The 91,688-nt window shown below is 39.3% G+C and carries 85 protein-coding genes, 5 tRNA genes and 1 pseudogene; 41 read left to right on the plus strand and 50 right to left on the minus strand.

Features of this window, described 5'->3' with window-relative positions; genetic code table 11:
- Positions 1 to 2,446 (minus strand): annotated as a pseudogene (locus MWU82_RS18240) (hypothetical protein); the annotation flags it as partial.
- A 618-nt stretch (positions 2,447 to 3,064) separates the two neighbouring features.
- On the opposite strand from MWU82_RS18240, the gene MWU82_RS18245 reads away from it, so the two are divergent.
- Positions 3,065 to 4,654 carry a peptide chain release factor 3 gene (locus MWU82_RS18245; protein WP_215948753.1) on the plus strand — a complete coding sequence of 530 codons (1,590 nt, stop codon included), beginning with the start codon at positions 3,065 to 3,067 and terminating at the stop codon, positions 4,652 to 4,654.
- Between the two features lie 62 nt (positions 4,655 to 4,716).
- On the opposite strand, the gene MWU82_RS18250 is transcribed toward MWU82_RS18245, so the two are convergent.
- The 25 genes from MWU82_RS18250 to MWU82_RS18370 all read right to left on the minus strand — a co-directional run bounded on the left by MWU82_RS18250 (position 4,717) and on the right by MWU82_RS18370 (position 27,759).
- Positions 4,717 to 5,028, minus strand: a complete 312-nt coding sequence (locus tag MWU82_RS18250) for a DUF3467 domain-containing protein (protein WP_072863284.1) — start codon at positions 5,026 to 5,028, stop codon at positions 4,717 to 4,719.
- Positions 5,029 to 5,141: 113 nt separating this feature from the next.
- Positions 5,142 to 9,440, minus strand: coding sequence for a DNA-directed RNA polymerase subunit beta' (gene rpoC, locus MWU82_RS18255; RefSeq protein ID WP_247097509.1), 4,299 nt, complete (start codon positions 9,438 to 9,440; stop codon positions 5,142 to 5,144).
- Positions 9,441 to 9,502: 62 nt separating this feature from the next.
- Positions 9,503 to 13,312 carry a DNA-directed RNA polymerase subunit beta gene (rpoB, locus tag MWU82_RS18260; protein WP_031444826.1) on the minus strand — a complete coding sequence of 1,270 codons (3,810 nt, stop codon included), beginning with the start codon at positions 13,310 to 13,312 and terminating at the stop codon, positions 9,503 to 9,505.
- 136 nt (positions 13,313 to 13,448) lie between these two features.
- Entirely contained in the window at positions 13,449 to 13,829 is a 381-nt protein-coding gene (rplL, locus tag MWU82_RS18265; RefSeq protein ID WP_215948751.1) for a 50S ribosomal protein L7/L12, read from the minus strand.
- Between the two features lie 53 nt (positions 13,830 to 13,882).
- Positions 13,883 to 14,398, minus strand: coding sequence for a 50S ribosomal protein L10 (rplJ, locus tag MWU82_RS18270; protein WP_103477258.1), 516 nt, complete (start codon positions 14,396 to 14,398; stop codon positions 13,883 to 13,885).
- A 22-nt stretch (positions 14,399 to 14,420) separates the two neighbouring features.
- A complete protein-coding gene (gene rplA, locus MWU82_RS18275) occupies positions 14,421 to 15,110 on the minus strand; it encodes a 50S ribosomal protein L1 (protein ID WP_031444829.1) in 690 nt (229 codons plus the stop codon).
- Between the two features lie 20 nt (positions 15,111 to 15,130).
- Positions 15,131 to 15,568, minus strand: a complete 438-nt coding sequence (gene rplK, locus MWU82_RS18280) for a 50S ribosomal protein L11 (RefSeq protein WP_031444830.1) — start codon at positions 15,566 to 15,568, stop codon at positions 15,131 to 15,133.
- A 69-nt stretch (positions 15,569 to 15,637) separates the two neighbouring features.
- Positions 15,638 to 16,189 (minus strand): transcription termination/antitermination protein NusG, encoded by a 552-nt coding sequence (nusG, locus tag MWU82_RS18285; protein WP_103442761.1) that lies wholly within the window; start codon positions 16,187 to 16,189, stop codon positions 15,638 to 15,640.
- Positions 16,190 to 16,199: 10 nt separating this feature from the next.
- Entirely contained in the window at positions 16,200 to 16,388 is a 189-nt protein-coding gene (gene secE / locus MWU82_RS18290; RefSeq protein WP_215948750.1) for a preprotein translocase subunit SecE, read from the minus strand.
- 93 nt (positions 16,389 to 16,481) lie between these two features.
- Positions 16,482 to 16,554, minus strand: a tRNA-Trp gene (locus MWU82_RS18295).
- 69 nt (positions 16,555 to 16,623) lie between these two features.
- On the minus strand, positions 16,624 to 17,811 hold the full coding sequence (tuf, locus tag MWU82_RS18300) for an elongation factor Tu (protein WP_031444833.1): 1,188 nt from the start codon (positions 17,809 to 17,811) through the stop codon (positions 16,624 to 16,626).
- 54 nt (positions 17,812 to 17,865) lie between these two features.
- A tRNA-Thr gene (locus MWU82_RS18305) sits at positions 17,866 to 17,937 on the minus strand.
- A gap of 177 nt (positions 17,938 to 18,114) precedes the next feature.
- A tRNA-Gly gene (locus MWU82_RS18310) sits at positions 18,115 to 18,187 on the minus strand.
- Between the two features lie 92 nt (positions 18,188 to 18,279).
- Positions 18,280 to 18,361: transfer RNA gene (locus tag MWU82_RS18315), tRNA-Tyr, on the minus strand.
- Between the two features lie 161 nt (positions 18,362 to 18,522).
- Positions 18,523 to 18,596 (minus strand) — tRNA-Thr (locus MWU82_RS18320).
- Between the two features lie 98 nt (positions 18,597 to 18,694).
- Positions 18,695 to 18,997: a ribosome-associated translation inhibitor RaiA gene (raiA, locus tag MWU82_RS18325; RefSeq protein ID WP_031444834.1), complete on the minus strand. Its 303-nt coding sequence runs from the start codon at positions 18,995 to 18,997 to the stop codon at positions 18,695 to 18,697.
- 43 nt (positions 18,998 to 19,040) lie between these two features.
- Positions 19,041 to 19,931 (minus strand): tyrosine-type recombinase/integrase, encoded by an 891-nt coding sequence (locus tag MWU82_RS18330; protein WP_247097510.1) that lies wholly within the window; start codon positions 19,929 to 19,931, stop codon positions 19,041 to 19,043.
- A gap of 100 nt (positions 19,932 to 20,031) precedes the next feature.
- Positions 20,032 to 20,226, minus strand: coding sequence for a 30S ribosomal protein S21 (gene rpsU, locus MWU82_RS18335; RefSeq protein WP_031444836.1), 195 nt, complete (start codon positions 20,224 to 20,226; stop codon positions 20,032 to 20,034).
- A gap of 68 nt (positions 20,227 to 20,294) precedes the next feature.
- Positions 20,295 to 21,434 (minus strand): acyl-CoA dehydrogenase family protein, encoded by a 1,140-nt coding sequence (locus MWU82_RS18340; protein WP_215948756.1) that lies wholly within the window; start codon positions 21,432 to 21,434, stop codon positions 20,295 to 20,297.
- 38 nt (positions 21,435 to 21,472) lie between these two features.
- Complete coding sequence (locus MWU82_RS18345; protein ID WP_247097511.1) at positions 21,473 to 22,384, minus strand: helix-hairpin-helix domain-containing protein; 912 nt, start codon at positions 22,382 to 22,384, stop codon at positions 21,473 to 21,475.
- A gap of 258 nt (positions 22,385 to 22,642) precedes the next feature.
- Positions 22,643 to 24,709 carry an amino acid carrier protein gene (locus MWU82_RS18350; protein ID WP_215948747.1) on the minus strand — a complete coding sequence of 689 codons (2,067 nt, stop codon included), beginning with the start codon at positions 24,707 to 24,709 and terminating at the stop codon, positions 22,643 to 22,645.
- 97 nt (positions 24,710 to 24,806) lie between these two features.
- Positions 24,807 to 25,814 carry a potassium channel protein gene (locus MWU82_RS18355; protein ID WP_215948746.1) on the minus strand — a complete coding sequence of 336 codons (1,008 nt, stop codon included), beginning with the start codon at positions 25,812 to 25,814 and terminating at the stop codon, positions 24,807 to 24,809.
- A gap of 2 nt (positions 25,815 to 25,816) precedes the next feature.
- On the minus strand, positions 25,817 to 26,044 hold the full coding sequence (locus MWU82_RS18360; RefSeq protein ID WP_215948745.1) for a PspC domain-containing protein: 228 nt from the start codon (positions 26,042 to 26,044) through the stop codon (positions 25,817 to 25,819).
- 9 nt (positions 26,045 to 26,053) lie between these two features.
- Positions 26,054 to 27,337, minus strand: a complete 1,284-nt coding sequence (locus MWU82_RS18365) for a DUF2851 family protein (protein WP_247097512.1) — start codon at positions 27,335 to 27,337, stop codon at positions 26,054 to 26,056.
- A 110-nt stretch (positions 27,338 to 27,447) separates the two neighbouring features.
- Entirely contained in the window at positions 27,448 to 27,759 is a 312-nt protein-coding gene (locus tag MWU82_RS18370) for a rhodanese-like domain-containing protein (RefSeq protein ID WP_247097513.1), read from the minus strand.
- Between the two features lie 214 nt (positions 27,760 to 27,973).
- Between MWU82_RS18370 and MWU82_RS18375 the strand changes: the two genes are divergently transcribed.
- The 13 genes from MWU82_RS18375 (at position 27,974) to MWU82_RS18435 (ending at position 37,978) form a co-directional block, all read left to right on the plus strand.
- Positions 27,974 to 28,420: a MarR family transcriptional regulator gene (locus MWU82_RS18375; RefSeq protein WP_215948742.1), complete on the plus strand. Its 447-nt coding sequence runs from the start codon at positions 27,974 to 27,976 to the stop codon at positions 28,418 to 28,420.
- 41 nt (positions 28,421 to 28,461) lie between these two features.
- Positions 28,462 to 29,094 carry an NAD(P)H-dependent oxidoreductase gene (locus MWU82_RS18380; protein ID WP_215948741.1) on the plus strand — a complete coding sequence of 211 codons (633 nt, stop codon included), beginning with the start codon at positions 28,462 to 28,464 and terminating at the stop codon, positions 29,092 to 29,094.
- A 38-nt stretch (positions 29,095 to 29,132) separates the two neighbouring features.
- Positions 29,133 to 29,711 (plus strand): YceI family protein, encoded by a 579-nt coding sequence (locus tag MWU82_RS18385; protein ID WP_215948740.1) that lies wholly within the window; start codon positions 29,133 to 29,135, stop codon positions 29,709 to 29,711.
- 280 nt (positions 29,712 to 29,991) lie between these two features.
- Positions 29,992 to 31,389, plus strand: a complete 1,398-nt coding sequence (locus MWU82_RS18390) for an anthranilate synthase component I family protein (protein ID WP_247097514.1) — start codon at positions 29,992 to 29,994, stop codon at positions 31,387 to 31,389.
- A gap of 84 nt (positions 31,390 to 31,473) precedes the next feature.
- Positions 31,474 to 32,103: an aminodeoxychorismate/anthranilate synthase component II gene (locus MWU82_RS18395; RefSeq protein ID WP_215948738.1), complete on the plus strand. Its 630-nt coding sequence runs from the start codon at positions 31,474 to 31,476 to the stop codon at positions 32,101 to 32,103.
- An 85-nt stretch (positions 32,104 to 32,188) separates the two neighbouring features.
- On the plus strand, positions 32,189 to 33,181 hold the full coding sequence (gene trpD / locus MWU82_RS18400; protein WP_215948737.1) for an anthranilate phosphoribosyltransferase: 993 nt from the start codon (positions 32,189 to 32,191) through the stop codon (positions 33,179 to 33,181).
- Between the two features lie 37 nt (positions 33,182 to 33,218).
- Positions 33,219 to 34,001: an indole-3-glycerol phosphate synthase TrpC gene (trpC, locus tag MWU82_RS18405; protein WP_247097515.1), complete on the plus strand. Its 783-nt coding sequence runs from the start codon at positions 33,219 to 33,221 to the stop codon at positions 33,999 to 34,001.
- A gap of 10 nt (positions 34,002 to 34,011) precedes the next feature.
- On the plus strand, positions 34,012 to 34,662 hold the full coding sequence (locus MWU82_RS18410) for a phosphoribosylanthranilate isomerase (RefSeq protein WP_247097516.1): 651 nt from the start codon (positions 34,012 to 34,014) through the stop codon (positions 34,660 to 34,662).
- Positions 34,663 to 34,718: 56 nt separating this feature from the next.
- A complete protein-coding gene (gene trpB, locus MWU82_RS18415; protein WP_215948734.1) occupies positions 34,719 to 35,900 on the plus strand; it encodes a tryptophan synthase subunit beta in 1,182 nt (393 codons plus the stop codon).
- Positions 35,901 to 35,949: 49 nt separating this feature from the next.
- Positions 35,950 to 36,714 carry a tryptophan synthase subunit alpha gene (trpA, locus tag MWU82_RS18420; RefSeq protein ID WP_215948733.1) on the plus strand — a complete coding sequence of 255 codons (765 nt, stop codon included), beginning with the start codon at positions 35,950 to 35,952 and terminating at the stop codon, positions 36,712 to 36,714.
- A 9-nt stretch (positions 36,715 to 36,723) separates the two neighbouring features.
- Entirely contained in the window at positions 36,724 to 36,939 is a 216-nt protein-coding gene (locus MWU82_RS18425) for a hypothetical protein (RefSeq protein WP_215948732.1), read from the plus strand.
- A gap of 398 nt (positions 36,940 to 37,337) precedes the next feature.
- Positions 37,338 to 37,739 carry a hypothetical protein gene (locus MWU82_RS18430; protein ID WP_247097517.1) on the plus strand — a complete coding sequence of 134 codons (402 nt, stop codon included), beginning with the start codon at positions 37,338 to 37,340 and terminating at the stop codon, positions 37,737 to 37,739.
- 95 nt (positions 37,740 to 37,834) lie between these two features.
- The gene (locus MWU82_RS18435; protein ID WP_178347011.1) at positions 37,835 to 37,978 is read left to right on the plus strand and encodes a hypothetical protein; all 144 of its coding nucleotides are present in this window, start codon (positions 37,835 to 37,837) and stop codon (positions 37,976 to 37,978) included.
- A gap of 44 nt (positions 37,979 to 38,022) precedes the next feature.
- On the opposite strand, the gene MWU82_RS18440 is transcribed toward MWU82_RS18435, so the two are convergent.
- Both MWU82_RS18440 and MWU82_RS18445 read right to left on the minus strand, forming a co-directional pair.
- The gene (locus tag MWU82_RS18440; RefSeq protein WP_215948755.1) at positions 38,023 to 38,730 is read right to left on the minus strand and encodes a uracil-DNA glycosylase family protein; all 708 of its coding nucleotides are present in this window, start codon (positions 38,728 to 38,730) and stop codon (positions 38,023 to 38,025) included.
- 127 nt (positions 38,731 to 38,857) lie between these two features.
- Positions 38,858 to 42,310 carry a pyruvate carboxylase gene (locus MWU82_RS18445; RefSeq protein WP_247097518.1) on the minus strand — a complete coding sequence of 1,151 codons (3,453 nt, stop codon included), beginning with the start codon at positions 42,308 to 42,310 and terminating at the stop codon, positions 38,858 to 38,860.
- Between the two features lie 206 nt (positions 42,311 to 42,516).
- Here MWU82_RS18445 and MWU82_RS18450 point away from each other — a divergent pair, with 206 nt between their 5' ends.
- Entirely contained in the window at positions 42,517 to 42,645 is a 129-nt protein-coding gene (locus tag MWU82_RS18450; protein ID WP_215948728.1) for a 30S ribosomal protein THX, read from the plus strand.
- A gap of 20 nt (positions 42,646 to 42,665) precedes the next feature.
- On the opposite strand, the gene MWU82_RS18455 is transcribed toward MWU82_RS18450, so the two are convergent.
- From MWU82_RS18455 to MWU82_RS18470, 4 genes are all read right to left on the minus strand, one after another.
- Positions 42,666 to 43,028, minus strand: a complete 363-nt coding sequence (locus MWU82_RS18455) for a hypothetical protein (protein WP_215948727.1) — start codon at positions 43,026 to 43,028, stop codon at positions 42,666 to 42,668.
- A 60-nt stretch (positions 43,029 to 43,088) separates the two neighbouring features.
- Positions 43,089 to 43,850 (minus strand): peroxide stress protein YaaA, encoded by a 762-nt coding sequence (gene yaaA / locus MWU82_RS18460; protein WP_215948726.1) that lies wholly within the window; start codon positions 43,848 to 43,850, stop codon positions 43,089 to 43,091.
- A gap of 101 nt (positions 43,851 to 43,951) precedes the next feature.
- Positions 43,952 to 44,983 (minus strand): RluA family pseudouridine synthase, encoded by a 1,032-nt coding sequence (locus MWU82_RS18465; protein WP_247097519.1) that lies wholly within the window; start codon positions 44,981 to 44,983, stop codon positions 43,952 to 43,954.
- Positions 44,984 to 44,985: 2 nt separating this feature from the next.
- Positions 44,986 to 45,573, minus strand: coding sequence for a PASTA domain-containing protein (locus MWU82_RS18470; protein ID WP_215948724.1), 588 nt, complete (start codon positions 45,571 to 45,573; stop codon positions 44,986 to 44,988).
- Between the two features lie 200 nt (positions 45,574 to 45,773).
- Between MWU82_RS18470 and MWU82_RS18475 the strand changes: the two genes are divergently transcribed.
- The 5 genes from MWU82_RS18475 (at position 45,774) to MWU82_RS18495 (ending at position 51,684) form a co-directional block, all read left to right on the plus strand.
- On the plus strand, positions 45,774 to 46,757 hold the full coding sequence (locus tag MWU82_RS18475; RefSeq protein WP_247097520.1) for a D-alanine--D-alanine ligase: 984 nt from the start codon (positions 45,774 to 45,776) through the stop codon (positions 46,755 to 46,757).
- Between the two features lie 104 nt (positions 46,758 to 46,861).
- Positions 46,862 to 47,323 (plus strand): pantetheine-phosphate adenylyltransferase, encoded by a 462-nt coding sequence (gene coaD / locus MWU82_RS18480; protein WP_215948722.1) that lies wholly within the window; start codon positions 46,862 to 46,864, stop codon positions 47,321 to 47,323.
- A 227-nt stretch (positions 47,324 to 47,550) separates the two neighbouring features.
- Positions 47,551 to 49,401, plus strand: coding sequence for a PAS domain-containing protein (locus MWU82_RS18485; protein WP_215948721.1), 1,851 nt, complete (start codon positions 47,551 to 47,553; stop codon positions 49,399 to 49,401).
- A complete protein-coding gene (locus MWU82_RS18490; protein ID WP_215948720.1) occupies positions 49,388 to 49,798 on the plus strand; it encodes a response regulator in 411 nt (136 codons plus the stop codon). Before MWU82_RS18485 ends, MWU82_RS18490 begins: the two co-directional genes overlap by 14 nt.
- A 140-nt stretch (positions 49,799 to 49,938) precedes the next feature.
- On the plus strand, positions 49,939 to 51,684 hold the full coding sequence (locus tag MWU82_RS18495) for a M14 family metallopeptidase (protein ID WP_247097521.1): 1,746 nt from the start codon (positions 49,939 to 49,941) through the stop codon (positions 51,682 to 51,684).
- Positions 51,685 to 51,688: 4 nt separating this feature from the next.
- Here the strand turns inward: MWU82_RS18495 and MWU82_RS18500 are convergent, their stop codons facing one another.
- Positions 51,689 to 52,276, minus strand: a complete 588-nt coding sequence (locus tag MWU82_RS18500) for an NUDIX hydrolase (RefSeq protein WP_215948718.1) — start codon at positions 52,274 to 52,276, stop codon at positions 51,689 to 51,691.
- Positions 52,277 to 52,283: 7 nt separating this feature from the next.
- Here MWU82_RS18500 and pyrE point away from each other — a divergent pair, with 7 nt between their 5' ends.
- Both pyrE and MWU82_RS18510 read left to right on the plus strand, forming a co-directional pair.
- Positions 52,284 to 52,925 (plus strand): orotate phosphoribosyltransferase, encoded by a 642-nt coding sequence (gene pyrE, locus MWU82_RS18505; protein ID WP_111625419.1) that lies wholly within the window; start codon positions 52,284 to 52,286, stop codon positions 52,923 to 52,925.
- 3 nt (positions 52,926 to 52,928) lie between these two features.
- On the plus strand, positions 52,929 to 53,321 hold the full coding sequence (locus tag MWU82_RS18510; RefSeq protein WP_247097522.1) for an SRPBCC family protein: 393 nt from the start codon (positions 52,929 to 52,931) through the stop codon (positions 53,319 to 53,321).
- A 29-nt stretch (positions 53,322 to 53,350) separates the two neighbouring features.
- Here the strand turns inward: MWU82_RS18510 and MWU82_RS18515 are convergent, their stop codons facing one another.
- On the minus strand, positions 53,351 to 54,082 hold the full coding sequence (locus MWU82_RS18515) for a biotin--[acetyl-CoA-carboxylase] ligase (protein ID WP_247097523.1): 732 nt from the start codon (positions 54,080 to 54,082) through the stop codon (positions 53,351 to 53,353).
- A gap of 93 nt (positions 54,083 to 54,175) precedes the next feature.
- Here MWU82_RS18515 and rsfS point away from each other — a divergent pair, with 93 nt between their 5' ends.
- From rsfS to MWU82_RS18545, 6 genes are all read left to right on the plus strand, one after another.
- Positions 54,176 to 54,553: a ribosome silencing factor gene (rsfS, locus tag MWU82_RS18520; RefSeq protein ID WP_072863361.1), complete on the plus strand. Its 378-nt coding sequence runs from the start codon at positions 54,176 to 54,178 to the stop codon at positions 54,551 to 54,553.
- A gap of 9 nt (positions 54,554 to 54,562) precedes the next feature.
- Complete coding sequence (ftsH, locus tag MWU82_RS18525) at positions 54,563 to 56,560, plus strand: ATP-dependent zinc metalloprotease FtsH (RefSeq protein WP_215948715.1); 1,998 nt, start codon at positions 54,563 to 54,565, stop codon at positions 56,558 to 56,560.
- Between the two features lie 61 nt (positions 56,561 to 56,621).
- Positions 56,622 to 57,233, plus strand: a complete 612-nt coding sequence (locus MWU82_RS18530) for an LUD domain-containing protein (RefSeq protein ID WP_215948714.1) — start codon at positions 56,622 to 56,624, stop codon at positions 57,231 to 57,233.
- Position 57,234: 1 nt separating this feature from the next.
- Complete coding sequence (locus MWU82_RS18535; RefSeq protein ID WP_215948713.1) at positions 57,235 to 58,038, plus strand: phosphatidate cytidylyltransferase; 804 nt, start codon at positions 57,235 to 57,237, stop codon at positions 58,036 to 58,038.
- Positions 58,028 to 58,702 carry a phosphatidylserine decarboxylase family protein gene (locus tag MWU82_RS18540; protein WP_215948712.1) on the plus strand — a complete coding sequence of 225 codons (675 nt, stop codon included), beginning with the start codon at positions 58,028 to 58,030 and terminating at the stop codon, positions 58,700 to 58,702. Before MWU82_RS18535 ends, MWU82_RS18540 begins: the two co-directional genes overlap by 11 nt.
- On the plus strand, positions 58,692 to 58,961 hold the full coding sequence (locus MWU82_RS18545; protein ID WP_215948711.1) for an acyl-CoA-binding protein: 270 nt from the start codon (positions 58,692 to 58,694) through the stop codon (positions 58,959 to 58,961). Before MWU82_RS18540 ends, MWU82_RS18545 begins: the two co-directional genes overlap by 11 nt.
- Positions 58,962 to 59,026: 65 nt before the next feature.
- On the opposite strand, the gene MWU82_RS18550 is transcribed toward MWU82_RS18545, so the two are convergent.
- The 3 genes from MWU82_RS18550 to MWU82_RS18560 all read right to left on the minus strand — a co-directional run bounded on the left by MWU82_RS18550 (position 59,027) and on the right by MWU82_RS18560 (position 62,907).
- Positions 59,027 to 60,295: a sterol desaturase family protein gene (locus MWU82_RS18550; RefSeq protein WP_215948710.1), complete on the minus strand. Its 1,269-nt coding sequence runs from the start codon at positions 60,293 to 60,295 to the stop codon at positions 59,027 to 59,029.
- Positions 60,296 to 60,519: 224 nt separating this feature from the next.
- Complete coding sequence (locus MWU82_RS18555) at positions 60,520 to 62,091, minus strand: SDR family oxidoreductase (RefSeq protein WP_247097524.1); 1,572 nt, start codon at positions 62,089 to 62,091, stop codon at positions 60,520 to 60,522.
- A 222-nt stretch (positions 62,092 to 62,313) separates the two neighbouring features.
- Complete coding sequence (locus MWU82_RS18560) at positions 62,314 to 62,907, minus strand: hypothetical protein (protein ID WP_247097525.1); 594 nt, start codon at positions 62,905 to 62,907, stop codon at positions 62,314 to 62,316.
- A 212-nt stretch (positions 62,908 to 63,119) separates the two neighbouring features.
- Here MWU82_RS18560 and MWU82_RS18565 point away from each other — a divergent pair, with 212 nt between their 5' ends.
- Complete coding sequence (locus tag MWU82_RS18565; protein WP_215948707.1) at positions 63,120 to 63,464, plus strand: HopJ type III effector protein; 345 nt, start codon at positions 63,120 to 63,122, stop codon at positions 63,462 to 63,464.
- 64 nt (positions 63,465 to 63,528) lie between these two features.
- Here the strand turns inward: MWU82_RS18565 and MWU82_RS18570 are convergent, their stop codons facing one another.
- From MWU82_RS18570 to MWU82_RS18620, 11 genes are all read right to left on the minus strand, one after another.
- Positions 63,529 to 64,290 carry a glucosamine-6-phosphate deaminase gene (locus MWU82_RS18570; protein ID WP_215948706.1) on the minus strand — a complete coding sequence of 254 codons (762 nt, stop codon included), beginning with the start codon at positions 64,288 to 64,290 and terminating at the stop codon, positions 63,529 to 63,531.
- A 10-nt stretch (positions 64,291 to 64,300) separates the two neighbouring features.
- On the minus strand, positions 64,301 to 65,542 hold the full coding sequence (locus MWU82_RS18575; protein ID WP_215948705.1) for an Nramp family divalent metal transporter: 1,242 nt from the start codon (positions 65,540 to 65,542) through the stop codon (positions 64,301 to 64,303).
- A gap of 73 nt (positions 65,543 to 65,615) precedes the next feature.
- Positions 65,616 to 66,785, minus strand: a complete 1,170-nt coding sequence (locus MWU82_RS18580) for an amidohydrolase family protein (protein ID WP_215948704.1) — start codon at positions 66,783 to 66,785, stop codon at positions 65,616 to 65,618.
- 100 nt (positions 66,786 to 66,885) lie between these two features.
- Entirely contained in the window at positions 66,886 to 67,716 is an 831-nt protein-coding gene (locus MWU82_RS18585) for a DUF1080 domain-containing protein (RefSeq protein WP_247097526.1), read from the minus strand.
- Positions 67,713 to 68,705 (minus strand): Gfo/Idh/MocA family oxidoreductase, encoded by a 993-nt coding sequence (locus MWU82_RS18590; RefSeq protein ID WP_215948702.1) that lies wholly within the window; start codon positions 68,703 to 68,705, stop codon positions 67,713 to 67,715. The genes MWU82_RS18585 and MWU82_RS18590 overlap by 4 nt, the downstream gene beginning before the upstream one ends.
- Before the next feature lie 9 nt (positions 68,706 to 68,714).
- Positions 68,715 to 70,067, minus strand: coding sequence for a Gfo/Idh/MocA family oxidoreductase (locus MWU82_RS18595; protein ID WP_247097527.1), 1,353 nt, complete (start codon positions 70,065 to 70,067; stop codon positions 68,715 to 68,717).
- Between the two features lie 57 nt (positions 70,068 to 70,124).
- Positions 70,125 to 71,210 (minus strand): PmoA family protein, encoded by a 1,086-nt coding sequence (locus MWU82_RS18600; protein ID WP_247097528.1) that lies wholly within the window; start codon positions 71,208 to 71,210, stop codon positions 70,125 to 70,127.
- Positions 71,211 to 71,219: 9 nt separating this feature from the next.
- Entirely contained in the window at positions 71,220 to 72,287 is a 1,068-nt protein-coding gene (locus MWU82_RS18605; protein WP_247097529.1) for a LacI family DNA-binding transcriptional regulator, read from the minus strand.
- 250 nt (positions 72,288 to 72,537) lie between these two features.
- Positions 72,538 to 73,299 carry a CDP-alcohol phosphatidyltransferase family protein gene (locus tag MWU82_RS18610; protein WP_247097530.1) on the minus strand — a complete coding sequence of 254 codons (762 nt, stop codon included), beginning with the start codon at positions 73,297 to 73,299 and terminating at the stop codon, positions 72,538 to 72,540.
- Between the two features lie 204 nt (positions 73,300 to 73,503).
- Positions 73,504 to 74,520 carry a Gfo/Idh/MocA family oxidoreductase gene (locus MWU82_RS18615; RefSeq protein ID WP_247097531.1) on the minus strand — a complete coding sequence of 339 codons (1,017 nt, stop codon included), beginning with the start codon at positions 74,518 to 74,520 and terminating at the stop codon, positions 73,504 to 73,506.
- A gap of 75 nt (positions 74,521 to 74,595) precedes the next feature.
- Positions 74,596 to 77,226 (minus strand): valine--tRNA ligase, encoded by a 2,631-nt coding sequence (locus MWU82_RS18620; RefSeq protein WP_247097532.1) that lies wholly within the window; start codon positions 77,224 to 77,226, stop codon positions 74,596 to 74,598.
- A 198-nt stretch (positions 77,227 to 77,424) separates the two neighbouring features.
- Here MWU82_RS18620 and MWU82_RS18625 point away from each other — a divergent pair, with 198 nt between their 5' ends.
- Positions 77,425 to 77,811 (plus strand): DUF1573 domain-containing protein, encoded by a 387-nt coding sequence (locus MWU82_RS18625; RefSeq protein WP_215948695.1) that lies wholly within the window; start codon positions 77,425 to 77,427, stop codon positions 77,809 to 77,811.
- 169 nt (positions 77,812 to 77,980) lie between these two features.
- Here MWU82_RS18625 and MWU82_RS18630 read toward each other — a convergent pair whose 3' ends face one another.
- Complete coding sequence (locus MWU82_RS18630) at positions 77,981 to 79,315, minus strand: aspartyl protease family protein (RefSeq protein ID WP_247097533.1); 1,335 nt, start codon at positions 79,313 to 79,315, stop codon at positions 77,981 to 77,983.
- A 152-nt stretch (positions 79,316 to 79,467) separates the two neighbouring features.
- Between MWU82_RS18630 and MWU82_RS18635 the strand changes: the two genes are divergently transcribed.
- The 9 genes from MWU82_RS18635 to MWU82_RS18675 all read left to right on the plus strand — a co-directional run bounded on the left by MWU82_RS18635 (position 79,468) and on the right by MWU82_RS18675 (position 88,649).
- Positions 79,468 to 80,658 (plus strand): pyridoxal phosphate-dependent aminotransferase, encoded by a 1,191-nt coding sequence (locus MWU82_RS18635; RefSeq protein ID WP_247097534.1) that lies wholly within the window; start codon positions 79,468 to 79,470, stop codon positions 80,656 to 80,658.
- Positions 80,658 to 81,674, plus strand: a complete 1,017-nt coding sequence (murB, locus tag MWU82_RS18640) for a UDP-N-acetylmuramate dehydrogenase (RefSeq protein ID WP_247097535.1) — start codon at positions 80,658 to 80,660, stop codon at positions 81,672 to 81,674. Before MWU82_RS18635 ends, murB begins: the two co-directional genes overlap by 1 nt.
- A 198-nt stretch (positions 81,675 to 81,872) precedes the next feature.
- Positions 81,873 to 82,442: an RNA polymerase sigma factor gene (locus MWU82_RS18645; protein WP_215948691.1), complete on the plus strand. Its 570-nt coding sequence runs from the start codon at positions 81,873 to 81,875 to the stop codon at positions 82,440 to 82,442.
- Positions 82,443 to 82,527: 85 nt separating this feature from the next.
- A complete protein-coding gene (locus tag MWU82_RS18650; protein WP_215948690.1) occupies positions 82,528 to 83,286 on the plus strand; it encodes an anti-sigma factor in 759 nt (252 codons plus the stop codon).
- Between the two features lie 78 nt (positions 83,287 to 83,364).
- Entirely contained in the window at positions 83,365 to 83,568 is a 204-nt protein-coding gene (locus tag MWU82_RS18655; RefSeq protein WP_031444904.1) for a hypothetical protein, read from the plus strand.
- Between the two features lie 36 nt (positions 83,569 to 83,604).
- Complete coding sequence (locus MWU82_RS18660) at positions 83,605 to 84,171, plus strand: sigma-70 family RNA polymerase sigma factor (RefSeq protein ID WP_215948689.1); 567 nt, start codon at positions 83,605 to 83,607, stop codon at positions 84,169 to 84,171.
- A 306-nt stretch (positions 84,172 to 84,477) separates the two neighbouring features.
- A complete protein-coding gene (gene lipA, locus MWU82_RS18665) occupies positions 84,478 to 85,353 on the plus strand; it encodes a lipoyl synthase (RefSeq protein WP_215948688.1) in 876 nt (291 codons plus the stop codon).
- A gap of 69 nt (positions 85,354 to 85,422) precedes the next feature.
- Positions 85,423 to 86,433, plus strand: a complete 1,011-nt coding sequence (gene gap, locus MWU82_RS18670) for a type I glyceraldehyde-3-phosphate dehydrogenase (RefSeq protein ID WP_247097536.1) — start codon at positions 85,423 to 85,425, stop codon at positions 86,431 to 86,433.
- A complete protein-coding gene (locus MWU82_RS18675) occupies positions 86,430 to 88,649 on the plus strand; it encodes a response regulator (RefSeq protein WP_247097537.1) in 2,220 nt (739 codons plus the stop codon). The genes gap and MWU82_RS18675 overlap by 4 nt, the downstream gene beginning before the upstream one ends.
- Positions 88,650 to 88,652: 3 nt before the next feature.
- Here MWU82_RS18675 and lpxK read toward each other — a convergent pair whose 3' ends face one another.
- Complete coding sequence (gene lpxK, locus MWU82_RS18680) at positions 88,653 to 89,657, minus strand: tetraacyldisaccharide 4'-kinase (RefSeq protein WP_247097538.1); 1,005 nt, start codon at positions 89,655 to 89,657, stop codon at positions 88,653 to 88,655.
- A gap of 49 nt (positions 89,658 to 89,706) precedes the next feature.
- Between lpxK and MWU82_RS18685 the strand changes: the two genes are divergently transcribed.
- Both MWU82_RS18685 and MWU82_RS18690 read left to right on the plus strand, forming a co-directional pair.
- Positions 89,707 to 90,801: a Nif3-like dinuclear metal center hexameric protein gene (locus tag MWU82_RS18685; protein ID WP_247097539.1), complete on the plus strand. Its 1,095-nt coding sequence runs from the start codon at positions 89,707 to 89,709 to the stop codon at positions 90,799 to 90,801.
- Positions 90,802 to 90,803: 2 nt separating this feature from the next.
- Complete coding sequence (locus MWU82_RS18690) at positions 90,804 to 91,583, plus strand: C4-type zinc ribbon domain-containing protein (RefSeq protein ID WP_031444911.1); 780 nt, start codon at positions 90,804 to 90,806, stop codon at positions 91,581 to 91,583.
- Positions 91,584 to 91,688 lie beyond the last annotated feature (105 nt).

Genomic DNA, 91,688 nt, shown 5'->3' on the forward strand with positions numbered 1-91,688 from the left:
CTACCACTTCACCGTTTATAGTATCGTTGCCGAGCACGTTGCTACCTGGTATAACACCACTCACACCGGTTTCTACGCTATAACTGTCGTCCACCGCATCGATCACATTGTCCATATCGGGGCCTACCTCAATAGTTACCGTAGCCGATGCACAAACATTGGGATCAGGAATAACGTTACACACCTGATAAATAATAGTAACAGTTGTATTGGATTCCGATTCAACAGGAGTATAGTTCAAGAAACCAGTTTCTTCATCAAAAAGAACAGTTCCTAAGGCGCTGCCACCAATCATGGATAAAGACGTAATACCCAAATTGTCAGGGTGATTATTAGGCAAGTAATCATCATTTTCCAAAATATTGATCGCCACTTCTGTCAAGGCAGGGGTAGACCCAGAGTCATCCCTCGCAGTTGCAACAAGTGGATCAGGATCAGTTCCATTTGGATTTCCGTCATTGTCACAATCAAGAACCTCCCAATCTACACTAGGTGTTAGGGTTACACTTTCGGGAAGGTAATCACATGGATCTAAAGGATCTGTACCATCAGTTTTCTCATCCTCATTGGTTACCCCATCCCCATCACAGTCAGTATCGTTCCATGTAATGGAAGGAGCTACAGTTTGGTGGGCCAAAACAAAATCGCAGGAATCCAACGGATCTGTACCGTCTTCTTTCTCGTCCTCGTTAGTTACCCCATCACCATCACAATCGGCTGTTAAATAGGCCCCATTTTGAGTTAAGGTCACACTCTCTGGATTATAATCGCAGGGATCAAGTGGATTAGTATCATCCTCTTTTTCCTTTACCGTAGTTACCCCGTCTCCATCATCATCAATATCACGATAATTTACATCATCAACGCCGTCAGTATTTGGAAGGTCGCTAGCTGGATTATCAATTTCATCATTTACGTCAAAGCCATCATTAATGTCCTCTCCCTCATAACCATCATCCAAGCCATCCCCATCACTATCAGTTCCTGTAAAAATTTGATCAGGAGTACCATCAAAATTGAAGTCATTCCCCTCTATATTATCAGGAACCGAATCGTTGTCCGTATCCAAGTCCAAATAATCTGGCATATCAGTACCGTCCGTATTCACAGGAATCAAGCCTTGGTTAACGGGTCCATCATAGGCATTATCCAAACCATCATTATCACTATCCAAACCGGTTGGTGGAATATATCCGTCCGTTGTTTGGGCCTCCACATTATCAGGAATACCGTCATTGTCGGAATCTATATCTACCCTATCAGGGTAACTATCACCATCAGAATCTATATCCTTACTAAAGGTAATTGTTTGTGGATCAACAAAGTTATCCAGGCAAGAAAATTGAATTCCAGATTGCCTAGGAACATTGGTTGTAAAGTTCTCATTGGTTGACGCTTGTATCCCGAACCGGAAGACAAAAGTACTTATATTAACAAATTCGACCGCTACATTAACTGAAGGATGGGTATTGGATATTCCGTCATATTCCTTAACACCCCCATTTATTAACAATCCCCCAGCGGTATAGTTAACTCCTACCTCAGTAGGATTGTCATAGGTATAACTTACCGGGGTATCGAACCTATTGAATTCCTGATATTGACTATTACCATCTACGTCGATAAAATTGGCGATAAGCTCATCAAGTACCGCAGTTTCATTAGTTCCTGTTTTGACCATGGAGATCCGTAAATCCACATAAGGCCTTCTTACATCATCAGTTGTTGTAAACTCAATCTCGGGTTTAAAAAATTCAGAGTCGACCGAATTTTGATCCAAAGTGCTAATCCGGCCATTTACCACACTCTCGATAGTTACCAGAGCATCCAGTTCATCTGTAATATTAGAAAATCTATATACCGCACCTTCAGATAGGGCATCCCCAGATTCCAAGGTAGGGGCATTACTGAAATTTAAATTTGGTACTGTCTCACAATCAAAATCGGTACTCAGAACGCTGGATTCAAGACTATCGAGTATTCCATCATTATCAGAGTCCAAATCCAAATAATCTGGAACACCGTCACCATCGGTATCTACAGGAATAAGGCCACCACCATTACCAGGTGTGAGCTCATAAGCGTCATCCAGTCCGTTCTTATCACTATCCACTTTAGAAGGGGAAATATAATTTCTAGAAGCCTGCGCCTCAATATTATCCAGAATTCCATCATTATCCGAATCCACATCCAAATAATTCGCAATACCATCTCCATCGGAATCGATATCGCCCTCAATTGAATCTAATATCCCGTCACCATCAGAATCAATATCCAAAGAATCCGAAACCCCATCCCCATCGGAATCCAAATAAACCTGGCCTAATGATACAAATGAAGGAATATTGTCAAAGGAAGAAGTAAATAGCAACGCCAAAACCGCCAAAGCTAAACCTAAGGCGCCTCTTACTTTTTCCTTAATATTAAAGAAAGTAATTTTTTCCATAAATGATAGTTTTATATCAACTGATCACCATGGCATAATAGGTCATAAACAAATGTAAGAAGTTGGGGCCAACTCCAATATTACATGCAAGATATATCTAAAAAATCAATACTCATAAGGTTTTCAAGCCATAAATTATATAAAATCTGCCAATAACCGTATTACTCGACAAAGTGTTAATTATTTACAAAAACGACCTTGAAAAGGTTGTGATTATCAAGTAAAAATAGTGTGTAAAACAATATTACATTGTAGGTTTTTACTTATAAAAAAGTAAGTAGAAAATTATAGCACAACAATGACCAACAGATAATTTCATCCATAATATCCAAAGCCACCCTGCATTAAATCCGGAAAAGTGGTCTGCATAAATTCGGGATCTACCTAAAATAAACCCCGAAAAACATTTTCCCAACACCTAACAGTATAGGACGAAAAAAGCAAGCTTAAACAAACCCCAAAATACACCCCAAACTGAAATGAACTAAAGCCAAGTATGTATGGAATACCCCGTCTAATCCAGAATATCCACCAATTAATATTTCTTTGCCTTATTTACGGGCATTTGCTGGTTGAAAAAAATTAATTTGACTTATTTTTGCCGAAATCAAATAATCAATGAGTTTTAGTGAACAAATTGAAAGAAGAAGGACTTTCGGAATAATATCGCATCCCGATGCGGGAAAAACAACACTAACAGAAAAACTACTGCTTTTTGGAGGTGCTATTCAGGAAGCAGGAGCCGTGAAAAACAACAAGATAAAGAAAACTGCTACCAGTGACTTTATGGAAATTGAAAAACAAAGAGGTATTTCGGTAGCCACCTCTGTTCTTGCCTTTCTATACAAAGACAAAAAAATAAATATCCTGGATACCCCTGGACACAAGGATTTTGCGGAAGATACCTTTAGGACCCTGACTGCTGTTGATAGCGTAATTGTTGTTGTTGATGTTGCTAAAGGTGTGGAGGAGCAAACTGAAAAATTGGTAGAAGTTTGTAGAATGCGCAACATCCCGATGATCGTATTCATCAACAAATTGGACCGGGAAGGGAAGGACGCCTTCGATTTATTGGACGAAGTAGAACAGAAATTGGGCCTTTCCGTAACTCCTTTAAGTTTCCCCATTGGTATGGGTTATGATTTTAAGGGAATCTATAATATTTACGAAAAAAACATTAATCTTTTTAGCGGGGACAGTAAAAAGAATATTGAAGACACTATTGCTTTCGATGATATAAACAACCCACAGCTTGAAAAAATCATAGGAACAAAAGCAGCCACAGAACTAAGGGACAATCTAGAACTAGTGAATGGAGTATATCCACCATTTGACAAGGAAAGTTATCTTAAAGGAACACAGCAACCCGTATTTTTTGGTTCTGCCCTGAACAATTTTGGTGTAAGGGAACTGTTGGACTGTTTTATAGATATTGCACCATCACCACGGGCCAAAATGGCCGAAGAGCGCTTGGTCCAAGCCAATGAAAAGGAATTAACCGGCTTTGTATTTAAGATACACGCCAATATGGACCCCAAGCACAGGGATCGTCTTGCATTCATAAAAATAGTTTCTGGTACTTTTGAAAGAAACAAACCCTATTTACACGTACGTCAAAACAAAAATTTAAAATTCTCCAGTCCCAATGCATTTTTCGCAGAGAAAAAAGAAATTGTGGATATTTCCTATCCTGGGGATATTGTTGGATTACATGATACCGGTAATTTCAAAATTGGGGACACTTTAACAGAGGGCGAAATACTGCATTACAAAGGAATTCCCAGTTTTTCTCCGGAACATTTTAGATATATCAACAATGCCGATCCCATGAAAGCGAAACAGCTAAACAAAGGGATTGATCAATTGATGGATGAAGGGGTTGCCCAGTTATTCACCCTGGAAATGAACAACAGAAAAGTAATAGGAACCGTGGGTGCCCTACAGTTTGAAGTAATACAATACCGTTTGGAGCACGAATATGCCGCCAAATGTACTTATGAAAACTTTCCGGTTTACAAAGCTTGCTGGGTAGACCCAAAAGATAAGAACAGTGAGGAATTTAAGGAATTTAAACGCGTAAAACAGAAGTTTTTGGCCAAGGACAAGAGAAAACAACTAGTCTTTCTTGCGGATTCCCAATTTTCGCTGCAAATGACACAGCAAAAATATCCCAATGTAAAACTACATTTTACTTCAGAATTCGACTAAATCACATCTCGATTCCCATAAAACTAAAAAACCTTCTGTAGATACAGAAGGTTTTTTAATTTTTAAGCCTCACCCGTTGGTCCAAAATTTAATGGAATTGGGGGCTGCTCATAATCCTTTATGGTTCCATGAGCTTTTTCGAAGCGACTAACATTATCGCCAAGCGCCTTTAAGAATTTCTTGGCATGCTGCGGGGTAAGCACAATTCTACTTTTAACCTTTGCTTTTGGAGCCCCAGGCATCATACTAATAAAATCTACTACAAACTCTGAAACAGAATGATTGATTATGGCTAAATTGGAATATATTCCCTCGGCCGTTTTCTCGTCCAATTCTATATTGATCTGTTTTTGGTTTTGATCTTTATCACTCATTACAAAAAATGATTATCTATTACTATTTGACTAAACGGTAATGAACAAAGAACAATTTAATTGCCAATTGTCCAAAAAAAAACCTCGGTGAATAACACCGAGGTTCTAATTATTTAGAATTTCAATTCCTCTTTTCGGGCCATGATTTCATCGTATTCCTCTTTGGAACCTACAATGATATTTTCATAATCCCTCATTCCCGTACCTGCTGGTATTTTATGACCAACAATTACGTTTTCTTTCAATCCTTCCAGAGTATCTACCTTACCGCTTACCGCAGCTTCGTTAAGTACTTTAGTCGTTTCCTGGAATGAAGCAGCCGAGATAAATGATTTCGTCTGTAAGGAAGCACGTGTAATTCCTTGTAGAATAGGAGTAGCAGTTGCTGCTACAGCATCCCTTGCAGTAACCAAATTCTTATCATTTCGTTTAAGAATAGAGTTTTCATCCCTTAATTCACGGGCACTTACAATCTGACCCGGTTTTAAGTTTTCGGAATCACCAGCATCTTCTACCACTTTCTGTCCAAAAATCTCATCATTCTCTTGGATGAAATCATCCTTGTGAACCAATTGATTTTCTAAGAAGATAGTATCTCCCGGATCCTCTATACGTACTTTACGCATCATTTGACGAACTACTACCTCAAAGTGCTTGTCATTGATCTTCACCCCTTGTAAACGATATACTTCCTGAACTTCGTTCACCAAGTATTGTTGTACAGCTGAAGGCCCTTTGATTGCCAAGATATCTTCAGGAGTAATTGACCCGTCGGATAATGGCATCCCGGCACGTACATAATCATTTTCTTGAACAAGAATCTGATTCGACAATTTAACCAAGTATTTCTTAACCTCACCCAATTTGGATTCGATGATTATTTCTCGGTTACCTCTCTTTATCTTACCAAAGGAAACAACACCATCAATCTCGGAAACAACAGCAGGGTTAGATGGGTTACGAGCTTCGAACAATTCGGTAACTCTTGGAAGACCACCGGTAATATCCCCAGCCTTAGCTGATTTACGCGGTATCTTAACCAAAATTTTACCTTCGTTGATCTTGTCTCCGTCATCTACCATAATGTGCGATCCAACCGGAAGGTTATAAGAACGCAATACTTCATCCTTATTGTTTTTGATCAATAGGGTAGGTATCAATTTCTTGTTCCTTGATTCCGAAATTACTTTCTCTTGGAATCCTGTTTGTTCATCGATCTCTACTTGGTAAGTAATACCTTGTTCTATATTTTCATATGCAATCTGTCCAGGGAATTCTGAAACAATAACCCCGTTATAAGGATCCCAAGAACAAATAACCTGACCTTTTTCGATTTTTTCACCATTCTTAATGAACAACTGTGAACCGTAAGGAATGTTATTGGTACTTAGTGTTATTCCAGATTTTGCATCTACAACTTTAATCTCTGATGTCCTAGAAATTACAATTTCAGATTTTTTACCTTCTCCATCCTGACTGGTAACTGTCCTTAAATCTTCAATCTCAGCAACACCAGCAAATCTGGCCTCCAATTTATTTTCTTCGGAGATGTTACCTGCAATACCTCCCACGTGGAAAGTACGCAATGTTAACTGTGTTCCTGGCTCACCGATAGACTGTGCAGCTACTACACCAACAGCCTCTCCTCGTTGTACCATTTTATTGGTAGACAAGTTTCTTCCGTAACATTTACCACAGATACCTTTCTGGGCCTCACATGTCAAGGCAGAACGCACCTCTACTTTTTCAACTGGGGATGCTTCTATTTTCTTCACATCCGATTCCATAATTTCCTGGCCTGCCTTTAAAAGCAATTCTTCAGAAATAGGATCATAAACATCATGTAAAGAAACCCTTCCAAGGATACGCTCCCCTAAAGTTTCAACAATCTCTTCATTTTTCTTAAGAGCTTCAACTTGAACCCCTCTTAGTGTTTCACAATCCTCAATATTGATAATTACATCCTGTGAAACATCCACCAAACGACGTGTTAGATAACCTGCATCCGCCGTTTTCAACGCCGTATCCGCAAGACCCTTACGCGCACCGTGAGTAGATATAAAGTATTCAAGAATGGATAGACCCTCTTTAAAGTTGGACAAAATAGGGTTTTCAATAATTTCCCCACCTCCGGCAGTAGATTTCTTTGGTTTTGCCATTAATCCACGCATACCGGTCAACTGGCGAATCTGCTCCTTGGAGCCCCTTGCACCAGAATCCAACATCATATACACAGAGTTAAATCCTTGCTGATCCTCACGAATACGCTTCATTGCCAATTCTGTCAACATAGCATTGGTCGATGTCCAAACGTCAATTACCTGATTGTAACGTTCGTTATTGGTTATAAGACCCATGTTATAGTTGGCCATAATACCATCTACCTGTGTATTGGCATCCGCAATCATTTCATGTTTCTCCGGCGGAATAATAATATCCCCCAAGCTAAAGGACAATCCGCCTTTAAAAGCGAATTCATATCCCATAGTTTTTATTTTATCCAAGAAATCGGCTGTTGTTGGAACATCGGTAACATTTAATATATTACCAATAATATCCCTAAGCGATTTTTTGTTCAGTACCTCATTAATGTATCCTGCCCCCTCTGGAACTACCATGTTAAACAATACCCTACCAACTGTTGTTGGAATGATCTGATTAACCAATTCACCAGCCTCATTAAAATCTTTGGCACGTACCTTAATACCAGCGTTAAGATCCAATCTACCTTCATTAAAGGCGATAACCACCTCTTCATAGGAATAGAACGTTAAACCTTCTCCTTTTACTGCTACTTCCGGAGTGGATTTTCTTTCCTTGGTCATATAATATAGACCCAAGACCATATCCTGAGATGGTACAGTAATAGGCGAACCGTTTGCAGGGTTCAAGATATTATGTGATGCCAACATTAAAAGTTGTGCCTCCAAAATAGCCTCAGGTCCCAAAGGCAAGTGAACTGCCATTTGATCCCCATCAAAATCCGCATTAAATGCAGTACATACCAATGGGTGCAAACGTATAGCCTTACCTTCAATAAGCTTTGGCTGGAATGCCTGTATACCTAGTCTGTGCAATGTAGGAGCACGGTTTAACAATACTGGATGCCCTTTTAAAACATTTTCAAGAATATCCCAAACAACTGGTTCTTTCTTATCTATGATCTTCTTGGCAGATTTCACCGTTTTTACAATACCCCTCTCGATCAATTTACGGATTACAAAAGGTTTGTATAGTTCAGCAGCCATATCTTTAGGCAAACCACATTCGAACAACTGCATTTCAGGTCCAACGACGATTACCGAACGAGCGGAATAATCCACACGTTTACCCAAAAGGTTTTGACGGAAACGACCTTGCTTTCCTTTCAATGAATCTGAAAGTGATTTTAGCGGCCTATTGGATTCGGTCTTAACTGCAGATGCCTTACGTGTGTTATCAAATAAAGAATCCACTGCCTCCTGAAGCATACGTTTCTCATTTCTAAGAATTACCTCTGGAGCCTTAATTTCGACCAATCTCTTAAGACGGTTGTTTCTTATAATAACCCTTCTATAAAGATCATTCAAATCCGAGGTGGCAAAACGACCACCATCCAATGGAACCAAAGGACGTAATTCAGGTGGAATAACAGGAATTACCTTCATGATCATCCAATCCGGTCTGTTTTCCCTATTTTCTTGGGATTCCCTTAAGGCTTCAACTACTTGAAGTCTTTTCAAGGCCTCGGTCTTACGTTGTTTGGAAGTTTCAGTATTGGCTTTATGTCTCAATTCATAAGACAATTGGCTCAAGTCTATTCTTGCCAAAAGGTCAATAAGACATTCCGCACCCATTTTAGCGATAAACTTATTTGGGTCAGTATCTTCCAAGTACTGATTCTCTTGTGGAATAGAATCCAATATATTCAAATACTCCTCTTCGCTCAAGAAATCCATTTTTTGGATTTCCTCACCGTCTGGTCCCTTGGCAATACCTGGCTGAATTACTACATAACGCTCGTAGTAAATAATCATATCCAATTTCTTGGAAGGCAAACCTAATAGGTAACCAATCTTATTGGGCAGGGAACGGAAATACCAGATATGGGCAACAGGAACCACCAAATTAATGTGTCCTACCCTATCTCTACGTACCTTTTTCTCTGTTACCTCTACCCCACAACGATCACAAACAATACCACGGTAACGGATTCTTTTATACTTTCCACAGGCACATTCATAATCCTTTACAGGACCAAAAATACGCTCACAGAATAGACCGTCCCGCTCAGGCTTGTGCGTTCTATAGTTAATAGTTTCAGGTTTTAAAACCTCACCTCTTGACTCTGCCAAAATAGCTTCTGGAGATGCCAAACCGATTGAAATTTTATCGAACCTTTTAATGGTATTATTATCTTTTAGTCTAGCCATAACTATATTCTGATACTAATTTAATTCTTGTTATTAGGAATAGTGTTCAAAACCAATCCTTGTTATTCTTCCAATCTAATATCCAAACCTAATCCCTTAAGTTCGTGCATTAATACGTTGAAAGATTCTGGCAAACCAGGTTCTGGCATGGTCTCTCCTTTTACGATCGCCTCGTAAGTCTTGGCCCTACCTATAACATCATCCGATTTAACGGTCAATATTTCACGTAATGTAGCAGAGGCACCATATGCTTCGAGCGCCCAAACTTCCATCTCTCCAAAACGCTGTCCACCAAATTGTGCTTTACCACCCAATGGCTGTTGTGTAATAAGTGAGTATGGCCCAATTGAACGAGCGTGCATCTTATCATCTACCATATGTCCAAGTTTCAACATATAGATAACCCCAACTGTCGCTGGCTGATCAAAACGCTGACCAGTACCACCATCGTGAAGATAAGTATGACCAAATCTCGGAATTCCAGCTTCATCGGTATAGGCATTGATTTCATCCAAGGTAGCTCCGTCAAAAATTGGGGTCGCATATTTCTTCCCTAATTTTAATCCGGCCCATCCTAAAACAGTTTCATATATCTGTCCAATGTTCATACGCGAAGGTACCCCTAACGGATTCAATACGATATCCACAGGTGTTCCATCCTCTAGGAACGGCATATCCTCATGACGTACGATTCTTGAAACGATACCTTTGTTTCCGTGACGACCCGCCATTTTATCACCAACCTTTAGTTTACGCTTTTTAGCAATATAAACTTTGGCCAATTTCATAATACCAGCAGGCAATTCATCTCCTACAGAAATAGTGAACTTGTCCCTTCTAAGATTACCTTGAAGGTCGTTCAACTTTATCTTATAGTTGTGCAAAAGATCGGTTACCATGGTATTGCTTTCCTTATCCGTAGTCCAACTTCCCCCAACCAAATGGGCAAAATCATCAACGGCGTTCAACATTTTCATGGTATATTTCTTCCCTTTTGGCAACACTTCTTCCCCAAGGTCGTTCAATACCCCTTGAGAAGTTTTGCCGTTGACCAATGTAAATAGCTTTTCAACCAATACATCTTTCAACTGTTGGAATTTTACTTCGTATTCCAACTCCAATTTGGAAAGTTCTTCCTTGTCCTCGGAACGCTTACGCTTATCCTTAACAGATCTTGAGAACAATTTCTTATCAATAACAACCCCTCTAAGAGATGGGGATGCCTTTAAGGACGCATCTTTTACATCACCGGCTTTGTCACCAAAAATGGCACGTAATAATTTTTCTTCCGGAGTAGGATCGGACTCACCTTTTGGAGTGATCTTACCGATCAAAATATCGCCAGGCTTAACTTCCGCTCCAATACGGATCATACCGTATTCATCCAAATCCTTGGTAGCTTCTTCAGAAACGTTAGGAATATCATTGGTCAACTCTTCAGCTCCCAATTTGGTATCCCTTACCTCCAATGCGTACTCATCAACGTGGATGGACGTAAAGATATCCTCACGAACCACTTTTTCAGAAATTACGATCGCATCCTCAAAGTTATAACCTTTCCAAGGCATGAAAGCCACTACCAAGTTTCTTCCCAAGGCCAATTCACCGCTTTCAGTAGCATAACCTTCACAAAGAACTTGTCCTTTTTTAACCTTGTAACCCTTTTTAACAATTGGTTTAAGGTTAATACTTGTTCCTTGGTTAGTTTTTCTAAACTTGACCAATTCATAAGTCTTGGAATCCTCCTCGAAGCTTACCAATCTTTGCTCTTCGGTACGGTCGTACTTAATTGTAATTTTTTGGGAATCAACATATTCTATAACCCCATCTCCTTCTGCATTGATCAATACCCTTGAATCCGACGCCACTTGACGCTCCAAACCTGTACCTACGATAGGTGATTCCGGCTTTAATAATGGAACTGCCTGACGCATCATGTTAGATCCCATCAAGGCCCTGTTGGCATCATCATGTTCCAAAAATGGAATCAAAGATGCCGAAATAGATGCTATCTGGTTTGGCGCAACATCGGTATACTGAATTTCCGCAGGATCTACTACTGGGAAATCCCCTTCTTCCCTTGCAATTACCTTCTCCGCAGTAATGGTTCCTTTTTCATCCATAGGAATGTTTGCCTGGGCAATTTTCATTCCTTCTTCCTCTTCTGCACTTAGGTAAGTAAAGTCATTAATATTTACAGTACCGTTATCTACCTTGCGGTATGGTGTTTCCAAGAAGCCCATTGGGTTCACCTTGGCAAATACCGAAAGTGAAGATATTAATCCAATGTTTGGTCCTTCAGGGGTTTCAATAGGACAAAGTCTTCCGTAGTGGGTATAGTGAACATCACGTACCTCAAACCCTGCTCTTTCCCTAGAAAGTCCACCTGGCCCCAATGCCGATAATCTTCTTTTGTGCGTAATCTCTGCCAATGGATTTGTTTGATCCATAAACTGTGATAACTGGTTGGTACCAAAGAACGAATTGATTACCGAAGACAAGGTCTTGGCATTGATCAAATCGATCGGGGTAAACACCTCATTATCACGTACGTTCATACGCTCACGAATTGTTCTGGCCATACGCGCCAGACCAACACCAAATTGCTGGGATAATTGCTCACCCACAGTCCTTACCCTACGGTTGGAAAGGTGATCAATATCATCGATCTCAGCTTTTGAGTTGATCAACTCGATCAAATATTTTATAATGGTAATGATATCTTCTTTGGTCAAGACCTGCTTGTCCATTCCAATATCCAATCCCAATTTTTTGTTCATTCTATAACGCCCAACCTCACCAAGGTTATAACGCTGATCAGAGAAGAACAATTTATCTATAATACCACGAGCTGTTTCCTCATCTGGCGGTTCTGCATTACGCAATTGACGATAAATATGTTCAACAGCCTCTTTTTCAGAGTTTGTTGGATCCTTTTGAAGGGTGTTATGGATAATGGCATAATCGCTCTGTGCGTTATTCTCTTTATGCAAAAGAATAGTTTTCACATCAGCTTCCAATATCTCATTAATATGATCCTTTTCTAAAATAGTATCACGGTCAAGGATAATCTCATTTCTTTCAATAGATACCACTTCGCCAGTATCCTCATCCACAAAATCCTCGTGCCATGTGTTCAACACTCTAGCCGCCAATTTACGGCCCAATACTTTTTTCAAGCCGGCATTGGAAACCTTAACCTCTTCAGAAAGGTCAAATATCTCCAAAATATCCTTATCCCTTTCAAAGCCAATGGCCCTGAACAAGGTGGTAACCGGTAATTTTTTCTTTCTATCAATATAGGCGTACATAACACCATTGATATCTGTTGCAAATTCTATCCAAGAACCTTTAAAAGGAATAACCCTAGCAGAATACAACTTAGTTCCGTTAGCATGGAAAGATTGACCAAAGAAAACTCCTGGAGAACGGTGCAACTGAGAAACAACAACACGTTCCGCACCATTGATAACAAAGGTACCACTTGGCGTCATATAAGGAATAGTTCCTAAGTACACATCTTGTACAATAGTCTCGAAATCCTCATGCTCGGGATCTGTACAATATAATTTTAATCTTGCTTTTAATGGAACACTATAAGTAAGTCCACGCTCTATACATTCTTGAATGGAATATCTCGGTGGATCAATGAAGTAATCTAAAAATTCTAATACGAACTGGTTCCTCGTGTCTGTAATGGGAAAGTTTTCCATGAAGGTGTTATACAACCCTTCATTGCCCCTCTCGTCAGATTTAGTTTCAAGCTGAAAAAAATCTTGAAATGATTTAATCTGAATGTCCAAGAAATCCGGATAGTTCGGAGTGTTCTTAGCGGATGCGAAACTTATTCTTTCAGTCTGATTTGTGAACATCTATGGACAAAATTTTGAACGTGAATATTTTAATTGGGTAGTGTACTACAATATACACGGTATGTATAAAAAGGCTTAGGTCTAGCCACAAAAAGCGGAAAGACCTAAACCAAAATAATAATGGTTGTTGTTACTATTATTTAAGCTCAACTTCCGCTCCTGCTTCTTCCAAAGATTTTTTAATTCCTTCAGCTTCGTCTTTAGAAACACCTTCCTTAACGGCTTTTGGTGCGCTATCAACGATATCTTTAGCATCTTTCAATCCTAAACCAGTTAATTCCTTAACCAATTTAACAACTGCCAATTTAGAAGCACCGGCTGCTTTCAATATAACATCAAATTCAGTTTGAGCTTCAGCAGCATCACCACCTTCAGCAGCACCGCCACCAGCAGCAACAGCAACTGCAGCAGCTGCAGGCTCTATACCGTACTCATCTTTTAATATATTAGCCAACTCATTTACTTCCTTTACTGTAAGGTTAACCAATTGTTCTGCGAAATCTTTTAAATCTGCCATTTTTCTATCGTTTAATAAAATTTTAAAATATAATTGTTTTTAGTGCGTACGTATTATCTTTCTGATAATGTCTTAAGGATTCCAGCAAGTTTACCACCACCAGATTTAAGTCCAGAAATAACATTTTTAGCTGGGGATTGTAACAATCCAATAATTTCTCCAACCATTTCTTCTTTAGACTTAATGCTTTCTAGAGCATCCAATTGATCATCACCAACATAAATTGCTTCGGCAATATATGCTCCTTTCAACAAAGGCTTGTTAGACTTTTTTCTAAAAGTCTTGATCAGCTTTGCAGGTGCATTTCCGGTTTCCGAAAACATTAAAGAGGTATTCCCCTTCAATACTGTTGGAAGTTCACCGAAATCCTTATCCGAAGCCTCCATTGCTTTTGCAAGCAAGGTATTCTTAACTACAGCAAGTTTTATATCAGCCTTGTAACAAGCCCTTCTTAAAGCTGAAGTAGTTTCAGCATTTAATCCGGAAATATCGGCTAAATATATAGTGGAGCTATCCCCTAACTGCGCAGTTAAATCTTGTATAACATTTAATTTCTCTTCTCTTGTCATAATAAAAATTTTTAACTACCAGTTAAACTGCTTTTGGATCCAATGCAACACTAGGACTCATGGTACTGGACATATATATAGTTTTTACATATACTCCTTTGGCTGCAGTTGGCTTTAATTTTACCAATGTATCCAACAGTTCGTTGGCATTATCCGCAATTTTATCAGCTGAGAAAGAAACTTTCCCAATTGCAGCATGCACAATTCCTGTTTTATCCACTTTAAAATCGATCTTACCGGCTTTTACCTCAGCTACTGCTTTGGCAACATCCATTGTAACCGTACCTGTTTTTGGGTTCGGCATAAGACCTCTTGGTCCCAAGACCCTACCTAAAGGACCTAGCTTACCCATAACACTTGGCATTGTGATGATTACATCAACATCGGTCCAACCGTTTTTAATTTTATCCAAATATTCGTCCAATCCTACGAAATCAGCTCCAGCTTCTTTAGCCTCAGCTTCTTTGTCCGGTGTTACCAAAGCCAAAACCTTAACATCTTTACCAGTACCGTGGGGAAGTGTAACAACACCACGAACCATTTGATTGGCTTTTCTTGGATCAACGCCCAAACGTACCGCCAATTCAACAGATGCATCGAATTTTGTATTGGTTATTTCTTTTACTAAAGCAGATGCCTCTTCAACAGAATAGAGTTTGTTCTTATCTATTTTGCTGTGGGCTTCTTTTTGCTTCTTTGTTAATTTTGCCATTCTAAATTGCTTTTAAGATTTTAAAAAGGTCTGTTGCCTGCAACTTTTAAACCCATAGATCTTGCTGTACCCGCAACCATACTCATTGCTGATTCTACCGTAAAGGCATTAAGATCTACCATTTTGTCTTCAGCGATCAACTTGATCTGGTCCCAAGATACACTTGCAACCTTGTTTCTGTTAGGCTCGCCAGATCCTTTTTTAATCTTAGCCGCTTCCATTAATTGAACTGCCGCCGGCGGTGTCTTTACAACGAAGTCGAACGACTTGTCTTTATAAACCGTGATCGCAACTGGCAATACTTTGCCTGGCTTGTCCTGCGTACGAGCATTGAATTGCTTACAGAACTCCATAATGTTGACCCCGGCAGCACCTAAAGCGGGTCCAACCGGTGGCGATGGATTCGCTGCACCTCCCCTAACTTGTAGTTTAACTACTTTACTTACTTCTTTTGCCATTGTTTAAAATTAAATTTAAAGAGTGTTAATTTGGAAGCAACACTTCTTTTATCTATGTAACAGTTCTTATTAAACTTTTTCTACTTGCATATAGCTGAGTTCCAATGGTGTTTTTCTTCCAAAAATCTTCACCATTACCTCCAGCTTGCGTTTTTCTTCATTAATTTTTTCTACGGTTCCGTTAAAACCATTGAAAGGCCCGTCAATAACCTTTACAGTTTCACCAAACACAAATGGTATGGCAACACTATCGGTCTTAACAGCCAATTCATCCACTTTCCCAAGCATTCTATTCACTTCGGATTTCCTCAAGGGAACAGGATCCCCACCTTTGGTCTCACCCAAAAATCCAATAACATTGGTAATAGAACGGATAATATGAATCATTTCCCCTCCAAGGTTGGCTTTGATCATAATATATCCAGGAAAGTAAACACGTTCCTTATTTATCTTTTTCCCGTTCCTTATTTGCACCACTTTTTCAGTAGGAACAAGAACTTCTTCCAAATAGTCTTCAAAACCAAGCCTAGCAATTTCTGCCTCTATATAGCCTTTAATTTTGTTCTCCTGACCACTTACAGCTCTTACAACATACCATTTCTTATCCAATACTTCTGACATACAGTGCTTCTTAATTGATTATGTTATTGAAATACAGTTGTATCAATTTACCAAACAAACTATCAACACCCCAAGTCGCAAGCGCAAAAATTATAGAAAACACCGCTACGATCACCATCAAGTTGGAAGACTCCGCCCTTGTAGGTAAAGTAACGTTATTCCTAAGTTCGTCTATAGATTCTCTTATATATGTAATCATGCTGCGAAATATTTATTTTCTAAACTATAAAACAAGGCCTTAAAAAAATACTGACGACATCATCCCAATCAGAAAAGAACCCATTGTATTTTGCACGGGCGGAGAGGCTCGAACTCCCGACACCTGGTTTTGGAGACCAGTGCTCTACCAACTGAGCTACACCCGTTTATATTTACATTGAAAGGTATCCCGCTTTAGCAAGACACCCTCAATGTAAACAATACTATACTAAATATTAATCTAATATCTTGGTAACCTGACCTGCACCAACTGTTCTACCACCTTCACGGATAGCAAAACGCAAACCTTCACTAAGTGCAATTGGAGACAACAAGTCAACAATAATAGTAAGGTTATCACCAGGCATAACCATCTCAACTCCACTAGGAAGATTGATAGTACCAGTAACATCTGTAGTTCTTACATAGAACTGAGGACGATAGTTGTTATGGAATGGAGTGTGACGTCCACCTTCTTCTTTTTTAAGGATATAAACCTCAGCTTCAAATTTAGCGTGTGGCTTAACAGAACCTGGCTTACAGATTACCATCCCTCTTTTTATTTGAGATTTTTCAATACCTCTCAAAAGGATACCAACGTTATCTCCAGCTTCACCTCTGTCCAATATCTTACGGAACATCTCAACCCCAGTAATGGTAGAGTTCAATTTCTCAGCTCCCATACCAATGATCTCAACAGGATCTCCTGTGTTTGCAACTCCTGTTTCAATACGTCCAGTAGCAACAGTTCCACGACCAGTAATAGTAAATACATCTTCAACAGGCATCAAGAAAGGCTTATCAACATCCCTTGTTGGCAATTCGATCCAGCTATCAACAGCTTCCATCAATTCCATTACAGTATCAACCCATTTTTGCTCACCGTTAAGTGCACCTAAAGCCGATCCAGAAATAACAGGTCCATTGTCTCCATCATACTCGTAGAAAGAAAGCAATTCCCTTACTTCCATTTCAACCAATTCCAAAAGCTCCTCATCATCAACCATATCAACCTTGTTCAAGAAAACAACGATTCTTGGAATACCAACCTGACGTCCTAAAAGGATGTGCTCACGAGTCTGTGGCATAGGACCATCAGTAGCAGCAACAACCAAAATAGCACCGTCCATTTGAGCAGCACCAGTAACCATGTTCTTTACGTAATCCGCGTGACCTGGACAATCCACGTGAGCATAGTGACGGTTCGCGGTAGAATATTCTACGTGTGAAGTATTAATTGTAATACCTCTTTCCTTTTCTTCAGGAGCGTTATCGATAGAATCGAAACTTCTCATTTCAGAAAGTCCTGCGTTTGCCAATACTGTAGTAATCGCAGCAGTCAATGTAGTTTTACCGTGATCCACGTGTCCAATAGTACCTATATTTAAATGCGGTTTGGAACGATCAAATGTTGCCTTTGCCATGTTTGTTAATTTTAATTCTTAGTTTATATTAGTGTACAAATAATGCCTTAATTGAGCCAATGATGAGATTTGAACTCATGACCTCTTCCTTACCAAGGAAACGCTCTACCCCTGAGCTACACCGGCATCTTTAATTTTAACCATTGGGCCAGGCCCAATCTAAAACTATACCCTATACCCAAAGTTTAAGAGCGTTGACGAAGTTTACCCTCGGCGTCGCTCTGGACAGGATCTTAAAATCTAGTCCATTTAATTTTAATTGCGCAAAGCCCCATCAAAGGAGCTTTTGCTTTTAAAATTTAGAGCGGGAGACCGGGTTCGAACCGGCGACATTCAGCTTGGAAGGCTGACGCTCTACCAACTGAGCTACTCCCGCTTTTATAATTTTTAGGCAAACCTAAAAATTAATTTCATCATTTCAAAAAAAACTTTCTGTATTTTCATACAAAGACTAATTAAAGCCTTTTGTGGGGAGAGCAGGATTCGAACCTGCGAAGACGTAGTCAGCAGATTTACAGTCTGCCCTCGTTGGCCGCTTGAGTATCTCCCCAAACCATATTTTAAAGAACCTAAGAAAATATAAATTTTCTTTTTTTTGAGCCGATAGAGGGACTCCCCTCGACTACGCTCGGGATAAACTTCTCGTCCCAATCGCTTTTCAACCCTATTTCAAAATTTCAAACAAAAATAATACTATTTCTGTTTTTTTTGAGCCGATAGAGGGACTCGAACCCACGACCTGCTGATTACAAATCAGCTGCTCTAGCCAGCTGAGCTACATCGGCTTTTGTTACTTTTTTCGTCAAAAAAAAGTCCGCTATTTCTAACGGACTGCAAATGTAGATATTTATTTATTTAATCAAAACATTTTTTGATAATTTTTTTAAGCATTTAATCTTATTTTTTCTTTTCGCTTAACCAACTTCCTTTCCAAGGAACTACATGCCGTGTCCACAGCCTCTTCAAAGGACTTACATTGCTTTTTTACCACAAACTTATCTTTAGGTACCAACACCTTGATTTCCACGATTTTATTCTCCTTGGCACTTGTGTTTTCAACCTTTAGGTAGACATCGGAACTAATTACCTTGTCATAAAACAGTTCCATTTTATTCAATCTTGCCTGAATAAAGTCAATAAGCTTTCCGTCTGCAGTGAAATTCACCGATTGTGCATTTACTTTCATAGAATGAAGTTTTAAAAGAATTAAACAATAAATTAAGACTGTACTATTTCTTACTTCTAGGATGAGCCGCCAAATGTACCTTCTTTAATTCCGCAATACTATTATGGGTATAAACCTGTGTTGATGCCAAACTGGAATGCCCCAATAATTCCTTTACCGAATTTAAATCCGCCCCCTTATTTAGCAAATGTGTGGCAAAGGTATGCCTTAAAATATGCGGACTCTTTTTTACCTTGGCCGACACTAAACTAAAGTACTTATTTATAATTCTATAAACAAGCGTTTCGTACATTTTATTGCCTTTGCCCGAGAGAAAAATAAACGCTTCATCCTGGATTACTTGCAACGCATTGCGTTCATGATTATATTCCAAAAACAAATCCTTGGTAGCCTCCAAAAGCGGAATAATCCTTTCCTTATTTCGCTTTCCCAATACCTTTATTGTCATAGCCCCATAATCCACATCCTTAACCTTAAGACCTATCAGTTCAGCTCGTCTTATACCCGTAGTATACAGCAATTCGATAATCAACTTGTCGCGCTTACCTTCAAAATTATCTTCGAAAGGAATTTGGGAAAGAACATCTTCCATCTCCATTTCGGAAAAAGGAATCTCAATTTTCTTTGAAGTCTTAAGGGCTTTATGTTTTGCCAAAGGGTTAATGGTCAAAATCCCTACTCCCAAAAGAAACTTATAATAAGCCTTTAACGATGCAATTTTGCGATTTACAGACCGGCTGGATACCCCTGATTCCACCAAGGAAATTACCCAACTCCTAATCAAGCTGTAAGATACTTGGACTATATCCTCAAGATCAAACTCCTCCCTACAAAAATTTTTAAATTCGATTATATCGTTCTGATATGCTTTTGTAGTATGCGGAGAATAGTTCTTCTCCAAAGACAAATATGAAATAAATGATTCTATGGACATATCCCAAAGTTACAAAAGATAACCCCCGATAAGAATAGGACACAAAAAAAAAGTCCCACATTAAGTGGAACTTTTAATACTATTATAAATTCAAGCAGATCTAGATTTCTTCTTTATCCCTTAGACCTTGAATATATTGAGCTTTCTGAATCTTCGCTCTGTTCTCTACAGATGGCTTAGTAAACTGCTGACGTTTTCTCAACTGTCGCATTGTACCTGTCTTGTCGAACTTACGCTTGAAACGCTTTAAAGCTCTATCGATGTTTTCTCCTTCTTTTATTGGTATTATTAACATGGGCAATAACCTCCTCTCTTTTGTGATTAAGGCTGCAAATATATACCTTAAAAATGAATTACAAATAATTATTTTAAAATTTTTCTAGCAATGACCACTTTCTGTATCTCGGTAGTACCTTCCCCAATAGTGCACAACTTGGAATCCCTATAGAATTTTTCTACGGGAAAATCCTTGGTAAACCCATATCCACCGTGTATTTGCACTGCTTCATTAGCTACTTTTACACATACTTCCGAGGCATACATTTTGGCCATAGCCCCCAATTTGGTAACATTACGCCCTTCATTTTTAAGGAAAGCTGCTTTGTGCAAAAGCAATTCCGAAGCCTCAATTTCTGTGGCCATGTCCGCAAGTTTAAAGGAAATACCTTGAAATTGGCTAATTGGCTTTCCAAACTGCACCCTCTCCTTGGAATATTTCAAGGCAGCTTCATAAGCCCCTTTGGAAATTCCCAAGGACAAAGCTCCTATGGAAATTCTTCCACCGTCCAAGATCTTCATGGACTGCACAAATCCTTCCCCTACTCCCCCCAATCTATTTGAGTCTGGAATCTTACAATTATCAAATACCAATTCAGCCGTTTCACTGGCCCGCATTCCCAATTTGTTTTCTTTCTTTCCACTGCTAAAACCAGGTGTTCCCTTTTCCACTACAAAGGCAGTCATGCCATGACTATCCCCTTTCTCCCCTGTTCTTACCACCACCACTGCAATGTCCCCACTCTTTCCATGGGTAATAAAATTCTTGGCTCCATTCAAAACCCAGGTGTCACCCTCCTTGACCGCTGTGGTACTCATACCTGCGGCATCGGAACCAGTATTGTGCTCCGTAAGGCCCCAGGCCCCAATCCATTCGGCAGTAGCCAATTTTGGAATCCATTTTTTCTTTTGAACCTCATTCCCAAAAGTAAGAATATGATTGGTACACAATGAATTATGTGCTGCTACCGATAATCCTATGGAAGGATCTACCTTGGAAATCTCTTCAATGATAGCCACATATTCATGATAACCCAAGCCGGAACCCCCAAGTTCTACAGGAACCAAAACCCCCATAAAACCCATTTCCCCAGCTTTTTTAAAAACCTCAACAGGAAAGGTTTGGGCCTCATCCCACTCCATTACATAGGGCCTAATATATTGTTCAGCAAACTCCTTGGCAGAGGCAGCCACCATTTGTTGAGTTTCAGAGTAATCAAAACTCATTGTAGAAGGGGTATCCATAACCATTATTAGCAATTTTTTTATAATTGCAAATATAACTTAATTATATCTAATTTTTCCGAAGGGAAATCTTCGATTTCCATTAATTCATCAAATGAAGTTATACCTCCATTCGCTTCCCTGAAAGCCACAATACGTGCCGCCACTTCATATTTTATGTAAACCAGTTTTGAGATATCCCTTGAAGACACTTGGTTTATATTGATTTTCGTTATGTCCGGACTTTCCAAAATCCCATAGTCGTTCAAAATTCTCTTCACCACCTCAGGCTGCAGGCCATAAACATGACCTAATTGCTCTTCAACCAAAAAACCTCCCAAGAGGTCCCTAAATTTTACAATGCGCTGGGAAAGCTTATCCCCTATTCCATTAATAGACCTTAATTCTTCTGCCGTGGCATTATTAAGATCCTTGATCTTGGCCTTTTTAATGGTATCCGGAACTGACACGGCTTTCAAACTTTTGAAAGAAGGAGACCTACTACCATCTACCGACTCCACAGATCCTCTACGAGTCCATTCGGGAAACTTAAAATACGGGCGCAAACTTTCCAACAGGGAATCCGATATCAATGTTACCTTTTGAAATTCCTTCCCGGAATTAACAAATTGGTTCTTAGCCCTAAACACATGTAGACGGTCTATTTCCTCTGTGGACATCCCCAAAATGTAGCCTTTATAATCTGTTATAAAATTAGGATTAAATGGATAGACAGTGACCGAATCCTTCTTTTGGTTTCGACTTCTCAGTTCATCAATTTTGGCCTGGTATTCTTCATCTAGGGTTAGGGAATTGGTCTTTTCCGTTACAGGATACGATTTAACAACAAAATATACCGTCTGGAAAATAACTATAAGAAGCAACAAAAAGAAAATCCCACTCCGCTCCTGTTTATTGAATTTAAAGTGGGATTTAAACGGTTTTCTGTTCACGACTCAAACTTTTTGTCTTAAAAACACTTTTACATTACTCGGATGATGCAGCAAAAAAGATTACATATCCCCATATCAAAAGCATCGCTATAAAAGCGGCTAAGTTCAAAATGTCACCTTTCCCAAATCTAGGTTGGCTATAAGCTAAATATAATAAAATAAGACCGTATTACTTAAATGTATTAAAAAGAAAATCCCACCTCATTCCGGATTATGGAATTTAAGATGGGATTAATACTTATTATCCTAAGTCTTTAATTATGCCTTTCCCTTTTTTTTGTAAAGCATATTTGCCTTAAGTTTTACCAAATAGTCATCAAGATCTCTTTTCACCTCACCGGACATCAGATAAAGTCCAATAATGTTTGGAAAGGACATGGCCAAAATCATCATATCCGAAAAATCCAATACTGCTCCCAAACTCACCGATGCACCTACCACCACAAAAACTAGGAACAACATCTTATATACAAACTCTACTTTCTTACTTTTTCCAAAAAGATAGGTCCAGGCCCTCATCCCATAGTAGGACCAGGAAATCATGGTTGAAAATGCAAACAAGAATACCGCTAAGGCCAAAACATATGGAAACCATGAAAGCACACTTCCGAAAGCATCAGACGTTAATTGGGCACCTGCCATCCCCTCTACTTCGTGCATTCCTGTAAATATTAAAACCAAGGCAGTCAAGGTACAAACCACAACCGTATCTATAAATGGCTCCATGAGCGCTACAAAACCTTCTGAAGGCGGATGATTTGTCTTCGCCGTACTATGTGCTATTGCAGCGGAACCAACTCCTGCTTCATTGGAGAACGCGGCCCGCTGAAAACCAACGATCAAAACCCCTATAACACCACCTTTGAGTGCACTTGGGCTAAAAGCCCCATCTACTATGGCCGCGAATGCAGGACCAATATTTTCTATATTGATGATGATTACCGTTAATGCGGCCAAAATATAAATAGAAGCCATAATAGGCACTACTCTACCTGTAACATTGGCTATACTATTAATTCCACCAATTATAACCACACCAACAAGAATAGCCGTAATTATTCCAAACCAAAACCCATTGCCCTGTAAGGCTGGGAATTGTCCGGAAAGCTGCTCAAAAGATTGATTGGCCTGAAACATATTTCCACCTCCAAAGGAAGCGCCCACTGCCAATACGGCAAACAGACCGGCAAGCGCCTTACCTAAACCTTTTAGATTCCTTTTCTCCAGACCATAGCGCAAATAGTTCATTGGACCTCCAAAAACACGGCCATCAGGAAGTATATTACGGTATTTAACTCCTAATGTACACTCCACAAATTTGGAGGACATTCCCAAAAGACCGCAGACAATCATCCAAAATGTTGCACCTGCACCTCCTAGGGAAACGGCCACCCCTACCCCTGCAATATTTCCAAGTCCCACCGTACCGGAAACGGCTGTCGCCAAGGCTTGAAAATGGGTCACCTGTCCCGGGGCATCCGGATCGTCATATTTACCTTTGGCCAAATCAATGGAATGTCTAAATCCCCTGAAATTGATAAAGCCCATTCTCAGAGTAAAGAAAATGGCTCCGATTACCAACCAAATTACGATAAATGGTATCGCCTTTTGCTGTGGATCTCCATTGGGATGGGTTATAATAACTGGTTCATCATATTTAACCTCTGCCAAAAAATGAGCTCCTTGCTCAATTACGTGCTCAGAGTTCTCGGAATTGTATATTACCCCACCTTCCTTGGCCAAATATTTTAATTGGCCGCTGACGGGAGACGTTATTGTTTCTGTGGTTCCATTACTTTTAGAAATAATTGCAATATCATCCCCTTTTTTTACTTTTTGTCCTTCTGGCTTCAACCACTCTTTAAGAATAAACTTATCTTTAGTTTCTGGAGACCAACCGGGAATTCCAATACGTTTCACATCGGCATAAACCACGGGATCATAAATACCAATGGCAGCAAAAGGATCCCAAAAAAGAACAGATCCCAAAGCACTTACGGCAGGCGTCATAACTCCATTAAAAAATTCGGTAATTGCCTCGGTAGGTACTTTGTACTCCTTGGTAACCTGCACCCCCTTTGCATCGGTAATAGTAACTGTATACGGAAGCCCTTCGATAAGGTTAGTGGCCTGATTGGCGGTCAATGGGGTATTTTGATTACTCCATTTATATTGATAAGGTGGAGTACCTCCGTCAACCTCCAACTTTATAACCCCGTCATTGATGTTGTTCGACGGATTGTAAATAGACTCCTTTACAACAAGTTCTTGGGAAAATAATACAAACGAAAACAGTAAAAAAATGGAAGATATATATTTCTTCATAAGTAGCTTGAAAAGTTAAATTTTGTTGGTTTAGCTTCAAATATCCCGGCAATATCCTAAAAATAATGCTTGGAATCAAATATAATTGTTTCTATACTCAATCTATATGGAACATCTCATTTAATTTTTTAATTTGTTCCGGTCTCCCCAATACTATTACTTTCCCCTGTGGCTGCAATTTTAAATCGGCCTCTGGGTTAATTATATAATTGCCATTGGGCTCAATATATCCAATTATAGTACAGCCTGTCTTTCTTCTCAAATCCAGATCGCGCAAGGAATGGTTGTCTATCTTGGTCATAAAACTTTCTATGGTCACCTCTTCCAAATTGGTAGTATTTTCCCCATCCGTTGAAAGTTTGTCCATAAAGGTTATAAGGTCGGGTATAACCACTAAGGACGCCATATGATCCCCTCCTATCTTATCGGGCATAATTACCTTGTCCGCCCCCGCTAACCTTAACTTCTTTTGGGAAGTGATTTGGGAAGCCCTACTGATAATAAATAGGTTTTTGTTCAATTGCCTGGCAGAGAGCACCACAAACAGGTTGGCTGCATCATCGGGCATGGCCGTAATTAGGTATTGGGCCCTATCTATCCCTGCTTCTATCAAAGTATCATCTTCATTGGCATCACCTTCAATAAACAGGATCTCTTCCTCAAACTTCTCTATGACTTCCCTATTTTTTTCAATGACCACAAAGGGCCGGTTATAAGCCTTTAATCTTTCCGCGGCCTGATTTCCATTTCTGCCAAAACCACAAATAATTACATGTTTGCTTAAACTATTGATTTTGTTTTTCACCTTTTTTTTCTTTAGAAGTTGAAGCGCATTTCGACTTAGGATATATTCGGTTATTACTGAAATTGCGAACGCAAATATAAATACACTTGTTACAATTAAAACGACTGTAAATATTTTTGCCTCGGCATCCAACGGACGTACCTCAGAAAAACCAACGGTGGTAACCGTAATAATGGTCATATAAAAGGCGTCTATCCAGGTATAGTCCGATAGGAACCTATATCCGAGTACTCCGAACAACAAGACCATGACCAATAAAGCCAATGCCAAATACATTCGGGAGCGAAAAAGTCTTATCATACTTAAAGATCAAATACAGAGGTTCTTTTGGTGTATACCAAGTCCTTTATCCTTAGCCAAAAGGCCATAAACAAATAAAGGGCAAATCCAAAGCCCAGGGTAACGAAAGTAAGATATATAAAGGATGTACGAACTACTCTGGTACGTATACCCAAACGCTCGGCTATTCGTCTACAAACCTCAAATCCCCTTTTCTGAAAGTAATAAAGTACCGTATAGAAAATGTTCATGCCTTAAAATTAGGGTTTTCTATTTAATAATTGATGGCCCACAGCACATTGCAAACATTTATTTTTTGTACAGTATTCATTATACAACTGTATTACGGCCTGACTTTCTTTGGCTGAGGGAAATTGCAATTTAAGTGACTTAAACTTAGAAATAACCGTATTACTTTCTGATGTTATACCCGAAATAATATTTATTATCTCGTCTGGCACATCCCTTCCCATATGTTTTGCATAGCTTAATTTTATGGGAAGCACAGTATTGACAATCAATAAATCTACAAATTTCCTAGTGAGAATCTTGACATGTTTCTTGGATACTTTTCCAAAAGTATAATGGTTGTTCCAATATTCGCTGGCGGAAACTTTAAAAACCAAATAAATTTCCTCAACACTTTTGGCATTGATAACCCTACTAAATAGGTTGTGGTGCAACACATACAAATTAGCCAATTGGGAAAGTCTGATGGTGGGGAAATTAGATGGGCGCAGTTTAAAAAACTCCGGTTTTTGATGTGGCAGGTCCAAAAAATGGAACTTGGCTTTTAGAAAAGTAAATTCCTTTTTTAAACTATCATAGTAATTATCGCCGATAATATCATCATCCAAGAATCCGGCAAAGCCGTATAGCAAACTCTCCATTTGAAGCGTATTATCCTGTATTTTGCGCACCAGAGGGAAAGGCAGCCGTTTGGCAATTTCAAAAAAGGGTTCACTATTTATTTTAAGTCCAAAATTCTTGGAAAGCAAAACAAAAAACACGCGCTCCCAATCATTGTTCGAATCTTTTAAAAGTTTGGTAACCAAATCGGTTTTCCTTTCCAAACGCTCAAAATAGAGAACCTCCAACCAATTCTGTAAAACAAAATCAGAAGTATGGCCTATCTCATTTCCACAATTTATAAATGAACGCTCTTTGTGGTAAAACAATTTTTGATACTCCTGCAAAAGACTGGATGGAATATAGTCCCTGAGCACCAAAGTGGGAATAACCGTATTATCCTTCCTGAACACATCACAATCGTCCTCCCAAACTACATGTAATATTACGTTTTGATAATTGGGATCTGTTTCGTGATTGTGGGCGTACCAATCGGAAGATTTAATATGCATCTCTACCGTACCGGCCCACAACTGTTCATCTATTTGAATCTTGGCATTAAAAAAATCGGGCCCTGACAAAAGATTATGCGAACCTACATCCAATATTTGGATAGCTTCATTATTGGAACTTTTTAAATTCCCCAATTGAAGTTTTTTATACTTCCAAATAAAATGCAAAATATCTTCCCGCATAATCCAATGTAAAGAAAAAACCAATACTCCACAAGGTTACGGGAAAGTAAGATAATTTGTGCAAGAAGCCTGTTAGAGCTTAATTATAACACGGCTGCCCATCAATTATATTATTCCGCTACTTCACCTTCCCAGTTCATAAACCCTCCTACCAAATTGTAAGCGTTTTCAAAGCCCAACTTGTTCATGATGGCACACGCCTGACCACTTCGTTGGCCAGACCTACAATAGACGTAGTAGTTTTTGGTTTTATCCAATTTTTCCAGTTCGGCAACAAACTCTTGCCCTAAATAAATATCTATATTGGTTGCGTTTGGGATATAACCTTCCTCAACCTCTTCCGGAGTCCTAACATCCAACAAGAAGGCGTTCTCGTCGTTTTCAAATTGTTCACTCCACTCCTCTTGTGATAAATCTGCCATTTGTGTTATTCTTTAATCCCCAAAAATAATGCTTTTAAAAAAAATCATCCAACATTTAAAGCACAAATATATAAGGAAGCACTTTGCCAAAAATAAAGCAACCCTATTTTACTCATTTAAATATGCATATTACAATTTAACAAATTTTTATCACCAACCATGTTGGAGAACCTAATTAAATCCATACATTTGTATATACAATTGTTGTAGCAACATGAATGTAGAAAAAATTATTAAAACAGACAAGCAAATCCCTATAGCAAGTAGGACCATTATACACTTAAGCCTTGTTGAAACCAAGATCAATGAGATAATGACAGCGGCACTAAAGCCGCATGGGGTATCATTGCAGCAGTTTAACGTACTAAGGATTCTAAGGGGCCAAAAAGGAAAACCCGCCAATCTCTCTACCTTAAACGAAAGAATGGTTACGAAGATGAGCAATACTACTAGGTTGGTAGACAAATTGATCCTTAAGGGCTATGTAGAACGAATGGTCTGCCCAAGTAACCGCAGGAAAGTTGAAATAAATATAACCCCTGCAGGTGAAAGCGCCTTGTCCCTAATGGATCTGGCCATGAAAGAATCCGAGGTAAAATTGTTGGAAAATTTTTCTACCGACGATTTATCGTCCTTAAATGAATTACTGGATAAATTTTAAAAGCAATATAAACAGGTATAAATAATTATTAAATTCAAAACATGAATTCTTATATAGAAAATTTAAATTGGCGCTATGCCACCAAAAAGTTTGACGCTTCCAAAAAAGTGTCCCAAAAAGATCTAGAAAATTTATTGGAAGCTACCTCCTTGAGTGCATCCTCCTACGGATTGCAACCTTATGAAATATTGGTTGTAGAAGATGCTGCATTGAGAAGTAAATTACAACCAGCAGCCTGGGGACAATCCCAAATAACAGAAGCCTCCCACTTAATAGTTTTGGCCAACCAGTCCACTTTCGGGGAGGAATTGGTAGACAATTATTTAGACAATGTAAGTGAAACACGTGGTATTCCTTCCAATGATCTTGAAGGATACTCAGATTTTATGAAGTCCAAATTAATGCCGCTATCCGAATCGGCCAAGGCTACTTGGACTGCTAGACAAACCTATATAGCATTGGGCAATTTACTGTCCGCAGCTGCCGATTTAAAAATAGATACCTGTCCCATGGAAGGTTTTGATAGTGCTCAATTCAACGAAATGCTTGGACTATCCAAAAAAGGACTTAACGCTGCCGTACTTGTAGCAATAGGTTATAGGTCTGAGGAAGATAAAACACAACATTATAAAAAAGTACGTAAAACCAAAGAGAATTTAATTACATATATATAAACAGGAACATTAACAAACATTATCTTAAAATTGAAATTATGAAAAAAAGCGCATTAAGTTTAGTATTGTCCGTATTTACAGGTTTAACAGCCATGGCAACCACTCCAGTGGACAACGAAGTAAAACAAGTAAAAACAACCGAAAGTACAGTTACCTGGAAAGGATACAAGGTTACAGGATCCCATCATGGAACAATTGCCATTAAAGAAGGGTCCTTAATTTTTAACGGGGACAAACTAACTGGGGGAGAATTTGTAGTAGATATGCCTACTTTGGTTTCAAACGACCTACAGGGTGAATACAAAGGAAAGCTGGAAGGGCACTTAAAGTCAGATGACTTTTTTGGTGTCGAGGCACATCCTACTTCCAAATTGGTATTTACCAATGTAAAGTCTACAGGTAAAAATTCATATGAAGTAATTGGAAATCTTACGGTAAAGGGAAAAACGAATCCTGTTACCTTTGACATCTCCATATATGGAAACAAGGCAACAGCCACTATGAAGGTAGACCGTTCCCTATACGACGTTAAGTACGGATCAGGTAGTTTCTTCGACAATTTAGGGGATAAAACCATATATGACGAATTTGATCTAGTGGTGGATCTGGTATTCTAAACGTTTCCAAATAACGCTGTTTAAAACCTCACAATTGTGGGGTTTTTTATTTTTTACGTAACACAGGTTTGTAAATTTGAAATTCCTTCTTATATTTGGCCTGCAATGAAGAACATGGTATCAAATACTTGGTGGTGGAGTAACTTACGAAAAACATCGTGAGCAAAGCATCATTGTAGTATAACTATATAAAAGGCTTGTCATCACGACAAGCCTTTTTTTCGTTTATCATAGAATTCAAAGAACCAATTGGCAGAGAGTAGCAATTAAAAGAATTATCATGAAATACCAGTTAGTATCACATCACAAGAAAATACTTGCGGACACCATTACCCCAGTAAGTGTTTATTTAAAAATTAGAGATCGTTTCCCCAATAGTATTCTTTTGGAAAGTAGTGACTACCATGCCAACGACAATAGTTTTTCCTATATATGCTGCAACCCCATAGCTTCCATAAAAGTAGAAAACGAGACGGTCACCAAACAATTCCCGGACGGTTCCATAGAGGAAATCAGCATTGACGAACATACTGACATCCCAGGCATTTTGCATGATTTTAGTCAAAAATTTGAATCCCAGAACAATAACTTTAAGTTTATCAACAATGGTTTGTTCGGATATATGGCCTATGATGCAGTGCGATATTTTGAAGACATAGACATTTCCAAAAAAAATAACAGTATCTCCATTCCGGACATCTATTATGCCGTTTATCAAAATATAGTAGCCATAAACCATTTTAAAAACGAAGCCTATATTTTTGCTCACTGCTATGAATCCGAAAATAATATTGGGGAAATAGAACAAATTCTCAGCGCCAAAAACTTTGCCTCCTACAATTTTTCCAAAGACGGAGATCCAATATCAAATCTTAAGGACGAGGAATATAAGGAACATGTAGAACTGGCAAAAAAACATTGTAACAGAGGCGATGTTTTCCAACTGGTATTATCCAGAAGGTTCTCGCAAGAATTTAAGGGCGACGAATTTAATGTATATAGGGCGCTGCGATCTATAAACCCGTCTCCGTATTTGTTCTATTTTGATTATGGGGATTTCAAAATTTTTGGAAGCTCTCCCGAGGCCCAACTAATAGTAAAGGATGGCAAGGCTGAAATTCATCCCATTGCAGGAACCTTCAAAAGAACAGGAAATGATGAACAGGATGCGGAATTGGCCAAAAAATTAAAGATAGACGACAAGGAGAACAGCGAACACGTTATGTTGGTCGATCTTGCTAGAAACGACTTAAGCAGAAACGGCACCATGGTAAAAGTGGAAAACTATAGGGAGGTTCAATTCTTTTCACATGTAATACATTTGGTCTCCAAAGTAACCGGACTAAAGAAAAAAGACATCCCAACCATGAAAGTTGTCGCCGATACCTTTCCTGCCGGCACCTTAAGCGGTGCCCCAAAACACATGGCCATGCAACTTATTGAAAAATACGAAAAAACCAGTAGGGGCTATTACGGTGGAGCTATAGGGTTTATGGATTTCAACGGAAACTTTAACCATGCCATTATGATCAGAACCTTTTTAAGTAAAAATCATCAATTGCATTACCAGGCCGGAGCCGGTTTAGTGGCCGCTTCAAATCCTGAAAACGAACTTCAGGAAACCTACAACAAATTGGGAGCCCTGACCAAAGCCTTGGAAATAGCCGAAACTATATAATAACACCAATTAATTTCCTCGTTGTTTCTTATCGGGGTATATGGATAGATCAATATAAAATGTTCATTAGAGAACATCAATAGTATGAAAGAGAATACAGATAATAAAACAAACACCAAATCCGTGGGCAAAGGACAAGGCAAGTCCATATTGGTAATAGATAATTACGACAGTTTCACCTACAACCTGGTCCATTATTTGGAGGATTTGGATTGTACCGTAACCGTTAAAAGAAATGACCAAATTGGTCTTGATGAAATTGAGGCCTTTGATAAGATCGTTCTTTCTCCAGGCCCGGGCATCCCAGATGAAGCTGGCCTTCTCAAAGAAATTATAGCCATGTACGCACCTACAAAAAGTATCTTTGGGGTGTGCCTGGGACAGCAGGCCATTGCTGAAGTGTTTGGAGGTTCATTGGTAAACATAGACCAGGTCTACCACGGTATAGCCACCAAAATAGATATTGTAAAGGATGATATTTTGTTTGATGGATTGCCAAAAGAAATTGAGGTGGGGCGCTATCACTCTTGGGTAGTTGACCCTGCACTTCCAGAAGTATTGGAAGCTACCTCTTTTGACGAAAATGGACAGGTGATGTCCTTGCGTCACAAGGTATTTGATGTAAGTGCCGTACAGTTTCATCCCGAATCTGTATTGACTCCTTATGGCAAAAAAATATTGGAGAACTGGGTAGCCTCCCCTAACCGCTCATAAGGTGTAGAGCCAATTAAAAGCTTTAGACAAAAAATAATTATAACCAAAAAAACCCTTGCATTTTAAGAGGGTTGGAGAGAGACTTATGAAAGATATTTTAAACAAACTGATCAATCACGATGTACTTCCAAAAGAGGATGCAAAACAGGTTTTGGTAAATATTGCTAAAGGAGATTACAATACAAGCCAGATTGCCGCCTTTTTAACGGTTTACATGATGCGTAGTGTTACTATAGAAGAATTGGAAGGCTTTAGGGACGCCTTGCTGGAGCTTTGTCTGGCGGTAGACCTTTCGCAATACAACCCCATAGATCTATGTGGTACGGGTGGTGACGGCAAGGACACCTTTAACATCTCTACTTTGGCCAGTTTTGTTACGGCAGGAGCAGATGTTAAGGTTACCAAACACGGCAACTATGGCGTTTCTTCAAAGTGCGGTAGCAGCAATGTTATGGAATTCCTGGGCATCAAATTCAGTAATGAGGCTGGATTTCTTGAAAAATGTATAGACGAGGCAGGAATTTGTGTATTGCATGCACCACTATTTCATCCAGCCATGAAAAATGTAGCCCCTATACGTAGGGAATTGGGCGTAAAAACTTTCTTTAATATGTTGGGACCAATGGTGAACCCAGCCTTCCCCAAAAACCAAATGGTCGGGGTTTTTAATTTGGAATTGGCAAGAATGTACGGTTATCTATATCAAAAGACCGATAAGAACTTCACGGTATTGCATGCTTTGGATGGTTACGATGAAATTTCATTGACCGGAAACACCAAAACCATTACCAACAAATCCGAGGGGATGTTAAAGCCTTCCGATTTTGGAGTGGAAGCCATTTTGGCGTCGGAAATAGTGGGTGGAGATAGTATAGAAGAATCTGCACAGGTTTTTCTCAATGTTTTACAGGGAAAAGGTACTATACCACAAAATAATGTGGTCTGTGCCAATGCCGGTATTGCCATAGCCACGGTAAAAGGAATTAGCCCAAGGGAAGGCTTTGAAGAAGCCAAGGAATCCCTATTGAGCGGAAAAGGGCTTGCGGCATTAAAAAAATTACAGGCCTTGAGTCAATAGATATAAACGGCTATACCTAAGCCAACTTTATAGTATCATGAATATACTGGACAAAATAGTTTTGGATAAAAGAAAGGAAGTGGATTTAAAAAAATCCATAATCCCGGTTTCCCAGTTGGAAGCCTCCGTATTATTTCACAGACCCACCGTTTCCTTGGCCAATGCCCTCAGAAATAGCAACAGTGGAATAATCGCGGAACACAAACGGAGATCTCCGTCCAAGTCGGTCATCAATCAAAACAACAGTTTAGCCGATGTGGCCGTAGGTTATGAAAAAGCTGGCGCTTGTGGCATGTCTGTCCTAACGGATGGGAAATATTTTGGCGGATCATTGGACGACCTGTTGTTGGCCAGGGCATCCGTACAAATGCCGTTGCTTCGCAAGGAATTTATTATTGACGAATACCAATTGTTGGAGGCCAAGGCCCATGGCGCAGATGTGATATTGTTGATTGCAGCCATATTGACCAGGGCGGAAATTAAGGCTTTATCCGAATTTGCAAAACAATTGCACTTGGATGTATTGCTGGAGGTCCATGACGAAGAGGAGTTACAGAAATCCATTATGCCCAGTTTGGACATGTTGGGAGTGAACAATAGAAATTTAAAGACTTTTGAAGTAAGCTTGGATACCAGTAAAGCTTTATCCAAAATAATTCCGGACGATTTTGTGAAGGTTTCAGAGAGCGGTATAAGTTCTACAGAGGCCATTCAAGAATTAAAACCTTACGGCTATCAAGGGTTCCTTATTGGGGAGAATTTTATGAAAACGGATAACCCCGGACTAAGCGCATTGCAATTTATTAAATCGATTAAATAACAAAGCGGCCATGAAACTGAAAGTGTGCGGAATGAAATTGAATACCTTGGAGGTCGCCACCCTTAATCCGGATTATCTTGGTTTTATATTTTGGGAACCCTCCAAAAGGTTTTTTGAAGGAAGTATTCCCGAATTGCCCGCCTCCATTAAAAAAGTAGGTGTTTTTGTGGATGCTACCCTTGAAGATATTGTTAAAAAAGTCAACACTTATGGTTTACGGGCAGTGCAATTGCATGGAAAGGAAAGTCCGGAGTTCTGTAGCGACCTTAAAAAGTTTACTATTGACCGTTCAAAAGCTTTAGGGGAGACAAATCTAAAAATAATAAAAGTCTTTTCTATAAAGGACGATTTCGACTTCCGCGTTTTGACCCCCTATGAAAATGTATGTGATTTTTTTCTTTTTGATACCAAGGGCAAATTACCTGGGGGCAATGGTTTCACCTTCAGTTGGGAAGTACTAGGAAACTATCCCTCCACCAAACCCTATTTTCTAAGTGGAGGCATTGGACTGGACGAGATTGAAAAAATAAGGGAATTTCAACAAAGACCGGAATCAAAATATTGCCACGCTATTGATGTCAATAGTAAGTTTGAATCGGAACCAGGATTTAAGGATATTAAAAAATTGAAGGAATTTAAAGAAGTATTGAGCAATGAGTAGTGGTAATCCCATACTCAATACTTAATACTCAGTACTGAATACTATACTATAAAACCATGAATTACAACGTAGACGAAAAGGGATATTATGGAGAATTTGGAGGAGCTTTTATTCCTGAAATGCTCTATCCCAATGTTGAAAACCTTAGACAGCAGTATCTTAAAATAATGGCAGAACCATCCTTTAAAAAGGAATTCGATCAATTATTGAAGGATTATGTAGGCAGACCTTCGCCCCTTTATTTTGCCAAACGTTTATCAGAAAAGTACAACACCAAGGTATATTTAAAGCGTGAAGATCTTAATCATACCGGTGCACATAAGGTCAACAATACCATTGGACAGATCTTAATGGCCAAACGTCTGGGCAAGACCAGGATCATTGCCGAAACCGGTGCCGGTCAACATGGCGTTGCAACGGCTACGGTATGTGCCCTTATGGGAATGGAGTGCATTGTATACATGGGCGAAATAGATATTGCCAGACAAGCTCCCAATGTTGCCCGTATGAAAATGCTCGGAGCTGAAGTAAGGCCAGCACTCTCCGGAAGTAGAACCCTAAAGGATGCTACCAATGAGGCCATAAGGGATTGGATCAACAACCCTGTGGACACCCATTATATTATTGGGTCGGCTATTGGCCCCCACCCCTACCCCGATATGGTAACCAGATTTCAGTCCATTATTTCCGAAGAAATAAAATGGCAGTTAAAAGAAAAAGAAGGCAGGGAAAATCCAGATTACGTTGTAGCTTGTATAGGCGGTGGCAGTAATGCTGCTGGCACCTTCTATCATTTTCTACACGAAAAGGAAGTGGGCATTATTGCTGTAGAAGCGGCAGGACTGGGCGTGGATAGCGGTGAAAGTGCTGCAACCTCCGTCTTGGGAAAAATGGGAATAATACATGGCTGCAAAACCTTATTGATGCAAACTGCCGATGGGCAGATTACAGAACCTTATTCCATTTCCGCAGGACTTGATTATCCAGGGGTTGGACCCATGCACGCGCATCTATACAAAACGGGCAGGGCCGAATTTATTGCCGTTACGGACGATGAAGCTATGCAGGCGGGGATGGTACTATCCAAATTGGAAGGGATAATCCCAGCCATTGAATCCTCACATGCGTTTGCTATTCTGGAAACCAGAAAATTCCGACCAGAGGATGTCGTAGTCTTTAATCTCTCGGGACGTGGTGATAAAGATTTGGACACCTATATAAAATATTTTAAGCTGTAAGCTACATATACATGACCGCCCTGGTGGAATGCAAAAAAATAATTTTAGAATGAACAGAATACATCAAAAATTACAAGAAGATAAAAAAATATTGTCCATTTATTTTACCGCGGGCTACCCTTCTTTAAACGATACGGTAAAAATTATTCAAGATCTTGAAAAAAATGGTGTGGACATGATTGAGATCGGATTGCCCTTCAGCGATCCTTTGGCCGATGGTCCTACTATTCAGGCCAGTTCTACCCAGGCATTGAAGAATGGAATGACCACATCGTTATTATTTCAGCAGTTAAAAGATATCCGGAAATCAGTCTCCATACCCTTAATCCTTATGGGATATTTCAATCCTGTTCTACAATTTGGAGTAGAGGAATTCTGCAAAAAATGTCAGGAAATAGGAATAGACGGACTTATTCTGCCCGATCTGCCATTGGACGTATACCAAGAAGATTATGAAGCAATATTTAAAAAATATGGGCTTGTGAATGTTTTCTTGATAACCCCACAAACCAGTGATGCCCGTATCCGTCAAATTGATGCGGCCTCCGACGGATTTATTTATATGGTAAGTTCCGCCAGTGTTACCGGTTCCCAGGATGGTTTCGGAAATAATCAAGAAACCTACTTTGAGCGTATTGCGGATATGAAATTGAAAAACCCACAGGTCGTTGGCTTTGGAATAAGCAATTCCGAAACCTTTCTGCAAGCTACCAAACAGGCGAAGGGAGCCATTATTGGATCGGCCTTTATTAAATTTCTGACACAACATGGTGTTGACAAAATTGGCGATTTCGTTACGGGAATTCGAAAATAAACTACAGCGATGGACATTATAAATAATTGGAAAATAGTTCTGCTTTTGTGCCTTACCCTTGGTCTGGCACCTTATTTTCCGGAACCCCATATCCTAGGTAAGGTAAAATGGATATTGGGCGGGGCTGCCGGAATGAAACCCATGGACTGGTTCGATGTTCTTTTACACGGATTTCCATTTGTTCTGCTAATAAGGTTATTGGTCATAAAAGTCCTTAAAAAGTAAGTTTCTACTGCATTTACACCACCATGTTGGATTCCTGCCTGCGCAGGAATCCAATAGACTTGCATACCCTTTTTATCAATTCTTTATTGTTTACTAAAAACGACCTATGAATCGAAATTGGAAACTTCCCTCAGTTTCAGCTATACTCCAATAACTACATGATCGGATATTAGAATGCCTTTATTCACGCAATGTCATTCCTGCGCAGGCAGGAATCCAATGGTCCAGAATTATTTTTGGACCGTCTATTTTATTTAACCATAAAGCAGATTGTTTATCCAGATTTAACATCTAACTTTAATAGTATAAACAAATAATTATCCGCTCTTTGAATACCTTAAAAAAGTAGTTGCCCCCTGAATTAGATGAATATCTTAATTGTCATTAATCTAAATGTCATGAGAACAATTCGCTTACTTCTTGCATTACTACTTGTCAGTTCTATTTTAGTAGGACAGACTAAAGAATTCTCCAAAGATTATTTTTTACAGAAAAGCAAAAAACAAAAAACCACTGCCCGGATTTTGTTAGGTGGAGGAACGGCAATGGCCGTTGGAGGATTCGCTAAATTTGATTCCAGCTGGGATAGTGGATCGGCCAGTACCACGGACATAGCTGGCATTATCGGTACGGTCGGATTTTTGACCGGTTTAGCCAGTATTCCCTATTTTATCAGTGCCGGAAAAAATAAGAGGACAGCCATGTCCATTACATTTGACTATCAACCGATTTATTTATCCACAGATAATTTGGTTGCAGCAAAGGCACATCCAACGCTTTCCTTGAAAATTAAACTTTAGCCCTTAACATTCCATAACAAAGGTTTATAAAGGCTTTAACGGAATTATACAGGTCTTTTTATTAAGTTGGGAAGGAACCTTAAAACTTAAACAGAATGGGAATTATAAATGATAAGAGAAAGTTTAAAAGAAAAGTGGAACAATCCAATCCTACGAACCCTACCGGGAATACCAATGTTGACACCAATAACTTTGACATTGAGAAGGATACTATAAAGGATCAACAGAACAAGCATTAAAAGATGCTAAGTAAATCCACAAGCTGGAATATAATGGAATTCTTCTAAAAAAATTCTTTATACTGTAAAACCCTGAAATCGATCGTATTGAATTCAGGGTTTTCATCTTTCATCTTCTTATATAACTTCAAGCTTCCAACTGCCCTGTTGGCTGCTCCGGAAGGTGCTGTTAAGGATACTGTTTTAATTATTCTCTCCTTGTTGTCTTTTAACTTTACTGGGGTTTTGGACGAAATGTCCAAATTGGTACATGGAAGAACAAACTTGTGTACACGGGGTACCTCATTGGAAACCGGTTCCAGGATAAACCCTTGTTCCTTGAGATACTTTCTAAAAAAATACTCGGGTCCATTTTTACTATTTCCCCCTGTAAACAATAAGGTATCCACTTTGGGACATTGTTGAATATAAGTAAACATATCCCTCAATACAATGTTCTCCATCCCCAGGTCCGAAGCATCGATCTTGGAACGTTCTGCACTTTGCACTATATCACATATCCCTATTTTTCGTTCCTTTAGAAAATCCATACGTTGTCTTATAGCCTTTTCTGTAGTTTCAAAATCTAAATTGAGTCCAAAAATTCGATCTAAAATGGGCCACAATTGGCCATCCCGGCTGCCGTAACAAAAATCTACATCCCCCTCCTTTAAATCACCTGTGGTAAATCTGGGCGGTGGAAGGGTCCCTACTATCAGTTTCGAAGCATCCTCGAATAAGAAGGGTTCGTAAGGATGTGTGTGCAAGAACATATTGGAAGACTTCATGAATATAAATGGCTTTGCGCTTACAAAGGTAAACGGACAAAAAAAAGTTGCAGGGATAAGCCCAACAATTTAGGAGTTCCCTGCAACCTTAATATTTTTTAAGCTGTACTAATTATTTTAATACCACTACCAAATCCTCGGAATTCACCAAGGAGCCTCCAGTTAGTTGTACCCTATCTACAATACCCTCTTCCGTGGCAGTAACCGTTGTTTCCATTTTCATGGCTTCTATAACAAATAAGGGTTGGTTCTTTTTCACTTCTTGGTTTTTCTTTACCAAAACACTGGACAACAATCCCTGTAATGGGGCACCTATCTGCTTAGGATCGGAACTATCCGCTTTAACATTTTCAACCTTATCTACCTTAACGGATTTATCCTTAATAATCACGTTTCGCAATTGACCATTTACCTTAAAGTATATGCTAACGTTACCAGCTTCATCTGGTTCGCCCTTCAGCATAAGGGAAACAAGTATGTTTTTACCCCGGTCCAACTCCACAATGATCTCTTCCCCAATTTCCATTCCATAAAAGAAATTCTTGGTCGGGATGTTAACCACATTGCCATATTTTACATGGTGGTTATAGGCATCCGTGAAAACTTTTGGATATAATTTATAGGAAAGGAAATCGGTTATAAGTAGCTCGCGTCCCATTCCTGAACTGAATTTTCTTTTGAAGGCATTAAATTCCTTATCAAAATCTATGGGCTCCAAATGTGCATTGGGCCTATCCGTAAACGGTTTTTCATCCTTCAGTACAATTTTCTGTAGCTTAGCGGGGAAACCACCAACTGGTTGGCCAAGATCCCCTTTAAAGAACCCTATAACAGATTGGGGAAAATTAATGCTATCCCCTCTTTCAAGAACATCCTCCACTGTAAGTCCATTACTGATCATATATTGCGCCATATCCCCAACCACTTTGGAACTAGGGGTTACTTTTACAATATCGCCGAACAGTTTATTTACTTCGCCGTACATTTTGGTAACATCGGGAAATTTATCCTCCAATCCCAATGCTATGGCCTGTCCTTTTAGGTTGGAATACTGTCCGCCCGGTATTTCATGAATGTATACCTCTCCGGTACCCGACTTTAATCCGGACTCAAAGGTATAATAGTAATTACGGACCGTTTCCCAATAATTGGAATATTCGGCCAATTTATCGGTATTCAAAATATTCTGGCGCTCGTTAAAACGTAACATCTCCACCACCGAATTAAAATTGGGCTGGGAAGTAAGCCCGGACAATCCGCCCAGGGCAACATCCACAACGTCCACTCCGGCCTCTATAGCTTTTAAATACATGGCTGATTGGGTAGAAGAGGTATCGTGAGTATGTAAATGAATAGGGATATTAATTTCCGATTTTAAGGCAGAAATCAATTCATAAGCGGCATATGGTTTTAACAAACCTGCCATATCCTTAACTCCTAAAATATGCGCGCCAGCATTTTCTATATCCTTCGCCAATTGCACGTAATATTTTAGGTCGTACTTGGTTTTGGAAGGATCTAAAATATCTCCAGTATAGCAAATTGACCCTTCTGCCAGGCCACCTGTTTTGGTACGAACATAATCAATACATGGCCCCATGGATTTCATCCAGTTCAGCGAATCAAATATTCGAAATACATCTACTCCGGACTTATAGGATTCCTCAACGAACCGTTCTATCAAATTATCGGGATAAGCGGTATAACCAACACCGTTGGAGCCCCTTATCAACATTTGCAATAAAACATTGGGCATGGCCTTGCGCAATAGTTCCAAACGCTCCCAGGGATTTTCCTGTAAAAACCGAAGGCAGACATCAAATGTGGCTCCTCCCCAGACTTCCATACTAAAAATTTCCGGGTGGTTCTTGGCATAACCCTCAGCCACTTTTAACATATCTATAGTTCGCATACGTGTGGCCAACAAACTCTGATGGGCATCGCGCATGGTAGTATCCGTAAAATGAACCTTTTTTTCATTCTTAAGCCACTGTGCAAATTGTTCCGGGCCCAATTCCGTTAGAAGATCCTTTGTACCCTTTGGATAAGCTTCGAACTTCGCGAAAGAAGGAACTTTTGGTTTGGAAAAAATATGATCCTTATCCAATTTTTTCACATCGGGATTCCCGTTAACAATAGTTTCCCCTAGAAACTCGACCAATTTATTGGCACGGTTCCTCGGTTCCACAAACTTGAAGAGTTCTGGTTCGTTCTTTATAAAATTTACGGTAACCTTACCTTCCCTAAAAGTAGGATGCTTTAGAATGTTATCCAGGAAGGCCATATTGGTCTTAACACCACGGATACGAAACTCTGCCAATGCCCTGCGCATTTTTCTACACGATCCGTCCAATGTTCTACTGATAGCAGATACCTTGACCAGCATGGAATCGAAAAATGGCGAAATAGCCACCCCCTGATAAATACTACCGGCATCCAGCCTAATACCTAATCCGGAGGCACTTCTATAGGTGGTAACCACGCCATAATCAGGCTTAAAATCGTTTCCTGGATCCTCTGTGGTTATCCTACACTGAAGGGCATAGCCCGTAACTACTACTGAAGCTTGATCCTGTATCTTAATTTGTTTATCGGAAAGTTTATATCCTCCTGCTATAAATAGTTGGGCCTTGACCAGGTCGATATTGGTGATCATTTCGGTCACCGTATGCTCCACCTGAATCCTGGGGTTTACTTCTATAAAGTAGATACTACCATCATCATCTACCAAAAATTCTACCGTTCCAATATTGTTATAGTCTACGGCCCTACAAATGTCTATAGCATACTTGTATAGGTTATCCTTTGTTTCCTGTGGTAGTCCAATGGAAGGTGCAAACTCTATAACCTTCTGGTAGCGCCGTTGCACGGAACAATCACGTTCAAACAAGTGCACTATATTGCCATGGGTATCCGCAACGATCTGAATTTCTATATGCTTGGGGTTTTCAACAAATTTTTCCAGGAAAACTGTATCGTCACCAAATGCGTTAAGCGATTCCCTCCTTGCCTCAGGAAATCCTTTTTTAAGCTCATCTTCGGTACGGATCACTCTCATTCCCCGTCCACCTCCACCTGAAGCAGCTTTGAGCATTAAGGGATAACCTATCTCTTTAGCTTCTTCAAGGGCGATATTTATATCGGTCAAATCCTTATCACTACTTCGTATGATAGGTATATTATTGGCTACAGCAACATCCTTGGCAGTTATCTTATCCCCTAAAGCCTTTAGAACCGAAACCTTAGGGCCGACGAAAATAATCCCGTTGTCGTCGCATTTTTGGGCAAATTTGGCATTTTCTGACAGGAATCCATATCCTGGATGTATGGCATCCACATTATTGTCCTTAGCAACCTTGATAAGGGCGTCCATATCCAAATAGGGCTTTAAGGGCTCATTGTCCTCCCCTATCTGATAGCTTTCATCGGCTTTATAACGGTGCAGGGAATAGCGGTCCTCGTAAGTATATACCCCTACCGTTTTAATTCCTATTTCTACACATGCCCTAAATATACGAATGGCGATCTCGCCCCTGTTTGCTACTAAAACCTTTTTTATTTTCAATCTATTACGTTTTTAGAATTACTCAATTTAACATAATTTTATAATTCTACAAACTTAGCATATTAGGGCTAGGTCGCCAATATGTTAAAAGCATATCTTTTAAGAAATTTGTTACAAATCAAAATTATGGATCAAAAGTGTTTCTATTCGAAACTTGCCTATAAGGTATTAATATTTTAACTTTAAAAGGATAAAATATAGACAAAATGGGAAAAGGCGATAAAAAATCGAAAAGAGGAAAAATTATTAACGGTACATACGGCACAAGGCGTAAACGAAAAATTAAAAAAAGACCCAGTGTGGAAGAAAAAATAAGTCCAGGTAAGAAAAAATAAAGGCAAAATTTTATTGTAGGCTAATCCACCATAAAATTCAAGATAACATCCCCCTCCTCGGAGATACTTAGCCCATAGGTGTAAAATCCATTTTCCAATGGCGTTTCACCTACAAAATCTATTGGCTGCGAAACGAAATTCTCCTCGCCTACCATTATATTTATATATGCATAAGAATAAGCCGTTTCATATTCTAGATAGCTGGAATATTCTTCGGGACCAATATTTTCGTGAATCATTTCGTCGCTACCCACCTGCACGGTATCAAAAGTAACGTTGCTTTCATTTTTAATCCTGATATTCACCCCTTCCAGATTGTCATCCCTGTCCGAACAACCAATAAACACAGTAGCAATCAAAAACAATAAAGCGAGTCGTTTCATATCAATCTCAATTAAGTAGTAGGACTTATTTGAAAATAACGCTTTTTTTCTGGAAATATTCTATCGGATAAACACTGGTTGATTTTCCTTCAGGGTATGTTCCTTACTGTACAGATAGCCATCCCTGTCGAACCCCTTAACATCCTCCAAGGTTTTGGCGTCGGTATCCAAAATATAACGCACCATGGTTCCCCTAGCTTTTTTGGCAAAAAAACTAATTATCTTTAAATTATCATTCTTCCAATCCTTGAATATTGGGGTAATTACCGGCACTTTAAGATGCTTTTCGTCTACCGCACTAAAATATTCATTGCTGGCCAGGTTAAGGAAAAGCTCCTTGTCCTGCAATTCAGAATTTAGATAATCGGTAATCTGTTTTTTCCAGAACTCGTATAGATTCTTTTTACGTCCTATCTTTAATGGTGTCCCCATTTCCAAGCGATAGGGCTGCATGAGATCCAAAGGTTTTAAAACACCGTACAAACCCGATAATATCCTTAGTTTCCCCTGAAGACTTTCCAATTTATCCGTTGCAAGGGTATAGGCGTCCAGACCTTGGTAAACATCCCCGTTGAAAGCATAAATTGCAGGCCTGGCATTTGCTTCCGTAAAGGGAACCGTAAACTGCTGGTTCCTTTCCCAATTCAGTTCTGCAAGATTGGCCGAAATGCCCATTAACTCGGATAAGGCCTTGGGCTTTTTCTTTGCCAGAACCTTGTTCAACTGTTCGGCTTCCTTTAAAAAATAGGGTTGTGAAAATTCCTTGGTAGGCAATTTACTTTCGAAATCCAAAGATTTTGCAGGTGATATAACTATTTTCATACTTGTTGGGATCTTATTAAGAATTAAGCCAAAAATAATAGCTGACCATTAAATTACCTAACTCTTTAAAATCTTGTTATCAATATCGGTATAAACGAAACCTATTCTGCTTGACTATGCTTGGCATATTGCCTCCATTTTTCAATGCAGTTGGCCATGTCCTCAGGTATTTCGGAGTCGAACCTCATGAATTTGCCGGAAACGGGATGCACAAACCCCAAGGTCTTTGCATGTAGTGCCTGTCTAGGTAAGATTTTAAAGGCGTTATCTACAAATTGCTTGTATTTTGTAAAAGTGGTTCCCTTCAAAACTTTTTCCCCACCATACCGCTCATCGTTGAACAAGGTATGGCCAATATGTCTTAAATGCACCCGGATCTGATGCGTTCTTCCTGTTTCCAAAGTACAGGAAAGCATGGTTACATATCCAAAGCGTTCCAGAACCTTGTAGTGGGTAACCGCCTCCTTGCCCTGCTCTCCTTCAGGAAAAACATGCATCTGCAATCGGTTTTTAGGATTACGGCCAATATGCCCCTCTATAGTTCCTTCATCCTCTTCCACATTTCCCCAGACCAATGCTATATATTCACGTTCGCTCGATTTTTCAAAAAACTGCTTGGCCAAATGCGTCATTGCAGTTTCTGTTTTTGCCACCACCAAGAGGCCAGAGGTATCCTTATCTATTCTATGCACCAGACCGGGACGTTCATCACTGTTCTTTGGCAAATTGTCGAAATGATAGATCAAGGCATTGATCAAGGTTCCTGAATAATTTCCATGCCCGGGATGCACCACCATCCCAGCAGGTTTGTTCACTACCAAAAGAACATCATCCTCATAGACAATATTTAACGGTATGTTCTCTGGCGTAAGTAAGTTTTCGTGGGGTGGATGCGCAAACATGACCCGAATATGGTCACCTGCCTTTACCTTGTAATTTTGTTTTACCGTTGCACCGTTTACCCAGACATTTCCATCCCTTGCGGCCTGCTGGATTTTATTTCTTGTTGCATTTTCAATGAAATTCATTAAAAACTTATCGATCCTTAACGGATCCTGACCTTTGGAAGCCTTAAAACTATGATGCTCAAAAAGTTCCTCCTCATTTAATTCAAACTCATCCTGTGCTTCCATAATTATTCAGACTCTGCCTTTACTTCTGCTCTTGCGGTAATATTACCGTTGCCGCATATCAACTCTATCTTCGAGGTTTTTGGCAGCTTGTCCCCAGGGACAATATATTTTCCTTTATACTTAATGTTGTAGACCATATCCTTTCCCAATTCGTCCACATAGGTAACCCTTTCCACTTCCAAACCAACTGCCTTGAGCATTGAGCTTGCATTTCTTTGGGTAACCTGAATAATATTCGGAATGGTGACTTTTTTATATCCGGATGGATTAACGGTAATGTAAATTTTCCTGTTCTCCTTAACCTTGCTCCCGGCGCGGGGAGTTTGGTCTATAATGGAAAACCTAGGATAGGTTGGATTATAGTTGGCCGAATCCAATACCTCATATCTCAATTGTGATTGATCAATAATCGACCTCATCTCCGTCACCGATAATTTGGATAGATCAGGAACCTCTACAAACTTACCGTGATTGGTAGTGGCCTTTAAATACTGCATAGCCCCAACTACCAACAAAACAGAAACCACTAATGCCAGCACCAACTGAATCAAAAAAGATTTACTCGTTAAAAAATTAAAAAAATTTCGCATGGTATATTTTCTTGTGCCACAAAGATAGAAAACCGGACGCTTTTTCTTTACTTTGAACGCATGTTATTTGATTATTGATTTTAGCTATCAGATAGCTTTAAAAATAGCCTGAATAATTATGGCCTTTTTAAAGCATGCTTGCTTACAATAACTCACTTTGACTGGCTGTTATTACCAATTTTTAAATTTAGTTTTATCCAATGAAGAAAAATATTGCAATTATAATGGGTGGCTACTCCAGCGAGTATAAGATTTCCTTAACTAGCGGAGGTGTAGTATATGATTATTTGGACAAAGAAAAATTCAACGCCTATAGAATACATATTTTTAAGAACAAATGGGTCTATGTAGATGCTGACCAAAAAGAACACCCTGTTAATAGGCATGATTTTACAGTTGATACAGCCACCGAAATTATAAAATTCGATTGCGTATTTAATGCAATTCACGGTTCACCCGGGGAGGATGGCCTTATGCAGGCCTATTTTGAACTGATTGGAATACCGCAAACTTCCTGCGATTACTACCAAGCCTCCTTGACCTTTAACAAACGTGACCTGCTGAGCGTTCTAAAGCCATATGGCATAAAGTCGGCACCTTCGTACTATATTAATTTGGGAGACCCTATTGACGAAGATGGGATAATAGCAAAAGTAGGATTGCCCTGTTTTGTAAAAGCCAATAAGGCCGGAAGCAGTTTTGGCATTTCCAAAGTCTACAAAAAAGAAGAATTGCTCAATGCCATTGACAATGCCTTTAAAGAGGACAATGAAATACTTATAGAATCCTTTTTAAACGGAACCGAGGTTTCGGTCGGGGTTATCAAATACAAAGGGGAGACCAAAGTATTGCCGATCACCGAAATTGTATCTGAAAACGATTTTTTTGATTACGAAGCCAAATACGAAGGCAAATCCCAAGAAATAACACCGGCAAGAATAACAAAGGAACAAGAGAAAAAGGTGAGCCAAATAGCACAAAAAGCCTATGAAGTCTTAAAAATGAAAGGGTTTTCTAGAAGTGAGTTCATTTTTGTGAATGATGAGCCTTTTATGCTGGAAATGAATACCACACCCGGCCTTACCACAGAAAGTATATTGCCCCAGCAGGCCAAAATAGCAGGTATTTCCCTTTCTGAACTCTTTGAAAGTGCCGTTTGGGAAGCTTTGGGAGAAAATAAGTAATTTTAAAACCATACCCGCTTACAATAGAATGGGTATTTTAGTTAATCCTTTATTTCCGGCCTTATGTTAGGTCACTGGAAATAGACAACCTTAATTTTGCAAAAATGAAGAAAAGACGTGCCATCTTTCCAGGTTCTTTTGATCCCTTGACCTTAGGGCATTATGACATTATAAAAAGGGGAATAACCCTTTTTGATGAACTGATCATAGCCATAGGGGTAAATACCGATAAGAAATACATGTTCACTCTCGAGGAGCGCAAAAGATTTATTTCCGAGGCTTTTAAGGATGAACCACAAATAACCGTTCTAACTTATCAGGGGCTAACGGTTGACTTTTGCAAGAAAGTTAACGCAAGCTTTATACTAAGAGGCCTTAGAAATCCAGGAGATTTCGAATTTGAAAAGGCAATAGCCCATACCAATCGTAAGCTTTCCGAAATAGAAACCGTATTCTTGCTGACCTCCTCGGGCAAATCCTACATTAGTTCTTCCATTGTTAGGGATGTAATTAGAAACGGTGGTGACTATTCTGGCTTGGTTCCAGATTCGGTCAGGACAAAATAAAATAAACCCTTGTATTAATCCTTCAAGGAACCCAATGCATATTCGGCGTAGTCATTTGACTATTACCGTGAGAAGACTACATTTTCCAGATTCCCACGGAACTGAAAACAATGGAAAATGGCTATAAATTTCTTCATATTACCGTTACACAACTAATTTCGTCCAATTCACAACAATCTATTCGCTGTATTAAATAATCGGACTACTATTGTAGGAAAATGCGACAGATGATTATGAATACCCCCATCGTATCAAACCAATTCCTAATAAAACAGTTGCCAAAACCAACTGCCTTTATTAATAGGGAGTTTAAGGTTGTACTCGCGTCGGATAAATGGGCCGAAGAATTTGGATTCCAAGGCAAGGACTATATTGGAAAATCCATTTATGAACTGTTCGGAAATACGAGCAAGAAATGGTCCAATAATTTGTTGGCATGTTTCGATGGGAAATTTCCAGAGTCGGATATAGAGGCCTATCTAGATAATAGCTCTAAAGAAAAGTGGTTCGAATGGACAAATATTCCTTGGTACGATGAACAGGAAAACATAATTGGCGCAATCGTGCAAACCATAGATGTTACGGATAAGGTTAAGAACGAATTAAGAATAGAGAAACTGGAATTCCTTCAAAAGGAGACAGGAGAGCATGGAAAAATAGGTAATTGGGAATACCAAAAATCTAAGGATAAGTTTACATGCTGTGAAATGATAAGACGTATTTTCGAGGTCGATGATGATTTTGAAATCAATATAGACAACTCTGTAAATTTTTATAAGACCGGCTATAGCAGGAACACCATTTCCATGGCCATCTATTCTGCCAACCAGAAAAAATCCCCTTGGAACGAAAAATTGCAGATCATTACCGCTAAAGGAAATGAAAAGTGGGTGAATGTTTCCGGAAAGCCATTATATAAGAATGGCGAATACGTGGGACTCATAGGAATTGTTCAGGACATAACGGATTTTGTACAGAAAGAACAAAAAACCAAAGACAATGAACATTTATTAAAAACACTAATAAACAATCTACCATTACAGATTTATATTAAAGATACCCAATCAAAAAAGTTACTGGCAAATAAATCTGAACTGCAATTTCTTGGAATTGAAAATGAGAGCGATATTATCGGGAAGGATGATTTTGACCTGTACGACAGGGCTACGGCTCAAAAATTCAGGGATGAGGACATTGAAGTCATGATTTCGCAAATTCCTATGTTGAACAAGGAATTAACACGTACCGGCCCTGATGGTTCCGTTATTACCTTTCTATCTTCCAAAATTCCATTAATAGGGGAAAATGGCGAAGTTACCGGACTTGTAGGGATCAGCATGGATATTTCAGAACAAAAACAAAAACAGAAAGAACTCAAAAGCCTAATATCCGTAACCTCTTCCCAAAATAAAAAGCTAATTAATTTTGCCCATATTGTATCGCACAATTTAAGATCCCATTCTGCCAATTTTGCTATGCTATTGGATTTCTTGGGCCACGAGGATGATGAAAAGGAAAGACATAAAATTATGGAGATGCTTACGGACTCCTCCAAAAACCTAATGGAAACTCTTCATAATTTAAATGATATTGTTGCCATTAATACCGAGTCCAACATAATTAAGAAAGAGGTCAACTTCAATAAAAAGTTGAACACTGTACTTAAACAAGTCAATAATCAGCTAAACAAGGCCAAAGCCACTGTAATAAGTGAAGTATCAGATGATGTAAACATAAGCGTAGTACCCTCTTACTTAAAAAACATTTTGACAAATATTATTACCAATGCCCTGAAATATAAAAAACCAAATGTTGACCCAATAATTAAGTTAAGCGTTAATTATGTTCAAAATTATACGGTCATAAGTATTGAAGACAACGGTATTGGGCTGGATCTAAAAAAATACGGGAGCAAGTTATTTGGAATGTACAAAACCTTTCACGGCAATTCGGACGCAAAAGGTTTGGGACTGTACATTACAAAAAATCAAATTGAAGCGATGCATGGTAAAATTAGTGCCACGAGCCAAGTAGGTGTTGGAAGCACTTTTAATTTATATTTTAATGACAAAAATTAATTCAATTTTCATTGTCGATGATGACACCATAACAATCTACGGAATTAAAAAAATATTAAATTCTGTTGCTACTTGTAAGGATATTTTTGAATTCAAAAATGGACAAGTCGCAATTGATTGTATAAAGGAAATGATTATCGAAAAATCGGAACTGCCCGATTTAATTTTTTTGGACATCAACATGCCAATAATGGATGGCTGGGAATTCCTGGAAGAGTTCATAAAATTACCCATAAACAAAAAGGTCAATATAAATATTGTAACCTCCTCCATTGACCAATTTGACATGGACAAGGCCGAAAATTTTAGGTCCTTGACACACCACAACGTTATTTACAATAGCAAACCTATCCGAAGGTCTGAAATAGAAAAAATTACCGCTACCATTTCCGATTAATACCCAAGTTTTAGCTAACTTTGAATTCTTGAAGATTATTTTGGACTTCTTTTATTAAAGATTAAAATCCATCAATTACCTAATTTTTCAATTGAACTTCAAAGTCTTTTTTTTGAGTTTTAAACAAATTATAACGTAGCATGAAACTTCTGGTAAGACTTTTTTTACTGCTTTGTCTTATTTCTTGCGAGACCAAAAAAGAAAGAAAAATTGAAAATATTAAAACTGTTTTTGAGCGCAGTAACGGAGAAGAAACGGCTACTTATCTTCAAATCATAGACTTCTATATTCAACTTGCCAAGGAGTTCCCCGAAATAAACATACAGATCATTGGCACTACCGACAGCGGCAATCCTTTGCATGTGGTAACTTACAACCCGGATGCCGATTTTAATTTTCAAAAAATAGGGCGGGATAAGAGTATCCTATTTATAAATAATGGCATACATCCGGGAGAAAGCGATGGTATAGATGCAACAATGCTATTATTCAGGGATTTGGCACTAAAAAATATGGATGCTCCCGAGAATACAGTGGTGGTCACCATACCCGTATACAATGTTGGTGGCGCCTTAAACAGGAATTCTACATCCAGGGTAAATCAAAACGGCCCTAAATCCCATGGTTTTAGAGGCAACGCAAAAAATTACGACCTTAATCGCGATTTTATTAAAGTAGATTCTAAAAACGCCCACACTTTTGCCAAAATTTTTCATTTAATAAAACCGGATATATTTATAGACAACCATGTTAGCAATGGGGCGGACTATCAATACACACTTACCCACCTATTTACCCAACATAATAAATTGGGAGGTGAATTGGGCAATTACCTTCATGAAGAGATGGTGCCCACACTTGAAAATTCGCTTGCGGAGGCGGATTGGGACATTACGCCCTATGTAAATGTTTTTAACCAAGTACCTGAAAAAGGCTTTTCCCAATTTATGGATTATCCCAGATATTCTACAGGCTATACCACTCTTTGGAACACCTTGGGCCTAATGGTTGAAACACATATGCTTAAACCATACAAACAAAGAGTAGAGGGCGTCTATGCATTAATGACAAAAATCTTGGAAATTTCGGAGAAAGATTACAAGAAAATTAAAAACTTAAGGGAAAATGCTTTTGAAGTATATCTAGAGAAACAAAACTACCCGTTGCAATGGGCCATCGATACTACCAAAAGTACCACCCTGGAATTCAAGGGATATGAAGCCGATGAATTTAACAGTGAAATAACTGGCCTGCCAAGGCTTAAATACGATAGAAATAGACCTTTTGTAAAAGATGTTGAATACCAAAACTTTTATTATCCGACCCATGAGGTGGAAATTCCCAAGGCATATGTTATAAAGAAAGGATGGGACAAAATTATAGATCTATTAACGGTAAACCAAATAAGCTTTAAGACCTTAAAACAAGATACCTCCATATTGGTAGAGTCATATAAAATTGACAGCTACAGTACTGCTGAAAATTCATATGAGGGGCACTACCCACATTACAATACCAAAGTGCTGCGCAGCAACCAAAAAGTTAATTTTACGGCCGGGGACATCTTGGTCCCAACCAATCAGAAAGGCTTGCGCTATTTATTGGAGACCCTGGAGCCGGAGGCTACGGATTCTTTCTTTAATTGGAATTTCTTTGATGCTATTTTACAACAAAAGGAAGGTTTTTCTCCTTATGTGTTCGAAGATATTGCCTTGGAGATCCTTCAAGAGAACCAAGAAATGAAAACCCAATTTAATCTAAAAAAGGAAATCGACAGTACTTTTTCCGGTGACTGGTATGCTCAATTGGATTGGATATACAAAAGGTCCAAATACTATGAACCGGAACATAATCAATATCCCATTTATCGAATTCTAAAGGAATAATCCGTTAATCTTCAAACAGAATTCTAATGTTGGCATAAGAATTTTCCAATGCTTTTTTAATTTTATCAGGGCCTTTCCATTTTACTTTTTCTATTCCCTCAGAGGCTTCGCCCACCAAAATTCCTTTATAATTGGTCTTCATGGCAAACCAATGCACTTCCTTTAATTTGTAGGATCCATTCCTCTTAAAAAGGTGATAGGTGGTCCTCAGAAAATTCTCGATTTTCAACCCCTTTACCCCTGTCTCCTCCTCTACTTCGCGCAATGCACATTCCTCAATGGTCTCACCCTTGTCCAACTTCCCCTTTGGAAGGTCCCATTTATCGTTTCTGTAAATAAAAAGTACTTTCCCCTCCTTGTTGGTTACCACACCACCAGCTGCGACCACCAACGGTATTTTCTTCGAAAATTTCTTTAATATCTCCTCATTATTAGGGTGATAAATAAAAGCTTCATTAAGTTTTTTGCTAGCCAAGGAGTCTATTGCCTCATTAATAGCAGACCCGTTCAACAAAAAATATTTATTATTTGCCGTATCTGATAATTTATTTGTTAAAATCAGAGGTGACTCATTAACAAAAACTTTATACATTTGCGTCATGGTTTTAGACAAAGACACTGCCAAAAAAACTGCAGAGCTTCTGCTGCAAATTAATGCAATTAAGTTGAAACCTGAAAATCCTTTTACATGGGCTTCAGGTTGGAAATCTCCAATTTATTGCGATAATAGGATAATCCTCTCGTACCCAAGCATTAGAAATTATGTTCGGGAACAAATGGGAAAGCAAGTAGAAAGCCTGTACGGGAAGCCGGATGTGATAGCCGGTGTGGCCACAGGGGCCATAGGTATAGGGATGCTGGTAGCCGAGTATTTGGGACTACCTTTTATTTATGTACGGCCCGAAGCCAAATCCCACGGTCGCCAAAACCAAATAGAAGGTCGTTTGGAGGCCAATCAGAGTGTAGTTGTTATTGAAGACCTTATCAGCACTGGAAAAAGCAGCCTAAATGCAGTGGACGCTTTAAAAAGCAATGGTGCAAATGTAAAGGGAATGCTGGCCATTTTTACTTATGGATTTGATGTAGCCAATGAAAACTTTAAGAAATACGGCTTGGATCTACATACTTTGAGCAATTACGATTATTTAATTCAACAGGCCTCGGATACCAATTATATAAAAGAAAATCAATTAAAAACTTTACTAGAGTGGAAAAGCAGCCCCTCTACCTGGCAATCTTAGATTATGTATTTAGAAACACCCAAGAAAAAAGTAAATAAAAGCAGTAAGGAAGTTTTTGATTTTCTGAACGATGTGAAGAATTTTGAGACCTTAATGCCCGAAAATATTAGTAAGTTCGAGCTTATAAATGAAAATAGATTTTTATTTGCTCTTAAAGGAATGCCGGAAATTGTATTGCAAAAAAAACAGCAAACACCTCATTCACAAGTGATTTTTGGTGCAGCTAGTGACAAATTGCCCTTTACCCTGACTGCCGATATTGCAACACTAAATGAGAATGAAAGTGAGGTAACCCTAAGTTTTGAAGGGGAATTCAATGCTATGATGGCCATGATGATAAAATCACCTATCAATAATTTTATAGGGACACTATCCGAGAACCTTTCCAAAATATAAGTTCAGGTACTTATTTTAGGACATAAGGCTCAATACAGTAGCTTCACCTCTTTTAGGTTGAATTCTTTCAGTATGTTGTCCTCCATTAAAATCTTTAGTTTTCCCGCATCGGAAACGCCCTTTATAAAACCCATAAACATTTCGTCGTCCTGATTTTTAAAGGTTGACGGCTTATCTTTTCTAAAAAGTGTAGTCTCGTAACGCTCAAAAAGATTTCCCCTATCCATTTTTCCGTACTGCGCAATCAACTTTTTTAAATTTTCAACAATATTCAACAATAGCTCATCAAGATCCAATGATCTTCCCAAAAGTAGCTTTAAGGAGGACACATTGGGCAGGCTATTGAAGCTTAATTGATTTACATTTAATCCAATTCCGACAATGGAGGCTTGAATATGTTGTCCGGATAAAATATTTTCAATAAGAATTCCACAAATTTTGGAATGTCCTGACATAATGTCGTTAGGCCATTTAATCTTTAAATCCGGTACTTGAAGTTGGGTTAAAGTGTCATAAATTGCCAAAGAAACATAAATATTCAAAAGAAACTGTTCGGAGACAGGACTGTTTAAAGACCTCACTAAAACACTAAAGGTCAGGTTTTTACCAGGTTCCGAGAGCCAACTTGTCCCCATTTGCCCACGTCCCTTCAATTGGGTATGGGCCATTACCACCGTAAAATCCTCGATCTGATTATGGAACAACAAATCCTTTAAATAGGCGTTTGTGGAGTCCGTGGCACTAAGTTTGATTAATTGCATTTACAATCTTATGATTATTATATAATGTATTGTTAAAAACAATAGTTAAAAAAACAAAAAAATAATAACTTTGTAAAAATTTAAAATTTTTGAATGCAGAAAAGGAAAAGTAGCGCAGATGAGTTAATTGCCTTAATTTTAAGTGGAATAGAAGAGGTTAAAGGACATGATATAAATTTACTTGATCTTAGAGATATTGAGAATACTGTTTGTGACTACTTTATTATTTGTAATGGTACTTCCAACACACATGTAAATGCCATAGTAGGCTCCATCCAAAAAACTGTCAGTAAAGCAATTCAAGACAAACCTTGGCATGTAGAAGGTTCAGACAATGCGGAATGGGTTTTAATGGACTACGTAAACGTAGTAGTACATGTATTTCAAAAACAAGTTAGAGAATATTATGATATAGAAGGACTTTGGGGAGACGCCAAAGTAACCTCAGTTGAAAGTAGCTTCAATCAGTAAAAAAAAATAATGGCAAAAGAAAATAATACAGGTCCCAAAAAACCCAAATTCAATACTTGGTGGATATATGGCGTAATAGCAATATTATTAATTGGTTTTCAATTTTTCGGCAGCGGAAACTTCGCGAACACAAAAAAAGCAAGTACCTCCGAACTTCAGGAGTATCTTAGAAATGGGGATATCAGAAAAATATTGGTTATTACCAATACTAGACAAGCTAAAATCTTCCTTACGGAAGAGGCCTTAAAAAAGGAGGTTCACAAGGATGTATCCGATCAGCCCTTTTCCTTGACAGCCACTGCTACGCCTCAGTATGTAGTAAACTATGGGGATCAGCAGAACTTTGAAAATGAGATCAATGACATTAAAAAGGAAAACAATTTAGAAACGGAGCTTACATACGACCAAGAATCGAATGTACTTACCGAACTCCTTTTAACCTTGCTGCCATTTGTGCTGATCATAGGTATTTGGATCTATTTAATGCGCCGTATGTCAGGTGGAGCCGGTGGTGGAGCTGGAGGTCAGATTTTCAACATTGGAAAATCCAAGGCCAAATTGTTCGACGAAAAAACAGATACAAGAACCTCGTTCAAGGACGTTGCGGGATTGGAAGGCGCCAAGGAAGAAGTAGAGGAGATTGTGGAATTCTTAAGAAATCCGGACAAATATACCTCTTTAGGGGGTAAAATTCCCAAAGGAGCCCTATTGGTAGGACCTCCAGGAACAGGTAAAACCTTATTGGCCAAAGCTGTTGCAGGAGAAGCCAAAGTTCCTTTCTTTTCGCTTTCAGGTTCAGATTTCGTAGAGATGTTCGTAGGGGTGGGTGCCTCTAGGGTAAGAGACTTGTTTAAACAAGCCAAGGATAAATCACCTGCCATTATTTTTATTGATGAGATCGATGCCATTGGTAGGGCCAGAGGAAAGAATAATTTCACGGGTTCCAATGACGAAAGGGAAAATACCTTGAACCAGTTATTGACCGAAATGGATGGTTTTGGTACTAACACCAACGTTATTGTTTTGGCAGCGACCAACCGTGCAGATGTTTTGGACAAGGCATTAATGAGAGCGGGCCGATTTGATAGACAGATATACGTAGACCTTCCGGACATTAGGGAGAGGAAAGAAATTTTCGAAGTACACTTAAGACCTATAAAAACGGCCGAAACATTGGATTTGGATTTTCTGGCCAAACAAACTCCTGGTTTTTCCGGTGCCGATATTGCCAATGTATGTAACGAAGCGGCATTGATCGCAGCACGTAAAGAGAAAAAAGCTGTCACCAAACAAGACTTCTTGGATGCTGTAGACAGAATTGTTGGGGGTCTGGAGAAAAAGAACAAAATAATTACTCCTGGGGAAAAGGAAACTATTGCGTATCACGAAGCCGGACATGCCACAGTAAGTTGGATGTTGGAACACGCAGCACCCTTGGTAAAAGTAACTATAGTGCCCAGAGGACAATCCTTAGGTGCAGCTTGGTATTTACCGGAAGAACGCTTAATTGTTCGCCCGGAACAAATGAAAGATGAAATGTGTGCTACCTTGGGTGGTAGGGCTGCCGAAAAAGTAATCTTCAACAAGATCTCAACGGGTGCACTTAGCGATTTGGAGAAGGTGACAAAACAGGCCAGGGCCATGGTAACCATTTATGGATTAAACGAAGAGATCGGCAATATTACCTATTACGACTCATCTGGCCAAAATGAATATGGTTTCTCCAAACCCTATAGCGAACAGACTGCATTGACCATAGACAAGGAGATTTCCAAGCTTATTGAGGAGCAATATAAAAGAGCTGTTGAATTATTGTCCAACAACAAAGATAAACTTACCGAATTAGCGCAACGTTTATTGGAAAAAGAAGTTATATTTAAGGACGATTTGGAAAAGATTTTTGGTAAGCGCCCTTTTGAAAAAGACATAAGACTGGAAGCTGAGGAAGCAGCAGAAAAAGAAGAAAAAGCCAATAAGGATCTTCCAAAATCGGAAACAGAAAAATAAAACAATAAATAATTCGTTGTTCCTAAACAACTAGGGGGCTTAAAGCACCATTTAGATATTAATGGGATTATTTGATAAACTTTTCGGGGGAGGAAAAAGAAAGGTTTCCAAGGAAACTGTGGAAACGAGAGGGCAACATATGCCCGACTTAAACATTCCTGTCGACGAAAAGTTTACCATTAACTTTAAACATAACGGAGGTAAGTTCCTGTATTGTGATTCCATTAATGAGGTGTTCAGCAATTTGGACAACATTATCATTGAAAATAAATGGCAGGATCAAACCTTTTTTTCAATGGACAAAAGATTGGAGGAAAAGTTTTCCAAACAGGAAATAAATTTCACCAACCTCCCCAATAATAGCGAAATATTTTTCACTACCTGTGAGCATTTAATTGCCCAAAATGGTTCCATTTTGGTTTGCTCCAATCAGTTGAAGGAAAGAAAACTTCACGAATTACCATCAAATGTTATTGTTTTTGCCACTACTAGCCAAATGGTCGAATCTATTGGAGAGGGATTAAAGACCATTAAAAAGAAGTATAAAAATGTAATTCCGGCCAATATTACCACCATTAAACATTTCCAACCTACGGCTGAAAATTCAGACGATTTCTTAACTTACGGAAGTAGTTCTAAAAATCTTTATCTTTTACTTCTGGAAGACTTATAACATGAAAGAAATTTTAAGGCGCTTACTTACAGGTGCGGTCTATGTAATTCTGCTACTTTCCGCCGTATTTTTAAGCTCCGATGCATTCGATTTTTTATTTATGACCTTTGGACTCGCATGTCTTTACGAGTACAAACGCATGATAAAACTTCCAGGTTACCATATCTTTATAGCCTATTTGGCACTTTGGTGGGCATTTATCTATCTTATTGACGATAAGATTCTTGTCAATATTTTGATGTTCATTACAATATCGATTAATTTTATATTGTTGTACTACCTCTTTTCAGGAAAAGAAAAACTGTTCAACAATTTACAGAAGTTCATTATAGGCCTATTTTATATAGGGGGAGGCTGCATTTTCCTTACTATGATACCTTATAAGGACAATGAATTTGCCAAATTTCTGATCATGGGGGTATTTATCCTTATTTGGGTAAATGATACCTTTGCCTATTTGGTTGGAAAAAGTATTGGACGAACTAAATTATTCCCATCTATTTCCCCCAAAAAAACAATAGAGGGAGCAATTGGAGGTTTTGTTTTTGCCTTGGCTGCATCATATTTTTTATCGAAATATGAGACCAACATTTCATTGGGGCAATGGTTGATCCTAGCAACTGTAATAGTAGTTACGGGAAGTTTGGGAGATCTTATAGAATCTAAATTTAAAAGGGCCGCTGGGGTCAAGGATAGTGGAGCCATTTTACCGGGACATGGTGGCATGTTGGACAGATTGGACAGTTTGGTTTTTTCAGCACCTTTCGCATATTTAACTTTAATTATTTTTTCACATGTTTCATAAAGAAGGACAAAAAATTATTACAACAACCTTTATTATAGTTTGTTCCATTATAGTATTGGCCAATTATTTTATAGATATAACTTGGCTAAAATTTGGACTTCAAATAATTTCCTTGGTTATCCTTGTTTTAATTCTACAGTTCTTTAGAAATCCCAAAAGGAACGTTTCCAAGAGTTTTGATGAAATATTGGCACCGGTAGATGGTAAGGTAGTTGTCATTGAAGAAGTGGAGGAAACGGAATATTTTAAGGCAAAGCGGATCCAAGTATCCATTTTTATGTCGCCAATAAATGTTCACGTAACCAGATACCCTGCAAGTGGACTTATTAAATTTTCAAAATATCATGCCGGTAAATATCTTGTGGCATGGCATCCCAAATCCAGCGAAGAGAATGAAAGAACCACTATAGTGATTAATACTCCCAAATTTGGGGATATCCTCTACCGCCAAATTGCCGGTGCCTTGGCACGTCGTATCGTTAATTACGCGGAAGTGGGAGAAAGCGTTCAACAAGGAGAGGATGCAGGATTTATTAAATTTGGCTCTAGAGTAGATTTGTTCTTACCTTTGGATAGTGCAATTACCGTAAAATTGCACCAAAAGGTGACCGGGGCAAAAACATGTATTGCAACTACAAGGGTTAAAAAAGAAAATGAAGACTGATAAACTAAATAAAGATTTTATAGCAGCGGTCGATTTCGTTAATGATTATACAGACCCCTTGCCTGCCGATCTTTTATTAAAACTATATGCCTATTTTAAAATTGCCAACCGCAATTTTAGCCATCCTGGCAGCAGGACGCCCCTAATAAATGCGTTTAAGGCCAACGCCCTGATCCAAGCAAAAAATGTAAGTATAGAACAAGCTATGGAGCGCTATATAGAATTGGTGGACAAAGAAATCAGGAATACCAAAAAATAGATAAAATACTAACCTTCCGTTTTCAACAAATACAAGTTCTGTCTAAGTTGACTTGAACAATGTTCTTAAGCAGCCATTCCCAATTCGGTTTCCTTATTTTCAAAATAGCTGAAATATATACCTGCAAAAATAGTGAGCAGAAAATAGGCCCCTATCCACATATTGGCCATAGGAAGGTAAGAATTTAGGCCAAACCAATCGCCAAAATAAACTATCCATAAAATACCGGCCACCCCCCTAACAATTTCAATCCCAACAGCATATTTTTTTCTATCCATCAGAGTAGTATATCCATATATCCCGATAAAAATGAAGCCGCTAAATATAAGTAGTCCCTCAAAACCAATTTCAGTGTAATTGTAGAACATAAACATCATTAGACCCAAACTTACCAACATTTGAAAAATGGCATATAGTTTCAGCCCATTGGTGGCCCCAGGTGCATATCTTTTAAAATTGTAAACATCCCCTATGATAGCAATGGGATACTTTTCCATAACATCATCGGGTCTCCAGCCGGTAGGCATAAACCAAATCCGCAATTTGTCCCGTAAACTCCTGGTTCGCCATGCATCTTGCAAAATCCTCCACAAATGCTGAAAATTGATAATTATAGGGTTCCAGGTCCCAGCAGGTTTCAATACACCAAATTGCGGAGGGACCTCATCCAGCTCCTCCTGAAACGTACCAAACATACGGTCCCAAACACACAAAATCTGTCCTAAGTTCTTATCAATGTATTCCGGGTTAATGGCATGGTGCACCCTATGTTGTGAAGGGGTGACCAAGACATATTCCAACCATCCCATTTTACCGATATGTCTGGTATGGTACCAGAATTGCGCAAACAAATGTATGGGAGCCAAAATGGCTATCACCATATGGGGAACGCCCAAAACCGCTGCTGGGATAAGGAACAGGGAAAAATACCCCACTAGGTTACTGATCGGCTGCCTAAGGGCACAGGCAAGATTAAACTCCTCACTACTATGATGAATTACATGCTGATTCCAAAAAATATTAATTTTATGGCTTAGCCTATGGTTCCAATAACCGGCAAAGTCCAGAACAACAAAAGCAATGGTCCATACCAACCAAGTGGCCTTAATTTCGGTTATGGCCAAATGCTCCAACAAAAAAGGATAGGAAACTACAATCAATGCCAGCCCTAAGGTATCCTTGATGATATTGGTCAACCCTGAACTTATACTAGAAACAGTATCCATTACCTTATGCATTTGTTTTTTTACAAAATAGCCGTAAGTTATCTCTATCGTTAAAAGGATTACAAAAAATGGGATGGCATATAAAAGCGCCGTTGCGTAGGTCTCCATAAAGCAAGGTAAATTCTGAAGTCTCTAACAAATATAGTGAAAATCGTTATTTTTTTTATAATATTTTACAAAAGGGCAAACAGAAATAAGTACCGGAAGTCCCCAAAATGGGGATACCGCCTACGCCGATTATCTAACAAATTATGCAGTGTCCTACCACTTCGCGGAAAGCAATACAATGGATATAAACCTTATTTGAGGGATAGCTTTAATTAAATACCGGATTACCAGTCTATGGGACGATAATCCTTTAGAAACTTACCGCACCAATGTTTACCAGTATTAATACCGTCTATCAACGGATCCAAGACCCTAGCGGCACCATCAACTATATCCAATGGAGGTTGAAAGTCATGGACTTCCTCCTTTCTTTTGGACAACTCTATAGGATCCTCGTCCGTTACCCAGCCAGTATCTACAGCGTTCATAAAAACACCATCTTTGGCAAAGTCCAGTGCGGAAGTATGTGTCATCATATTAAGCGCAGCCTTGGCCATATTGGTATGGGGGTGACGATCCTCCTTGTAAAACCTATGGAATTTCCCTTCCATGGCAGATACGTTGATAATATGTTTTTTACCTGTATTCTCCTGCCGCATAAGTTTTGACAATCGGTTACAGAGCACAAAGGGGGCAATAGCATTCACCAATTGAACCTCTATCATTTCCGGGGTCTCTATCTCTCCCAACTTAAGTCGCCAGCTATTGGTTTTCCTTAGATCTACTTGCTGCAGATCGGCATCCAATTCGCCTTCGGGAAAAACCTCTTTGGCAGAAAGGGAACTATCAAAACTGTATGGAATCTGGGATAGTTTTGCAGATGCCCTAATGCCAATACCAGGTTCCGGTGCATGCCAATTAACGGGTAATGCATTATTTTGATTACTCGCCGTGCCCTTGGTAAGGCTATTTAGTTCCTGCAGGCAAAAATCGTGGTCGGACAGTACTTCTTGCGCCCTTGGGGGCAAATCGCGAAAGCCTACCTCCTCATTTTTCATAAGGTGTTGGTAAAAGCCCGCTGGTCTTCTTACCGTTTGAGCGGCATTATTGATCAGGATATCCAATCGGTCGTATTGTTGTTCTATAAAATTGCAAAAGATTTCCACGCTCGGGATATGTCTTAAGTCCAGGCCATGTATTTTTAATCTGTGCCCCCATTCGTGAAAATCCTCCTCTTTGGAGAAACGCAATGCGGAATCCACTGGAAACCTTGTAGTGGCAACCACAGTTGCTCCAGCCCTTAACAATATTAAAGTGATATGATAGCCTATTTTTAATCTAGACCCGGTAACTATGGCAACCTGCCCACTTAGGTCGGCCGTCTGAAAGCGTTTTGCATAGTTAAAGTCGCCACATTCAGGACACATTGTATCATAAAAATGATGTAGCTTGGTATATACCGTTTTACAGACATAGCAATTCCTCGGGGATTTCAATTCCAGCTCTTCCAAAGTTTCCCTGACGGGAGTGGCCAACAATTTGGGAGCTACAAATACGGCAGCTTCCCTGGCACTTCTAATACCTGTTTCCTTACGCGCGTGCTTATCGCGCTCTATCATCTTGCGTTTGGCAGCCTTGGCCGCGTCTTTTTTGCGCTGTTTAAATTCATTCTTGGCTGGTCTAGACAACTGGCCCGCGGCCTTTAGCAAGGCCACTCTTTTGTCTTCTGGAAGTTCAAAAACCCTATGCCCATTACCTACCAACTTATTGAGTAGAAAAATACACTGATCTATCTCTTCCGAACTTATTGTCTCCGCTACATTCTCCTGCCTGTCCACCAGATTGTTACTGCCCATTTTTCAAATATTTTCTGAAAATTAAAAACGTGCAAATGTAAGGTTTAAATTAGATTGCACAAACAGAACCATTTAGCTAAAAACAAGACTAGAACAAGATTGTTCTGAGATAAAAAACCTTGTACAAACACATAGGGTTAATGGTAGTTTTATTAGACTACATTAAAAAAATATATCAGAAACAAGAGCATAGACCTGAAATGTTTTGAAAAAAGTACAACTTTAATCAAAAGGCCCAACCATAATATGCGCCCTATGCGTACCGGGATCCATTAACCAAGGCATTCCCGGAGCGTGAGGCTTATCGGGCAAACCCGTAGATTCCGTGGTTGCAAAAGGTGTGTAAATAACGTATCTAAATTTTCCATTTTGTAACTCTCCAGTGGTAACATCATAATCCGCGGATTTTCCATAATATACGTACATCATACTAGGTTCCTTGGGCATTTTTAATTTTCCTGATGCTACTTCCTTGGCACGGATTTTTTCCCGCTCTTCCCCAGAAAGATCCTGCGCTGAAAGTTCCCTGCCACGGGCCATAAAGGGTTCAAGTTTTTTGGAATAACACGCCACATTGATTCCGTCCTTATTCGGGTTATCGCCTATGCAGACCAAATTATTGGTTCCCTTTCTCAGAACTACCAATTCTCCCGTGTTATCATAGCCATAAACCATAGCACCATCCTTTTTTTCATCAGGAGCGGGCAAAACAGCAGTTTTAATTTGAATTTCCTTGGATGGAACTTCCTTTTTAATGTCCTGCGCCATGAAAGGATAAAATGACAATAGCAACATCCCTAAAATTAGTTTTTTCATGTGTAAATATTTTATATCTAGATTAATTCTTAAAAATGAGCCCTTACTACAATTTCGGAATAACCAAATTGGATTTTATTCAATTTCCCTAAAGATAAAAAATATAGGCCTAACCTATTTGAGAAATGATGGAATAATTAACTTCCCATATCCTACTTAATTCTTGATGGGATAATCTAAATTTACGTGCTGAACTAAAATCCCAATCAACTATGACGGTTTACGAATTTCTCGACAAACTTAGAAAGACTCCAGAAGAAATAACCTTTGGGGACACCATAGGTATTATTGACACCTATTATAATTTTTCACCATCAAAATTTACCAATGGCGAAGTGATAAATGAAGCTGGCCAAAATTCAGGTTCCTGTAAAGTATTTTCTTTTGCACAACATAACAAGTTGAGCAAGGAGGAAACTTTGGCCTGCTTTGGTTCCTATTACAGAAAAGATGTCCTAGAAAATCCAACGGGCACAGACCATCAAAACATTCGGAATTTTATGATCAGCGGTTGGGAAGGCATTTCATTCGACAATGAGGCCCTTAGCATAAAATAAGCAAGAGCAAAACCTTGATCGGTCCCTTATAACTGCGTGTTTTAGGGTATTGATCCATGACTAATTACTTGATCATGGATGCCGATCCTTTATCCAAAAACAGGACTGTTTCCGGATGGGTCCTAAGTATAGAGGCTGGACAGCTGGTACTGATATCCCCGTACAGGCTATTATAAACAGCCTGGGCCTTCCTTTCGTCGGGAACCACACAACTAATGGCCTTACAATTCATTATGGCGGTAATGGTCAGCGTAACGGCTTCCTTGGGCACATCGGCAAAAGTTGGAAACCAGCCCTCACCAAGTTGTTGATTTCTACAGGCCTCATCCAACTCCACCACCTTCACCAATTTTGGATCCTTAAAATCGGCAACTGCAGGATCATTAAAGGCTATATGTCCATTTTCTCCTATTCCTATGCAAGCAATGTCTATTGGATGCAATTGCAATGCCTCTTCATATTTATTGATTTCCAATTGCAAATTTTCGGCATCGCCATTAAGAAAATATATCTTTTTAGGTGCTACCCTATTTAAAATACGCTCTTTGAGATACTTTCTAAAACTAGCGGGATGGGATTCCGATAGCCCCTTATATTCATCCAAATGAAAAACGGTAATTTTTTTCCAGTCAATTTCCCTGGTCTGCAGCGCCTCTAAAAACGAAAACTGTGATGCACCAGTAGCCAATATGAGGTTGGCAGCACCTTTCTCGCTTATGGCAGTCTGTAATTTCCCGGCCACATAATCGGCCGCCGCTTCTCCCATGGCCTTTGTCTCCCCATAGGTTTTTACTGCCAAATTTTCGATTTGAAATGATTTTTCCATTGTTTCTTTTTTATATAAATTCTGCAATTGCAAACCATGTGGTAAGCAGTGAAAATAGAATTACGGCCACTAGGCCAAAATTAAGCTTAGCTCCAGCCTTATTATTCCCCATCAATTGTTTTCTGTTGATCAAAATAAACATAGGTACCGCTACGGCTGGCAGGATACAGGCCTGAAAAGCCTGGGAAAACACCATAAGTGCAGGAGGTCTTTCCTCCAAAAAAACGGTTCCGAAAGCAAATAACAAAGCTCCGAATATCAGAACTCTGGAAGTGGTGGAATGTATATTTCTTGGAGTCCCCCTATAATCGGCAAGTAACCAGGGAGCTATTAGCACAATTGGAAATATAGTGGAGAGTCCAGCCCCTGTAATCCCTATAATAAGTACAAAAGCAGCCAATTTACCACCCAAAGGCTCAAATAAGGATATCATCTCTACCGTATTGTCCAGTTTCATCCCTGAAATATGTAAGGTTCCTGCGGCAACGGCCATGATAACACCACTTAATAAAAGCATCATAAAGGCGGACACAAAGGCATCTGTCTTTTCTTTTTTTAAATCGTTGATGCCCCATCCCTTTTCCGCCACCACCGTACTTCTCATAACAAAAACAGCAGCCGAACAGGTGGTTCCAGTAATGGCCGCAATAAGCCCCAAGGCACCTGGTGTGTCCGGTATACTAGGAACCATACCGGACATGATATCCGCCATATCGGGACGGACCATAATAAAAACAACTACAAAGGAAAGCCCCATTAGGATAACCAAAACCGTCAATACTTTTTCAAAGGCCTTATAACGGCCAAACCACAAAAAGAATGCAAGTATTACAACAAAAAACAGGATGATCCACGCCCTTTGGACCACTACTCCATTATACGCCAAGCGTACCCCTTCCTGCACCAAATCGGCCACTATTCCCATTACGCCCATAAGCGCCAATAATTCTCCTATTATGAGCACTAGTATAATATAAAGGGAAAGTATCCAGCCCCATTTAAATTCCTGCTTAAAATTAAACAGGGCAGTCCTTCCTGTTACCAAGGTTACCTTGCCATAGGCTACCATTAAAATATAGGTAAAAACACAGGAAAGTACCAATGCCCAAAAAAGACTCATACCGTATTCCGCGCCTGTCTTGGCCATTGTGGTAACACTACCCGTTCCTATATTGTAGCCAATAAGAAAAAGCCCTGGACCTACCGCGCTTAGTCCCAATAGTATTTTTTTGATTATTGATTTATTGCCCATACCCCGTTTAAAACCTATTAATTTTTAACCCTATGCTTATTTTTCCCTTATTTAAGTTCTGAAGAAGCAGAAGCTACTCTTTAGAATATACCAATTGTCCGGACACAAATGTCTTGTGGATTATCACCTGATTATCTTCCAACTTAAAGAGAATTAGGTCGGCCCGTTTCCCCTGTCCTATTTCACCTAGTTCATTCAGGGAAAACATCTTTGCAGGATTGGTGCTTGCCATTTGTATGGCATCATTAAGTGTACATTGGGTATAATCCATAATTACCCCTACACAAGCACTTATTGGTGAAGCTGCTCCGGCCAGAACATTTTCCTTTGGTAATTTTACCACGTTGGGAGTCAGCAATAAGGTACGTTCCCCACGGGTATATTCTCCCGGTGGCAAGCCTGCCAAATCCAAGGCATCCGACACCAAAATAGTTTTATCCGGGCCTTTTACTTTATAAAAACTTCGGACCTCTTCCTTGGTCAAATGAAATCCGTCTGCGATTAGACTGGGAGTAATGCGATCATCGGCCAATTGTGGCCAGATAGGGTTATGGTGCCTATTTATCTCGTTAGCACAACCATTGCCCAAGTGGGTAGCCATTTTTGCACCTGCATCTATAGCACGTTCTATATCTTCTGCGCTACCATTGTGATGACCAAGTGCCACTATAATACCATTGGCCACACAATTACGGATAAAGGGGATGGCACCGTCCAATTCGGGAGCCACGGTAATTAATTTTATGCCATTGTTGGCTGCCCTCTGCAACTCCTGAAATTCCTCCCAGTCCGGATTTTTAATATATTTCTCCAAATGCGCACCCCTAAAGCCTGGTAGTGGTGATATATAAGGACCTTCCAAATGGAATCCGGGAATGGATTTTCCTATTTCCGGATCTTTTTGTGCCTGAGCCAGAATAGCGAAATTCTTTTTCAATCTATTGAAATCGCTGGTAATAATGGTGGGGAAATAAGTAGTTACCCCTGCCTTCCACAAGGCTTTTGTAGCTTTCCTTATCCCTTCCACCGTAAGATCGGGACCTGAAAAATCGACCCCCATATAGCCGTTGATCTGGACGTCTATCAAGCCTGGAGCTACATATGTTTTCGAAACGTTATTCCCCGTGGCAAGGCGGTTTATTCCTGAAATTTTTCCGTTTGTGGTGGAAAGGGAGACCCGTCCCTCATCGGAATACAAAATACCCTCTATTCCGTCAGTATTATTGGACTGTGATGTTGCCATATTACAAAAAAAGAATAGTGCTATAATTGATGTACATTTTAATATCATAACGATTTATTGATTTTACATTTAGCTGACCAGAATCAATTTAATCAAAAAACTAATCACCCAATTTAATTCTACGAATCTTAATATTCCTAAACCAGGCATCATCCTTATGGTTTTGCAGAACTATATGGCCATTTCTCTTTTCTAAAAATCCTGGAATATCCACATATTTGCTCTTTTTAAACAGGGAATCCAAATGCTGGGAACCAAATTCGTACGTAACTACCTTTTTGCCGTTAAGCCAATGCTCCACGTGTTTATCATTTATCAAAATGCGACTTGAGTTAAACATCCCAATTGGCCTAACGGTTGCATTTTCAGCCGCAATCATGTCATAAAGACTCCCGGTATACTGGGATGGTTTTAATTTGCCCGCATAAAGGGTATCGGAATCATCCAACAACTGGTATTCAAATCCCAATGCCGAATATTTTGATCCGAACTTTTGGGAGATTTCCTCGGACACATTGTACTTCAACCCTGTATTGCCCGCCTTTAATATTTTCCATTCAAAATACAATTCATAATTATCAAAAGTATCTATGGTGATTAAATCGCCACCCTCCATGGGTTGCCCATCGGGCATGGATGGCACCTCGCCACTATTCAGTTTCCGCATGGTTCCGTCCTCAATTTTCCACAGTTCGTTTTGAACATCTGTTCTGCCCAAACCTCGCCATCCCTTGAAGGACACTCCGTCAAAAAGTAGTTCCCAACCTTGCTCCTTCTCCAGATCGGTCAGACTATTATTCAATTCTAACGTGGCCTTCAATTCTTGCACTTTCTTTTCCTCTATATTCTTGCACCCATGAGATACCAGAACAATCATAAAGGCAATGGCCCAAAACCAAGGATTCAGCTTCTTATTACACTTCAAGATCATGATACAACATATTCCCAATTACCTGAAATTATCGATTTTTGAATTGCTTCCAAGACGGCAATACCATGAATGATGCTCTCATGGCTGCGGGGTTCCTTTCCGGTACTGAACATCGTTACCATATCCACATAATTTTTATCAGGACCTACCGTTTCCACTCTGGACTTTAATTCAACTACTCCTTCGTCCGTTTCAACAAAGGTCTGCCACCCGTACTTTTTAGTGGTTATAACCAAGGTAGCCATCCTGCCGTTTTCAAATATTAAACTGGCAGTACTGTTTAGGTTTTCCTTTTCATTCTTGTTGAACCTCGCAGAAATAATTTTCTCCTTAAAAAGATAAATAAGGGGTTCTACCATATGCACCCCATAAAAGAAAAAGCCTCCATAAATAGAATTGATATCGGCCTTGCCGTAACAGGTAACTTGATTTATTTCCTTCATTTCCGCCAATTGCTCCCTCATATCTTCGGTGGCATTGCTATGGGCAATGGAGCTATAGGAAGTAACTGGAGTACCGACCGCTCTTGCCATTTCCAGAAATATTTTTGCCGCCTGACTACTATAACAAAATGGTTTGTCCACAAAGGTGGGTATACCCGCCTTTACAAACGGTAATGCGGCATCCAAATGAAGGTCTCCATGCCTATGATCAACGATCAATGCATCAATCTTGCCCATCATTTCCAAAGGATCTTTTACAATAACGGGTATGCCGCCTTCGTCCTTCGCCAATTGGGCAAACTCTTCTTTTTCGCCCCAAATGTATTTAACTTCCCAACCTGGAAACTTCTTATCTATATTGAACATTTTCCCAAAACCTCTGCTGTGGGAGTTTTCAGCACCAATAATTCCAATGATTTTTGTTTTCTTTTTCGGATTTTCTCCAGATTTTGGTTGTGAAAACACAGTGGATGGTAAGGACAGTGCCAATGTTGAAAAGGCAGCCCCTTTGCCTAGCTTTTCCAAGAACGATCTTCTATTTGCCATATTTTTATATTATAATTTCATTTCCCATCCTTTTTCATAAGAACGGCTCCATAATTTTTGAGCTTCATTATCCCCTATAATATGTCCGTTTTGGGGGTCAATATTCAATGACCTACCGCTGCGCTGTGCAATATTCCCCAGTTGCACCAACAAGGTACTTTTATGTCCCGAGTCTATGTCTGCATTTAGGGCTGTGCCGTTTAAAATGGCATCGAACATATTCTGTATATGTAAGGCGTCCAGAAGTTCGGCCGGATTGGATTTATTTCTGGGGTCTATTTCTTGGGTGTTTTTCACCTCCTTCACAATTTTACCCTCCAAATCGAAGATGGTATAGCTATTTCCACTAGGTATAAGCATACTGCCGCTTTCCCCATAGAACATTACACCTACAGCATTCCCCTCAATGGGCTTGCCATTACAGCTCCTTCCTTCCCACGACATGGACAATCCTTCAGCAAAATCCAAATTGATCACCTGGGTATCCGGCGTCTCCCAATCGTCCTGATATCTGTATCTGCCACCGTTTGAGCTCACCTTTACAGGATAGTCCACCTGCATACCCCAGCGCAGTAAATCGATCATATGGGTGCCGTTATTTAAGGCTTCTCCTGTACCCCAATGCCATAACCAGTGCCAATTATAGTGTACAATATTGTCCTTATAATTTTTTCTTGGTGCCGGACCTTGCCATAGGTCCCAATCCAACCACTTAGGAACCTCGACTTCCTTACCTATTCCAATAGATTGCCGATTGTTGGTATACCATCCCTTACCAAAATATACCCGTCCAATGGCACCAGACTTCAAAGCTTTTATACCTTCAACTACATTGGGCCATGAGCGGCGCTGGTTCCCCATTTGTATTACCTTTCCATATTTTTTAGCAGCCTGCACCAAAATTTCTCCCTCATTCGGGTTGTGACTACAAGGTTTTTCCACATATACATGTTTTCCGGCTTCCATGGCCAGGAGCGATGCCGGAGCATGCCAATGATCTGGCGCTGCTATTACCATTGCATCCACATCCTTGCTTTCCAAAGACTTGCGGAAATCGGTATAAGATTTTGGCACCCTGCCTTGACGCTCTTTTACGACAGACAGACAATTCGCTATTGCCCTACTATCCACATCACAGACATGGATTACCTCAGAGTTCTTCTGGCTTGCAAAATTTTGGGCCAAGGCCTTTCCCCTACTATTTACCCCCATCATAGATACATTAATTCGGTCGTTGGCACCTAGAATTCGTGCATAACTTTTGGCACTAAATTGGGGGAGGATTCCAGCGGTAGCTATAAAGGCCGAACTAGCCGCAGTTTTTTTAATAAAACTTCTTCTTGAACTTGAATTTGATTTCATGCTATCCAGGTTTGATCGTTAATAACTTTGTTTATCTTGTATGTCATTGAAATTGGGCTAGTAAAGTCCAGAAAACTCCAGTCCCAAGGCATTGATCTCCTCATCGGAGATTTCTCCCGAGCATATTAGGGTACGAAAAGCAAAACGAACCGAATCTCCCTTTTTTAGGCTCAAGTTCATTGATTCCTTTCCTTCCGAAAATACATTCTGTCCTAATGGATTTACTGCAAAAAGGCCATAGCCCCTAGCGTGCCAATAGGCCGGATATCCCGGATTCTTCTTATGATCAAGAATCACTACCGCTACATTCCCTTCCTTGTATTTTCCGAAAAGTTTCATCCATTTGGCTTGGGTACCCCAAACATCCTCACCTGTAATCCCTTCACTGCTCAAGTAATCTCCTGAAACCACGTCATTATTAATTACTTTTATCGTTTCAGGATTTCCGTGTGCATCCGTTAGTGTTAGTGGATCATCTGATGGTAATTCCAGTTCTCGACTCACCCTAATGGCAAACATACCTTCCTTGGTATCCTTGAATAGAATATCCTCTTGGGCCGTTAAAGTACTTATCCAATCTATGATCCTTACCTTCCCCTTGTCCATAAAATGAAGTTCAATTTCTTCCTTTATCTGGGTACGGCCCTGAGCTTCCCAATTGGTTCGCACCCGAATCGTTCCTTGGGAATTATCCGCATCTGCCTCGACAACCTCTTGATGCCTGATAACACCACTAAATGGTTTACGATCTTCGGGAGTAGCCTCCGAATGCCCCCAATAGTCAATACCGTTAACATCGCCATAATTCATCCACATTCCTATATGGTGCGGATGATCTGCACGCTCACCGGCCACAGCCTTCAATGGGTATTTACGTGTAATCTCCGTGCCTTCAGCTGTCACTATAGGCCATAAACAGGGCTTCATAATATTATCCGGGTAGATATATGACGTGAATAATTCATCCCCGAAGTAGACATCCACTTTTTGTTCAGACACTTTATTTTCCACCCTAATACCAGGCTTTACCATTTCATCCGAAGGATTTACATCGTTCTTTTTTGACTTGCTTTCACCACAAGAACTAAGAATTAGTAGCAAAAGAGTGCAAACCGGTAATCCTAAATTAATTCCTTTTTTCATTTATTACGCTTATTGAAAATTAATATAATAATCTACGTTTTCCTTAATGATTATATCCAATGGCACATACTGCACTGTGGCCGGCGATTTTTTATAAACAAAAAAGTCGAACAAAGTCTTTACCGCAGTAACTCCTTGAAAAACCGGTCTTTGGGAAATAATATAATCGATATTACCATTCTTCAATTCAGCCACATTTCCGGGAACAATATCGAACCCCACCACCTTAATGTCCAGTTCGTGCAAGGCGTGATACCTAGAAATTAAATGTGCCCTGGAATTAGTGACAAACACCCCTTTTGTACCCGGATTTTTAATATAGTATTTGGTCAGCTCCCTGCTTACCTCTGTCTCGAGGGTAGAGGGTATGGTAATGGAATCTATTTTCCTATTTGACAATGCTGCGTTGCTTTTAAAGAATTCCCTAAATCCCTTTTCCACAACGGCTGTATGGGCGCTATTCTCAAATCCTTTTACCATGTTTACAATAAGAATGTCATCTGAAGGCTCCAAGACCGAATTCAACAATTTCCCGGCTATATAACCACTACCTTTTAAGTCAGGCCCAATATAACTGAGATTTTCCTTGTTCTTGATATTGGCATCTATAAAGACATAAGGAATACTCCTTTCTTGCAGCTTCGCTATGAATTCTAGACTTTCCTTTTCAAATAGGGGCGCCAAGATTACGCCACTTGGATTCTTACCGAGGATGGCATCGGCATTTTTAATAAAACTGGATTCATCAAACAAACTGTACTCATAGGCATGGAGATCCATACCAAAATCCCTATAAACCTCCACTCCCTGATCCACCCCTATTTTCGGTAAAGCCCAATAACTTTGAGAGGTGGTAGCTTCCGGAAACAGGCTACAAACCGTGAACTGTCTTCCCAAGGCCAATGTTCTTGCCAGGAGATTGGGGTTAAAATCCAATTTCTCTATGGCCTCTTCCACCTTTTTCCTTTTGGCTGGAGACACCTTTCCCCTATTGTGCAAAACTCTATCAATGGTCCCTATGGAAACATTGGCATAATTTGCCAAATCTTGAATGGTAGTCTTTTTATTCTTTGCCATCGAAAATCAACTTATATAATTATATGACCTTTAATGAATTGAAAAAGTGTGTAGGTACACAAATATAAAAATTATCAGGACATACGCGACATATTTTGGAAATATTACAGTACATATTACGTATGGATCAACAAAAATGTGTAAGCACACACTGATTTTCCAAAACCCTCAATACCCTATTGGAATGCCTAAATCAACAACTTTGACCTCATAGATTATATGATAAAGAAAAACCAGAATGTATGTTGCCCTACAATGATTTTCTTATAGCGATAAACAAAAAAATGAATACAGAGTAGATCATAAAAAAAGGAATTATGTAGTCTGCCCATTCCAAAACCAGCATCACACTTATTATCAAGAGCTGAAACCCAAGACCAAAGGTAGATACGGCCGTCATAAGCCAATTGGGAAGATGCCTGCCGTTGGCAGCCCCTCCATCCAACTTATAAATAATTTGGTCAAAACTGCCATAAAGAGTCCTATACCACCAAAAAAGCACATTCACATTACGCTGATGCTCCCCAACCATTGCCACCGGAGTCCCAGATTCAAAAATTCGGCTTGTAACATCTCCATTAAACTTATTCCTCAATATTACATAATAATAGTTGTAAAGGGTACCCTGAAGTTGAAGTCCTAAAAACGCCAGTACCGTTAAACCAAAATCAGCAGTAGTTATCTGCCAGAGGACTAAAAATATAAGGATATTCAATACAAAATCCGAAAGGGAATCAAAATACCTCCCAGTATAGGAGGGCGTATCCTTGATCCGCGCCAATTCACCATCAGCAGCATCCAAGATAGATTTTAAAATAAAAAAAAAGGCCGCGTACCAATTATAGCCATAATACATGCAAGCCACCGCTATAACACCTGAACAAAGAAATCCAAACGTAACTTGAACAGGTGTAACAGTGGTTTTCTTTAATCCGTTCGCAATAACCCTAGCTATTGGCCTCCCGTAGTCCGATAGGTCCAAAAACTTATGGTCTTCCGGTAATTTAGACATTTTCAGCTTTTTTACGGAGCATTTTTAATGACTTAGCTACCTAAATTTTAAAACAGCACACTTATTTATCCATTCTAAATATACGACTAAATAAAACGGGAATTAATTATGCCTCCAAAAAACAAAGGGATGGTCTTAAAGATTTTGGGAGAAAATAGGAAGGTTCACAAAAAAGGCAACAACCAAAAAGGAAACTTATGCTATCTACCCTTCTAAAATCTCAATTTGCCTTATGATATCTTTTTCGGAAATAGGATATGATATTCCATCCGCAAGGGACTTATAAACATCTTCAAATAAATTAAGATAGGAGGATTTTACCGATTCTATTTCTTCCGTATGCCTTTCACCATCCTCTGCAATCGTAGTGAGCACACCAAATTTATCGGATTCCTCGATTCCAAACAAAGGATTTCCAGGACTCATTCCGGCCAACAATTGCTGCTCCTGAATATCCGTTCTCTGTTTCACAAAGGTACCCTTGGTACCATTAAGAACAAATGAAGCTTGGGGTTGCACCACCAACATACTCATAGTTATAAATACCTGTACACCCATGGGATACAACAAATGTATATGCGCGTAGTCGTCCACTTGGGTTTTTGGTCTAAATTGACCCGTATGCTTACTCCATTCCAATGGATATCCAAAAAGTGCTATGGCCGCATCCAATAAATGGGGCCCAAGATCATACAAGAGGCCGCTACCAGGCACTGGGGTTTCCTTGGCAATCTTAGGACCTATATGATGTCGGTACCGATCATACCGCATATGGGCCTCTACCAAGGATCCAAGCTTACCGGACTCCAATACACTTTTAACGGAAAGAAAATCACTGTCATACCTTCTATTCTGATATGGCAGAATACTACGATCAACCTTTTTTGCCACTGCAAAAAGTTCCTTTGCCTCAGAGCTGGTAACGCAAAATGGTTTTTCTACCAAAACATGCTTTTTTGCTTTGAGCGCCTTAAGGGCAAATTCGTAATGCGTAAGATTAGGCGTATTTACCACCACCAGATCTATGTCCTTATCCGCAATAAGCTGGTCAATGGTATCATAACTTTTGATATTGGGGTAACTCTTGTGAGCTAATTTTTTACTTCTCTCAACAACTGCCGTTAACTGGAATCCAGGATGCTCATTTAAAAAAGGGGCATGAAATAATGTGCCCGACATTCCAAAGGAAAGAATCCCCGTTTTTATTGTCTTTTTCACCATAATCAAGATGCTTTCATTAAATCATGCGTATTTTCCTTAAACTGGGTGCATCTTAATTACAGGGATTGCAAACAGTTACCCCAAACTAGCCAAGCTTTTCTCCAATGTATCTATCTTGGCAAGCGCATCTGCTTCCTTTTGCCTTTCCAAGGCAATTACTTGCGCAGGTGCATTGCTCACAAAACGTTCGTTGGAAAGCTTCTTTCTTACCGAAACCAAAAAGCCCTTTGTATATTCCAATTCTTCCTCCAATTTTTTAATTTCCGCCTCAATGTCAATAGCGCCGATCATTGGCACAAAATATTCGTTGGACTTTACCCTAAACGTCAAAGCCCCATCCACTGCGCTATCAACATAATCAATGGCCGATAAATTGGTGAGCTTGGCAATAACCACATCCCAATCCTTGGAAATATCCCCATCATTTAAAACCGCCAATTGTAGCGCATCTTTCATAGGAATATTTTTTTCTTTTCTAATGGTACGTATTCCAGCAATAATATCCGCAGCAAAATTAAAACCTTCTATTAGGTCCTCGTTTATAGCCTGTGGGCTTGGCCATTTAGCAATTACCAATGCCTGTTCCGGGGTACGTTCGGCAATGTGTTGCCAGACTTCCTCCGTAAGAAAGGGCATAAACGGATGCAATAATTTTAAGTTTTCCTCAAAAATATGGATTACGGCATCAAATGTAATCCGATCTATAGGCTGTTGGTAGACGGGTTTTATAATTTCCAACAACCAGGAACTATAATCGTCCCAAACCAATTTATAAATGGCCATCAAAGCATCCGAGATACGATACGTACTGAAATGATCCTCTATCTCTTCAAGGGTTTTGTTGAATTTTGCGGTATACCACTCAATTCCCAACTTGGAAGCCTCTGGCTGTGGCAGGTCGGCAACCTCCCATCCTTTAATCAAACGGAATCCGTTCCAGATTTTATTGGCAAAGTTTTTCCCTTGTTGGCACAAAGCCTCATCGAACATTAAATCATTACCTGCTGCAGAACTCAATAAAAGCCCTACACGAACACCGTCGGCCCCGTAATCTTCAATCAATTTCAGCGCATCCGGTGAATTTCCGAGCGACTTGGACATTTTTCGTCTTTGCTTATCGCGCACCAATCCGGTAAGATATACGTTCTCAAAAGGTCTTTCATTGCGGTATTCATATCCTGAAACAATCATTCTGGCGACCCAAAAGAATAAGATATCCGGCCCGGTCACCAAATCATTGGTAGGATAATAGTACTCTATTTCCTTATTATCGGGCTCCAAAATCCCGTTAAAAACACTTATAGGCCATAACCAGGAAGAAAACCATGTATCCAAGGCATCTGCATCTTGCTTTAGGTCCTTCAATGTTAAATTGGAATTCCCAGATTTTTTCCTGGCCAGATCCAAAGCCTCTTCCTTGCTTTCGGCCACTACAAAATCGTCCTGCCCATCTCCAAAATAATAGGCTGGAATTTGTTGTCCCCACCACAATTGTCGGGAAATATTCCAATCGCGGATATTTTCCATCCAATGGCGATAGGTATTTTCGAATTTTTTAGGGAACAACTTAATATCGTCATCCTCCAAAACCGCCTTTATAGCCGGTTTGGCCAGTTCTTCCATACTTAAGAACCACTGATCGGACAATCTTGGCTCAATAACCGCTTTTGTTCTTTCCGAAGTACCAATTTTATTAATATGCTGCTCCGTCTTTACCAAAAAGCCTTTTTCCTCCAATTCCTTGGAAATGGCCTTCCTGACCTCAAAACGGTCCTTACCTTCATAATGCAGTCCAAAACTATTTAAACTGGCATCCTCATTAAAGATATCAATGGTCTCCAGATTGTGTTTCTCCCCCAGAGCCTTGTCATTAATGTCGTGTGCCGGGGTCACTTTTAGACAACCCGTTCCAAATTCAACATCTACATATTCGTCCTCAATTATAGGGATTACCCTATTGCATATTGGTACAATTGCATTTTTACCCCTCAAATGGGCATAACGTTCATCATTGGGATTAATACAGATTGCAGTATCCCCTAGAATAGTCTCAGGTCTGGTGGTAGCAATAGTTACGGTTTCGTCAGAACCTTCTATTTTGTAGGCTAAATAATATAGCAGACCTTGTCTTTCCTCATAAATTACTTCTTCATCGGACAAGGTAGTCTTTGCCTCGGGATCCCAATTCACCATACGGTAACCCCTATATATCAATCCTTTATTGAACAGATCAACAAAGACCTTGATAACGGAGGCGGACATATTGTCATCCATGGTAAACTTAGTACGCTCCCAATCGCAGGAACAGCCCAATTTCTTTAACTGTTCCAAGATAACCCCTCCATATTCATGGGTCCAATCCCAAGCATGCTTCAAAAATTCTTCACGGGTGATATCCTTTTTATCTATACCCTGCTCCTTTAGTTTGGCAACCACTTTGGCCTCCGTAGCTATTGAAGCGTGGTCGGTTCCTGGTACCCAGCAGGCATTTTTCCCCATTAAACGCGCCCTACGGATCAAAACATCCTGCAGGGTATTGTTCAACATATGCCCCATATGCAATACACCAGTAACATTGGGTGGTGGTATTACTATGGTATAAGGCTCCCTATCATCTGGTGTGGAATGAAAATAATTATGTTTGGTCCAATAGTCGTACCATTGGCCCTCTACCCTGTGAGGTTCATATTTTGAAGGAATTTCCATTATTTGGAACAGTTTTTGATAACCCTATACGGGCGATTACTAAATGAGTGCAATATTAAGGTTAAACTTGAAGTAATTCTAAGGTTTTTGTCCATTTTGAAATACGAAACAAAAATAAGTAACGTTATTACATAACAAAAGAATTTTGGAGGTTCATTAAAAACATTTACTTTTGAAATTCACCAAAAACTAAAAATAATGAAAAAAATAGTACTAATTCTATTTGTTGGTCTCTTAGGTTTTGGCCTAACCGCTCAAGAAAATGTAGCGAAAATTAAATTCAAAACAGAAACCGTTGATTATGGTGAAATCGCTAAAGGGAGTGATGGTGTAAGGATATTTGAGTTTACAAATACAGGGGATGCTCCACTTGTTATAAGCAAAGTTAGCTCTAGCTGTGGATGTACCATTCCAAAAAAACCGGAAGGTCCAGTTTTACCAGGTAAAACCGGCCAGATACAAGTAAAATATGACACTAACAGAGTTGGACCTATTGCAAAGGCGATTACTGTAATTTCCAATGCTGACACCCCAACGAAGGTGTTAAAAATTAAAGGAAAGGTATTGCCGGCAGAAGGCAAATAAATTCCATTCATAATTACAAAAGCTTGTTAAGTACCGAATTAGGTATTTAACAAGCTTTTTTTATTCATGAGACCCGTATAAAAAGGCACAGTTACATTATAAGCTAAGACCCCGGCCCAAGGATAGGTTCCTTAAAGTGGCCACCATCAACCTTGGGGATCAATGTCAGTTATTTGAACATGTCTTTAAGCACATAGGTTATAAGCATATCCTTTTGATATCGTTCTATTAGAACCTTTACCCTCTTTCCTTCCTTTTCATTGAGCATATGCAGGATTTGTTGAAGTTTGTAGTGGTGCACCTTTTTCCCATTTACTGCCAGAATAACATCGCCTTCCCGTAAACCGGCCTTATGTCCAGGACTTCCTGCACGTATACCGGACACTATAATTTCCGGGACCATACTTAGCCTGGTCATATTCTCGAAGAGAATTTGCACATCCCCGAACGATTTGCCACTATCCACCAACACCAACCCACTTGCATCGGCTATACTTTCGGAAATATAACGCATCCCGTTATGCTGGATATCTATCCCGCTCAAATTAAAATCAAAAGGGTGATTAAAAAGAGCATTTTTGCGCAAACTCAAGGTACGAGCACCATAGTTGAACACCAGGGTAAATCTTTTTAGGACCTCTCCGCCCAAACTGCCGTTTCTATTCCCCAAAGAGGTGATGGAATTAAAATATTGCAGATCAGGAAATGCAGTTTTGGCATCCCTTAATTGAAAGCCTCCCAAGCTGATTCCATCTATTTTGGTCCTTTTCCCATAAATGCCCCCACTTAGCCCTTGACCCAGAAAATCCACATAATTCTTCTCAGGAACCCCCAATCCCTTATCCAGGTCTTCAAAAAGCCATACCGCATCGGAACTACCCGAATCTATTAAAAGTTCCACAGGAATACTGCTTTTATTTTCCATAAACACATGACCTTGAACATAAGCTTTGTTCTGAACAATGCGCAAAGGAATTGTACGGATCTTGGAGCTTTTTTTGTGCCTGTACAGGTCAGGGTCATGAAGCTTTAAATATTTTGATGAATAATTTACCTCCACAACAAAATCCCTAAAGAGGTCATAACCAATGATTCCATGAACCGGCAGACCCAGCCTGGGGGAAAGGTTCAGCTCCTTGTCCATGACCACATAAAGCAATTGATCATTATTGACAACTTTTCCAATTTTAAAAATATTGGAATCAGAACTCAAGGCCTCAATTGGCTCTCCTTCACCAAGACCTTTAATAACAATTTCCGATACATTGTTTATCTGAATGGAATCCTTATCCGATAAATTAAAAAGAATAGGCTTATTTACCCCAGAATCCAAAATAAATGAAAGTTCCGCCCCGTTTACCTCTATTGGAATTACAATGAGATTGTTTACCAATTGAAACTTCACCTTTTGAAACTTTTCTCCAACAGGCAATTTGAAATTTTGCGATAACACCAAAACGGGCCAGCACCAAATAAGGAAAACCATATGTCTTAAGAAAGCCATCCTATTCCCATTTTTAAGTAACCTAACCCTCTAATTTACACACAAATCCCTTGACAATAGAATCATTTAACATATTAATATGGAATCAAATAAGGTTGTTTTATTGTTTTGTCCGTATTGATTTCTCATTTTTGCTTAAAATTAAAATCCATATGCCATCAATTTCACGGAGAGGCGAAACAATGCCGGAATCTCCAATAAGAAAACTAGTACCTTTTGCTGAAGCTGCCATAAAAAGAGGAATCAAGATTATCCACCTAAATATTGGTCAGCCCGACATAAAAACGCCTAAAGTTGCCTTGGATGCCGTTAAAAACAATACTTTGGAGGTCTTGGCCTACAGTAGAACAGAAGGCTCCGAATCCTATAGGGAAAAGATTGCCGGATATTACGCCAAGAATGACATTCATGTTGGTGCGGACAATATTATAGTGACTACAGGTGGTTCTGAAGCATTGTCCTTTGCATTGGGAAGTATAGCGGATAATGACGACGAAATTATTATCCCCGAGCCCTTTTATGCCAATTACAACGGATTTGCCAACGCCAGTGGAATAAAGGTAGTACCGGTTGTTTCCAACATTGAAAATAATTTTGCACTGCCGCCCATTGATGAATTTGAAAAACTAATTACACCCAAGACAAAGGCCATCCTTATTTGCAATCCAGGGAACCCAACAGGCTATTTATATACAAGGGAAGAAATAAAAAAACTTGCCTCTATAGTAAAAAAACACAACTTGTTCCTGGTGGCCGATGAGGTATACCGCGAATTTATCTATGATGGCAGGGAGCATTATTCCATTCTTCAGGAAATAGGCCTGGAAGATCATGCCATTATAATAGACTCGGTTTCCAAAAGGTATAGTATGTGCGGGGCACGAATTGGATATTTGGTCTCCAAAAATAAGGAAGTGATCCGGACCGCCCTTAAATTTGCCCAGGCCCGTCTTTCCCCTCCTACCTATGCTCAGATTGCAAGTGAAGCTGCCTTGGACACCCCTCAGTCTTATTTTGATGATGTAAAAAAGGAGTACGAGGAGCGTAGAAACATACTTATAACCGAATTAAACAAACTTGAAGGTGTGGTAGTAGCCCAACCACAGGGTGCATTCTACTGTATTGCCCAACTGCCTATTGACAATGCCGACACTTTTGCCCAATGGTTACTGGAGGATTTCAATTTGAACGGGGAAACCGTAATGGTAGCACCTGCAGCAGGGTTCTATGCTACTGAAGGTTTGGGAACAAACCAGATCAGAATTGCCTATGTACTGGAAAAGGAAGACCTAAAAAGAGCGGTTCACATTTTAAAGGAAGCCTTAAAGGTATATGCACATTAATGGATATACAAAAAGACATATCCCTTAAAAAGTACAATACTTTTGGAATTGACGCCAAGGCCCAATTCTTTTGCGAAATAAATTCGATCGCCGAACTAAAACAAGCACTAGAACTGAAGGGATATCCCAATTTATTTGTTCTTGGGGGCGGTAGCAATATGCTCATCACAAAAGATTTGGAAAACCTGGTACTGCACATTAACCTAAAGGGAATTGAGGTAATAACCGAAAATAATGATGAGGCTATAATAAAGGTCAATGCCGGTGAGAATTGGCACAATATGGTATTGTGGACCTTGGACCACGATTATGGTGGATTGGAGAATTTATCCCTCATTCCAGGAAATACCGGTACCGCGCCAATTCAGAACATAGGGGCCTATGGTGTTGAACTTAAGGACACCTTTGTAAGTTGCGAAGCCATGGAAATCACCACCAGGGAACTTAAAACCTTTACCAAGGACGAGTGTCAGTTTGGCTATCGCGATTCCTATTTTAAAAATGAAGGGCTTGGAAAATACATAATTACTTCGGTAAGTTTTAAATTGACCAAAAGAAATCACAAACTCAATGTAGACTACGGGGCCATTATTTCCGAATTACAGAATAGCGGCATTACCGATCCCAACATTAGGGATGTCTCCAATGCGGTAATTTCCATTAGACAAAGTAAGTTACCAGACCCAAAGGAATTGGGCAATAGTGGAAGTTTCTTTAAAAACCCGGTCATAGATAGGCAGCAATTCGACAAATTCTCCAATTTAAACCCCTCTGCACCATTTTATAAGGTTTCCGAAAATGAATTCAAGATTCCAGCAGGTTGGCTAATTGAACAATGTGGATATAAAGGAAAGCGATTTGGAGATGCAGGAGTACACAAAAACCAAGCCTTGGTGTTGGTGAATTACGGTGATGCCTCGGGAGCGGATATTATTGAACTGGCCCAAAATATAATTGAAAGTGTATTGCAAAGGTTCGGAATTATGATTAGTCCGGAAGTCAATATCATAAAATAACCCCTGACAAAGAATGCCAGGGGCTATACCAAACCAAACTAACCAAAAATTAAATGCACAGTTACCAGCTGTCCATTTATCCAATTAAAACGCTAAGCATAACAATCAATTTTATAATTTAGCGTTTGTGTATATACGAGGAAAACTAAGGTATTGGATGATTGCCTAGCAACTTTTTTTTGAGAACACACTAATTATATGAGCATATTACTGGAAAATCATATTGTTGAGCTTCTTCAAGAGCGAAATGACAAGGCCATTTCCCTTCTTTATGAACACTACGGCGATACCTTATACGGGGTTGCCTATAAGGTAGTGCGCGATGAGGAATTGGCTCAGGATGTTGTACAGGAAAGCTTTATCAAAATCTGGAAGAAATCGGATTCTTACGACCCCACAAAAGCCAAATTGTTTACATGGCTCTTTAGGATTACACGCAATACGGCCATAGACAAATTAAGAAGTGTAAACAACAAATCCGACAAGGAAATCCAAATGGACGTTTCGGACGTATATAAACTAGGAACTGAAGGTATAATCCCTGACTTGATGGACGTTCAGGATAATTTGGATAAAATAGATTCAAAATATCAAATTGTATTGGACGCCTTATTTTTTCAAGGAATGACCCAACAGGAGGCAAGTGACGAATTGGACATACCACTAGGTACCATTAAATCTAGATTAAAGATTGGACTTAGGGAGCTAAAGAAGATTTATGGTTCAACGATGGTCTTTGCCTGTTTACTAAGTTTATTTATGAATTAAAGCACAACCTTGACAAGACTAGGACCTAACTATTAAGCTGACGTTACAGCATAGCCGACCAAATTGTGCTAGAAATAATAAAGCCATGAAAGAAAAGATCAGAATATTTTTAGAAACAGACCTACTGGAGAAATATCTATTGGGCACAACTTCCCAAGAGGAAGCATTACAAGTAGAAAGATATATTGCCATGTATCCCGAAGTTAGGAACACCTACATTGAGCTTCAGGAAAATCTTGAAATATTTGCCAAGTTACATGCCATAAAAACTCCGGAAGGCCTCAAAGAAAGAATTCAAACTAGGATCAAAAAGGAAAATTCCGTACGATCAAAATTCTACAGGTATGCCATTGCAGCCAGTTTTGCTGCCCTGCTCTTTGCAGGTGCCTCCTATTTCTTTTGGAACCAAAACCAAAACTTACAAGAGGAAAATGTTATTGTCAACAATAAGATCCAGAACCTGGAAGAGAATATGCGCCTACAATTAGAGGATGTTAGAAATCAATTTATTGTACTTAACAATCCCAAAACGAAGCGACTTACGGTAAAAGGCAATAACAAGGCGAAGGAACTTAAGGCTGTGGCCTATGTTAATCCTGTAAAAAAGCTTTCCTATATCAATGTAAGCAAATTACCTAACCTACCGGAAAACCAATGCTACCAAATGTGGGCAGAGGTCAACGGACAAATGCTCAACCTAGGAGTAATACAGGAGGCCAGCAATAGTGAAAAACTAATGGCCCTGCCCTATGGTGAAAATGCCGTTGGTTATATCACCATTGAGCCAACAGGAGGTAATTCCAAGCCTACCATAGAGAATATAGTGGCCAATATTTCCTATTAAATAAAGGACTTAAAGTAATCTTAATCCTTCTTGGGAAGGTTATAAATTTCATATCTTTGCATTAAATAATGCAGGGATATGAAATTATTATTTTTAACAATAGGTCTACTAGCACTTGCTTTTGCTGGTATTGCAATAAAAATATGGTCTAAAAAGGATGGTAAATTTGCGGGAACATGCGCCAGTCAGAGCCCGTTTTTAAATAAGGACGGTGAAGCATGTGGATACTGCGGAAAACTCCCTACCGAGCAGGACTGCAGAAAAGATTCCGTTACACAATAGAAATCTGCCTATTATCACCCTTTACATTTTCTTATCTTGGACAAAACCGAAGAACCTCTTCCCAATCTTATTGAAAAAGCCAAATTAGGCAATCAGATAGCCTTCAGTGCATTATTAAATAATTTCTGGAACGACGTCTACGGCTTTCAATTGGTCAGGACCAGAAATGAGAACGATGCCGAAGACATTACTATCCAGACATTTTCGAAGGCCTTTGACAAGATACATACCTTTAACGAGGACTATGAGTTTAAGACATGGCTGATCGCCATTTCCAAAAATTTGCACATCGACCTCATCCGCAAAAGCAAAAGAAATGTTCTACAAGGTAACCCAGAAAGTAGCAGCGAAGCCATTAAGAAGGTTTTGGATGACGCCCCTTCCCCCGAAGACAGTTTAATTACAGAACAAAATTTAGCTGCTTTATTGGAGTACATAAAAAGGCTAAAACCGCATTACCAAGAAGTAATAAACCTAAGGTATTTTCAGGAACTGCCCTATGCTGAAATTGCCGAAAAACTTGGGGAACCTATCAATAATGTAAAAGTTAAACTACTAAGGGCAAAAAGGCTTCTTGCTGAAATTATTAAAAATAATAATTAGTACTGCTAGGTCACTCTTGTTTTGGCAGAAGCAAAGTTCAATTGAACAAAGGTGCCAGGACGTTGGAAGATGAAAAGAATAAACCTTCAATTCCCAACTAATACAGCTAACCTTCTTCAGACAGACTTCCGCCCCTTATATATTGTCCCGTGTACCAGGTCCAATATCTTTTACTGCCTTCCCTGCCCCTTATAAAAAACCCATTAAATTTACGCTGACACCAGATAGACTTTGGCATTCCCATACTTTGCCGTCATTTGGTATTTTAACTATAACCCATTTCGTATATTTGCACAAAATCATAGTATGAGTATCGAAACTATAGACAGTGTCATCCCCCCAAAAGGCAAACCCAAATGGTTACGGGTAAAACTTCCAACAGGCAAAAAATACACCCAGTTAAGGGGCTTGGTGGACAAGTATAACCTTCATACCATATGTACCTCGGGCAGTTGTCCAAATATGGGCGAATGTTGGGGAGAAGGTACCGCCACTTTTATGATTTTAGGAAATGTTTGCACCCGTTCCTGTGGATTTTGCGGTGTAAAAACAGGGCGACCTGAAGATGTAGATTGGGCAGAGCCGGAAAAAGTGGCCAGATCCATTAAAATAATGGACATAAAACATGCCGTTATCACTTCTGTGGATCGTGACGACCTAAAAGATATGGGTTCCATTATATGGGCCGAAACAGTGAAGGCCATACGAAGAATGAACCCCAATACTACATTGGAGACATTGATTCCAGATTTTCAAGGTATCCATACCCATTTAGATCGAATCCTTGCTGTTGGGCCCGAAGTAATCTCCCACAATATGGAAACCGTAAAACGATTAACAAGGGAGGTCCGCATACAGGCAAAATATGAAAGAAGTCTTGGCGTCCTTTCCTATTTAAAAGAGCACGGTGCCAACCGCACCAAGTCGGGAATAATGTTGGGACTTGGCGAATTGGAGGAAGAGGTAATCCAAACCATGGAGGACCTTAGGGCGGCCAATGTAGATGTGGTCACTATAGGCCAATATCTGCAGCCTTCCAAAAAACATTTACCGGTAAAGGAGTTTATTTTACCGGACCAGTTCAAGAAATATGAAGAAATAGGTCTAAAATTAGGCTTTAGGCATGTAGAAAGCGGGGCTTTGGTCCGTTCATCGTACAAGGCACACAAACATATAAAGTAAGTACCCCTTACACCCCATATCTAGAATATCAATCCGTAATTATGCGGATAAATTGGCTTGACCCTTTTTATGAAACAAATTAATATTGGTATTAACGGCTTCGGTAGAATTGGCCGTACCCTATTTAGACTTCTTAGCGAGCAAGCTCATTTAAGAGTGGTGGCCATAAACGATTTGGCAGATGCACCTACACTATCCCATTTACTAAAATACGATAGCATCCACGGGGTATTTCAAAAAGAAGTATCCCACAGCGGCGAAAACATAATCGTAGAAAATAATAAGGTCGCCCTATTAAATCACAGTTCACCCAAAGACATTCCTTGGTCCGATCATAAAGTTGATATTGTTGTTGAGGCCACTGGGAAGTTCAAGGATAGGGCTATCTTGGAGCATCACATAAAAAATGGGGCGAAAAAGGTTATTCTTAGTGTACCTCCAAACGAAGATGACATAAAGATGGTGGTATTTGGAATAAACCATGAAACCCTGGTCCAATCAGATGACATTATTTCCAACGCCTCCTGTACCACAAACAATGCCGCGCCAATGATCAAGGTAATTCAAGATCTTTGCGGAATAGAGCAGGCCTATATAACCACTATCCATTCTTATACCACGGACCAAAGTCTGCACGACCAACCGCATAAGGATTTAAGAAGGGCCAGGGCAGCTGCACAATCCATTGTCCCTACCACAACAGGAGCGGCCAAAGCCTTAACCAGAATATTTCCGGAACTATCCGATGTTATTGGAGGTTGTGGCATAAGGGTTCCAGTACCCAATGGCTCTTTGACCGACATCACTTTTAATGTTAAAAGGCAGACCACCATAGAAGAAATTAATGATGCTTTTCTGAAAATATCGCAAAAAGAACTTAAAAACATTCTATATTACACAAAAGACCCCATAGTTTCTATTGATATAAACAATACTTACTACTCTTGTACGTTTGATTCTCTGATGACTTCTGTAATCGGCAAAATGGTTAAAATCATTGGATGGTATGATAACGAAACCGGGTACAGTAGCAGAATTGTAGATTTAATTAACTATATTATAAGTAAACGATACGTTTGAGACCTATATTCTTACATATAAATTTAGGTAGAAAATTGTGGCTCCTAACGGTTCTATTGTTTTTTTACTTTAGTCATTCCTATACCCAGGAAAACAAAGCTGCGGGGAAGGATATAGAATATCATTTTGACAAAGCGAGGGAATTGGGCAATAAGAATAAAATAGAACCTGCCCTTGAGGAGCTGAATACCGCAATGGAAATTGCCTTTAAGAACAATGACCAAAAGGCCCTGATAGACACCTATCACAAATTCGCCATTTTATATTTACGCCTGCAGAAGGATGATAGTGCGGAATATTATGCGGACAGATCAAAATCACTTTTAAAAGATATTTCCTATCCTTATGGGGAGGCCACCCATAAATACATAGATGCCATTATTTCCTATAGGGACGGTAAAAATTTCTTGGCCATCTCTATGCTGAACGAAGCAAAACAGATCAACAACGACAGAAATTTACTGAACAATATTCTTTTTGTAGAGGGAATTATTTTTTTAAACCTGGAAAAATACGAAAGTGCCACAAAGAATTTCAATGCCCTGGCCGTAAATACGGACATCTACGAGAAGGACTACCTGGCCGCCAAGGCACATATAAAATTGGCAGAGATCCACAACAGAACGGAAAATTACGAGGAGAGCATTAAAAATGCCCAAGACGCTTTAAAATTGGCCAAGGCGAACAATTTTTATCTAGAAGTACTGGAGGCCAATAGGCTACTAACAGAGACCAATGAAAAACTTGGGCTTTTTGAATCCGCCCTGTCCTACAACAGAAATATAGTGAACATCAAGGACTCTATATTTACCCTAGAGAAAAGTTTAGCGGAAACCAAAACGGCAGATAACATCCAAACAAAATTTATGAAGGATGAAATTGGTCGACAGGAAGCCAAGATAGAAGAACTTAACCAATCCAAAAATAGAACGGAAATAACGGCAATCTTAACTGCTGCCTTTTTAATAGTAATTTCCATACTGGCCATTTCGCTTTACCGGAACAACCAGATCAAGTTAAAGACAAACGATCTATTACACACCAAGAACAATGAACTTCAGGCTGCAAGGGATGCTGCGGTAATGGCTATGGAGGCCAAAACCAATTTCCTTTCCACGGTAAGCCACGAATTGCGAACACCACTTTATGCGGTCACCGGTCTAACACATTTATTACTGGAAGAAAACCCTAGTGAAAATCAAAAAGAACATCTAAAATCGTTGAAGTTTTCTGGGGACTACCTATTAAATTTCATTAATGACATTCTTCAGATCAACAAAATTGACGCTGACAAGTTGGAAGCCCTTCAAATAGATTTCAATCTTAAAAAGGTACTTTCGGAAGTCATAAATTCCTTGCATCAAAGTGCCAAGGCCAACAAAACAAAAATTGTACTGGAATTTGACGAGGATATTCCGTCCCACCTTTTGGGCGATCCCCTTAAACTTTCCCAAATTTTTATAAACCTTATCGGCAACGGTATAAAATTCACCAAGGGAGGTGAAGTTACGGTCATAGCCAAGCTTGCCAAAAAAGTAGAAGAAAATCTGACCATTTATTTTGAAGTAAAGGATAATGGTATTGGTATTGATAAAGAAAGACAGCTTACCATTTTTGACAGTTTTGAACAGGGCTCTATACAAATTAACAGGGAATACGGAGGTACCGGTCTAGGTTTGACCATTGTAAAAAGCTTGTTGGGCCTATTTGGTAGTAAAATTGGGCTTAAGAGTGAAATAGGCAAAGGGAGTTCCTTTTTCTTTGAGTTGGATCTAAAAAGCAAGGATGATCTTATTGATGATATCCCCTTCGAAATAACTGAGGTGGAATACGATTTTACAGGGCTCCATATATTGATTGTGGAGGATAACAAAATCAACCAGGTGATTACGAAGAAAATGCTGAACAAGAAGGAAATAACCTGTGATATTGCCAACAACGGACTGGAAGCCGTGGCCATGGTGAGAAAAACGGATTACGACTGTATCCTTATGGATATCCATATGCCCGGAATTAGTGGTGAAGAGGCTACTATTGAAATTAGAAAGTTCAATAGATTGGTACCTATTATAGCCCTTACGGCAATTTCCTTGGATGACAGTTTGGAAAGTTTTTATGCTGCAGGTTGTAACGACGTAGTTACTAAACCCTTTAAACCAGAGGTATTCTATTCAAAAATTGGAGAGAACATCTTTGATGTGAAAAAAAAAAATTGAAGCCTAAGGAGCCTTAATGCTTTCACCCATCAAATTCAACAGTACCTTTTCGCCCCCATTCATGAATTTGTGCCGTATCCCTATATAGTGTAGGTCTTTTATTTTGCCTTCCAACCGTACATAATCCTTTTCCGTGGTAAGTACCATTTCCTTGGTATTGAACAAGGCTATTTCCTTTTCCGTAAAAAAATGGTGGTCAGGGTAGGCCAAATGCTCAAACTCAATTTCTTGACTACTTAGGAAGCTTAGCAACTGTTTTGGATTTGCTATCCCTGTCACCAAAGTCACTTTTCTATTTTTAAGTTCGGCCAAGTCTATTTCCCCTGAGCTACCTTTTAATGTTGTTTCATACTCCAAAAAGCTAAAAACTACCCTCTGACTTGGGCCGGGATTTAATTTTTTCCGGATTCTCTGTTGCTCGGCCTCGCTCAAATTTGATGGGCACTTGGTAACAACAATTATATTGGCCCTCTTTGCTTCCCTTTTGCTATCCCTCAAATTCCCGCTAGGTAAATACCAATCATCTACATATAAATTGGAATAGGAAGTTAATAGCACATATTGGTTACACCTTACTTTTCTATGTTGAAAGGCATCATCCAACAAAATAATATCGGGCCCTACGGTTTCCTCCAATATGGAAATACCATTCTGCCTGTCCGCATCCACCGCTACAAAGGCTTTGGGGAATTTCTTATAGATCTGAAAGGGTTCGTCCCCTAAATCCTCTACCCCTATACCAGGTTTGGCCAACAAATAGCCTTTGGATTTTCGACCATAACCCCTACTTAAAACCGCTATTCTACCCTGCTCTTTAGCATTGGCAACAAAAAACTCTATCATTGGGGTTTTACCGGTACCCCCTACACTCAGGTTCCCAACACAAATGGTCTTGGTCCCAAAGGCTTTGGAAGGCAATAGCCCTAGGTCATAAAGATAATTGCGCAGATATACCACCAGGGCGTATATCAATGAAATGGGAAAGCCTAATTTTCTTAGTAGCTGCATTAGAACGAAAATATAATATTTTATCTTTGGAAGACCATAAATTTTAAAAATGATCATAAAACAAGTTATAGATACCCTAGAGGAGTTGGCGCCACTTAATTATGCCGAAGATTTTGACAATGTAGGACTTTTGGTGGGGAATGCCAAGAACGAGCTAAGCGGTATCCTTGTAACACTGGACACTTTAGAAAATGTAGTGGAGGAAGCTATTGCAAAAAAATGCAATCTAATAGTTAGTTTCCACCCTATTATTTTTGGAGGGTTAAAAAAAATAACCGGCTCCAACTACGTACAAAGGGTAGTAATAAAGGCTATTAAACACGACATAGCCATATACAGTATGCACACTGCCCTGGACAACTGCAACAAAGGAGTTAACGCCAAAATCTGCGAGGTTTTGGGACTACAGGATACAAGCATTCTAATCCCACAGAAGGGCACCATTAGAAAATTGACAACCTATGTTCCCAAAGTGAATGCCGACGCCCTTAAAACCGCTCTATTCCAAGCTGGAGCAGGTAATATTGGCAATTATAGCAATTGCAGTTTTACGGTAGATGGCATTGGGAGCTACCAGGCCAATGCGGGAGCCAATCCCTATTTGGGAAAAATTGGGGAAACCCATTATGAGGACGAATCCCAGATAAGCGTTACCTATGGCAGGGCAAATGAACAGAAAATTTTGAAAGCCCTTTTTAACAACCATCCCTATGAAGAGGTTGCCTACGAGATACAAACTTTGGAAAATAAAAACCAAAATATTGGCATGGGCATGATAGGAAATCTGGAAAAATCGATGGGCGAAGAGGAATTTTTTGAATTTTTGAAGAAAAAAATGAATGTTTCCTGCATAAGACACTCAGATTTTCTAGGAAAAAAAATAAAGAAAGTTGCACTTTTGGGAGGAAGCGGATCCTTTGCCATATCTGCCGCAATAGCCGCCAATGCTGATATTTTTGTGACATCGGACTTAAAATATCATCAATTCTACGAAGCAGAAGGCAAAATACTTTTAGCAGATATTGGGCACTATGAAACAGAGCAGTTTACAAAAAATCTCTTAGTTGATTATCTTACGAAAAAAATTCCTAATTTTGCAGTCTCTTTATCGGAGAGCAAAACAAATCCCATCAAGTATTTTTAAATATGGCAACAAAGACAGAAACAACAGTAGAAGAAAAGTTAAGAGCACTATATGATTTGCAATTAATTGATTCTAGAGTTGATGAGATAAGAAATGTTAGAGGAGAACTTCCTCTAGAAGTAGAAGATTTGGAAGACGAGGTACTTGGCCTTAAAACAAGAATGGATAAGCTTAAAACCGATGTTGAAACTATTAACTACGAGATAGGCGCCAAGAAAAATCTTATTGATGAAGCCAAAGTCTTGATCAAAAAATATGCGGAACAACAAAAGAACGTCCGCAATAGCAGGGAATTTAATTCTTTGACCAAAGAAGTAGAATTTCAGGAACTTGAAATTCAATTGGCCGATAAGAATATTAAAGAATTTAAAGCCCAAATAGAGCAGAAAAAAGAGGTTATAGCCACTACCAAAGAACGATTAACCGAAAGGGAATTGCACCTTAAGCACAAAAAAAGTGAATTGAACGCTATTTTGGCAGAAACCGAAAAGGAAGAAAAAGCCCTTTTGAAAAAATCGGAAGAGTACCAATCCCAAATTGAGGAGCGCTTGGTAAAGGCTTACAATAGAATCCGAAATAACGTAAAAAACGGTTTGGCAGTAGTTCCTATTGAAAGAGGTGCTTCAGGAGGATCTTTCTTTACCATTCCACCGCAGGTTCAGGTTGAGATTGCATCACGCAAAAAAATCATTAGCGACGAACACAGTGGAAGAATTTTGGTAGACCCAGTTTTGGCTGAAGAGGAACAAGAAAAAATGCAAAAGCTTTTTTCTAAATTATAGAAAAAACGACCTGAGTCGTCCTAAAATAGGTTGACGGTTTTTAAAGAATATATATTAGACCTGTGAATTTAACTTCACAGGTTTTTTGTTATGTATAAAATTAGG

The organism is Arenibacter sp. S6351L, from assembly GCF_023016025.1.
Classification (GTDB): domain Bacteria; phylum Bacteroidota; class Bacteroidia; order Flavobacteriales; family Flavobacteriaceae; genus Arenibacter; species Arenibacter algicola_B.

Bases quoted from the DNA above. Each gene is read 5' to 3' on its own strand.
- MWU82_RS18245 (WP_215948753.1), top strand. From the start codon at position 3,065: ATGAGTTTTAGTGAACAAATTGAAAGAAGAAGGACTTTCGGAATAATA.
- MWU82_RS18250 (WP_072863284.1), bottom strand. From the start codon at position 5,028: ATGAGTGATAAAGATCAAAACCAAAAACAGATCAATATAGAATTGGAC.
- rpoC (WP_247097509.1), bottom strand. From the start codon at position 9,440: ATGGCTAGACTAAAAGATAATAATACCATTAAAAGGTTCGATAAAATT.
- rpoB (WP_031444826.1), bottom strand. From the start codon at position 13,312: ATGTTCACAAATCAGACTGAAAGAATAAGTTTCGCATCCGCTAAGAAC.
- rplL (WP_215948751.1), bottom strand. From the start codon at position 13,829: ATGGCAGATTTAAAAGATTTCGCAGAACAATTGGTTAACCTTACAGTA.
- rplJ (WP_103477258.1), bottom strand. From the start codon at position 14,398: ATGACAAGAGAAGAGAAATTAAATGTTATACAAGATTTAACTGCGCAG.
- rplA (WP_031444829.1), bottom strand. From the start codon at position 15,110: ATGGCAAAATTAACAAAGAAGCAAAAAGAAGCCCACAGCAAAATAGAT.
- rplK (WP_031444830.1), bottom strand. From the start codon at position 15,568: ATGGCAAAAGAAGTAAGTAAAGTAGTTAAACTACAAGTTAGGGGAGGT.
- nusG (WP_103442761.1), bottom strand. From the start codon at position 16,189: ATGTCAGAAGTATTGGATAAGAAATGGTATGTTGTAAGAGCTGTAAGT.
- secE (WP_215948750.1), bottom strand. From the start codon at position 16,388: ATGATTACATATATAAGAGAATCTATAGACGAACTTAGGAATAACGTT.
- tuf (WP_031444833.1), bottom strand. From the start codon at position 17,811: ATGGCAAAGGCAACATTTGATCGTTCCAAACCGCATTTAAATATAGGT.
- raiA (WP_031444834.1), bottom strand. From the start codon at position 18,997: ATGAAAGTAAATGCACAATCGGTGAATTTCACTGCAGACGGAAAGCTT.
- MWU82_RS18330 (WP_247097510.1), bottom strand. From the start codon at position 19,931: ATGTCCATAGAATCATTTATTTCATATTTGTCTTTGGAGAAGAACTAT.
- rpsU (WP_031444836.1), bottom strand. From the start codon at position 20,226: ATGTTAATAATACCAATAAAAGAAGGAGAAAACATCGATAGAGCTTTA.
- MWU82_RS18340 (WP_215948756.1), bottom strand. From the start codon at position 21,434: ATGAGTTTTGATTACTCTGAAACTCAACAAATGGTGGCTGCCTCTGCC.
- MWU82_RS18350 (WP_215948747.1), bottom strand. From the start codon at position 24,709: ATGAAGAAATATATATCTTCCATTTTTTTACTGTTTTCGTTTGTATTA.
- MWU82_RS18355 (WP_215948746.1), bottom strand. From the start codon at position 25,814: ATGATAAGACTTTTTCGCTCCCGAATGTATTTGGCATTGGCTTTATTG.
- MWU82_RS18360 (WP_215948745.1), bottom strand. From the start codon at position 26,044: ATGAACATTTTCTATACGGTACTTTATTACTTTCAGAAAAGGGGATTT.
- MWU82_RS18365 (WP_247097512.1), bottom strand. From the start codon at position 27,337: ATGCGGGAAGATATTTTGCATTTTATTTGGAAGTATAAAAAACTTCAA.
- MWU82_RS18370 (WP_247097513.1), bottom strand. From the start codon at position 27,759: ATGGCAGATTTATCACAAGAGGAGTGGAGTGAACAATTTGAAAACGAC.
- MWU82_RS18375 (WP_215948742.1), top strand. From the start codon at position 27,974: ATGAATGTAGAAAAAATTATTAAAACAGACAAGCAAATCCCTATAGCA.
- MWU82_RS18380 (WP_215948741.1), top strand. From the start codon at position 28,462: ATGAATTCTTATATAGAAAATTTAAATTGGCGCTATGCCACCAAAAAG.
- MWU82_RS18385 (WP_215948740.1), top strand. From the start codon at position 29,133: ATGAAAAAAAGCGCATTAAGTTTAGTATTGTCCGTATTTACAGGTTTA.
- MWU82_RS18390 (WP_247097514.1), top strand. From the start codon at position 29,992: ATGAAATACCAGTTAGTATCACATCACAAGAAAATACTTGCGGACACC.
- MWU82_RS18395 (WP_215948738.1), top strand. From the start codon at position 31,474: ATGAAAGAGAATACAGATAATAAAACAAACACCAAATCCGTGGGCAAA.
- trpD (WP_215948737.1), top strand. From the start codon at position 32,189: ATGAAAGATATTTTAAACAAACTGATCAATCACGATGTACTTCCAAAA.
- trpC (WP_247097515.1), top strand. From the start codon at position 33,219: ATGAATATACTGGACAAAATAGTTTTGGATAAAAGAAAGGAAGTGGAT.
- MWU82_RS18410 (WP_247097516.1), top strand. From the start codon at position 34,012: ATGAAACTGAAAGTGTGCGGAATGAAATTGAATACCTTGGAGGTCGCC.
- trpB (WP_215948734.1), top strand. From the start codon at position 34,719: ATGAATTACAACGTAGACGAAAAGGGATATTATGGAGAATTTGGAGGA.
- trpA (WP_215948733.1), top strand. From the start codon at position 35,950: ATGAACAGAATACATCAAAAATTACAAGAAGATAAAAAAATATTGTCC.
- MWU82_RS18425 (WP_215948732.1), top strand. From the start codon at position 36,724: ATGGACATTATAAATAATTGGAAAATAGTTCTGCTTTTGTGCCTTACC.
- MWU82_RS18430 (WP_247097517.1), top strand. From the start codon at position 37,338: ATGAGAACAATTCGCTTACTTCTTGCATTACTACTTGTCAGTTCTATT.
- MWU82_RS18435 (WP_178347011.1), top strand. From the start codon at position 37,835: ATGGGAATTATAAATGATAAGAGAAAGTTTAAAAGAAAAGTGGAACAA.
- MWU82_RS18440 (WP_215948755.1), bottom strand. From the start codon at position 38,730: ATGTTCTTGCACACACATCCTTACGAACCCTTCTTATTCGAGGATGCT.
- MWU82_RS18450 (WP_215948728.1), top strand. From the start codon at position 42,517: ATGGGAAAAGGCGATAAAAAATCGAAAAGAGGAAAAATTATTAACGGT.
- MWU82_RS18455 (WP_215948727.1), bottom strand. From the start codon at position 43,028: ATGAAACGACTCGCTTTATTGTTTTTGATTGCTACTGTGTTTATTGGT.
- yaaA (WP_215948726.1), bottom strand. From the start codon at position 43,850: ATGAAAATAGTTATATCACCTGCAAAATCTTTGGATTTCGAAAGTAAA.
- MWU82_RS18465 (WP_247097519.1), bottom strand. From the start codon at position 44,983: ATGGAAGCACAGGATGAGTTTGAATTAAATGAGGAGGAACTTTTTGAG.
- MWU82_RS18470 (WP_215948724.1), bottom strand. From the start codon at position 45,573: ATGCGAAATTTTTTTAATTTTTTAACGAGTAAATCTTTTTTGATTCAG.
- MWU82_RS18475 (WP_247097520.1), top strand. From the start codon at position 45,774: ATGAAGAAAAATATTGCAATTATAATGGGTGGCTACTCCAGCGAGTAT.
- coaD (WP_215948722.1), top strand. From the start codon at position 46,862: ATGAAGAAAAGACGTGCCATCTTTCCAGGTTCTTTTGATCCCTTGACC.
- MWU82_RS18485 (WP_215948721.1), top strand. From the start codon at position 47,551: ATGATTATGAATACCCCCATCGTATCAAACCAATTCCTAATAAAACAG.
- MWU82_RS18490 (WP_215948720.1), top strand. From the start codon at position 49,388: ATGACAAAAATTAATTCAATTTTCATTGTCGATGATGACACCATAACA.
- MWU82_RS18495 (WP_247097521.1), top strand. From the start codon at position 49,939: ATGAAACTTCTGGTAAGACTTTTTTTACTGCTTTGTCTTATTTCTTGC.
- MWU82_RS18500 (WP_215948718.1), bottom strand. From the start codon at position 52,276: ATGTATAAAGTTTTTGTTAATGAGTCACCTCTGATTTTAACAAATAAA.
- pyrE (WP_111625419.1), top strand. From the start codon at position 52,284: ATGGTTTTAGACAAAGACACTGCCAAAAAAACTGCAGAGCTTCTGCTG.
- MWU82_RS18510 (WP_247097522.1), top strand. From the start codon at position 52,929: ATGTATTTAGAAACACCCAAGAAAAAAGTAAATAAAAGCAGTAAGGAA.
- MWU82_RS18515 (WP_247097523.1), bottom strand. From the start codon at position 54,082: ATGCAATTAATCAAACTTAGTGCCACGGACTCCACAAACGCCTATTTA.
- rsfS (WP_072863361.1), top strand. From the start codon at position 54,176: ATGCAGAAAAGGAAAAGTAGCGCAGATGAGTTAATTGCCTTAATTTTA.
- ftsH (WP_215948715.1), top strand. From the start codon at position 54,563: ATGGCAAAAGAAAATAATACAGGTCCCAAAAAACCCAAATTCAATACT.
- MWU82_RS18530 (WP_215948714.1), top strand. From the start codon at position 56,622: ATGGGATTATTTGATAAACTTTTCGGGGGAGGAAAAAGAAAGGTTTCC.
- MWU82_RS18535 (WP_215948713.1), top strand. From the start codon at position 57,235: ATGAAAGAAATTTTAAGGCGCTTACTTACAGGTGCGGTCTATGTAATT.
- MWU82_RS18540 (WP_215948712.1), top strand. From the start codon at position 58,028: ATGTTTCATAAAGAAGGACAAAAAATTATTACAACAACCTTTATTATA.
- MWU82_RS18545 (WP_215948711.1), top strand. From the start codon at position 58,692: ATGAAGACTGATAAACTAAATAAAGATTTTATAGCAGCGGTCGATTTC.
- MWU82_RS18550 (WP_215948710.1), bottom strand. From the start codon at position 60,295: ATGGAGACCTACGCAACGGCGCTTTTATATGCCATCCCATTTTTTGTA.
- MWU82_RS18555 (WP_247097524.1), bottom strand. From the start codon at position 62,091: ATGGGCAGTAACAATCTGGTGGACAGGCAGGAGAATGTAGCGGAGACA.
- MWU82_RS18560 (WP_247097525.1), bottom strand. From the start codon at position 62,907: ATGAAAAAACTAATTTTAGGGATGTTGCTATTGTCATTTTATCCTTTC.
- MWU82_RS18565 (WP_215948707.1), top strand. From the start codon at position 63,120: ATGACGGTTTACGAATTTCTCGACAAACTTAGAAAGACTCCAGAAGAA.
- MWU82_RS18570 (WP_215948706.1), bottom strand. From the start codon at position 64,290: ATGGAAAAATCATTTCAAATCGAAAATTTGGCAGTAAAAACCTATGGG.
- MWU82_RS18575 (WP_215948705.1), bottom strand. From the start codon at position 65,542: ATGGGCAATAAATCAATAATCAAAAAAATACTATTGGGACTAAGCGCG.
- MWU82_RS18580 (WP_215948704.1), bottom strand. From the start codon at position 66,785: ATGGCAACATCACAGTCCAATAATACTGACGGAATAGAGGGTATTTTG.
- MWU82_RS18585 (WP_247097526.1), bottom strand. From the start codon at position 67,716: ATGATCTTGAAGTGTAATAAGAAGCTGAATCCTTGGTTTTGGGCCATT.
- MWU82_RS18590 (WP_215948702.1), bottom strand. From the start codon at position 68,705: ATGGCAAATAGAAGATCGTTCTTGGAAAAGCTAGGCAAAGGGGCTGCC.
- MWU82_RS18595 (WP_247097527.1), bottom strand. From the start codon at position 70,067: ATGAAATCAAATTCAAGTTCAAGAAGAAGTTTTATTAAAAAAACTGCG.
- MWU82_RS18600 (WP_247097528.1), bottom strand. From the start codon at position 71,210: ATGAAAAAAGGAATTAATTTAGGATTACCGGTTTGCACTCTTTTGCTA.
- MWU82_RS18605 (WP_247097529.1), bottom strand. From the start codon at position 72,287: ATGGCAAAGAATAAAAAGACTACCATTCAAGATTTGGCAAATTATGCC.
- MWU82_RS18610 (WP_247097530.1), bottom strand. From the start codon at position 73,299: ATGTCTAAATTACCGGAAGACCATAAGTTTTTGGACCTATCGGACTAC.
- MWU82_RS18615 (WP_247097531.1), bottom strand. From the start codon at position 74,520: ATGGTGAAAAAGACAATAAAAACGGGGATTCTTTCCTTTGGAATGTCG.
- MWU82_RS18620 (WP_247097532.1), bottom strand. From the start codon at position 77,226: ATGGAAATTCCTTCAAAATATGAACCTCACAGGGTAGAGGGCCAATGG.
- MWU82_RS18625 (WP_215948695.1), top strand. From the start codon at position 77,425: ATGAAAAAAATAGTACTAATTCTATTTGTTGGTCTCTTAGGTTTTGGC.
- MWU82_RS18630 (WP_247097533.1), bottom strand. From the start codon at position 79,315: ATGGCTTTCTTAAGACATATGGTTTTCCTTATTTGGTGCTGGCCCGTT.
- MWU82_RS18635 (WP_247097534.1), top strand. From the start codon at position 79,468: ATGCCATCAATTTCACGGAGAGGCGAAACAATGCCGGAATCTCCAATA.
- murB (WP_247097535.1), top strand. From the start codon at position 80,658: ATGGATATACAAAAAGACATATCCCTTAAAAAGTACAATACTTTTGGA.
- MWU82_RS18645 (WP_215948691.1), top strand. From the start codon at position 81,873: ATGAGCATATTACTGGAAAATCATATTGTTGAGCTTCTTCAAGAGCGA.
- MWU82_RS18650 (WP_215948690.1), top strand. From the start codon at position 82,528: ATGAAAGAAAAGATCAGAATATTTTTAGAAACAGACCTACTGGAGAAA.
- MWU82_RS18655 (WP_031444904.1), top strand. From the start codon at position 83,365: ATGAAATTATTATTTTTAACAATAGGTCTACTAGCACTTGCTTTTGCT.
- lipA (WP_215948688.1), top strand. From the start codon at position 84,478: ATGAGTATCGAAACTATAGACAGTGTCATCCCCCCAAAAGGCAAACCC.
- gap (WP_247097536.1), top strand. From the start codon at position 85,423: ATGAAACAAATTAATATTGGTATTAACGGCTTCGGTAGAATTGGCCGT.
- lpxK (WP_247097538.1), bottom strand. From the start codon at position 89,657: ATGCAGCTACTAAGAAAATTAGGCTTTCCCATTTCATTGATATACGCC.
- MWU82_RS18685 (WP_247097539.1), top strand. From the start codon at position 89,707: ATGATCATAAAACAAGTTATAGATACCCTAGAGGAGTTGGCGCCACTT.
- MWU82_RS18690 (WP_031444911.1), top strand. From the start codon at position 90,804: ATGGCAACAAAGACAGAAACAACAGTAGAAGAAAAGTTAAGAGCACTA.